Source organism: uncultured Polaribacter sp. (genome assembly GCF_947503855.1).
In the GTDB taxonomy this organism is placed as follows: Bacteria; Bacteroidota; Bacteroidia; order Flavobacteriales; family Flavobacteriaceae; genus Polaribacter.
Genome location: NZ_CANNFF010000009.1, coordinates 1 through 115,343 on the forward strand (window position 1 = coordinate 1; position 115,343 = coordinate 115,343).

At 31.0% G+C, this 115,343-nt stretch carries 98 protein-coding genes and 2 pseudogenes (1 of these 100 running past the window's edge); 55 read left to right on the forward strand and 45 right to left on the reverse strand.

From position 1 onward, the window contains the following. The 3 genes from Q0662_RS08815 to Q0662_RS08825 all read right to left on the reverse strand — a co-directional run. The coding region (locus Q0662_RS08815; RefSeq protein ID WP_298948888.1) for an MBG domain-containing protein at positions 1-4,943 on the reverse strand (4,943 nt) is incomplete at its 3' end. A gap of 608 nt (positions 4,944-5,551) precedes the next feature. Then, a complete protein-coding gene (locus tag Q0662_RS08820) occupies positions 5,552-6,436 on the reverse strand; it encodes a PorP/SprF family type IX secretion system membrane protein (protein ID WP_298948889.1) in 885 nt (294 codons plus the stop codon). A 23-nt stretch (positions 6,437-6,459) separates the two neighbouring features. After that, a complete protein-coding gene (locus Q0662_RS08825) occupies positions 6,460-14,958 on the reverse strand; it encodes a gliding motility-associated C-terminal domain-containing protein (protein WP_298948890.1) in 8,499 nt (2,832 codons plus the stop codon). A 141-nt stretch (positions 14,959-15,099) separates the two neighbouring features. Here Q0662_RS08825 and Q0662_RS08830 point away from each other — a divergent pair, with 141 nt between their 5' ends. Next, on the forward strand, positions 15,100-16,212 hold the full coding sequence (locus tag Q0662_RS08830) for a helix-turn-helix domain-containing protein (RefSeq protein WP_298948891.1): 1,113 nt from the start codon (positions 15,100-15,102) through the stop codon (positions 16,210-16,212). A 235-nt stretch (positions 16,213-16,447) separates the two neighbouring features. Here the strand turns inward: Q0662_RS08830 and Q0662_RS08835 are convergent, their stop codons facing one another. Genes Q0662_RS08835 through Q0662_RS08845 form a run of 3 tightly spaced genes read right to left on the reverse strand, consistent with a single transcriptional unit; the run spans position 16,448 to position 19,664 of the window. After that, positions 16,448-17,476: a UDP-glucose--hexose-1-phosphate uridylyltransferase gene (locus Q0662_RS08835; protein ID WP_298948892.1), complete on the reverse strand. Its 1,029-nt coding sequence runs from the start codon at positions 17,474-17,476 to the stop codon at positions 16,448-16,450. A 20-nt stretch (positions 17,477-17,496) separates the two neighbouring features. Further along, complete coding sequence (galK, locus tag Q0662_RS08840; RefSeq protein WP_298948894.1) at positions 17,497-18,645, reverse strand: galactokinase; 1,149 nt, start codon at positions 18,643-18,645, stop codon at positions 17,497-17,499. 20 nt (positions 18,646-18,665) lie between these two features. Then, positions 18,666-19,664 (reverse strand): GntR family transcriptional regulator, encoded by a 999-nt coding sequence (locus Q0662_RS08845; RefSeq protein WP_298948896.1) that lies wholly within the window; start codon positions 19,662-19,664, stop codon positions 18,666-18,668. 99 nt (positions 19,665-19,763) lie between these two features. Between Q0662_RS08845 and galE the strand changes: the two genes are divergently transcribed. Then, positions 19,764-20,819, forward strand: coding sequence for a UDP-glucose 4-epimerase GalE (gene galE, locus Q0662_RS08850; RefSeq protein WP_298948898.1), 1,056 nt, complete (start codon positions 19,764-19,766; stop codon positions 20,817-20,819). 73 nt (positions 20,820-20,892) lie between these two features. Here galE and Q0662_RS08855 read toward each other — a convergent pair whose 3' ends face one another. From Q0662_RS08855 to Q0662_RS08865, 3 genes are all read right to left on the reverse strand, one after another. Next, positions 20,893-21,708 (reverse strand): DMT family transporter, encoded by an 816-nt coding sequence (locus Q0662_RS08855; RefSeq protein ID WP_298949159.1) that lies wholly within the window; start codon positions 21,706-21,708, stop codon positions 20,893-20,895. A 146-nt stretch (positions 21,709-21,854) separates the two neighbouring features. Further along, a complete protein-coding gene (locus Q0662_RS08860; protein WP_298948900.1) occupies positions 21,855-22,523 on the reverse strand; it encodes a bifunctional 4-hydroxy-2-oxoglutarate aldolase/2-dehydro-3-deoxy-phosphogluconate aldolase in 669 nt (222 codons plus the stop codon). 108 nt (positions 22,524-22,631) lie between these two features. Then, a complete protein-coding gene (locus tag Q0662_RS08865; protein WP_298948902.1) occupies positions 22,632-23,678 on the reverse strand; it encodes a sugar kinase in 1,047 nt (348 codons plus the stop codon). A 155-nt stretch (positions 23,679-23,833) separates the two neighbouring features. Between Q0662_RS08865 and Q0662_RS08870 the strand changes: the two genes are divergently transcribed. From Q0662_RS08870 to Q0662_RS08960, 19 genes are all read left to right on the forward strand, one after another. Next, positions 23,834-24,877, forward strand: coding sequence for a LacI family DNA-binding transcriptional regulator (locus tag Q0662_RS08870; RefSeq protein WP_298948903.1), 1,044 nt, complete (start codon positions 23,834-23,836; stop codon positions 24,875-24,877). Positions 24,878-24,989: 112 nt separating this feature from the next. Then, positions 24,990-25,571 carry a HupE/UreJ family protein gene (locus tag Q0662_RS08875; RefSeq protein WP_298948905.1) on the forward strand — a complete coding sequence of 194 codons (582 nt, stop codon included), beginning with the start codon at positions 24,990-24,992 and terminating at the stop codon, positions 25,569-25,571. 44 nt (positions 25,572-25,615) lie between these two features. Beyond that, positions 25,616-26,041, forward strand: a complete 426-nt coding sequence (locus tag Q0662_RS08880) for a dCMP deaminase family protein (protein ID WP_298948907.1) — start codon at positions 25,616-25,618, stop codon at positions 26,039-26,041. After that, positions 26,034-27,605 carry a S41 family peptidase gene (locus Q0662_RS08885; protein WP_298948909.1) on the forward strand — a complete coding sequence of 524 codons (1,572 nt, stop codon included), beginning with the start codon at positions 26,034-26,036 and terminating at the stop codon, positions 27,603-27,605. Before Q0662_RS08880 ends, Q0662_RS08885 begins: the two co-directional genes overlap by 8 nt. 15 nt (positions 27,606-27,620) lie before the next feature. Next, entirely contained in the window at positions 27,621-28,388 is a 768-nt protein-coding gene (locus Q0662_RS08890) for a UDP-2,3-diacylglucosamine diphosphatase (RefSeq protein ID WP_298948913.1), read from the forward strand. A gap of 112 nt (positions 28,389-28,500) precedes the next feature. Continuing rightward, entirely contained in the window at positions 28,501-29,490 is a 990-nt protein-coding gene (locus tag Q0662_RS08895) for a MoxR family ATPase (protein WP_298948915.1), read from the forward strand. 83 nt (positions 29,491-29,573) lie between these two features. After that, positions 29,574-30,443 (forward strand): DUF58 domain-containing protein, encoded by an 870-nt coding sequence (locus tag Q0662_RS08900; protein ID WP_298948917.1) that lies wholly within the window; start codon positions 29,574-29,576, stop codon positions 30,441-30,443. 78 nt (positions 30,444-30,521) lie between these two features. After that, entirely contained in the window at positions 30,522-31,535 is a 1,014-nt protein-coding gene (locus Q0662_RS08905) for a hypothetical protein (RefSeq protein ID WP_298948919.1), read from the forward strand. Beyond that, on the forward strand, positions 31,522-32,526 hold the full coding sequence (locus Q0662_RS08910; protein ID WP_298948921.1) for a VWA domain-containing protein: 1,005 nt from the start codon (positions 31,522-31,524) through the stop codon (positions 32,524-32,526). The genes Q0662_RS08905 and Q0662_RS08910 overlap by 14 nt, the downstream gene beginning before the upstream one ends. A 43-nt stretch (positions 32,527-32,569) precedes the next feature. Further along, positions 32,570-32,932 (forward strand): four helix bundle protein, encoded by a 363-nt coding sequence (locus tag Q0662_RS08915; protein ID WP_298948923.1) that lies wholly within the window; start codon positions 32,570-32,572, stop codon positions 32,930-32,932. A 19-nt stretch (positions 32,933-32,951) separates the two neighbouring features. After that, the gene (locus Q0662_RS08920) at positions 32,952-33,998 is read left to right on the forward strand and encodes a VWA domain-containing protein (protein ID WP_298948926.1); all 1,047 of its coding nucleotides are present in this window, start codon (positions 32,952-32,954) and stop codon (positions 33,996-33,998) included. 4 nt (positions 33,999-34,002) lie between these two features. Further along, positions 34,003-34,812: a tetratricopeptide repeat protein gene (locus tag Q0662_RS08925; protein WP_298948928.1), complete on the forward strand. Its 810-nt coding sequence runs from the start codon at positions 34,003-34,005 to the stop codon at positions 34,810-34,812. Between the two features lie 8 nt (positions 34,813-34,820). Then, a complete protein-coding gene (locus Q0662_RS08930; protein ID WP_298948930.1) occupies positions 34,821-36,593 on the forward strand; it encodes a BatD family protein in 1,773 nt (590 codons plus the stop codon). 1 nt (position 36,594) lies between these two features. After that, positions 36,595-37,353, forward strand: a complete 759-nt coding sequence (locus tag Q0662_RS08935; RefSeq protein ID WP_298948931.1) for a tetratricopeptide repeat protein — start codon at positions 36,595-36,597, stop codon at positions 37,351-37,353. A 51-nt stretch (positions 37,354-37,404) separates the two neighbouring features. Further along, positions 37,405-37,716: a hypothetical protein gene (locus Q0662_RS08940; protein ID WP_298948933.1), complete on the forward strand. Its 312-nt coding sequence runs from the start codon at positions 37,405-37,407 to the stop codon at positions 37,714-37,716. A gap of 87 nt (positions 37,717-37,803) precedes the next feature. Next, complete coding sequence (locus Q0662_RS08945) at positions 37,804-39,384, forward strand: SulP family inorganic anion transporter (protein WP_298948935.1); 1,581 nt, start codon at positions 37,804-37,806, stop codon at positions 39,382-39,384. Positions 39,385-39,408: 24 nt separating this feature from the next. Continuing rightward, entirely contained in the window at positions 39,409-40,038 is a 630-nt protein-coding gene (locus Q0662_RS08950; RefSeq protein ID WP_298948937.1) for a carbonic anhydrase family protein, read from the forward strand. Between the two features lie 135 nt (positions 40,039-40,173). Beyond that, positions 40,174-40,323, forward strand: a complete 150-nt coding sequence (locus Q0662_RS08955) for a hypothetical protein (RefSeq protein ID WP_298948939.1) — start codon at positions 40,174-40,176, stop codon at positions 40,321-40,323. Beyond that, positions 40,301-40,927: a carbonic anhydrase gene (locus tag Q0662_RS08960; protein WP_298948941.1), complete on the forward strand. Its 627-nt coding sequence runs from the start codon at positions 40,301-40,303 to the stop codon at positions 40,925-40,927. The genes Q0662_RS08955 and Q0662_RS08960 overlap by 23 nt, the downstream gene beginning before the upstream one ends. A 416-nt stretch (positions 40,928-41,343) precedes the next feature. On the opposite strand, the gene Q0662_RS08965 is transcribed toward Q0662_RS08960, so the two are convergent. Further along, on the reverse strand, positions 41,344-41,865 hold the full coding sequence (locus Q0662_RS08965) for a CvpA family protein (RefSeq protein ID WP_298948943.1): 522 nt from the start codon (positions 41,863-41,865) through the stop codon (positions 41,344-41,346). An 83-nt stretch (positions 41,866-41,948) separates the two neighbouring features. Between Q0662_RS08965 and Q0662_RS08970 the strand changes: the two genes are divergently transcribed. Next, a complete protein-coding gene (locus tag Q0662_RS08970) occupies positions 41,949-42,308 on the forward strand; it encodes a hypothetical protein (RefSeq protein ID WP_298948945.1) in 360 nt (119 codons plus the stop codon). Here the strand turns inward: Q0662_RS08970 and Q0662_RS08975 are convergent. Continuing rightward, positions 42,305-43,099: an SDR family oxidoreductase gene (locus Q0662_RS08975; RefSeq protein WP_298948947.1), complete on the reverse strand. Its 795-nt coding sequence runs from the start codon at positions 43,097-43,099 to the stop codon at positions 42,305-42,307. The genes Q0662_RS08970 and Q0662_RS08975 overlap by 4 nt on opposite strands. Positions 43,100-43,189: 90 nt before the next feature. Here Q0662_RS08975 and Q0662_RS08980 point away from each other — a divergent pair, with 90 nt between their 5' ends. Next, the gene (locus tag Q0662_RS08980) at positions 43,190-44,563 is read left to right on the forward strand and encodes a TlpA disulfide reductase family protein (protein WP_298948948.1); all 1,374 of its coding nucleotides are present in this window, start codon (positions 43,190-43,192) and stop codon (positions 44,561-44,563) included. A 4-nt stretch (positions 44,564-44,567) separates the two neighbouring features. Here the strand turns inward: Q0662_RS08980 and Q0662_RS08985 are convergent, their stop codons facing one another. Beyond that, a complete protein-coding gene (locus tag Q0662_RS08985; protein WP_298948950.1) occupies positions 44,568-44,927 on the reverse strand; it encodes a YraN family protein in 360 nt (119 codons plus the stop codon). A 169-nt stretch (positions 44,928-45,096) separates the two neighbouring features. Then, positions 45,097-46,086 carry an LD-carboxypeptidase gene (locus Q0662_RS08990; protein ID WP_298948951.1) on the reverse strand — a complete coding sequence of 330 codons (990 nt, stop codon included), beginning with the start codon at positions 46,084-46,086 and terminating at the stop codon, positions 45,097-45,099. Between the two features lie 118 nt (positions 46,087-46,204). On the opposite strand from Q0662_RS08990, the pseudogene metG reads away from it, so the two are divergent. Both metG and Q0662_RS09000 read left to right on the forward strand, forming a co-directional pair. Beyond that, positions 46,205-48,292, forward strand: a pseudogene (gene metG / locus Q0662_RS08995) (methionine--tRNA ligase); the annotation flags it as partial. Next, positions 48,292-49,194 carry a histone deacetylase gene (locus tag Q0662_RS09000; RefSeq protein ID WP_298948952.1) on the forward strand — a complete coding sequence of 301 codons (903 nt, stop codon included), beginning with the start codon at positions 48,292-48,294 and terminating at the stop codon, positions 49,192-49,194. The pseudogene metG and the gene Q0662_RS09000, both read left to right, overlap by 1 nt. Positions 49,195-49,211: 17 nt before the next feature. On the opposite strand, the gene Q0662_RS09005 is transcribed toward Q0662_RS09000, so the two are convergent. Then, a complete protein-coding gene (locus Q0662_RS09005) occupies positions 49,212-51,428 on the reverse strand; it encodes a molybdopterin cofactor-binding domain-containing protein (protein ID WP_298948953.1) in 2,217 nt (738 codons plus the stop codon). A gap of 1 nt (position 51,429) precedes the next feature. Beyond that, on the reverse strand, positions 51,430-51,888 hold the full coding sequence (locus tag Q0662_RS09010; RefSeq protein ID WP_298948954.1) for a (2Fe-2S)-binding protein: 459 nt from the start codon (positions 51,886-51,888) through the stop codon (positions 51,430-51,432). A gap of 136 nt (positions 51,889-52,024) precedes the next feature. On the opposite strand from Q0662_RS09010, the gene Q0662_RS09015 reads away from it, so the two are divergent. The 6 genes from Q0662_RS09015 (at position 52,025) to Q0662_RS09040 (ending at position 58,416) form a co-directional block, all read left to right on the forward strand. Next, positions 52,025-53,401 carry a DUF1800 domain-containing protein gene (locus tag Q0662_RS09015; RefSeq protein ID WP_298948955.1) on the forward strand — a complete coding sequence of 459 codons (1,377 nt, stop codon included), beginning with the start codon at positions 52,025-52,027 and terminating at the stop codon, positions 53,399-53,401. Positions 53,402-53,440: 39 nt separating this feature from the next. Beyond that, positions 53,441-54,631, forward strand: coding sequence for a DUF1501 domain-containing protein (locus Q0662_RS09020; RefSeq protein WP_298948958.1), 1,191 nt, complete (start codon positions 53,441-53,443; stop codon positions 54,629-54,631). Between the two features lie 65 nt (positions 54,632-54,696). Beyond that, positions 54,697-55,674, forward strand: coding sequence for an aldose 1-epimerase family protein (locus tag Q0662_RS09025; protein WP_298948960.1), 978 nt, complete (start codon positions 54,697-54,699; stop codon positions 55,672-55,674). Positions 55,675-55,798: 124 nt separating this feature from the next. Continuing rightward, complete coding sequence (locus tag Q0662_RS09030) at positions 55,799-57,004, forward strand: retropepsin-like aspartic protease (protein WP_298948962.1); 1,206 nt, start codon at positions 55,799-55,801, stop codon at positions 57,002-57,004. A gap of 85 nt (positions 57,005-57,089) precedes the next feature. Further along, the gene (locus Q0662_RS09035; RefSeq protein ID WP_298948965.1) at positions 57,090-57,578 is read left to right on the forward strand and encodes a TlpA disulfide reductase family protein; all 489 of its coding nucleotides are present in this window, start codon (positions 57,090-57,092) and stop codon (positions 57,576-57,578) included. Positions 57,579-57,792: 214 nt separating this feature from the next. Further along, entirely contained in the window at positions 57,793-58,416 is a 624-nt protein-coding gene (locus Q0662_RS09040) for a hypothetical protein (protein WP_298948967.1), read from the forward strand. Positions 58,417-58,536: 120 nt separating this feature from the next. On the opposite strand, the gene Q0662_RS09045 is transcribed toward Q0662_RS09040, so the two are convergent. The 6 genes from Q0662_RS09045 to Q0662_RS09070 form a co-directional block, all read right to left on the reverse strand. Continuing rightward, positions 58,537-59,679: an ATP-binding protein gene (locus Q0662_RS09045; protein ID WP_298948969.1), complete on the reverse strand. Its 1,143-nt coding sequence runs from the start codon at positions 59,677-59,679 to the stop codon at positions 58,537-58,539. A 1-nt stretch (position 59,680) separates the two neighbouring features. Further along, positions 59,681-60,433, reverse strand: coding sequence for an SDR family NAD(P)-dependent oxidoreductase (locus Q0662_RS09050; RefSeq protein ID WP_298948971.1), 753 nt, complete (start codon positions 60,431-60,433; stop codon positions 59,681-59,683). A gap of 211 nt (positions 60,434-60,644) precedes the next feature. Then, a complete protein-coding gene (locus tag Q0662_RS09055) occupies positions 60,645-61,568 on the reverse strand; it encodes a hypothetical protein (RefSeq protein ID WP_298948972.1) in 924 nt (307 codons plus the stop codon). A 102-nt stretch (positions 61,569-61,670) separates the two neighbouring features. Then, on the reverse strand, positions 61,671-62,150 hold the full coding sequence (locus Q0662_RS09060) for a hypothetical protein (RefSeq protein WP_298948975.1): 480 nt from the start codon (positions 62,148-62,150) through the stop codon (positions 61,671-61,673). Between the two features lie 62 nt (positions 62,151-62,212). Beyond that, positions 62,213-63,358, reverse strand: a complete 1,146-nt coding sequence (locus tag Q0662_RS09065) for a glycosyl hydrolase 53 family protein (RefSeq protein WP_298948978.1) — start codon at positions 63,356-63,358, stop codon at positions 62,213-62,215. Between the two features lie 138 nt (positions 63,359-63,496). Then, a complete protein-coding gene (locus tag Q0662_RS09070) occupies positions 63,497-63,835 on the reverse strand; it encodes a single-stranded DNA-binding protein (RefSeq protein ID WP_298948980.1) in 339 nt (112 codons plus the stop codon). Positions 63,836-64,035: 200 nt separating this feature from the next. Between Q0662_RS09070 and Q0662_RS09075 the strand changes: the two genes are divergently transcribed. Next, entirely contained in the window at positions 64,036-64,389 is a 354-nt protein-coding gene (locus Q0662_RS09075) for a hypothetical protein (RefSeq protein WP_298948982.1), read from the forward strand. 122 nt (positions 64,390-64,511) lie between these two features. On the opposite strand, the gene Q0662_RS09080 is transcribed toward Q0662_RS09075, so the two are convergent. Then, entirely contained in the window at positions 64,512-64,979 is a 468-nt protein-coding gene (locus Q0662_RS09080; RefSeq protein ID WP_298948984.1) for a CBS domain-containing protein, read from the reverse strand. Between the two features lie 104 nt (positions 64,980-65,083). Here Q0662_RS09080 and Q0662_RS09085 point away from each other — a divergent pair, with 104 nt between their 5' ends. Further along, on the forward strand, positions 65,084-67,381 hold the full coding sequence (locus Q0662_RS09085; protein ID WP_298948986.1) for a M20/M25/M40 family metallo-hydrolase: 2,298 nt from the start codon (positions 65,084-65,086) through the stop codon (positions 67,379-67,381). A 62-nt stretch (positions 67,382-67,443) separates the two neighbouring features. Here Q0662_RS09085 and pyk read toward each other — a convergent pair whose 3' ends face one another. The 5 genes from pyk to Q0662_RS09110 form a co-directional block, all read right to left on the reverse strand. Then, the gene (gene pyk / locus Q0662_RS09090; protein WP_298948988.1) at positions 67,444-68,871 is read right to left on the reverse strand and encodes a pyruvate kinase; all 1,428 of its coding nucleotides are present in this window, start codon (positions 68,869-68,871) and stop codon (positions 67,444-67,446) included. 1 nt (position 68,872) lies between these two features. Beyond that, entirely contained in the window at positions 68,873-69,343 is a 471-nt protein-coding gene (locus Q0662_RS09095; RefSeq protein WP_298948990.1) for an IPExxxVDY family protein, read from the reverse strand. A 90-nt stretch (positions 69,344-69,433) separates the two neighbouring features. Continuing rightward, positions 69,434-70,171, reverse strand: coding sequence for a ribonuclease III (rnc, locus tag Q0662_RS09100; protein WP_298948991.1), 738 nt, complete (start codon positions 70,169-70,171; stop codon positions 69,434-69,436). Positions 70,172-70,174: 3 nt separating this feature from the next. Beyond that, positions 70,175-71,428, reverse strand: a complete 1,254-nt coding sequence (gene fabF / locus Q0662_RS09105) for a beta-ketoacyl-ACP synthase II (protein WP_298948994.1) — start codon at positions 71,426-71,428, stop codon at positions 70,175-70,177. 7 nt (positions 71,429-71,435) lie between these two features. Further along, entirely contained in the window at positions 71,436-71,672 is a 237-nt protein-coding gene (locus tag Q0662_RS09110; protein ID WP_144896032.1) for an acyl carrier protein, read from the reverse strand. A gap of 173 nt (positions 71,673-71,845) precedes the next feature. On the opposite strand from Q0662_RS09110, the gene Q0662_RS09115 reads away from it, so the two are divergent. Both Q0662_RS09115 and Q0662_RS09120 read left to right on the forward strand, forming a co-directional pair. Next, positions 71,846-72,418 (forward strand): phosphoribosylglycinamide formyltransferase, encoded by a 573-nt coding sequence (locus Q0662_RS09115; protein ID WP_298949006.1) that lies wholly within the window; start codon positions 71,846-71,848, stop codon positions 72,416-72,418. Next, on the forward strand, positions 72,411-73,046 hold the full coding sequence (locus Q0662_RS09120) for a ribonuclease H family protein (RefSeq protein ID WP_298949008.1): 636 nt from the start codon (positions 72,411-72,413) through the stop codon (positions 73,044-73,046). The genes Q0662_RS09115 and Q0662_RS09120 overlap by 8 nt, the downstream gene beginning before the upstream one ends. A gap of 92 nt (positions 73,047-73,138) precedes the next feature. Here Q0662_RS09120 and Q0662_RS09125 read toward each other — a convergent pair whose 3' ends face one another. Genes Q0662_RS09125 through Q0662_RS09155 form a run of 7 tightly spaced genes read right to left on the reverse strand, consistent with a single transcriptional unit; the run spans position 73,139 to position 78,914 of the window. Further along, positions 73,139-75,811, reverse strand: a complete 2,673-nt coding sequence (locus tag Q0662_RS09125; RefSeq protein ID WP_298949010.1) for a carboxypeptidase-like regulatory domain-containing protein — start codon at positions 75,809-75,811, stop codon at positions 73,139-73,141. 11 nt (positions 75,812-75,822) lie between these two features. Next, entirely contained in the window at positions 75,823-76,551 is a 729-nt protein-coding gene (locus Q0662_RS09130; protein ID WP_298949012.1) for a GLPGLI family protein, read from the reverse strand. Positions 76,552-76,579: 28 nt separating this feature from the next. Further along, entirely contained in the window at positions 76,580-77,287 is a 708-nt protein-coding gene (locus tag Q0662_RS09135) for a GLPGLI family protein (protein ID WP_298949014.1), read from the reverse strand. A gap of 57 nt (positions 77,288-77,344) precedes the next feature. Beyond that, positions 77,345-77,611, reverse strand: coding sequence for a hypothetical protein (locus Q0662_RS09140; RefSeq protein ID WP_298949016.1), 267 nt, complete (start codon positions 77,609-77,611; stop codon positions 77,345-77,347). A 40-nt stretch (positions 77,612-77,651) separates the two neighbouring features. Continuing rightward, positions 77,652-77,807 (reverse strand): hypothetical protein, encoded by a 156-nt coding sequence (locus Q0662_RS09145; protein WP_298949018.1) that lies wholly within the window; start codon positions 77,805-77,807, stop codon positions 77,652-77,654. A 51-nt stretch (positions 77,808-77,858) separates the two neighbouring features. Then, positions 77,859-78,587: a GLPGLI family protein gene (locus Q0662_RS09150; RefSeq protein ID WP_298949020.1), complete on the reverse strand. Its 729-nt coding sequence runs from the start codon at positions 78,585-78,587 to the stop codon at positions 77,859-77,861. Between the two features lie 60 nt (positions 78,588-78,647). Beyond that, the gene (locus Q0662_RS09155; protein ID WP_298949022.1) at positions 78,648-78,914 is read right to left on the reverse strand and encodes a hypothetical protein; all 267 of its coding nucleotides are present in this window, start codon (positions 78,912-78,914) and stop codon (positions 78,648-78,650) included. A 549-nt stretch (positions 78,915-79,463) separates the two neighbouring features. On the opposite strand from Q0662_RS09155, the gene Q0662_RS09160 reads away from it, so the two are divergent. Beyond that, on the forward strand, positions 79,464-79,736 hold the full coding sequence (locus Q0662_RS09160) for a helix-turn-helix transcriptional regulator (RefSeq protein WP_298949023.1): 273 nt from the start codon (positions 79,464-79,466) through the stop codon (positions 79,734-79,736). Positions 79,737-79,824: 88 nt separating this feature from the next. On the opposite strand, the gene Q0662_RS09165 is transcribed toward Q0662_RS09160, so the two are convergent. The 5 genes and pseudogenes from Q0662_RS09165 to Q0662_RS09185 form a co-directional block, all read right to left on the reverse strand. Continuing rightward, entirely contained in the window at positions 79,825-80,565 is a 741-nt protein-coding gene (locus Q0662_RS09165; protein ID WP_298949025.1) for a succinate dehydrogenase/fumarate reductase iron-sulfur subunit, read from the reverse strand. A gap of 79 nt (positions 80,566-80,644) precedes the next feature. After that, positions 80,645-82,642: a fumarate reductase/succinate dehydrogenase flavoprotein subunit gene (locus Q0662_RS09170; protein WP_298949028.1), complete on the reverse strand. Its 1,998-nt coding sequence runs from the start codon at positions 82,640-82,642 to the stop codon at positions 80,645-80,647. Positions 82,643-82,654: 12 nt separating this feature from the next. Beyond that, positions 82,655-83,329, reverse strand: a complete 675-nt coding sequence (locus Q0662_RS09175) for a succinate dehydrogenase cytochrome b subunit (RefSeq protein ID WP_298949030.1) — start codon at positions 83,327-83,329, stop codon at positions 82,655-82,657. Positions 83,330-83,491: 162 nt separating this feature from the next. Continuing rightward, positions 83,492-83,626 (reverse strand): annotated as a pseudogene (locus Q0662_RS09180) (DUF2200 family protein); the annotation flags it as partial. 24 nt (positions 83,627-83,650) lie between these two features. Next, positions 83,651-86,479 (reverse strand): glycosyl hydrolase, encoded by a 2,829-nt coding sequence (locus Q0662_RS09185; RefSeq protein ID WP_298949032.1) that lies wholly within the window; start codon positions 86,477-86,479, stop codon positions 83,651-83,653. Between the two features lie 362 nt (positions 86,480-86,841). Between Q0662_RS09185 and Q0662_RS09190 the strand changes: the two genes are divergently transcribed. Together Q0662_RS09190 and Q0662_RS09195 are read left to right on the forward strand one after the other, a co-directional pair. Beyond that, a complete protein-coding gene (locus Q0662_RS09190) occupies positions 86,842-88,182 on the forward strand; it encodes a DEAD/DEAH box helicase (RefSeq protein ID WP_298949034.1) in 1,341 nt (446 codons plus the stop codon). 200 nt (positions 88,183-88,382) lie between these two features. Next, positions 88,383-89,675 (forward strand): aminopeptidase P family protein, encoded by a 1,293-nt coding sequence (locus tag Q0662_RS09195; protein ID WP_298949036.1) that lies wholly within the window; start codon positions 88,383-88,385, stop codon positions 89,673-89,675. A 14-nt stretch (positions 89,676-89,689) separates the two neighbouring features. Here the strand turns inward: Q0662_RS09195 and Q0662_RS09200 are convergent, their stop codons facing one another. Continuing rightward, positions 89,690-90,472, reverse strand: coding sequence for an alpha/beta hydrolase (locus Q0662_RS09200; RefSeq protein WP_298949160.1), 783 nt, complete (start codon positions 90,470-90,472; stop codon positions 89,690-89,692). A gap of 255 nt (positions 90,473-90,727) precedes the next feature. Between Q0662_RS09200 and Q0662_RS09205 the strand changes: the two genes are divergently transcribed. The 3 genes from Q0662_RS09205 to Q0662_RS09215 all read left to right on the forward strand — a co-directional run bounded on the left by Q0662_RS09205 (position 90,728) and on the right by Q0662_RS09215 (position 93,108). Next, positions 90,728-90,961 (forward strand): thioredoxin family protein, encoded by a 234-nt coding sequence (locus Q0662_RS09205; protein WP_298949038.1) that lies wholly within the window; start codon positions 90,728-90,730, stop codon positions 90,959-90,961. A gap of 60 nt (positions 90,962-91,021) precedes the next feature. Then, the gene (locus tag Q0662_RS09210; protein ID WP_298949041.1) at positions 91,022-91,999 is read left to right on the forward strand and encodes a permease; all 978 of its coding nucleotides are present in this window, start codon (positions 91,022-91,024) and stop codon (positions 91,997-91,999) included. Positions 92,000-92,319: 320 nt separating this feature from the next. Further along, a complete protein-coding gene (locus Q0662_RS09215; protein WP_347186884.1) occupies positions 92,320-93,108 on the forward strand; it encodes an alpha/beta hydrolase in 789 nt (262 codons plus the stop codon). 173 nt (positions 93,109-93,281) lie between these two features. On the opposite strand, the gene thiL is transcribed toward Q0662_RS09215, so the two are convergent. After that, positions 93,282-94,331 (reverse strand): thiamine-phosphate kinase, encoded by a 1,050-nt coding sequence (gene thiL / locus Q0662_RS09220; protein WP_298949043.1) that lies wholly within the window; start codon positions 94,329-94,331, stop codon positions 93,282-93,284. A gap of 106 nt (positions 94,332-94,437) precedes the next feature. Between thiL and Q0662_RS09225 the strand changes: the two genes are divergently transcribed. The 8 genes from Q0662_RS09225 to sufD all read left to right on the forward strand — a co-directional run bounded on the left by Q0662_RS09225 (position 94,438) and on the right by sufD (position 103,370). Beyond that, complete coding sequence (locus tag Q0662_RS09225; protein WP_298949045.1) at positions 94,438-95,868, forward strand: choice-of-anchor B family protein; 1,431 nt, start codon at positions 94,438-94,440, stop codon at positions 95,866-95,868. Positions 95,869-95,938: 70 nt separating this feature from the next. Beyond that, positions 95,939-97,210 (forward strand): hypothetical protein, encoded by a 1,272-nt coding sequence (locus Q0662_RS09230; protein WP_298949048.1) that lies wholly within the window; start codon positions 95,939-95,941, stop codon positions 97,208-97,210. A 4-nt stretch (positions 97,211-97,214) separates the two neighbouring features. Beyond that, positions 97,215-97,970, forward strand: coding sequence for an MbnP family protein (locus Q0662_RS09235; RefSeq protein WP_298949051.1), 756 nt, complete (start codon positions 97,215-97,217; stop codon positions 97,968-97,970). Between the two features lie 202 nt (positions 97,971-98,172). Next, entirely contained in the window at positions 98,173-99,189 is a 1,017-nt protein-coding gene (locus tag Q0662_RS09240; RefSeq protein ID WP_298949053.1) for a cytochrome c peroxidase, read from the forward strand. Between the two features lie 106 nt (positions 99,190-99,295). Continuing rightward, positions 99,296-99,625, forward strand: coding sequence for an iron-sulfur cluster assembly accessory protein (locus Q0662_RS09245; RefSeq protein WP_298949055.1), 330 nt, complete (start codon positions 99,296-99,298; stop codon positions 99,623-99,625). A gap of 53 nt (positions 99,626-99,678) precedes the next feature. Continuing rightward, entirely contained in the window at positions 99,679-101,127 is a 1,449-nt protein-coding gene (sufB, locus tag Q0662_RS09250) for a Fe-S cluster assembly protein SufB (protein WP_298949057.1), read from the forward strand. A gap of 108 nt (positions 101,128-101,235) precedes the next feature. After that, entirely contained in the window at positions 101,236-101,982 is a 747-nt protein-coding gene (gene sufC, locus Q0662_RS09255; RefSeq protein ID WP_298949059.1) for a Fe-S cluster assembly ATPase SufC, read from the forward strand. Positions 101,983-102,056: 74 nt separating this feature from the next. Then, positions 102,057-103,370 carry a Fe-S cluster assembly protein SufD gene (gene sufD / locus Q0662_RS09260; RefSeq protein ID WP_298949061.1) on the forward strand — a complete coding sequence of 438 codons (1,314 nt, stop codon included), beginning with the start codon at positions 102,057-102,059 and terminating at the stop codon, positions 103,368-103,370. 77 nt (positions 103,371-103,447) lie between these two features. Here the strand turns inward: sufD and Q0662_RS09265 are convergent, their stop codons facing one another. Continuing rightward, positions 103,448-104,764 (reverse strand): serine hydrolase, encoded by a 1,317-nt coding sequence (locus tag Q0662_RS09265; RefSeq protein ID WP_298949063.1) that lies wholly within the window; start codon positions 104,762-104,764, stop codon positions 103,448-103,450. A 100-nt stretch (positions 104,765-104,864) separates the two neighbouring features. Between Q0662_RS09265 and Q0662_RS09270 the strand changes: the two genes are divergently transcribed. Further along, on the forward strand, positions 104,865-106,079 hold the full coding sequence (locus Q0662_RS09270; protein ID WP_298949065.1) for an aminotransferase class V-fold PLP-dependent enzyme: 1,215 nt from the start codon (positions 104,865-104,867) through the stop codon (positions 106,077-106,079). Between the two features lie 66 nt (positions 106,080-106,145). Here the strand turns inward: Q0662_RS09270 and Q0662_RS09275 are convergent, their stop codons facing one another. Together Q0662_RS09275 and Q0662_RS09280 are read right to left on the reverse strand one after the other, a co-directional pair. After that, positions 106,146-107,660, reverse strand: a complete 1,515-nt coding sequence (locus tag Q0662_RS09275; RefSeq protein ID WP_298949067.1) for a G-D-S-L family lipolytic protein — start codon at positions 107,658-107,660, stop codon at positions 106,146-106,148. A 12-nt stretch (positions 107,661-107,672) separates the two neighbouring features. Next, the gene (locus tag Q0662_RS09280) at positions 107,673-110,327 is read right to left on the reverse strand and encodes a TonB-dependent receptor (RefSeq protein WP_298949069.1); all 2,655 of its coding nucleotides are present in this window, start codon (positions 110,325-110,327) and stop codon (positions 107,673-107,675) included. 193 nt (positions 110,328-110,520) lie between these two features. Here Q0662_RS09280 and Q0662_RS09285 point away from each other — a divergent pair, with 193 nt between their 5' ends. Both Q0662_RS09285 and serS read left to right on the forward strand, forming a co-directional pair. Then, on the forward strand, positions 110,521-111,453 hold the full coding sequence (locus Q0662_RS09285; RefSeq protein ID WP_298949071.1) for a bifunctional riboflavin kinase/FAD synthetase: 933 nt from the start codon (positions 110,521-110,523) through the stop codon (positions 111,451-111,453). Positions 111,454-111,519: 66 nt separating this feature from the next. After that, a complete protein-coding gene (gene serS / locus Q0662_RS09290; protein ID WP_298949073.1) occupies positions 111,520-112,794 on the forward strand; it encodes a serine--tRNA ligase in 1,275 nt (424 codons plus the stop codon). A gap of 52 nt (positions 112,795-112,846) precedes the next feature. On the opposite strand, the gene Q0662_RS09295 is transcribed toward serS, so the two are convergent. Continuing rightward, entirely contained in the window at positions 112,847-112,993 is a 147-nt protein-coding gene (locus Q0662_RS09295; RefSeq protein WP_298949075.1) for a hypothetical protein, read from the reverse strand. A 122-nt stretch (positions 112,994-113,115) separates the two neighbouring features. Here Q0662_RS09295 and Q0662_RS09300 point away from each other — a divergent pair, with 122 nt between their 5' ends. The 3 genes from Q0662_RS09300 to rsmA form a co-directional block, all read left to right on the forward strand. Further along, entirely contained in the window at positions 113,116-114,924 is a 1,809-nt protein-coding gene (locus Q0662_RS09300; RefSeq protein ID WP_298949077.1) for a tetratricopeptide repeat protein, read from the forward strand. Positions 114,925-114,999: 75 nt separating this feature from the next. Beyond that, positions 115,000-115,329, forward strand: coding sequence for a DUF4286 family protein (locus tag Q0662_RS09305; RefSeq protein ID WP_298949078.1), 330 nt, complete (start codon positions 115,000-115,002; stop codon positions 115,327-115,329). 6 nt (positions 115,330-115,335) lie between these two features. Next, positions 115,336-115,343, forward strand: the 5' end (the start) of a protein-coding gene (gene rsmA / locus Q0662_RS09310; protein WP_298949080.1) for a 16S rRNA (adenine(1518)-N(6)/adenine(1519)-N(6))-dimethyltransferase RsmA. The gene runs 796 nt beyond the window's last position; the window shows 8 of its 804 coding nt (coding positions 1-8); its start codon is at positions 115,336-115,338; its stop codon lies off the right edge, out of view.

Sequence of the window (115,343 nt, forward strand, 5' to 3'; positions counted from 1 at the left end):
CCTGTAATTGTATAGTTTAGTGCTGGATCTGTTGCGCCATATACTTTTGTTTGACCTGAATCAGCTGTTACTGTTAATGCGGCTTTGGTTATGCTAAAGTCGGCTGTTACAAAGCTTATGTTATAATTGCTATCAACAGCACCGGAAGGTGTAATGGTATAGGTATCTACATCTTCTCCTGTTGCTCTTACGATGCTAACTCCTGTATCTAAACTAGATTCGGTATCACTATTTACGAATCCTGTAATTGTATAGTTTAGTGCTGGATCTGTTGCGCCATATACTTTTATTTGACCTGAATCAGCTGTTACTGTTAAAGAAGCTTTGGTGATGCTAAAGTCGGCTGTTACAAAGCCTATGTCATAATTGCTATCAACAGCACCGGAAGGTGTAATGGTATAGGTATTTACATCTTCTCCTGTTGCTCTTGCAATACTAACTCCTGTATCTAAACTAGATTCTGTATCACTATTTACAAATCCTGTAATTGTATAGTTTAGCGCTGGATCTATTGCGCCATATACTTTTGTTTGACCTGAATCAGCTGTTACTGTTAAAAAAGCTTTGGTTATATTGAAAGTTACTGTTCTTGTTCCGTTGTAGTTGCCTTTACCTGTAATAGTAATTGTAGCTGTACCTACATTGGTATTGTTTACATAACTCAACTCATAGTCTGTATCTTTTAAAAGAACTGTGGTACCATCTTTGACCTCTGGACTTGGTGTTTGAGCAAATCCTGAGTAAACAAGATCAGAGATAGATGCGACTGTAATCCCACTCGCATTGATATCCTTTACTTGATCATCATCCAACGTAATATTAGCATTTACCAATTCAGATGAAGTAGCTGGAAGAAGATTATCTCCTACCCAATAATTTCCTGTACCATCATCTTTAATAGTTGCTATTCCTAAGATTGTTGTAATATTATTATTTGCAGGTTGTGCGAAAGTACCAATTGCAGAACCAATTGAAGATGAAAAAAGCCTCGTATCAGAGCTAGAACCAGTTACCCCCATTCTAATTTTGAATTTATCAACAGGTTTTTCATAGTAAGCTATAAAAGAGGCTGTTTCTTCGAAGTCAATACCCGATAAGCTTGTATTAATTCCTTCGAATCTGGTAAATCCAGTTCTACCTGATGGATTTTCAATCACTGTTAAACCAGAAGTTTGTCCTAATTGATAAGAACTTAAACCAAATAGCTCAACAAACTCTTTACTAGACGCACTACCATCAATATCTACTGGATGTATAACAAAGTTTTTAACTCCCACTTTTGTTGTGGTTCCAGATAAGAAAAATTCAAAAGTAAAATCTACAAATGAGCCAGAGCTTGAATTTGAATTGATTCGAGGTTCAAATCTTGAAGGATTAGTATTACTATCAAATGTAAAACTACTCACATTTGATTTATCATCGATACGAATAACAACATCAATTGCTTGACCATTAATAGTAATGGCATTTACTTTTTTATAAGTTGTACCAACAGCCCCATCTGTTCCTGTTCTATTGTAATTATCGAGATTAAAGGTTTGAAAATTTGCATCATATACCGTTAAACCTACCAAATCATTTGGTATTTCAATTACTTCTAAAGAAAACGTTTCTACACCTTCAAAAACAGTATCTTTCTCATTGGTGATGTCTACTCTTACGTTAACCGAACCTCCACTAGGAACAGTGAGCTGATCATCGGGATTATAGTCAATCCAAGCACTACCATTCCATGATTGTATAGTTGGCGGATTACCTAAATCTGCTTCTCCTGACTCTTGTAATAGCTTTAGTGAAAATACATCACCAACAGGACCATTTACTGTAAATACACCCCAATCAGAACCTTCGTTGATTGTGATGTTATTAATAGGAACTAATAATATAAAACCAGATTTAGAAGACTGACCGTTACTTGAAGTAGTAACAGTTATAGCTCCAGATTTTGCTTCTTGTGGCACAATAACAGTAATAGAAGTGTCAGAATTGAGTGTAAATATTGCGTCTACTCCACCAATTGTTACTGTATTTACTAAATTAAAGTTTACACCAATTATATTAATTTCAGAACCAATTTCTACTGATGTCGGTGAAAAAGAGGTAATGTTAGGAGCATTTGCATTAATTTCATATGTTCCAAATACAGAATAAGGTTTAAGCGTATATAAAGCGCTATTTACTCCATTAAGAGTAAGACCTCCTAAATAAGCAACATCATTATAAGTACCTGCTGGGGTATTGTTATCTATTGTATAAAGTGCAGTTCCGGTTGGAGCAGATAAACCTAGTGAAACTAAATCAATTTCGTTTCCACTTTCATTTAAAATAGTATATGTTGGAAAAATATTACCCACTGGTCCAATACCATTATTAACTTTTACATACAAGGCAGTACGAGGATAAGTAAGTTCTTTTAAACTTGGAAGCTTACCTTCTTGTTTAGACCAATAGATGTTATTAAAGCCACCAGGAATATTAGTTCCTGAAACTGGAGAAGTTTCAGTTACATTAGAGTAAACACTTGTAGGAAATGAGCCATTACCTTTTTTAGTAAGCGTAGTATAAGAATTAACAGAAGTTGCTAACGAATTCTGATAACCAGCAATACCACCATAAGAAACGTCTTGAGAAACTACATTACTCCAAGAATAACAGTTAGAAATTGAACTATCTGAAACATATATAACTCCAACTAAACCACCTGTACCATAATAACCTGATGAATGGTGAGCTGTCAAGATACTACCTGTAGAATAAGATCTTTCAAGTACAAATTTAACCGTTGTGGAAGAATTAGTCTTATCATAATTACCAACATCACCAACTAAACCACCAACAGATAAGCGTCTAGATATTTCAGAACCAGCTGAACTTACATCGGCAGAACTGTAAGATCTCGTGATAAAAGTTGTACCATTATTTACATTACCTACTAACCCACCTGCAAAAAATATAGCTTGTTTATCGGTATCACTGGCAGTTACGGTAGGATCAGTATTGGCTGTTGCTATTTTACCTGTACTCCATAAACCATTTAAAGTTGTTGTATAGGCTTCTTTTGAATAACCCGAAGACAGGTCTGCTTGTCCTATATTTCCCACAATACCTCCTACTCTATATTCTGTAGAATTACTAGTTGACGAAGTAAAGATATCCATATCAGTTACTCCTAAATTTCTAATAGTAGCACCTCGAACCTCTGAAAAGAATCCTAAGTTGATTAGTGAACCACCTGAATTTCTAATGTTCATGTTTTGAATTTCATTACCAAAACCTTCGAAAACTCCTTCAAAAACAGAAGAAATTACTGCTGTAGAATAATTATTTACAGATAAATCAATATCATCAGTTAATACTACTCTATCTGATGAAGAAGAAGGTATAGATGAAAGCTCAGAGATATCATTAACTATATTGTAAGAATTATTAGCAATATTTACAGAGGCATTTGTACCAGTCATTTTAATACTAGCTTCATTTGACAAATTGAATATGTAATCAAAAGAATTAGATGGCACCGTTGTATCGTCACTACCTCCATAATAAATATTTAGTCCTGCATCGTCATTGGTTGCTAAAATTTGACTGTTAAATAAAATATTACCAGCTGATTTTAAAGTTAAATTAGAATCTGTATTCCATGTTATATCAGATTCCATATTGATATAACCGTTAGTAAGAAGGGTTAAATCACCAACGTTAAGGGCAGCATTAATAACTGAAGCGTTAATACTTGCTTCTTCAGAACTACGAGAAACGATAAAGCCTGAAATGAGGTCCCATGTAGTTCCTCTTTCTGAACCTCCACTAGTAACAACTTTTAAGTTTCCGTTGCTTTCAACAATAATTTCAGTAGTTTGACCATAAGATGTTCCTTCACTATTTTTAGCAAAAGATCTTAGGTAATAAACTCCTCCGTTTATATTACTTATGGTTCCTGTAAAAACACCTTCACCAGTACCTTCTATTATTTTCGTATCAGAGATAGTAGGGTTTTCATTTGTTTGTGACCAGACAAAACCTCTTTCGATAACTGTTGAACCTCGATCATCTGTAACCTCTCCATTAAGGTTTATAGTAGTTCCTGATCGAGAAGCGTTACCCGTTACAATTGGAAGCCCCGCTTCAATGAACGATGAACCTCCAGAAAGATTTACACTGTAGCGATCTAAATGAGATATTCTGTTACCTCCTACTGCAAAATAAGAATGTAGTATATTTGCATCTTGAAAATTTGCATTCGCATAGGTAATACTCTCAGAAGTATTTATACCGTGCAACTCTCCATCTACATTAGACTTATAGGATTTGAAAGAGAGTTTAAAATTAGATTCACTTAGGTTTTCAATAGTTAATTCTGCAAACAACCATTTTTCTTCTTCTTCTATAGTTCCATTTCCGTTTTTATCAAAATGCTGAGTGAGTCCAGAGGATCCATTGATAGGTTGCCAGTTAGAAGGTGAATTAGTTGTGCCATTGTGCCAAATATAGCCTCCGCCATGAAAAGAGATTCCAAGAACCTTACCATTACTCCTTGCGTATAGTCCTTGTGCAGTAGTGTTAAGTGTACCGTTAGACTCTGGTATTTGAAATCCTAAACCGCCATAACCTACGCCATTACTTTTAAAATAAATACTAAATTTATAAACACTTCCAACTCCACTATTAGAGTAACCTTGCTTAGAAATAAAAACCTCGTCTATATCTTTACTACTATTGTTATCATTTACCCTTAAATAACCAGAATTAAAGAGACCTCCTGAGGTTTCATATCTGGGTAATATTTCTCCACCATTAGATTGATTTCCGTCAGTATAAAAATTATTTAGGTCTGATGAAGAATTAAATTCAATGGCACTTGTATTTTGTGCAATTAATAAATGAAATAGAGAAGAGACAAAAAATGAGAATAAAAATAGAAAAATATAATATTTCTTTTTCATGGTGGGGGATTGGATTTAGATTTTATAAATTAATTTTATTTATAAAAATTTGAATACTATTTTAATTGACAAAAGTAAAGATATTTTTTTAAAAGATTATTAAAAAATAAATAATACGTACTCTTTTAAAAAAAAGGACACCTAATTTAAAAAAAGAGTACTATCATTATAATCGTCTTGCTCACCTAATGGAACTTTTATTTTTTACCTGATCTTTCTGTATTTATATTTTTATAACAAATAGAGAAAACTTAAAAATTAAATTATGAAGTACTTCGTTAATACTTTTTAATCATTTTACGCCTTTTTATTTACTTGCAGGTCCTAGTTTTTATTATTTTACAAAAGCTTATCACATGCTAAAAAATACTGTAGCAACCAAATTATATAACCTGAATTATATTGCTAAAAAATGGCTTTAATTCTAGATTTAACTTCTACGCTATTTTTAAAAAACATATAGAATGTACACCAAGAGATTACTTGAATAAAAGGAAATAAAACATCTCTATAAAACCTTATGTATCATAAGGTTATACAAAAAACCCTCAACTGATGTTAAGGGTTTTTTATCTCTAAGAGCTTTAATTCTCTCTTTTTTTCTTAATTTAAAATTGATACTTTAACAAGACTTCTAATGAACTACCTACATTGCTGTATTGGCTTTGTGAGTTAACCTCGTATACCCAACCTGTTGTAAATTGATTGTTTAATTTTAAGTTCATTAAAGCTGCAAATGCATTGTTGGTTCTATAGGTAGCGCCTATCTCAAAACTTCTATTAAAACCTACCATGGTATTAAAATCTGTTATTATTGGCGCTCCTGTTACAGTACGCGTAAAAACACTTGGTCTTACGTAAATATTCTCTGACTTAGAAACCAAAAACTCATAGCCCATAGCACTGTACAAATGAGGTTTATCGGTAACAACACTAACCAATCCATTTTCTGTCTTGGTTTGTCTGGTATCTAAAACTCTTGGTACTCCTACCGAAAAGTAAAAAGCTCCCTTTGTATAATGCGCTCCAAAACCAATATTGGGTAAAATTATATCTGTCGTATTTAAAGAAGGATCTGCTACTAAATTATAGGTGTTTAAACCACCTGCATTAATCGCATAAAAATTGGCTCCTGCCTTAACACCTAAATATAAGAAGGCCTCGTCTTCTAGTTGTAAACGATAACTATAATCGATACTTACAAAGGTAGATTGTGTTACAAAAACCTTGTCCATAATCACAGAAACTCCTAGTCCCACATTATTCCCGGCATCATAACCGTAGGTAAAGCTTGTGGTAATTGGAGACATTGGTGCATTTGCCCAATGACGCCTGTGTAATAAAGTCATCGTACTACCACCATCTAAGCTAACCGCTGCTGGATTAAATAATACCATTTGTGAGTTGTACTGTGTAATTAAACTCTCTTGTTGTGCTTTGGTATCTAATGATACTATAATCATTAATAAAGCTATAAAATATATTTTTTTCATAATTCTAGTGGGTATCTTAATGATTATTTTGTTTTGTATATCCAACCTTTATAATCGATTGTACCATTTCCGTCTAAATCTAGTTGATAAAAGTAAGCTGTGTTATCTGGTAAAGCTTTTCCTGTGTTGCCTTGTTTTCTACCGCTCCAAGTATTCAAGTACCCTTTCTTGCGATAGACTTCTTCGCCATATCTATTGTAGATAAACACTTGATTATTTGGATAGTTCTCTATGTTATGAATCATCCAAGTATCGTTAATTCCATCGCCATTTGGTGTAACTGCTTCTGAGATATTAATCTCAACCGTATCACAAACATCTCCTAAACCGTCACCATCTCTATCTTCTTGCAAAGGATTATATGCTAAAGGACAGTTATCTTGATCATCATTGACACCATCGTTATCATCATCAGTATCTGTGGCATCATTTACGCCATCATTATCATTGTCTGTTCCGTTGTCATTTAAGCCATCGCCATTTATATCTGCATCAGAATCATTGTTGATACCATCATTATCAATGTCTGAATCTACACAGTCTGGTAGTGTATCTCCATCAGTATCTGTGGCTAATGAACTGGAATCTAATGGATCTGATCCACAAGCAATCTCATTAACATCTAACTGACCATCGCCATCATCATCAGTATCTGCATTGTCTCCTGTACCATCTCCATCCGTGTCTGTATCTTCTTCTGGATCTAATGGAAAGGCATCATTAATATCTAAAGTACCGTCGTTATCGTCATCTAGATCATTTTCATCGTTGATACCATCGGCATCGGTATCGTCTCCATTGTCATTGACTCCATCGCCATCTATATCCGCATCTTCGTTGTTGTTGATGCCATCGCCGTCGATATCATCATCGCTTGCATCGTTGATGCCATCGCCATCCGTATCTTCTCCATTATCGTTGGTTCCATCACCATCTACATCCACATCTTCGTCGTTTGGTATCCCATCGCCGTCAATATCGTCATCACTTGCATCGTTGATGCCGTCACCATCCGTATCTTCTCCGTTATCGTTGGTTCCATCACCATCTGGATCCACATCTTCCTCGTTTGGTATCCCATCGCCGTCAATATCGTCATCACTTTCATCGTTGATGCCATCGCCATCCGTATCGTCTCCATTATCGTTGGTTCCGTCACCATCTACATCCACATCTTCGTCGTTTGGTATCCCATCGCCGTCAATATCGTCATCGCTTGTATCGTTGATGCCATCGCCATCCGTATCGTCTCCATTATCGTTGGTTCCATCGCCATCTATATCCACATCTTCGTCGTTGTTGATGCCATCGCCGTCAATATCGTCATCGCTTGCATCGTTGATGCCATCGCCATCCGTATCGTCTCCGTTATCGTTGGTTCCATCACCATCTGGATCAGCGTCTTCGTCGTTTGGTATCCCATCGCCGTCGATATCGTCATCGCTTGCATCGTTAATGCCGTCACCATCCGTATCGTCTCCGTTATCGTTGGTTCCATCACCATCTACATCGGCATCTTCCTCGTTTGGTATCCCATCGCCGTCGATATCGTCATCGCTTGCATCGTTGATACCATCGCCATCCGTATCGTCTCCGTTATCGATGGTTCCATCGCCATCTACATCGGCATCTTCGTCGTTTGGTATCCCATCGCCGTCAATATCGTCATCGCTTGCATCGTTGATACCATCGCCATCCGTATCGTCTCCGTTATCGATGGTTCCATCGCCATCTACATCGGCATCTTCGTCGTTTGGTATCCCATCGCCGTCAATATCGTCATCGCTTGCATCGTTGATACCATCGCCATCCGTATCGTCTCCGTTATCGATGGTTCCATCGCCATCTACATCGGCATCTTCGTCGTTTGGTATCCCATCGCCGTCAATATCGTCATCGCTTGCGTCTCCTTCACCATCATTATCTGTATCAATATCTATGAATAAATTAAAATTAACAGTACCTGATCCTGCTGCATTTGTTGCAGTTATGGTGAACTGTGTTTGCACTAGCGCAACTGTTGGTGTTCCTGTTATAGCACCTGTTGAAGTATCAAAACTTAAACCAGAAGGTAATGCTGGTGATATTGCATAAGAAGTAATCGTACCTCCAGAATTTGTTGTACTAATTGCAGTTAACGCAACATTAATTACGCCATTATAATCAGCTTGACTTAAAGTAATAGCTGGTGGAGCTAATGTTTGAATATTTGTATTTGTAGTAGAAGCTAAAGGATTACTAAATGCATCTTGATAGCTTATTGTTACATTATATGTTGTAAATGAAAGCGCTGCGCCCGAAACTACATTTGTAATTATTGTTGGGTCTGACCCCACTTCATAATTAAAAGTAGCTGAAGTAGCATCTGACATGGTCCAAACTGTAGCAGTATTGCCATCTGTTGGACTGAAAGTTAAAGTTACAGAACCACTTAATGGTGCTTCTGGTAACGTATAATCTACCTGTAATGTAGTAGCTCCTGTGGTATCTGTAGCTGGTAAGGTTAATACTGGATCTTGCGTAGTACCAACAGTAATTGTTATTGGATAATCTACACTACAACCATTTGCATTCGTATACGTAATTACTGTATTTCCTTGAACCAATCCACTAACTTCACCATTTGTATCTACAGTTGCATTTGTTGGGTTAGAAGAAACCCATGCATTTGAAGTTGCAGGGTCTGTGGTGGCTGAAAGTGTTATGGATTCACCCGCTGCAACTGAGGTATCCCCAGAAATAACTGGTGTAGGATTAACAGTAACTTGAATAGAAACTCTTGAACTTTCACAACCATTCGAGTTTTTTTGACTAACATAATAAGTAGTAGTACCTACTGAAGAAGTATCAGGGGTTGGAGCAGTTGTACTTGCGATTCCTCCTGTGGCTTCTGTATACCATTGTAAAATATTTCCTGTAGCGGGTGTTGCTGTTAAAGCGCTGGCTGTTTCACCTACACAATATTCAAAAGATGTATTCGCAGGATAAGTTAAAATTACAATTCCAGTTGCACCATCACCTCCTGGTCTAGAGCTATTAGATCTGGCACCACCGCCGCCGCCGCCATTTCCAGTATTAGGTGTGCCATCTATACCTGTGGTATTTGCATTTCCTCTGGCTCCATTACCTCCAGTACCATAGATTACTACATCACCACTCAATGAGGAACTAAATCCACTTCCTCCATTACCTCCACTTGATGAACTTCCATTACTACCATTTCCTGTTGCACCGCCGCCGCCGCCGCCAGAACCTCTTACCCTACTGCTGGCATTACCACCTCCAGCACCTCCAATTGGGGCATTAGAATTAGCGATTTGAGCAGCTCCTCCATTACCGGTTCCACCAGTTCTACTTCCCCCTCCAGCTAATCCGCCAAAGGCTGTTATCGTATGAAAAACACTACTATTTCCGGCTTGACCACTTCTATTACTTCTAATATCTTGACCGCCAGAACCACCTTGTCCTACAGTAATATTATATGATTGACCAGCCACAACATTTAATGAACCGCTGAGTACCATACCTCCAGCACCACCGCCGCCGCCGCCGGTATCAAAGCCGTTACCACCGCCGCCACCGCCGCCAACAACTAAATAATCTACGGTTGTAACTCCTGAAGGCACAACCCATGTTGTTGGGCCAACGGTTGTAAATGTTTGTATAACTGTATTACCAACTATTGGTGGGGTTAAGGCATCTTCTACTATTACATCTATTTCAGCTCTTGGACTCTCACAAGAATTTGAAATTGTATTACCTGTCAACTCAAAATACATATCACTTCCTGATTGAAGAACACCATTTAAGTAAAGGTCTCCCGCTATAGCATTACCGTCATAAAACCTTATACTACCTGAACCTGTTTTTGTAAGTTCATAATAATAAACGGAACCTGCATTTAATGAAATATTAGAATTATTAAAATTAAAAACAGGTGAATTTGCTGTACCTCCCGACTCCAAATAATCTGAATCTCCTTGACCTAAAAGAGTTGTCTTAGATGGAGAATCATAGATCTTTGCTGTAATAGTAACAGCACCTGAAAACGTATAGTTTCTTACAATAAGTTTTCTTAATGTAAAATTATCTGAAGCTGTAAATGTTTGACCGACACTACCACTAGTAGAAATATAATTACTACTTAAAGAACCTCTTGAGTTTTTTATTTCTATAACTTCTACATCTTCTTTTTGACTTACATAATAAGTAGTAGATCCTGCTGAAGAAGTATCTGGAGTTGGCGGAGTAGTACTTGCCGTGCCTCCTGTTTCCTCAGTATACCATTGTAGGCTATACCCATCAGCTGCTGTTGCAGTTAATGCTGTCGCAGTTTCATCTAAACAATATAAAACATCAGATACAGCAGGTAAAGGGGATGCATCATTTACTGTTACTGTAATTGAAGCTCGATCACTCTCACAACCTGTAGTTTCATTCTTCTGAGAAACATAATAGGTTGTTGTTCCTGCTGATGTAGTTGTTGGTGTTGGTGCTGTACTACTAGCTGTACCACCTGTAGCGGCTGTATACCATTGTAAAGTATGACCGGTTGCTGCTGTTGCTGTTAATGCACTTGCTGTATCGCCTTCACAATAACTTATATCCGTTACTGTTGGTGAGGATGGTGTATCATTTACTATTACATCAATTGCAGCTCTACCACTCTCACAAGAATTTGAAATTGTATTACCTGTCAACTCAAAATACATATCACTTCCTGATTGAAGAACACCATTTAAGTATAGGTCTCCCGCTATAGCATTACCGTCATAAAATCTTATGCTACCTGAACCTGTTTTTGTAAGTTCATAATAATAAACGGAACCTGCATTTAATGAAATATTAGAATTATTAAAATTAAAAACAGGTGAATTTGCTGTACCTCCCGACTCCAAATAATCTGAATCTCCTTGACCTAAAAGAGTTGTCTTAGATGGAGAATCATAGATCTTTGCTGTAATAGTAACAGCACCTGAAAACGTATAGTTTCTTACAATAAGTTTTCTTAATGTAAAATTATCTGAAGCTGTAAATGTTTGACCGACACTACCACTAGTAGAAATATAATTACTACTTAAAGAACCTCTTGAGTTTTTTATTTCTATAACTTCTACATCTTCTTTTTGACTTACATAATAAGTAGTAGATCCTGCTGAAGAAGTAACTGGAGTTGGCGCTGTAGTACTTGCCGTGCCTCCTGTTTCCTCAGTATACCATTGTAGGCTATACCCATCAGCTGCTGTTGCAGTTAATGCTGTCGCAGTTTCATCTAAACAATATAAAACATCAGATACAGCAGGTAAAGGGGATGCATCATTTACTGTTACTGTAATTGAAGCTCGATCACTCTCACAACCTGTAGTTTCATTCTTCTGAGAAACATAATAGGTTGTTGTTCCTGCTGATGTAGTTGTTGGTGTTGGTGCTGTACTACTAGCTGTACCTCCTGTTGCCGAAGTATACCATAACAAACTATGACCTGTTGCAGCTGTTGCTGTTAATGCACTCGCTGTCTCGCCTTCACAATAACTTATATCAGACACTGTTGGTGAAGATGGAAGAGCATTTACTGTTACTGTAATTTCTTCTCTTTCACTCTCACATGGACTAGCAATCGTTTGTCCTATTAAATTAAATAATACATCATTAGTTTTTAAAACTCCATTATCATATCTAGCTCCCAAGTTATAGGAATTACTTGGTGTTTGATAAACATTTTGATTATAATCATTCGCCTGTACTTCAAAGTAATAAGTTTGATTTTCGTTAAGTGTAATTGCAGTATCGTTAAAAGTATAAACAACTTCTTGTGGATTGTAACCAAATGTATATGCATTATCTGAAGTTCCTAATAAATTACCACCAACATCATCATAAACTTTCAAATATATTGGGGTAGTCCACGAAGTAAGTTTTATAGTTATGGATGTTAATATTTGTGATTGTGTAACTCGAAAAGTTTGGCCAATTCTTTGAGCTCTACTTCCAACTTGCTCTTGATAAGAAAATTGAGAATTACCTGTACTTACTTCTTCTGACTCTGACTTTTGACTTACATAATACTTTGTTGTTCCAACTGAGGTAGTTATTGGTGTTGGTGCTGTACTACTAGCTGTACCTCCTGTTACCGCTGTATACCATAACAAACTATGACCTGTTGCAGCTGTGGCTGTTAATGCACTTGCTGTTTCGCCTTCACAATAACTTATATCAGACACTGTTGGTGAAGATGGAAGCGCATTTACTGTTACTGTAATTTCTTCTCTATCACTCTCACATCCTGTAGTATCATTTACTTGAGAAACATAATACGTTGTGGTTCCTGTTGATGTAGTGCTTGGTGTAATTGATGTCTCTGCTGTACCGCCTGTGGCTGCTGTATACCATTGTAAAGTATGACCGGTAGCAGCTGTTGCTGTTAATGCACTCGCTGTCTCGCCTTCACAATAACTTATATCCGTTACTGTTGGTAAAGATGGAAGTGCATTTACTGTTACATCAATTGCAGCTCTATCACTCTCACATCCTGTAGTATCATTCACCTGTGAAACATAATAAGTTGTGGTTCCTGCAGATGTAGTTGTTGGTGTTGGTGCTGTGGCACTAGCTGTACCACCAGTAGCTACTGTATACCATTGTAAAGTATGACCTGTAGATTCTGTTGCTTCTAATACTGACACTGAATCACCAATACAATAAGAAATACTTGTATTTGTTAGTGGTTCAGTAGTCTCATTTACTGTTCCACTCACCGCAACAGTCTGTGAAGTCGCTCCTGTAGAACTAAACGTAATATTACCCGATGGATTACCGGCAGTAGCTCCTGTCAATCGGACATAAACCGTAGTCGATGCAACCGCACCAGAAGTAGGCGTCAAAGTAAGCGTACTAGAATACGTATTATCATCCAACGAATACTCATACCCGGTTAACGCAGCTATCGAAATATCCGCTGTTAAATTGAATCCACTTACAGTGAAACTTTGTGAGCTTGTAACACCTGCACAAGAGACAAATGAGGTTAGAGATTCAGTTAAGCTTATTGATGGCTGGGGTATATAAGAATAAATATTTAAGGTTGCGCCATTTGATGCAATTATTTCAAATTCTCCATCACCCGTAATATCAGCAATTTTAAATTGACCTGTACTAGCCCCACTAGAAACTAATGTTACTTCGGAGTTTACATCAAATGAAGGCTGGCCACTGGTAGAATTATTACTGTAATAAACATAACCTCCTGAGGTATTCTTAAATGAAATCAAATCATCCTTTCCATCTCCATTAAAATCTGCTAATTGAAAACCTTTTGTTTGAATGGTAGAAGCTGACATTGTAAACACTCCAAAACCATCATTTTTTAAAATGTTTATTAAACCTCCGTCAGTAGCAGCAACAATATCAAGATCACCATCGTCATCAAGATCCGAGGTTGAAATAAACTTAGCATTTAAATTAAAATTTGATGAAGGACTCAATGAAATTGAACTTGACCCTGGGGTGGTAGTTGAATTTAAAACAATCCAAAAACCAGCACTTCCGGATACAGCATAATCAACATAACCATCATTATTAAAGTCAGCCGTCTCAATTTTAGTTACAGTATTACCTAGAGAAACACCAGGCACTAAGTCTACATATCCCATGCTACTATATTGAGCCTGACCATCACCTTGTGAAATTGAACTGTATACCCCTCCTGCGGATGAATTTAAGGTAAAATCAGAAATATCAGCCAACCAATAAGCTCCTATGATATCAATTTTTCCATCCTTATTTAAATCTCCAATTTCAGAATCATAAGCATTAAAACCCCAAGAAGAACCAGGATTAAGGGTCACAGCAGAAGAAAATGAAATTGAAGATGAGGTTGAGTTCTGATGCACCCAACCACCGCCAGAACCACCGCCTTTGGCATTCATAATATCAATTAATCCATCGTTATTAAAATCAGCTAGTAAAGTATTGTAAGATCGATCTGATGTTCCTCCAGAAAGATTAATTATAGATTTAGAAACATTTAAGGAAGAATTTATGTTTTCCAAAATTTTTAATGAAAAACCACTAGTTGTAACAATTTCTATTTTACCATCACTATCAAAATCCGCAAATCCAAAATTTTGTTCAGCACCAAGGTTAAAAACATTATTCATATCAGCCGTAACTGGCACTAATGATAACATATCAGTCGTAACAGCTCCAACTCCGTTTTTTATAGAAAAATATAATGAAGAAATGATAGATAAATTTGAAGCAGTATTAACAACCTGAATCTTTGATCTACTTTCGGTTTGAGGCACAATAACAACAATAGTATTGTTACTTGCACTTGAAACTTGAGCTTTAATACCACCGAAAAAAACTGCATTATCAATAACTGAAGTACCAAAATTAGTGCCTGTAATAGTAACAGTTTCTCCAACTTCAGCGCTCATTGGCGAAAAAGAAGTGATTGTAGGCACCTGAGCCAAGCAAAAAGTGCTAAAAAAAGCTAAAAAAGTGAATAATTTAAATTTCATGAAAAATGATTTTTTTTACAAATGTAAATTTCCATGCTCATTTTTAATACCGAAAAGCACATAAATCTATACGTATTTAAAAAAAAGGACTCCTGTTTTAAAAAAAAGGACTATATTTGTAATTGATTTCATACCCCCCTAATGGAACTTTTGTTTTTTACATTATTCTTCTGTATTTATATCTTTACAAGAAATAGAGAAAACTTAAAAATTAAATTATTAAGTACTTCGTTAATACTTTTTGTAATTTATGCCATTGCACATACTGCCGTAAACAGCCAAGGTTATGCTGTTTTAAAAACAATACTTTTTAATCATTTTACGCCTTTTTATTTACTTGCAGGTCCTAGTTTTTATTTTTTTACAAAAGCAGGAACAAATAACCAATTTAAGTTTCAAAAGAAACACCTTATTCACTTAATACCATTTGTTATACAATGCATTGCAATTCATGAATACATCATGATTGCTTGGGAAACAAAAATGGAGTTGGTTAATAGTTTTTATTTAGCTCCAGAAAAACAGTCTAGTTTAAACGTTAGTATTTTTTTTAGCTCCCAAACCAACTATATCATAAGATTAATTCACCTAATAGCATATCTAACAGCTTCTTTTATTGGATTAAATAAAGTAAAAAATGTGCCCCATATAAAAAAGCTAAAAAAGGTTACAATAATTACCTTTGGTGTGGTAGTATTATATTATGTTCATATTGTATTAATTATAAGTAATAATAATTATAATACCTTACTCTTGAAAACAATTATTAATCTAGATGTTTTTTTATTGTTTTTACTAATCTTAGAGTTTGTAAAAGCTCCAGAATTGTATTTAAGCTTAAAAAAAATAAACAAATCGTATTTAAATGAGTCGCCTTTTTCAAAAATACCAAACAAAATATTAATTAGTGAAGATGACAAAAAACAAATAGCATTTAAAATTAAAGAAATAAAAAAAAATAAGTATTTTTTTATGGACCCAGAAAACAGTTTTAGAGATTTTGCAACGTTTATAAACTTTCCAGACCATATTATAAGAGCTTACTTAAAGTCAGAGAATACAAGTTATATAGATATAAAAAATAAGGTACGCTTATCACTTGCTAAAAAAATATTAGAAGAAACAAGATTAACGTATAACCTAAATTATATTGCCGAAAAAACTGGCTTTAATTCTAGATCTAACTTCTACTCTATTTTTAAAAAATACGAAAAATGTACGCCAAGAGAATACTTGGATAAAAGGAAATTATAAATGCCTTTTGTTTTCAAATAAAATCTTAATACAAGTATTTTAGAATTAACTTTTTGATGTATCGATGATCTATCAAAAATAAATTGAAAGTAAGGTAAAAACCCTAAAAAGTAGTAATTGATCTTTTTTTTTCTAACAGTAAAGATATTTATTTGCTATTTTATAAATTGAATTTTGTTTACTTAAAAAAGGTATTTTTTTAAAGTTTAATTTCGAGATTACCCTATTTCAATTTTCATAAACTCACCAAATCTCTTAATCTAATTGCTGCTTGTTCTGCAGTAATATCTCTTTGTGGTGTGCCAAACATCTCATAACCCACCATAAACTTTTTTACAGTTGCACTTCTTAATAAAGGTGGATAAAAACTCATATGAAAATGCCAATGGTGATTGTCTAAACCATTTGTAGGCGCTTGGTGAATTCCACTTGAATAGGGAAAAGAAATATTAAATAATTGATCGTAAGCTTTTGTAATTACAGCAATAGCCTCTGCATAATGAAATGATTCTTTATCATTTAAATCTAAAATACTTTGTTTTTGTTTTTTGGGAACAATCATGGTTTCAAAAGGCCAAACCGCCCAAAAAGGAACCAACACTACAAAATCATCATTTTGAAAAATAATCCTTTCTTTTACGGCTAATTCTTGTTGTAAATAATCGCCCAAAAGGCTGCTTTTTTTCTCTTTAAAATAGTTGAGTTGTTGGGTATGTTTTTTATCAACTTCATTGGGTAAAGTAGATTGACTCCATATTTGACCATGAGGATGCGGGTTGCTGCACCCCATTACAGTACCTTTGTTTTCAAAGATTTGCACATAGTTTATGGTGGGTTGTTTTGCCAATTTAGCATATTCTTTTTGCCACGCAAAAACTACTTTTTGTATTTCTTCGGATGACATATCTGCCAAACTTTTAGAATGGTCTGGACTAAAACAAATTACTTTACAAATACCAGTTTCACTTTCTGCTTTTAACAAACCATCATTTACATTAAATGTTGGCGAATCGTTTTGTAAAGCTGCAAAATCGTTGGTAAATACAAATACATCTGTGTATTTTGGATTAACTTCTCCATTAATTCTGGTATTACCAGCACATAAATAACAATTTTCGTCATAAGAAGGTCGTTTTTGGTTATTTACGGCTTCATTTTGGCCTTGCCATGGTCTTTTGGCTCTGTGAGGTGAAACTAACACCCATTCTCCTGTTAAGATATTAAATCGTTTATGAGCGTAATCTTGTAAGTTTGTATGTTTCATTATAATTCTTTTCTAGTCGTTTATTTTACGATGTGTGTACCTTCAGAAAGTTCTATAAAATACACAGAACAATCTTTATCAAATTTACTTTTGTAGGCTTTTGATGCTGATTCTGCAAAAGCTTTAACTTCACTTCTTGCAATTAAGTTGATAGTACAACCACCAAAACCACCACCCATCATTCTTGCTCCTAAAACGTGTTTATTCTTTTTTGCTTGGGCTACTAAAAAATCTAATTCAGCACAACTTACTTTGTATTGGTCTGATAAACCTGCATGCGATTGATAGATTAATGAACCCAACAATTCTAAATCGTTATTTTTGATGGCTTTAGCCGCTTTAATCGTTCTCGCATTTTCTTGAATAACATATAGTGCTTTTTGATAATTTGTAGGAGTAACCTTATTTATAACAGTTTCTAAATCTGCTTCTGTTGCGTCCCTTAAAAAATCTATGCCTAATAATTCTGATATGCTTTCACAAGCAGAACGCCTATCATTATAAGCGCTATCCGACAAACTATGTTTTACGTTTGTGTTGATTAATAATAACTGATGGTCTTTAAAATCAATCTTATAAGGACGAGATTCTATGGTTCTACAATCTAAATGCAAAGCATGGTCTTTAATACCAAACATACTTGCGTATTGGTCCATAATGCCACAATTAACACCCACATAATTGTGTTCTGCTTTTTGAGAGATCAAAATCATTTCGTGTTTGGTTAAACCTAACTCAAACAATTCATTCAAACCAAAAACCACACTATTTTCTAATGCTGCCGATGATGACATACCAGCTCCACCAGGAATATTTCCTTTAAAAATGATGTTAAAATCGCCAATAATTTTATTCCTATTCTGTATTTCTGCTACCACACCAAAAACGTAGTTTTCCCAACTGCCTTCTTTTGATGGTTTTAATTTGTCTAATTCAAACTGGACGGTGCTATCTAAATCTAAAGCAATTGCAGTAGAGCTACCCGTATCACTTTTCTGAATTGCAGCGGCAATACCTTTATCTACCGCAGCAGGAAACACAAAACCACCATTATAATCTGTGTGTTCTCCAATAATATTTATTCTTCCTGGAGAAAAAATTAACAAGGGTTCTATAGTAAAGATTTCTGTAAATTTTTGTTTTACTTCTTTTATTAATTTGTCACTCATTTTAGTGGATTATTTTAATATTAAATAGATTTTCTAAAAAGTAATTTACCTGGGTTTATTACAGATGTTTGTTTGTTTTTTAAAATCATTTCTGCCAATGTTTTTCCCATCAATTTAAAATCTGTAGAAATGGTTGTAATACCTTCTGCAACTACTTCTTTTAAAAGTGTATCATTGTAAGAAATTATTCCAATGTCTTTTGCAATTTGTAATTTTTGTTCTTTTACTTTTTTAATGATTTTAATCAAATCTTTGTCTTCAAAAACGATATACAACTCCCCTTTTTTTGGGGTTCGTTTGTAAATGGTTTCTGTAATTTCATACTTTATTTTGTAATTGTTACAGAAATTTTTAAATCCTTTTAACAACTGTTTGGGTTGTTTATCATTTGAATATAATAAAACCAATTTTTCATATTTTCTAATGGCATGCAAAGCTGTAAATAATCCTTTTTGGATATCATTTTCAAAATCTTGATAAATAGCTGGGTAATTTTTTAATTCTTTGGGAACTTGATCTAAAAGATATACTTTATCTTTTGGTAAATTTTGAATCGTTGGTTTTGTTTCTTTTAAATTGGCAGGCATAATAATATAGTAAGAATAGTTGCCTACACTATCATGAATTAATTTTTTAAAAACATCAATATTAAAATGATGAAAGAAAATATCTATTTGAATCTTATCACCCAAATGCTCTAAAAAAGAATTGTATAAATCTTCTTTAAAAGAATTTAGCTCATCAAACAACACAAATATTTTTTGTTTTACTAACACATCTTCACTAAAAACATAATATCCTTTACCAACTACAGAATGTACAATACCTCTATTTTTCAACTCATTAAAAGCTGTTAAAACTGTATCTCTAGAGAGTTTGTATTTATTTTTTATGGCATTTAAAGAAGGTAGTTGATCTCCTTTTTTTAATGCACCATTAGCAATAGCAGCTTCTATAGAAGTTACTATTTGTTTGTATTTTGGTACCCCAATATTTTTTTTAAGTGATACAATTTCCATACAACAAAAATACATTTTTTAAACAAATAAACAACTAGTAGGTTCTAGTTGGTTTTTTTAATGTTTTTACTATATTTACATCGTTAAAAAAGAAACACAATGCAAAATAAAATTATAGTAACTGGTGGCTGTGGTTACATAGGTTCTCATACAGTAATTGAATTGATAGAAAACAATTATAATGTTGTAATTATAGATGATTTATCTAATTCATCAGAAGAAACATTAGAAAGAATTTTAAAAATTACAGGGACAAAACCAACTTTTGCAAATGTTGATTTAAAAGATGAAATGGCTACTAAAGCTGTTTTTAAAAAACATAAAGATGCAAAAGCTATTATTAATTTTGCTGCTCACAAAGCTGTTGGCGAGTCAGTAAAAAACCCTTTAATGTATTACAATAACAATTTGTGTTCTCTGATAAACGTACTTTCTGCTCAAATAGAAAACAATATAGAAGGTTTTATATTTTCTTCTTCTGCAACGGTTTATGGCACACCAGAAACCCTACCAATTACTGAAAAAAACGAAACACAGCGTCCTTCTTCTGCCTATGGAAATTCGAAGAAAATTGCAGAAGAAATAATTGATGATGTTATAAAAGCCAGCAATAATTTTCAGGCTATTTCTTTGCGTTATTTTAATCCTATTGGAGCACATGAATCTGGTTTAATTGGCGAATTACCAAGTGGAATACCCAATAACTTAATGCCATACATTACACAAACTGCTGCTGGAATTCGTGAAAAATTAATGGTTTTTGGTAATGATTATCCTACAAAAGACGGAACACCAATAAGAGATTATATTCATGTAGTTGATTTAGCAAAAGCACATGTGTTGGCAGTAAAAAGAATCATAAACAAAGAACAAGATATGCCGTATGAAATTTTTAATTTAGGAACAGGAAATGGATTTTCTGTGTTAGATGTTATCAATTCTTTTGAGAAAGTAACCAACTCTAAACTAAACTATGAAATTGTAGAAAGAAGACCTGGTGATGTACCTCAATTGTATGCAGCAACTAATTTAGCTAAAGAGAAATTAGGTTGGTCTGCAAACAAAACCTTAGATGAAATGGTAAAATCTTCTTGGGATTGGGAACAGAAATATAGAAAAGAACAAAGCTCTAAAGAGTCTGGAAGTGCTTTTTAATTACTCTAGTTGTTAAACAAAAAAAGCAACTTTAAAAATTGGTTTTTTGCGGCAAATTAATTGGTGAACTAAATTAACTTGTTTTTCTCTTTAAATATATGTTATAAATTAAGCCTACAAAGATTAAAAAGATACCCAATAAGGTCCATATATTATAGATATCTCCAAACCAAAAGACACCAATAATTATGGTAAAAATTACTTCTAAATACTTTAAAGGTGCTATTACAGAGGTTTCATCAGATTGAAAGGCTTTGGTCATATATAATTGACCTATATAACCAAAAATACCTAGGCTTAACAATAAAAACCATTCTGACATATTTGGTTGTTTCCAATTGTTTATAGACATTAAACCGCCAAATACAAATGCCATCACCATAAAATAGTTTATAATAACCAATGGATGTTCTCTGTTGCCTAATTTTCTAATAACCACAAAAATCAACCCTAAAAAAATTGCCGAAGTTATGGCCAACAATATACCAATTGTATGAACATCTACTCCAAAACCTTTAATAATTAATACGCCTACAAAAGCAACTAAAAACAGCAACCATTGTATGGGTTTTATTTTTTCTTTTAAAAATAATAACGCAAAAATTGCTGCAAAAATTGGTGATGTAAATCGAAGAGAAGCTGCTGTGCCCACAGCCAAATAGTTTAAAGATTCAAAAAAGCACGTAAGTGAAATTACCCCAATGACACCTCTTAAAAAAAGGAGATTTTTATGATTTCCTAAAATGGAAATTTTTAGTTTAATTATTAAAGGAATTGTAAATAATAGAGTACCAATAGATCTAAAAAACACTATTTGATATACGCTGTAACCACTTAAATATTTAACTACAGTATTCATTATTGCAAAAGCAATAACACTAAAAATCATATAATAAATGGCTGTGTATTTGTTGGGTTTCATACAAGAATATTGAATTGTAAAATTAGGTTTTCTTTTATGATTTTAAATAAAAAACTCGGAGCTAATAATAGTCCGAGTTTTCTTCGTTTTATAAACTAATCAACCTCATAAAACTATTTTCTAAGTGCTTTTATAATGTTTAAAGCGTTTTTTGTAGCACTTTCAATTTTATCATAATCAAAATTACCATTAGCATCTTTGGCCATTAATTTAGAACCCATTCCTACACAAGTTACACCTGCGTTAAACCATCCTTCTAAATTTTCTTTTGTTGGAGATACACCTCCTGTTGGCATTATACTTGTCCAAGGTTGGGGCCCTTTGATCCCTTTTACAAATTGTGGCCCGTAAATATCACCCGGAAATAATTTTACTATTTCGCATCCTAATTCTTCTGCTTTTGCAATTTCTGTAAGCGTACCACAACCTGGAGACCATAAAACTTTTCTACGGTTACATGCAATTGCAATATCTTCTCTTAAAACTGGTGTTACAATAAAGTTTGCACCTAATGCCATAAATCTAGAGGCTGCAGCTGCATCTGTTACAGAACCTACACCCATTACCATTCCTGGTAATTCTTTAGTTACATATTTTACCAATTCACCAAAAACTTCGTGAGCAAAATCTCCACGAGCTGTAAATTCTAATAATCTTGCACCTCCTTTATAACAAGCAGTAATTACTTTTTTACTTACTTCTAAATCTGAATGATAAAATAAAGGTACCATCCCTGTATCTTTCATTACTTGTGCTACTTCTATTCTTGTATATTGAGCCATAATTTTGTGTAATTTTTTATTATTTAATAATGTATTTGTTTAACTGTGTAATTGTTTTGAAAAACCTTGCGATTCAACAATTTAACACTTACACAGTTACACCAAAATTTATCTTGCTACTCTTCCAGAAGCATCACCACCCATTAGTTTTTCTACTTCAGAAACAGTAACTAAGTTCGCATCTCCTTTAATTGTGTGCTTTAAACAAGAAGCGGCTACTGCAAAGTCTAATGCATTTTGGTCATCTTCTGGGTATTTTAATAATCCGTAAATTAAACCTCCCATAAATGAATCACCACCACCAACTCTATCTACAATATCTGTAATTTGGTATTGGCGTGTTTGAAACAATGTTTTACCATCGTATAAAACACCAGCCCAAGTGTTATGAGATGCAGAAATTGAACCTCTTAAGGTTGTAATTACTTTTTTAGCTCTTGGAAATTTTTCCATCATTTGCTCACAAACAGATAAAAATGCTTCTGCTTTTACATTATGGCCTTCTGTTTGTACAGAAATTCCTGCTGGTTTAATACCAAAATGCATTTCTGCATCTTCTTCGTTGCCTAGAACAATATCACAGTAAGAAGTTAATTCTGTCATTACTTTTTCTCTGTGTGCATCATCACAATATTTCCAAAGTTTTGCTCTATAATTTAAGTCTGTAGAAATGGTAATCCCTTTAGCGCTTGCCGCTTTTACTGCTTCTAAACAAACATCTGCAGAACCTTGAGAAATTGCAGGTGTAATTCCTGTCCAATGAAACCATTCTACTCCTTCAAAAACAGCATCCCAATCTATCATCCCAGATTTTATCTCTGCAATGGCAGAATGTGCTCTATCATATACTACTTTAGAACCTCTAGATACAGCTCCTGTTTCTAAAAAATAAATTCCTAAACGATCTCCACCCCAAACAATTTTATCTACTCCAACACCACGTTTTCTCATTTCCATCATAGCACATTCACCAATATCATTTTTTGGTAAACGTGTTACAAAATCTACATCAACACCATAATTTGCTAAAGAAACTGCTACATTAGACTCTCCTCCACCATATACCACATCAAAATTATTTGCTTGCGAAAATCTTAAAAATCCTTGTGGAGCTAATCTTAACATGATCTCTCCAAATGTTACTACTTTACTCATTTTAATTGCTATTTTATACTATTTATAGTTATTTGCTTAAACGTTTAACCAATTTTTTAAAATAAAATCAAAATAGCTTATTTTTATCTACTATTTTGATTGTAATTTATATCGTTCTATATTTGCTTTAACGTTTAAGCAAATATATTAAAAATTTGAAAACTAAAAAGAAAACTACCATAAAAGATATTGCTAGTGTGCTAAATATATCTGCTGCTGCTGTTTCTAAAGCATTACATGATGATGCAAGGATAAGCGAAAAAACAAAAAAAGCCGTAAAACAGGTTGCTAAAAACCTTAATTATCAACCAAACCACTTAGCAAGTGCGCTTAGAAGTGGAAAAAGCAAATTGGTTGGTGTAATTGTACCGAGAACAAATAGTAACTTTTTTTCATCTGTAATAGAAAATATAGAGGAAGTTTTAAATAAAAAAGGCTACAATATTATTATTACGCAGTCTAACGAGTCTTTCAAAAAAGAGTGTGATAATATAGATACTTTATTATACACACAAGTGGATGGTATTATAGCATCTATGGCAAATGAAACTATTGATTTAGAACATTACGAGAAAGTGAAATCAAAAGGAATCCCTTTAATTTTATTTGATAGAGGTGAAAATGATTTAAACGTAGATTATATAGGTATTGATGATTATAACAGTAGCCAAATAATTGTAAAACATCTTGTTGATGAAGGTTGTAAAAGAATTGCACATATTGGCGGATTTAAGCATACAAGAATTTTTAATAACAGAATTAGAGGTTATGTAGATGCTTTAAAAAAGTATAATTTACCATTAGATGATGAACTTTTGCTAGAAAGTAGTTTAACTAAAGAAGATGGTAGAAAAAAAATGCAACAGCTTTTAAACTTAAAAAATAGACCAGATGCTGTTTATGTTGCTGGTGATTATGCTGCACTTGGTGCTTTGCAAGTTTTAAATGAAAACAACATAAATATGCCTAATGAAATTGCTTTGGTAGGTTTTGGTAACGAACCTTTTACAGAAATGGTTACCCCAAGTATTACCAGTGTGCATCAACATAGTGCTGATATAGGTAAATTGGCTGCAGAAACTTTTTTAAGATACACAAAAGAGAAAACAATTAACCAATCTTTAAAGAAACAAATATTAAAAGCAGAATTAATTATTAGAACTTCTTCTAACAAAAAAATCTTAAAAACAAATGTATAAAAACAATAAAATTGGGTAATCAATTTTATTAACCAATTATTATCTTCAAACAAAAATTCCCTATTCTTTTATCTTTTTAATATCTTTGAAACTCGTCTAAACTAAAAATATAATGAACGATTTTATTTTATACTTTAAGATGGGTTTAAATCATGTATTAGACCTCTCTGCATACGACCATATTTTATTTTTAATTGTTTTAGCTGTTGTGTTTAGCTTTAATCAATTTAAAAAAGTGTTATGGCTGGTTACCCTATTTACAATTGGGCACTCTATAACCCTAGCATTAGCTGCTTATGGTATTTTAAATGTGAGTATGAATTTGATAGAATTTCTAATTCCTGTAACCATTTTTATTACAGGAGTAATTAATGTATTTACCGCTAAAAAATCATCCACAGGAAAAGAAAACACCAACTTAGTTTTTGCCTTATTTTTTGGGTTAATACATGGCTTGGGTTTTTCTAATTATTTTAAAATGATGATTGGCAATGAAGAAGACAAACTAATACCATTATTAGAATTTGCCTTAGGCATAGAAGCTGCACAAATAATTATAGTTTTAGGTATTTTAATCGTGGGTACTTTACTACAAAACTTTTTTAGAGTTACAAGAAGAGATTGGATTTTAGTCTGCTCATCTATAGTTATTGGATTTGCCATACAAATGATGTTAGAACGTATTTTTTGGTAATTAATTAACTTTACTATCTTATTAATCTTTTTACTTTCGTACTAATGACAGAAAAAAAACAATTAAAATACGACAAAGCTTACTTAAGAATGGCTTTAGAATGGGGTAAATTATCTCACTGTAAACGCAAGCAAGTAGGTGCTTTAATTGTAAAAGACAGAATGATTATTTCTGATGGTTTTAACGGAACACCCACAGGTTTTGATAATTGTTGCGAAGACGAAAATGGTGCCACAAAATGGGAGGTTTTACATGCAGAGGCCAATGCTATTTTAAAAGTAGCAAGCTCTACACAATCTGCCAAAAATGCTACTCTGTACATTACACTTTCTCCATGCACACAATGTAGCAAACTTATACATCAAGCTGGTATTAAAAGAGTGGTGTATGCTAATGCATACAAAGACAGTTCTGGCTTAAAATTTTTAGAAAAAGCAGGTGTAGAATTAATGAATTTACCTTATGAATAAAAAACATCTACCTCTATACCTATCTATAGCCGTAATTTTTGGTCTTTTTATAGGCGTCTCTATTGGTGGAAACTCGGGCAATATGTTGTCTTTCTCTAAAAGTTCTACACAAGAGCGTAAAATAAAAAGATTAATAAATTTTATTGAAAATGATTATGTAGACAAAGTAAGCACAGACTCACTTTTAGATGGGGCAATTACCCAAATGTTAGGCAAATTAGACCCACATTCTGTATATATACCAAAAGAGAATTTACAAGCAGTTCAAGAAAGTATGCAAGGTAAATTTGTAGGTATTGGTGTACAATTTCGCATCATTTCAGACACGATCACTGTTATACAGCCCATAAAAGGTGGGCCAAGTATTAAAGCAGGCATTAAAGCTGGAGACAGAATTTTAATGGCCAACAAAGACACCCTTTTTGGTAAAAATATGTTAAGTGTTGCTGTACCTAGATATTTAAAAGGAAAACCAAATACCGATGTCAATTTACAAGTGTACAGAAAAAGTACAGATTCGCTCTTTAATATCAACATTACTAGAGGTAGTGTAAATATTAAAAGTGTAGATTTAGCTTACATGATTAACGATTCTCTAGGTTATATTAAATTAGATCGTTTTGCAAGAAATACTTATAGAGAATTTAAAAGCGCTTTAAAAACTTTGGTAAATAATGGTATGATAAATTTAGTACTAGATCTTCGTGGAAATGGTGGTGGTTTTATAGACATTGCAAATAGTATTGTAGATGAGTTTTTAGAAGACAATAAACTAATTGTTTTTACCAAAAATAATAAAGGAGAAATTGACGAGTCTTTTGCTACTTCAAAAGGAGATTTCGAAAAAGGTGGTTTGTATGTTTTAATTGATGAAAACTCAGCATCAGCATCAGAAATTGTAGCAGGTGCTTTGCAAGATAATGACAAAGGCACCATTATTGGAAGACGTTCTTTTGGAAAAGGTTTGGTACAAATAGAAATGGATTTAGGTGATGGTTCTGCAGTACGTTTAACCACAGCAAGATATTATACCCCCACAGGTCGTTCTATACAAAAACCATATGCTGGAAATGGAAACAAAAACTATTACAAAGACTATCAACAAAGAATAAACAGTGGAGAATTATTAAGTAAAGACAGTATTAAAGTAATAGATTCTTTAAAATTTAAAACACCCAAAGGCAAAGTAGTTTATGGTGGTGGTGGTATTATACCCGATGTTTTTGTGGCTGTAGATACTACTTCTTACATGTCTAATTTCTACTTTAATACCATCAATAATTTTGCGTTTGAGTATGTAGATAACAATCGTAAAAAATTAGAAAATTGGACTATAGCCACTTATATCAATGGTTTTGATAAAGACGAAAAAATATTTGATACTTATTTATCAAAAATAAAAGATAAAATTACACCATCATTTAGAGCAAAACAAAGCATAAAAAAATACCTAAAAGCCTCTATCGCCAATGTACTTTTTGGCGATGTTGGTTTCTACAGAATCATTCATCAAGAAGATAAAATGCTGCAAAAAGTTTTAGAGTTGGAAACTAAACAAGAATAGCTTTTCTTTGTAAAAATGATTTCGATAACAACTTCTAAGAATAAAAAAGTCTACTTTGCATCAGACCAACATTTAGGTGCACCAACAGCACAAGCCAGTTTTCCTAGAGAAAAAAAGTTTGTAACTTGGTTAGATACTGTAAAAAAAGATGCAGAAGCCATTTTTTTATTAGGCGATTTATTCGATTTCTGGTTCGAGTATAAAACAGTAGTACCAAAAGGATTTGTAAGGGTTTTAGGCAAATTAGCAGAAATAAAAGATAGCGGAATTCCCATTTATTTCTTTGTTGGTAACCATGATTTATGGATGAATGATTATTTTGAAAAGGAATTAAACATACCTGTATATCATGCCCCACAAGAGTTTCTCATCAATAATAAAAAGTTTTTAATTGGTCATGGAGATGGTTTAGGCCCTGGAGATAAAGGCTACAAACGCATGAAAAAAGTGTTTACTTTTCCTTTATTTAAATGGATGTTTAAATGGTTACATCCAGATTTAGGCATACAATTAGGGCAATACATGTCTGTAAAAAACAAACTGATTTCTGGTGATGAAGATGCTAAATATTTAGGCGAAGAAAATGAATGGTTAGTACAATATTGTAAAAAGAAGCTTACAGAAACACATTATGATTATTTTGTTTTTGGCCACAGACATTTACCTTTAGAAATAAAATTACAAGAAAACAGTACATACATCAACCTTGGAGACTGGATTCAGTACTTTACTTTTGGTGTTTTTTCCAATACAGAATTTAAATTAACAGAATTTAAAGACTAATCCTATTTAATACACTTCTAATACCTTAATCTTTAACCTTGTTTTAACAAAATAATTTTGTTAAAATTGTAGCTTTGTTTCACTAAATAAAATAAAAATAATATAACATAGAATGGATATAGATGTAAGAGCTATTAATGAGAAAATCGAAAGAGAAAGTGCGTTTATAGATATTTTAACCTTAGAAATGAATAAGGTTATTGTTGGGCAAAAACAAATGATTGAAAGTTTGTTAATTGGTTTGCTTGGAAACGGACATATTTTACTAGAAGGTGTTCCTGGTTTAGCAAAAACACTTGCAATTAATACCTTATCTAAAGCAGTACAAGGTAGTTTTAGTAGAGTACAATTTACACCAGATTTACTACCTGCAGATGTTGTAGGTACCATGATTTACAACATGAAGGTAAATGACTTTTCTATTAAAAAAGGCCCTATTTTTGCAAACTTTGTTTTGGCAGATGAGATTAATAGAGCACCCGCAAAAGTACAATCTGCTTTACTAGAAGCAATGCAAGAGCGCCAAATTACAATTGGCGATGAAACATTTAAGCTAGACGAACCCTTTTTAGTAATGGCAACACAAAACCCTGTAGAACAAGAAGGTACATATCCATTACCAGAAGCACAAGTAGATCGTTTTATGTTAAAAGTGGTTATTGACTATCCGCGTTTACAAGACGAACAAGTAATTATGCGTCAGAATTTAAGTGGTGGTTTTGCAACTGTAAACCCAGTAATTTCTGTAGATCAAATTATAAAAGCACGTGAAGTTGCCAATGAAGTCTATATGGATGAAAAGATAGAAAAATACATTCTAGATATCATTTTTGCAACACGTTACCCAGAAAAATACAACTTAGCAAATTTAAAAGACTTAATTAGTTTTGGGGCATCACCTCGTGGAAGCATCAACTTAGCTAAAGCAGCTAAATGTTATGCTTTTATAAAAAGAAGAGGGTATGTAATTCCAGAAGATGTTAGAGCTGTAGTAGCAGATGTTTTACGCCACAGAATTGGCATTACATACGAAGCTGAAGCAGAAAATGTAACTTCTGTAGACATCATTAACTCAATTATCAACGAAGTAGAAGTGCCATAAAATGTGTAATCGTGTAATTGTTTAAAACACAACAATTACGCAAAACCAACAGTTACACTTTTAAACAATTAAACAGTTACACGTTGAATACTAAGGAAATACTCAAAAAAGTTCGTAAAATAGAGATTAAGACACGTCGTTTGTCTGATCATATTTTTGGAGGTGAATACCACTCCTCTTTTAAAGGGCGAGGTATGACTTTTTCTGAAGTTAGACAGTACCAATTTGGAGACGATGTTAGAAGTATCGATTGGAATGTTACTGCACGTTACAGCGAACCTTACGTAAAAGTTTTTGAAGAAGAAAGAGAACTAACCATGATGTTGTTGGTAGATGTTTCTGGCTCAGAATCTTTTGGTACATCTCACCAATTTAAAAAAGATACCATAACAGAAATTGCGGCAACATTAGCTTTTTCTGCAACCCAAAATAACGATAAAGTAGGTTTAATTCTTTTTTCTGATGATGTAGAGCTTTTTATTCCTCCAAAAAAAGGAAAAAGTCATGTATTAAGAATTATTAGAGAATTGATAGAATTTAAACCTAAAAGTAAAAAAACCAATATTGAAGCAGCTTTAAAGTTTTTATCTAGTGTTTTAAAAAAAAGAGCGATTGTTTTTATGCTGTCTGATTTTATGGATGATGACTATGAAAAAACATTAAAAATTGCTGCAAAAAAGCACGATTTAACAGGCATCAAAGTATTTGATAAACATGATGAGGAAATTCCAAATTTAGGAATGGTACCTGTATTAGATGCAGAAACTGGCAGTGTACAATTGGTAAATACATCATCTAAATCTGTTAGAAATAGTTACAAAGCAAACGCTTTACGTTTAAACGATTATTTTACAAACACTTTTAAAAGAGGTGGTGCAGGCACTATAAACACTAGAGTTGATGAAAGTTATGTGAAAAAATTATTAGGTTATTTTAAACATAAAGGAAGATAAAAAGCCCATCTTAATCTTCCCAAAGGGAAGAAACACTCTTGTATAAAAGTTTGTGAAAACATAAAAAAAATTAAAAATTTGAAAACAAATAGTAGACATAAAATGCTTCCAAAAGCTATAAAAAAAGCACAAGCTAAACGTCCTCTCTCTTTTGGAGAGAGGATTGAGGTGAGAGGCTTTTATTTTGTTTTATTTGTTTTTTTCAGCTTTGCTACTTTTGCTCAAAACTCTATGGTTAAAGTAGAAATTGATACAACCAATATTAGAATTGGAGAGCAGTTTAATCTAAAAATATCTATAAACGAAACCGAAAATGTTATACTACCTAAATTACAATTAAAGGGTTTAGAAGTTATAGATTCTACCAAAATAGATACCCTAAAAAATAGTTTAATTAGAAGGTATATACTAACCGGTTTTGATAGTGGTGCTTTTTACATACCTCAACAACAAATATTTGTAAAAAATCAAGCTTATTTAACAGACTCATTATTAGTAAATGTAGCTTCTGTTGCTGTAGACACTACAAAAATTAAAAAATTTCCAATAAAATCTATTAAAAGCGAACCCTACACTTTTGATGATTTTAAAATATATATATACATATCTTTGGCAGTTTTAGCCATTATTGCTTTTTGGATTTATTGGTTTGTCATCAGAAAAAGAAAAGAAGAGGAAGAGGCACCAACCTATAGAACCTTACCACCTTATGAAGAAGCAATTTATAGGTTGAATGAGTTGGATGAAAAACTTTTATGGCAAAACAACAAGGTAAAAGAGTACTATTCTGAATTAACAGAAATTGTAAGGGGTTATATAGAAAGAGAACTAAAAGTACCTGCCTTAGAAAATACCACAGACGAAGTTTTATCGATGTTAAAAGATTTTAAAAATGCAGAAACCATACAAACTTCTAAAGAAACGATAGACAAGCTAAAAGATTTATTAAGAGAAGCAGATTTAGTAAAATTTGCAAAATCTAAACCTTTGGCTCCAGAAATAGAAGACGATAGAAAAGATGCAGAGTATATAATTGGCAACTTAAAACCAAAACCAACAATAGAAAAAGAAGAGGAAGATGGATTGGAGTAATTTTGAATTTTACAGTCCAGGGTTTTTGTGGCTACTAATAGCAGTACCCATTTTAGCAATTTGGCACTTTTTTATGCGTAAAAAAGATGCAGCAGTATTAACTGTACCTAGTGTTAAAGGTTTTAAAACAACCTCTATAATAACAAAGCTAAAACCGGTATTATATGCATTAAGAATATTGGCCATAGCAGCAACAATTATTGCGCTGGCAAGACCAAGAAATGTATCTGTTAGTAAAAAAACAAAAACAAACAGAGGTATAGATATTGTAATGGCAATAGATGTATCTGCAAGTATGTTGGCTAGAGATTTAAAACCGAACCGATTAGAAGCTTTAAAAAAAGTAGCAGTAAATTTTATAGATAGAAGGCCCAATGATAGAATTGGTATTGTAGTATATGCTGGAGAAAGTTTTACACAAACACCTATTACCAGCGATAAGGGTATTGTAAAAAGAACCATTTCTGAACTAAAGTGGGGTCAGTTAGAAGGTGGTACAGCCATTGGTATGGGCCTAGGTTCTGGTGTAAACAGATTAAAAGAAAGCAAAGCAAAAAGTAAAGTAATTATCTTGTTAACAGATGGTGTAAATAATTCTGGTAATATAGACCCAAGAACTGCTACAGAATTAGCAAAAGAGTTGGGTATTAAAGTATACACCATTGGTATTGGTACTAACGGAATGGCAGATTTTCCTTGGAGTAGAGATCCAAGAACTGGCAAATTAAACTTTAGAAAACAACAAGTAGAAATTGATGAAACTTTGCTAAAAGAAATTGCAACAGAAACTGAAGGAAAATATTTTAGAGCCACAGATAACGAATCTCTAAAAGAAATTTATGATGAAATTGACAAACTAGAAAAAACAAAAATAGAAGAATTCAAATATTACAATTATCAAGAAAAATATAGAATTTTTATATTTATTGCGCTAATTTTATTAGGATTAGAATTTATTTTAAGAAACACAATTTTTAAATCATTTATATAAAAAGTGTAATTGTGTAATTGTTGAATCGTGTAAATGTAAAAAAATGTACATATTTTCATTTGAAAAGCTTAAAGTTTGGCAAGATGCAATTCAGCTTTCAAAAGAAGTTTATAAAATAACTTCTACTTTTCCAAATGATGAAAAATTTGGGTTAGTTAGCCAAATGAGGAGAGCTACAAATTCAATTGCAGCTAACCTTGCAGAAGGTACATCTAGAAATACAAATAAAGATAAAGCACATTTTACAACAATTGCATATAGCACAACAATGGAAGTTTTAAATCATATAATTCTATCAAAGGAATTAGAATTTATATCCGAAGAAAATTATTTAGAATTAAGAGAAAAAATTTACAAAATATCTAATATGTTGAATGCTTTACGAAAAGCACAATTAAACAATTAAACAGTTACACATTCTAAATATGTATAGAATAGAAGAACCAATATATTTTTACTTGCTAGCAATTATCCCTGCAATGATTGTGATTTTCTTGTTGGTTTTTTGGTGGAAAAAAAGAATGCAGCGTACGTTTTCTGATGCAGCATTATTAAAAAAACTAGCACCAAATTCATCAACATTTAAAAACACTTTAAAACTAATTTTTTTAGTAGTAGGTATTGCTTTTTTAGTAATTGGTTTAACCAATCCAAAAATGGGAACCAAATTAAAAACGGTAAAAAGAGAAGGTGTAGATGTTGTTTTTGCTTTAGATGTTTCTAAAAGTATGTTGGCAGAAGATATTGCCCCAAACAGATTAGAAAAATCAAAACAAATTATCTCTAAAATTATAGATAAATTAGGTTCAGATAGAGTAGGTATTATTGTGTATGCAGGTAATTCTTATCCATTATTACCAATAACAACAGATCATGGAGCTGCCAATATGTTTTTACAAAATGCAAATCCAGATATGGTTTCTAGCCAAGGTACAGCAATAAACGAAGCCTTAGAACTAGCAAAAACCTATTACAATAACGACGAGCAAACCAATCGATTTTTAATTATAATTTCTGATGGTGAAGACCACCAAGAAGAAACCAAACAAGTAGCACAAAATTTAGCAAACGAAGGTGTAAAAATTTACACAATTGGTGTAGGTACAGAAAAAGGTGGCCCAATACCAATGCGTTTAAATGGTTCTATGATTGGTTATAAAAAAGATAATAAAGGAGAAACTGTAATTAGCAAAAGAGTACCCAAAGTTTTACAAGGTATTGCAGATGCTTCTAATGGTACTTATATTGATGGAAATGTTACAGACAATCCTGTAAATAAAATTGCAAATATTATTGCGAATGCAGAAAAAAATGAGTTTGAAACCAAGCAGTTTTCAGACTACAAAGATCAGTTTCAATGGTTTTTAGCATTAGGGTTATTATTTCTAGTAATAGATATATTCTTATTTGATAAGAAAACAAAATGGCTTAAAAAAGTAGATTTATTTAACGAAGAAAACAATAAAAAATAGACCCATGAAAAAAATACAGTACGCACTTATTATTTTTTTGATGCTATTTTCAACCAAAAATATTTTAGCTCAACAAGATACCATTACAAAACAAAGAAAAGCAAGACAATTGTTACGTAAAGGAAATGATTTGTATAAAAAACAACAATTTACAGATGCTTCTGTAGCGTACCAAAAAGCATTAGGTAGCAACTCTAATTACGATAAAGCCACCTATAATTTAGGGAATGCTTTATATCAAAATAAAAATTTTAAAGAGGCAATACCACAATACGAACATACTGCAAAAACAGCTACAGATAAAATTACAAAAGCACAAGCCTACCATAATCTTGGTAATGCAATGATGGAGTCTAAAAACTATCAAGGTGCAGTAGATGCTTTTAAAAATGCTTTAAGAAATAATCCTTCTGATGATGAAACCCGTTATAATTTAGCAGTAGCTAAAAAGCTTTTAGAGAAAGAAAAGCAACAAAATAAAGACGATAAAAATAAAGATAAGAACAAAGACAATAAAGACAAAGATAAGAAAGATAAAGACGATAAAAATAAAGACAACAAAGACAAAGATAAAAACAAAGACAAAGATCAAGATAAAGACGGTAAAGGAGATAAGGATAAAGACAAAAACAAAGACCCTAAAAAAGACAATAAAAAAAATCCAGAAAAACCAAAACCACAACAAGGTAAAATGACGCCTCAGCAAATAAAACAATTGCTAGAAAACTTAAATAACGAGGAGAAAAAAACCCAAAAGAAAATGAATGCTAAAAAAGCAAAAGGCAAAAAAGTAAAACAAGAAAAAGATTGGTAAAAAAGAAAATGAAATTGAAGTTTTACATAATCGTATTTATTGGCTTGCTAAGTTTTTCTTTAGCAGCGCAAGAAGCTACCCTAAAAACAAAAGTTAGTAAAAATAAATTAGGCGTAAACCAACGTTTACGGGTCATATTTTCTATAAACAAACAAGGTGCAGACAACTTTACACCTCCCAATTTCAACAATTTTAAAGTAGTTGGTGGACCAAGTCAGTCTGTTAGCCAATCGATATCTCAAACACCAAGTGGTAGAAAAGTTACTTTTTTACAGTCTTATACATATATTATTCAACCCAAAAAAAAAGGAGAACTTTCTATTGGAAGTGCTAGCATTAAAATAGGAGGCAAAACAATAAAATCAAACCCTGTAAAAATTATTGTTTTAGATGCTGTAGAAATTCCAAAAGACCCCAATGATCCTAATTATATTGCCCAACAAAACATTCATTTAGTTGCAGAAATTTCTAAATCTAAACCCTTTGTGGGCGAAGGTATTTATGTAGAATACAGATTGTATGTAAGCGAAAATGTAAGCGTATACGATACCAATGTAAAAGAAGCACCACAATACAATGGTTTTTGGAATCAGAACATAAAAATAAATGGTTACCCAGTAAAAATGGGCAAATATAATAGCGAAGATTATAGATATATTGTCTTACAAAAAGCCTTATTAATTCCTACAAAAACCGGTAAATTAACCATAGATCCTATGAAAATGGATATTATAATTGGTGTACCTTCTGGAAGAGCAGATTTTTTTGGTAACATCATTACAAAAAATGTAAGAAGAGAGTTTGCATCAGCCAAAAAAACAATCATTCCAAAAAGTCTTCCTATAGAAGGCAAACCTAATAATTTTACGGGTGCTGTTGGCGATTTTAAATTTGATGTTGCGCTTAGTAAAGATGTTTTAAAAGCCAATGAAACATCTCAAATAAAAGTAGCCATTTCTGGTAAGGGGAATTTAAATTTATTTGAATTACCTACTATAACCACTCCTGCAGAATTAGAAATGTATCAACCAGAAAGAAAAGAAAAAGTAAGAACAAACGCTAAGGGAATTTCGGGCTCTGTAACAGATACATACACTGTAGTGCCACAGTATAAGGGAAAATACAAAATACCAAGTGTATCGTTTTCTTACTTTAATCCTAAAGAAAAAAAGTACAAAACAATTAATACAGAAGATTTTTATGTTGATGTACAAGAAGGTAAAGAACTGGTAACTTCAGATACAACAACTGTTACCAAAAAAAATGTAGTTGCTACGGGAGAAAATTTTAGATACATAGCCACAAAAACAAGTTTTATAACTCAAGAAAAATCAGGTTTCTTTAAATCTACTTTGTTTTACATCTTATTTTTAGTGCCCTTATTTGCAATACCTATTACCGTTTTTATTGGTAAAAAACAGCAAGAAAGAAATAATGATCTAGTAGGCAACAAATTAAGAAGAGCAAATAAATTAGCTAAAAAATATTTATCTGAAGCCCAAAAACAATTGGGCAAAAAAGAAGCTTTTTACGAAGCTTTAGAACGTGCTTTACACAATTACTTAAAAGCTAAATTAGGTATAGAAACTGCAGATATTAGTAAAGAAAAAATAACGAGTTTGTTAGAGGATAAAAATGTAGATCAAGAAACTATTAAACAATTTATAGAAGTCCTTAAAAGTTCAGATTTTGCACGTTATACACCATTTACAGCCACTCAAATGAAAGAAGAGTTTGAAAGAGCAAAAGAAGTTATTGTACAATTAGATAAACAATTATAAAATGAGAAAGCTTGTATTTTTATTGTTGATAATTGCCCACTTTACAACGGCTCAAAGTTTAGATAGTTTGTTTGTATCTGCTAACGAAAACTATAGAAATGGAGAGTATGAAAAAGCCATAAAAGTTTACGAAGAAATTATAAATCAAAACGCAATTTCAGCTGAATTATACTATAATTTAGGAAATGCATATTACAAGTTAAATAAAGTAGGGCCTAGCATTTTTTACTACGAAAAAGCTTTACAGTTAAATCCGCAAAACCAAGATGTAAAAAACAATTTAGTATTTGCAAAACGTTTGGCTTTAGACAACATAGAAGCAATACCTAAAACCCTATTACAAAAATTAAATGCAAATTACTTACAACAATTAACTTATAATCAATGGGCAATTGTAGTTGTTTTATTAGCCATTGTATCCTCTCTAATGTTTTTGTTATTTTACTTTGCAGAAATCCCCAAAAAGAAAAGACTTTATTTTACTACAAGTATGATTAGTTTTCTCTTGTTAATAATTACAACTTTTATAACTTACAAGCAATACAGTCAATCTAAAAAAAATATACAAGCTATTGTTTTTGCTACAAAAACGGAAGTTAGAAATGCACCTACTTTCAATTCAGAAGAAATTTTTACCTTACATGAAGGTACAAAAGTTACCGTTTTAGATACCATAGATAATTGGAAAAAAATTAAAATTGCAGATGGTAAACAAGGTTGGATTATTTCCAAAGAAATAAAACTACTAAGCAGTAAATAATACTTTTTGCAAAAAAAATTCTTACATTTGATTAATTCCAAATTGTATCTATTGAAAATAAAGATTGCATTATTTTTCTCTTTACTATTTATTAGTATTTTAGTTACCCCAACTGTTATTAGTTTAACAGATGCATCTCAAAATATTGCTTGTTTTTTAGATTTAAATGAAGATGAAGAAGAAAATAATGGCAAAGAAGAATCTAAAATAGATACAGAAATAAAATTACAACCTTCTTCTTCATACAAAGACGCAATTGTATTAAAAAATGAGCAAATAAAGACAAGTATCCGATTTTTTTCTAAAAAATACACCTGTAAGTATTTAAAGGTAACTACTCCTCCTCCAAAAATTATATTGTAATTTCTTATAATATAAATCAACAAAAATCATTAAATTTAATAATAAACAACACTCTAATTTAAAAATTGGAGAAAAAAATATTTATATATGTTTAAACACATAAAAAGCGATTTACCTGCAAGTATAGTAGTATTTTTCGTAGCATTACCTTTATGTTTAGGTATTGCATTAGCAAGTGGTGCACCTCTTTTTTCTGGCTTAATTGCTGGTATTATTGGTGGTATTGTAGTAGGTGCCTTAAGTGGCTCTAAAATAGGAGTTAGTGGTCCTGCAGCTGGTTTAGCAGCAATTGTATTAACTGCCATTGGTACATTGGGTGGTTATCAAAACTTTTTGGTAGCAGTTGTAATTGGTGGTGTAATACAATTAATATTTGGATTTTTAAAAGCTGGTATTATTGGTTATTATTTTCCATCATCTGTAATAAAAGGGATGTTAACAGGTATAGGTATTATTATCATTTTAAAACAAATACCACACTTTTTTGGGTACGATGCTGATCCAGAAGGAGATTTTGCCTTTTTTCAAGTAGATGGTCAAAATACCTTTTCAGAAATATTAAATACAGCAAACAATATCAGTTTAGGCTCTACCATTATTGGTGTTATTGGTTTGGCTATTTTAATATTATGGAGCCATGTTTTATCTAAAAAAGGAAAATTTTTTCAAGTAATACAAGGTCCTTTAGTAGCTGTTGTTATAGGTATTGTATACTTTTTTATTACAAGTGGAGATGATAAATATGGTATTAATGCACAACATTTAGTTAGTGTTCCTGTTCCAGATAGTTTAAGCTCTTTTCTTGGGCAATTTAGTTTCCCTAATTTTAATGCCATTACCAACCCAGAAGTTTGGGTAACAGGTTTTACTATCGCTTTAGTAGCTAGTTTAGAAACACTACTTTGTGTAGAAGCTACAGATAAATTAGATCCACATAAAAATGTAACTCCAACAAATAGAGAGCTACTTGCACAAGGTACAGGAAATATACTTTCTGGTTTGGTTGGTGGTTTGCCAATTACTCAAGTAATTGTAAGAAGTTCTGCCAATATACAATCTAAAGGTAGAACAAAACTTTCTGCAATTGTTCATGGTTTTTTACTTTTAATCTCAGTAATTATAATACCCAATTTGTTAAATAAAATTCCATTATCTGTATTGGCAGCAGTGCTATTAGTTGTTGGCTATAAATTAGCAAAACCTGCATTGTTTAAACAAATGGTTAAATTAGGATGGAAACAATGGGTACCTTTTGTAGTTACTGTAATAGGTATTGTTTTTACAGATTTATTAGTAGGTATTGGTTTAGGCTTATTAGTAGGCATTGTTGTAATTTTAATTAAAAGTTTCCAAAACTCTCACTTTTTGCACAAAGAAGGGGAAGACGTTGATGATGGAAAAATAAAAATGACACTTGCAGAAGAAGTTACCTTTTTTAACAAGGGTGCTATTTTAAAAGAATTAGACAAGTTGCCAAAAGATTCCTATTTAGAATTAGATGTAAGAAAAACCACATATTTAGACCACGATATTATAGAAATTTTAGAAGACTTTGCCATTAAAGCAAAAGAAAGACATATAGATATAAAGCTAATTTCTGAGAGAGGTATTGTAAAAAACCCTGAAAGTTATATAGATTTTTTTAACAACAAGCCCAAATTAGTCTAAACGAATTTAAAATATAAAATAATTATGAAAGCACATACTAGAGAAACCCAATCTACAATGACTCCAGAAAAGTCGTTACGATATTTAAAGGAAGGGAATAAAAGATTTCAAAACAATTTAAAAGCAAACAGAAACCTTTTAGAACAAGTAAATGATACTAGTGAAGGGCAATTTCCTTTTGCAACAATTTTAAGCTGTATAGATTCTAGAGTTTCTGCAGAATTGGTTTTTGATCAAGGTTTAGGTGATATTTTTAGTGTTAGAATTGCAGGGAACTTTATAAACGAAGATATTTTAGGTAGTATGGAGTTTGCTTGTAAACTTGCAGGCACAAAACTAATTGTCGTTTTAGGGCACACAAGTTGTGGTGCTGTAAAAGGTGCTTGCGATGATGCAAAACTAGGAAATTTAACATCTATGTTAAGTAAAATAAAACCAGCTGTAAATGCTGTTTCAGAACCCAAAGAAGCTAGCAAAAGAAATTCAGCAAATTTAGAATTTGTAGATTCTGTATCAGAAAAAAATGTTTTATTATCTATAGAAAGAATAAAAGCAGAAAGCCAAGTATTAGCAGAAATGCATGAAGATGGCGAAATAATGATTGTTGGCGCTATGTACAATATACAAGATGGTTCTGTAAAGTTTTATGAATAATCATTTTTAATCGATTTAATATATTAAAAGAGCGTCTTTAACTTAAAAAAACGCTCTTTTTTACTTTGAAATAAGTACATTAGTACACAGAAAATTAGATGCCATCTAGTTGGCATACTTTAGAAGATCTTTTGCATGAATAAAGAAGAAAAAATATATGATGGAAACATAGATGTTATTCCAGATTTAATTCCTCATAAACATCTATTTGCTACTTTTAATGAGTGTGTAAATTGGTTAAAAACAACCCTAATTACTAAAAATGGATTTAAACAAAGTTTTTAAGAACAATAAAAGTTGGATACAAGAAAAACTGGCTATAAATAAAGATTTTTTTGAGCATTTAGCTAAAGGACAAAGTCCAGAATTATTATATATAGGATGTTCTGATAGTAGAGTAACTGCAGAGGATTTAATGGGTGCAAAACCAGGAGAAGTATTTGTGCATAGAAATATTGCAAACATGGTTTCTGGCACAGACTTAAATGTAATGTCTGTTGTAGAATACGCTGTAGTTATACTAAAAGTAAAACATATTATTGTTTGCGGGCATTATGGCTGTGGTGGTGTAAAAGCAGCTATGCAATCTGTAGATTTAGGTATTTTAAACCCTTGGCTTAGAAATATTAGAGATGTTTATAGAATTCATGCAGAAGAATTAGATTTAATTTCTAATGAAGATAAAAAATACGAGAGATTAACCGAACTTAATGTAAAAGAACAATGTGTAAACCTAATTAAAACTGCTGCAGTACAAAAAGCAATTAGAAACAATGGGTTAAAAATACATGGCTGGGTTTTCGACATTCACTCAGGTAAGCTAATCGATTTAAACATAGATTTTGAAAAATATTTAGAGGATATTATGAAAATTTATCACTTAGATTAAACAAACTAACATTTTCTCTTTCAAACCTTGGTTATTTTCCACTCCCTACTTCTACCGTCTAAAGTAGCTGTTTGATAGTTTTTTTTCCCTTTTTGCCTATCTACTTTAGTATGCATTTTTATACCAGGTTTAAAAATAAAATTGGATAACGTAGACGCTTCTATAATTAAATTGTATTCACAATCTGTAATTCATTCAATTTCAGACTTTATGTAGTACTTTTTCATTTCATTCATCCTAGCCAAATACTATCTATACTTTTTTATTACGAAATTTGTAGATATAGGTTTTGTTTTTTAAGATAGAACAATCTTTTATAGTAAAAACAATAAGAATCTTAAACTTATAAAAGCAACTATAAAAATTAATTTTTCCACTATAATTTTTATAGTAATTCACAAAAAAAATTGCAAAAACTATATCTCTATGTGTAGGGGATTTACACCTTCTTTATCATCATCTTTAATGATTGAAGGAAATATGGTAGGAGCAATTTTCTTTACGGGTTCAAACAAAATAGAACTCTCTAAGGTTTCCTTGTCTACAAAAGGAATGGTGTTATTCATTTTACCAAAAAAAATAAAGATTACACTTAAAATTAAGCCTATTTTTAGTACGCCAAAAACGCCACCCAATATTTTATTTAAAATTCCTAAAGCTGCAAAATCTGCTAATTTTGTTAACACTTTACCTAACAAGGCAATAATAATTATAATAATTATAAATGTGCCTGCAAAGGCTGCTAAAGAAATATATTCTTCTGACCAAGAGACGTATTCTTTTAAAAAATCACCTAAAAAATATGAAAAATGTATGGCTCCATACACACCACCAATTAAAGCCACTAAAGAAGCTACCTCTACAAAAAGCCCTTTCATAATGCCTCTTACAAAGCCAAAAATTAAAAGCGCAGCAATGATAATATCAAAAATATTCATTAAAATAGTTTTGGTAAACCTACATCTTTTTTTTAAAATTTAAAAATAGGCATTGTATCTTTACATCTTTAAATCCAAATGCTATGCCAAAAATTAGTAACCTTAAAGAAATGTGGACTTTGTTAGTAGAAAAACTAACAAATCAGTTTGCAGATGGTGATGAGTTAAATATAGACGGAATTATTTACCTAATTGGTGTTCAAGAATTAGGGCAAGGAAACAGAAAGTTTAAAAAAGACGAAAAAGTAAATCTAATGCACATTGCTATTTGCAAATTATTAGAACCTTATGGGTATTATGAGTTCGATTTTTTTGATGATGATGGCTGGCCTCACTATAAAGTTTTAACAGAATTACCCAATTTAAAACCAGGAGAACAAACCGTTTTAATGAAAGAAGCTATTGTAAATTATTTTGAGGCATTAAACTACTTTGCAGACTAAGTTACACTCAATTTTCTTATTAAAACAGCAAACAGTTTAGGAAAAAACCTTTTTACATACACACCCATTTTTTCTTTAGCACCAGCAATATATACCTCAGCTTTTTGTTTTTCTATTGCTTTTATTATTAACGTTGCACAACGTTCTGCAGACATACCTTTTCCTGTTGCAACATCCATTTTTCCTAATGCAGTTCCATTTCCTGTAAGTGCATTTTTAGAAACATTGGTTTTAATAAAACCAGGGCAAATTAAGCTAACAACAATATTATTTTTATGGTTTTCTGTTCGTAAACTATCAAAAAAACCATGTAAAGCATGTTTACTAGCGGCATAACTAGATCTTAATGGAGTACCAATTTTACCAACAATACTAGTAGTTACCACAAAATGCCCCTTTTTATTAGCAATAAAATGTGGTAAAATAGCTTTTGTTAGTGCAACTGTACCAATATAATTTATATCCATAATACGTTTGTCTACTGCAATTTGTGTTTCGTGTGCTAAAGAACGCTGACTAACACCTCCATTATTCACTAAAATATCTACATGTCCAAAAGCATTTATAGCAAGATTTGCTTTTTCTTTTAAAGAATTAAAATCTTCTAAATCTAAAGGAATAATGTGTACATTTTTAGGCTCTTTGCAAAGATTTTTTACACTTTCTAAAGACTCTATATTTCTAGATGATAGTACTAATTTTACATTTTTAGTTGAAAGTGCTATGGCTAGTGCTTTTCCAATACCAGAAGAGGCTCCTGTAACCCAAATTACTTTGTTTGATAAAGACATTGTTTTTTAAAATACAAGATACCTATTTTGCTTTAGAAATAGTATTTTTGATATACTTATTGACTATCTTTTTTTTAAAATACAATTACAATGCTACAATTTAAAAAATTACTCGCTTTTATATTTTTAATATCCTCATTTGCAAATGCACAATATTTGGTGAACGCAACTATGACAAACACGGTAGATACAGATTGGGTTATGTTATATAGAATAGAAGGCACAAGTCAACATTTTATTCAAAACACAACTATACAAAAAGATACTATTTTAATAGAAGGCCACAAGCAAGAAATTGGTTCTTTTCAATTTAATTTACCAGCGAGTACCAAAGTAGGTTCTTATAGAATAAATTACAGAACAAAAGAAGCAGGCTTTGTAGATTTTATTTTTAATAAAGAAAATATCCGTTTTACGTTTCATCCAGATTACCCAGAACAAACTGTTTTGTTTTCAGAATCTGATGAAAATATTGTGTATAGAAACTACCTTACACAAATCTCTAATGAACAACAAAGGTTAGATTCTTTGCAAATTACAGCCATTAGAAACCCTAACTTCGATCTTAAAACAGCCTACAAAAAAAGCTTAGCTACCATAAATACAATACAAAGTAAATATTTAGATAGTACTAGAAATATGTATGTAAAACCTTTTATAAAGGCTACTTTAAGAGCAAATCCACCAGAAATTAAAACCACTGTGCAAGACTACATGTCTAATATAACTAGTACTTTCTTTGATAATATGGATTTTTCTAACACAGCTCTTAAAAACTCCTCTTTTTTGGTTGATAGAATTACCGATTATATTTTTTACATTAATTATTCTGATGATGCAGAAAAACAACAAAAAATTTATAAAAATTCTGTAGAAAAAGTGTTTACAAAAATTAATGATCCCATTTTTAAGAAAGATATTATTGAGTTTTTAATTGACCAATTTGAGCAAAATAGCAACATAAAAATGGTAGATCATTTGTTTAAAAACTATTTCGATAAATTACCAGAAACCTTACAAAATAAAAAGTTTAAAGAAGAAAAACTAAAACTTTTAGCTACAAAAATTGGCAGAGTAGCACCTAACTTTTCTTGGACAGAAAATGGAAAAAAACTTGAATTAGCTAAGCTAAATGATGCCGAAAATTATGTGTTGGTTTTTTGGAGTACAAGTTGTTCTCATTGTTTGAAAGAAATACCTGTGTTACATAAATTTTTACAAGATAAAAACAATATTAAAGTTGTTGCTTTCTCTTTAGAAACAAATGATTTTGGTTGGAAAAATATGAAAGTAAACCTACCCAATTGGCATCATGTTTTGGGTTTAAATAAATGGGAAAACAAGATAGCAAGAACCTATAACATTAATGCAACACCTACTTATTTTGTATTAGATGCAAACAAAAAAATTATTGCAAATCCAGAAGAACTAAAAGAATTAGAGGCTTTTATAGATAAACTTTAGCGTTTTAGAAATACAAAAAAGCATCTTCTAAATGATCAATTTTTGTATGGTTTTGCTGATGCACAATTGCGATAATATCAAAACGAACCTCTACATCTAACTCTTTTTGAGTAACATAATAATCTATGGCACTTACCATTAATTTAATTTTTTTTGGTTTTACAGCATCTTGTGGTTCTTCAAAAAAATTGGTAGATCTTGTTTTTACTTCTACAGCCACTAAAACATCTTTTTTTATGGCAATAATATCTACTTCAGCTTTTAAATAACGGTAATTTTTTTCTAAGATTTTATAATCGTTTTTAATTAAAAAATCGATAGCTAGTTGTTCTCCTTTTTTACCAAGATCATTATGTTGCGCCATAATTTAGTATTCGGTTTTCAATTATAATATTTAGTTAGTTTTAAATATAAAATGTAATTAAACTTCCAAAGTGTTAATTTACAGTTTATTATTTACTTTTTACAAGATTAAAAGTATTGTAAGAAAACTAGACCCCACAAGTTTTTAAAACTTGTGGGATCTGTTTTTTTTATTTTATAAAAGTAACTGAATATTGTTTATTACTACCTAATAACTGAACATCTCTCCCAAAAATTATAGCTCTATTATCGGCTTCGTGTCCTACAGGAAAATTAAAAAATACAGGAACATCTGCTGGAATTACCTCTAAAATTAATTGCTCTATAGAACTCCCCCATTTTGTAGTATTCTTTTTAATCAAACTCATATCGCCTACAATTACCGCTTTTACATTGGTAAAATAATTAGCACGTTTTAAGCTTTGCAACATTCTATCAATAGCATATTTGTACTCACCAATTTCTTCTATAAACAAAATTTTACCAGCTGTGTTTAACTGACTTTTAGAGCCCAACATAGAAGTTAAAATTGCCAAATTACCACCTATCAATTGTCCGTTAATTTTAACATCAACTTCACCTCTATTGTATTTTGAGGCTTTTACTGAGTATGTAATTTCTTCTCCAAAAAGTGCTTTTTTAAAACTAGCAACGGTTTTTATAATTTCTTCTGGTTTTTCTTGTAAACTAGTTGCCATCATTGCATGTAAAGTTTCTACACCTAAGTTATGTATGTGATTATGAAACGCTGTAATGTCAGAATAACCAATAATCCATTTTGGGCTTTTTAAAAACTGTGTGTAATCTAATTTATCTAATATTCTAACAGAACCATAACCCCCTCTTGCTGCCCAAATTGCTTTAATATTTGGGTTATCTAAAGCCTCTTGAAAATCTTGAAAACGTTGTAAATCTGTACCTGCAAAATGATGGTTTTGCACATAAATATGTTTTCCTAAAACCACATGTAAACCCCAACTTTCTGCCAATTTTTTCGCTTTTTCTATGGTTGCTTGTCTGTTTTTTAAAATGCCTGCTGGTGCAACAATAGCTATAGAATCTCCAAGTGTTAAATAAGCTGGTCTTTGTAATGTTTCTTGTGCTTTTACAGAGGAGAAAAAAATCGATAAAAAAGCTGTTAATACTATAAATTTCTTCAAAATTTGTTTTATTTCTTGGTGCTATAAGTCAAAATATTGTATGAATGTAAATGTATCAATTTTCAATCGATTTTAAAATTTTGTTTTTCGTACTTTTGCACAGCAAAATAAATACACAAATCACATGAGTGCTCCAAAAAGATATACAATTACAGCAGCTTTACCTTATACAAATGGCCCAATACACATTGGGCATTTAGCAGGTGTTTACGTACCAGCAGACATTTATGCACGTTATTTACGTTTAACTGGTAAAGATGTAGCCTACATTTGTGGTTCAGATGAACATGGAGTTGCCATACCAATGAGAGCTAAAAAAGAGGGCGTTTCTCCACAAGATATTATCGATAAATATCATGGTATTATTAAAAAATCTTTTGCAGATTTTGGTATTTCTTTTGATAATTATTCTAGAACTTCAGAAAAAATACATCATGAAACTGCCTCTCAGTTTTTTATAGATTTATACAATAAAAAAGAATTTACAGAAGAAACTACAGCACAATTGTATGATGCTGAAGCAGATCAATTTTTAGCAGATCGTTTTGTGGTAGGTACCTGTCCAAAATGTGGGTTTGAGGAAAGTTATGGAGACCAATGTGAAAACTGTGGAACAAGCCATAATGCAACAGATTTAATCAACCCAAAATCTGCAATTACAGGTAATGTACCTACTGTAAAAGAAACAAAACATTGGTTTTTACCTTTAGATAGGCACGAAGAATTTTTACGTGAATGGGTTTTAAAAGGGCATAAAAAAGACTGGAAACCCAATGTTTACGGACAAGTAAAATCTTGGGTAGAAGATGGTTTGCGACCAAGAGCAGTAACTAGAGATTTAGATTGGGGAATTCCTGTACCTTTAAGAAACGCAGAAGGTAAAGTATTGTATGTTTGGTTTGATGCGCCTATTGGTTACATTTCATCTACCAAAGAATGGGCTGCAAGAGAAGGTAAAAATTGGGAAGACTACTGGAAAAAAGACGATACCAAATTGGTGCATTTTATTGGGAAAGACAATATTGTTTTTCACTGTATTATTTTTCCTAGTATGTTAAAAGCACATGGTGATTATATTTTACCTGATAATGTACCAGCCAACGAATTTTTAAATTTAGAAGGCAACAAATTATCAACCTCTAAAAATTGGGCAGTTTGGTTGCATGAGTATTTAGAAGAGTTTCCAAATCAACAAGATGTTTTAAGATACACTCTAACCGCAAATGCACCAGAAAGTAAAGACAACGATTTTACTTGGAAAGATTTTCAAGCAAAAAACAACAACGAATTGGTAGCTATTTTTGGTAATTTTATCAATAGAGTTGTGGTGTTAACCAACAAATATTATGCTGGTATCGTACCAGAACCAAATGATTTTACAGAGATTGACACTGCTATTTTAGACAGCGTAAAAGAGTTTCCTAATAGTATTGGTAAGTCTATAGAACGCTACAGATTTAGAGAGGCGTCTCAAGAATTAATGAATTTAGCCAGACTAGGAAACAAATATTTAGCAGATGAAGAGCCTTGGAAAGTTATAAAAGTTGATGAAGAACGTACTAAAACCATTATGTATGTTGCGTTGCAAATTGCATCTGCATTGGCTGTAGTTTCTGAGCCCTTTTTACCTTTTACATCAACTAAATTAAAAAACATTTTAAATATTAGTTCGAGTGATTCGACACAGGAGAATGCTATAAAAAATTCTTGGAAAGACGTAACAGAAAAAGATATTTTACTTCCTGCAAACCACCAAATAAACAAAGCGGAATTATTATTTTCTAAAATTGAAGACAAAACTATTGATTTTCAATTAGAAAAATTAGAAGCTACAAAATTAGCAAACGAACAAGAAAATAAAGTAGTAGAACCTCAAAAAGAAACTGTAGAATTTGACGATTTTACCAAAATAGATATTAGAATTGGTACCATTTTAGAAGCCGAAAAAGTAGCTAAAACTAAAAAGCTATTAAAACTTAAGGTTGATGTTGGTATTGATACAAGAACCATTGTTTCGGGTATTGCAGAAAGCTTTGCTCCAGAGGATATTATTGGGCAACAAGTTTCTGTATTGGTAAATTTAGCTCCAAGAAAAATTAGAGGTGTAGAAAGCCAAGGCATGATTTTAATGACAGACACACCTGATGGGAAATTGGCTTTTATAGAACCAGAAAAAGTAGTTAAAAACGGACAGGAGGTTAGTTGATGCTAAAAATAGCATATCATCCAATATATAAACATCCATTGCCAGCAAACCATCGTTTTCCTATGGAAAAATATGATTTGCTGCCACAACAATTAATGCACGAAGGTACTTGCAAACCTGCAAACTTTTTTGAGCCCAAAACACCTAATAACAAACATTTTTTTACGGTTCATACTCCTGAGTATTTTTTCGATTTATTAAATATTACACTTTCTCAAAAAGCAGCTAGAAAAATTGGTTTCCCTTTATCTGAAATACTTATAGAAAGAGAAATGATGATTGCAGAGGGCACTATGAAAGCCTCTGAATTTGCTTTAAAATACGGAATTGCCATGAATATTGCTGGAGGTACACATCATGCATTTTCTAATAGAGGAGAGGCTTTTTGTATGTTAAATGACCAAGCTATTGGTGCAAAATATTTGCAAAATAAAGGTTTAGCAACAAAAATTTTAATCGTAGACTTAGATGTACATCAAGGAAACGGTACTGCAGAAATTTTTCAAAAAGACGATACTGTTTTTACATTTTCTATGCATGGTAAAAGCAATTATCCTTTTGTTAAAGAAAAATCAGATTTAGACATCGCTTTAGAAAACAACACAAAAGACCAGCAATATTTATCCATTTTAAAAGAGATTTTACCAAAAATTATTTACCAAGAAAAACCAGATTTTATCTATTATCTATGTGGTGTAGATGTTTTAGAGACAGATAAATTGGGTAAATTAAGCATGACTGTAAATGGCTGTAAAGAAAGAGATCAATTTGTGTTAGAAACCTGTTTTAAAAATAAAATTCCTGTCATGTGTTCTATGGGTGGTGGCTACTCTCCAGATATTAAAACCATTGTAAATGCACACGCAAACACGTTTAGATTGGCTCAAGATATTTATTTTTAAATCTTTGTTTTAATAAACTATCCCAAAATAGAACTCTTTTTTAAATCATTAATAAAAGGTTGCTTATATATACGTTTTCCTAAAGCTGCATTAATTGCATTGGCAACAGCACCTCCTGCAGGTGGTAAACCTGGTTCTCCTAAACCTGTTGGCGATAATTCATTTTGTACAAAATGAACCTCAACTTTTGGTGTTTCTTGCATTCTAATAAGTCTGTAGCTATCAAAATTTTTAGACTGCGGTTTTCCATCTTTAAAAGCAAAATCAGCATACATTGCGTGTCCAATACCATCAATTACTCCACCTTCTACTTGGTTTTTTGCACCTGTTGGATTTACTACAACTCCACAATCTACAGCTACTGTTACTTTTTTAATTACAGGTTTACCATCTTGTAAAACAAGATCTGCAATCTCTGCAACATGAGTGTTATGGCTGTAATAAGCTGCAAAACCTTGGTAAACTCCATTTGATGATTTTCCCCAATTTCCTTTTTGTCTTACAAGTTTGATAACATCTTCCATTCTTTTACCAGAATATTGAATTTTCTTATCGGTAGTATTTTTTACTTTTTGTAATAAATTTAAACGTAATTGAATAGGATCTACTTTTAATTCTGTAGCTAATTCATCAAAAAAACTTTGTTCTGCAAATGCTAAAAAATTGGTATAAGGTGCTCTCCAAGCTCCTGTGGTTATGTTTGAATTATAGGTTGCAGATTCTACTTTAATATTAGGTATACATCCTGCTGGAAAAAAGTTTGAAATAGCACCATACATACCACCATTCATGGCTGCTTCTTTTAAATGATAACCCGTTATTTTGCCACCTTTTAATGATGCTTTAATGCTATACTTTACAGAAGGTTTGTAAATACCAGTAGTCATATCATCTTCTCGGGTAGAAACCATTTTTATTGGTTTTTTTACTTTGTCTGAAATTTCTGCAGCTTCTATAGCAAAATCAGCATATAATCTTCTACCAAAGCCACCTCCCATTCTGGTCATCTCTACGCTAATTTCTTCTTTTTTTCTATCTAAAAGAACTGCTACCGATTTTTGAACTTCAGCTGGTGTTTGCGTGGGTCCCACCAAATCTATTTTAGCAGCAGTTACATTGGCATAAAAATTCATGGGTTCCATACAATTATGAGGTAAAAAAGGAGAAGAATAAACTCTTTCTATTACAGTATCTGCTTCTTTAAACGCTTTTGTTAAGTTACCATCTTCTCTTAGTACTTTGGTTTTTTTACGATCTAAAAGACTGGTTAGTTTTTGATGATGCAATTCTGTACTTTCTAATTGAGAAGTGTCTTTCCAAATTGCTTTTATTGCTTTTTTGGCTTTTATAGCTGCCCAAGTAGACGTTGCTAATACAACTACTTTATCACTTTCACTTAAAGCTACTGTCCAACTTACATAACCTTTATCTAAAAATTTTCTAGCTTTATCACCAATTGTTATTACATCTACAACACCAGAAATATTTTTGGCTTGAGTAGCATCAAAAGAAGCTAAAACTTGCCCAAAAGAAGGGGGTCTTAAAACAGATGCATACAACATGCCTTCTGTTTTGTAATCCAAACCAAATAATGGTTTTCCTGTAATAATTTTATCAATATCTACATTAATGGCATCTTTACCAATAATGCTAAAATCTTTTATTTCTTTTAGTTTTACTTTTTCTGGAACTTCTAATAACGCAGCTTCTTTTACAACATCTCCATAGCCTAATGTTTCTCCATTTGCATTGGTAATAGTTCCTTTTGATGCTTTTAATGTAGATGCATTTACCTTCCATTTATTTGCAGCTGCTGTTACCAACATTTGTTTTGCTGTGGCACCTGTTTGTCTTAAAACATTCCAGTTAGATCTAATTGATTGACTACCACCTGCAATTTGTCTTTTATAATTTTTAATATCCAAAACTCCTTGAGCTACTGTTACATTTTTCCATTCTACATCAAGTTCTTCTGCAATTATCATGGGCATAGATGTTTTTACACCTTGCCCAATTTCTGGATTTGGAGAAAAAATAGTTACATAGCCTTTGTCTGAAATTTTAATGTAAGCATTAAAATCGTTAAAATTTAGGCTAGCAATATCTTCAGGCATTTTCGCTTCTGGTTTGCAAGCTGTTAAAAAATTGAAACCAATTAGCATACCTCCACTTGCTAAAACAGATGTTTTTAAAAAGTTTCTTCTACTAAAATTATCGTTTTTATGAAGTTTCATGTTATGAGTTTTTAGATGCTAATTTTACTGCTTTTTCTATTCTGTTATAAGACGCACATCTGCAAATATTACCATGCATCGCTTCTCTAATTTCGTTTTCAGAAGGATTTTTATTTTCTTCTAAAAAAGCAGCAGCTGTCATTATTTGCCCTGATTGACAATAACCGCATTGTGGAACATCTATTTCTTTCCAAGCTTCTTGAACAGGATGTTTGCCATCTTTAGACAAGCCTTCTATGGTTGTTATTTTTGTATCATCTAAAATAGAAACTTGCATTTGACAGCTTCTTGTAGCAACGCCATCTATATGTACTGTACAAGCACCACATTGTGCAATACCACAGCCAAATTTTGTGCCTACCAAATTTAATTCGTCTCTTAAAACCCAAAGTAAGGGTGTATCTGCATCTGCAGAAACAGAAACTTGTTTTCCGTTAACATTTAAAATATAGTTTGCCATAAAAAGTTGGTTTTTAATTGATTGCTCTAAGTTACAAAAAATTACATTTTTTTTAATTAAAGTGTTTTTTTATACTAAATTTAACAAAAAAGTAATTTTAGATTAAACTTTATATACACATTAAAGTCTAAGGATTATGAAAGCAAAACACATACAACATTTATATAACAGAGTGGGTTTTGGTATTACTCCCAATGAATTAGAGCGTTTGTCTAACAAAAACAAACGTGAAATTATAGATGAAGTTTTTACAAATTCATCTAAAACTAGCCCTTTAAAAGCAGATATATCTTTCTTAAAAGATATAAAACCTGGCGATTTAAAGATCAAAGAAAAAAGACAAGAACTTCAAAAAATTAGTAGGAAAAAAATACAAAAATTCTCGATTTCTTGGATGGAAAGGATTTTAAATCCTTCTGAAGTTTTTAGAGAAAAAATGACGCTTTTTTGGGCAAATCATTTTGTTAGCGAAAGTAGAAACAACATTCTTTTTACTCAGAATTATAACAACTTACTTAGAGAAAATGCATTTGGAAATTTTAGAGATTTTACCAAGAAAATCTCTAAAGATGCTTCTATGTTAGGCTATTTAAACAACAAACAAAATCGTAAAAAAAGCCCAAATGAAAATTTTGCAAGAGAATTGATGGAGCTTTTTACCTTAGGCCAAGGAAATTATACAGAAACAGATATTAAAGAATCTGCAAGAGCTTTTACAGGATATAGCCATAATTTTAGAGGTAAATTTTTAATGAGAAAAAGACATCATGATGAAAATGAAAAAACATTTTTTAAAAAAACAGGCAATTTTAATGGTGATAATATTATTGATATCATTTTAGAACAACAACAATGTGCTCGTTTTATTTCAGAAAAAATATATCGCTTTTTTGTAAATGAAAACATAAATAAAGAACATGTTGCTGCAATGACTGCCGTTTTTTACAAAGATTATGATATTGAAAAATTAATGCGTTTTGTTTTACAGTCTAATTGGTTTTATGATGATGAAAACATAGGCACTAAAATAAAGTCGCCCATGGAATTTTTAGCAGGTATACATCAAGTAATTCCTTACCAATTTGAAAGACCTAAACAAGCTTTATTAATGCAACGTTTATTAGGCCAAACTTTGTTAAGACCACCAAATGTGGCTGGCTGGAAAACAGGTAGAAATTGGATTGATACTAATACAATGGTTAGGCGTTTGCGTTTGGCTTCTATCTTATTAAATAATGCAGCAATTACCTATTCAGATACTGGAGATGAGGAAACAATGCTTACTGATTTAACTACTAAAAAGTTAAAAAGAAAAACGTTTATTAAAACAAAAACAGATTGGAATGCTTTTGAAAAAAACTATAAAAAAATAGATAATAAAGGGATGATTTCTTTGATAATATCATCACAAATAAATAAAGGTACAGCACAAATGCTATCGGACAATTTAGACATTCCAAAAAAGGATTTCTGCGTTCAATTAATGTCTATTCCAGAATATCAACTTTGTTAAACTTTCGATTTTTAATTGAAAAATCATAAAACTAAAATTATGAAACGTAGAGATTTTTTAAAACAAACTACTTTTGCTTCGGGTATGTTTTTTGTACCTCAGTTTTTAAAGGCTTTTGAGCAAATACCTACCAAAACTTTTGGTAATAAAAAGGTCGTTATTATTCAATTAAAAGGGGGTAATGATGGTTTAAATACAGTAGTACCTTTTAGAAACGATATCTATTACCAACAACGTGCAAATATTGCTTTGCAACAAACAGATTTGTTAAAAATTTCTGATGAAATTGGTTTGCACAAAAGTTTAGTAGATTTACAAAAATTATACGATAATGGTTTTCTAAGTATTATTAATAATGTGGGGTATCCAAACCCAAATTTATCACATTTTAGATCTACAGATATATGGCAAACAGCTAGTAATAGCAACGAATATTTACAAAATGGCTGGGTTGGGCGTTATTTAGATTATACCAAAGCAAACCCAACAAAAGCCATTGAAGTAGACGAATCTTTATCACTTTTATTAAAAGGAAAAACACAAAATGGATTGGCTGTAACCGATGCTAAAACCTTGTACAATTCTTTAAAAGAACCCTTTTACAAAAGTGTAATAAATGCCAATACAGATGCGCATTTAAACGAACATAATTTAGGGTATTTATACAATACTATGATTGATGCAAAATCGTCTGCAAAATATATTTTTGAAAAAACAAAGGTTAAAAATGCGTCTAATAATTATCCAAAAAACTTATTTGGCAAACAGTTAAAAACCATTTCTCAGTTTATAAATTCTGGTTTAGATACACAGGTTTTTTACGCGGGTTTAACTGGTTTTGATACGCACGCAAATCAACAAAACACACAAGCAAGATTGTTAAAAATATATGCAGAAAGTATAAACACTTTTGTAGAAGATTTACAAAAAAACAACAATTTTGATGATGTACTAATACTTACCTTTTCTGAATTTGGAAGACGTGTAAAACAAAACGAATCGAAAGGTACAGACCATGGAACTGCCAACAACGTTTTTGTTATTGGTAAAAATTTAAAAAAGCAAGGTTTGTATAATAATTTACCTAATTTAAACGATTTAGACGCCAATGGAAATTTAAAACACGAAATTGATTTTAGAGAAATTTACGCTACTATTTTAGACAAATGGTTGCAAGTAGATGATGCTGCCATTTTAAATAAAAGCTTTTCTAAACTAAAATTTGTGTAGTTTTCTGTTGCTATATTTTTCATAAAATTGAATTTTGCTACATTAGCATTTCTAAGAAGTTTTTTATGAAAAAATACCTGCTTTTTTATTTGTTGATAATTGTTTTTTTAGGTTGCAAAAACAACCCAAAAACGAAAGAAAATAGTTCTTCAGTAATTGAAAAGCAAGAAAAATACACCATTTCTAACGATACTATAAAAGTGTCTGTAAAAACTTTTGGTGCAGAATTAACAAGCATACAATTAAAAGACAAAGAATATCTTTGGCAAGCAGATACTACTTATTGGAAACATCAATCACCTAATTTATTTCCTATTATTGGGCGTTTAAAAGACCACGAGTTTTATTATAAAGACTCGCTTTATAAAATGAGTTTTCATGGTTTTGCTTGGAAAAACAATTTCATTTTAATTGAAAAAACACAAAACAGTCTTATTTTTGACTTAGTATCTTCTAACAAAACTAAAAAACAATATCCGTTTGATTTTAAACTACAGATAAAATACGTTTTAAAAAATAACATTTTAAACGTACATTATATTGTTGAAAACACCGATCCAAAAGAGGATTTGTATTTTTCTATTGGTGCACATCCAGCATTTAATATTCCTTTAGAAAAAGGACAACATAGAAACGAATATGAACTTGTTTTTGATACTGATGAAATGCCCACTTCTAGAAATAAAAAAAGTGGTTTGTTTGTAGATTCTTACACCCAATATTTTGATAAACCTGGTGTTTTACAAATAAAAGATACCACTTTTTTAAGAGGTGCTTTGGTGTTTAATCCAAATCCGTTTACAAAAGCAACTTTAGTACATAAGCCAACAGAAAAGCAATTATTTACCATTCACTTTAAAGACTTTCCTTATTTAGGTATTTGGACGCAACCCAACCCAAAAACGCCTTTTATTGCTATTGAACCTTGGTTTGGTGTTGCTGAAAACATACATCATAATAAAGATTTTACCCAAAAAGAAGGCATCCAAAAATTACCTGCAAATGGGGTTTTTAAAGCTAAGTATTCTGTAGAAATACATTGATTTTTAAATACTTTATAAGAAAACATAGCTAAAATCGTTTTAACTACTGTTAATTTGAAAATATTCCAAATTTGAATAAGCATTAAAACACTAAATATATTAAAGGCTTTAGAATAATAAAAAAATGAAAAAATTACTTTTACTTTTAACTTTTATACCCTACATAATTTTAGCTCAAAACCCTGAGACTGCTAAAATTAAAAAAATGGCAAACTTAGGCCAGTTAGTTTCAAATGAAATAAATGATACTATCCCAATTAAAATCTACAATGATATGATTGTAATTGAAGCAAAACTAAATGGCAAACCAATGAATTTTATGTGGGATAATGGGTTTTCTTTTTCTGCAATCGATAAAAGTTTATCTGAAAAAATTACTTTAAAAAAATATAAAGAAAAAGAATCTATTTCTGCTACAGATGCAGTTAATAATCAAGTAAAATTAGATTTAAAAATAGCCCATAATCTATCCATTAAGAATCATCAAATTAAAGATAGCCCATTTTTACTTATTGATATAAATACTTTAACTGGAGGTAGTATAGATATACAAGGTATAATTGGTGCAACTGTTATAAAGAAATTAAACTGGAACTTTAATTTTGACGAAAACTATGTTGTGGTATCTCAAAAAGAGTTTCAAAAAGATGGAATGGTGATGCCTTTTAAACTAGATTTATATAATAGAATGTTTACTAGTTTAGAATTAAATGGAATTACAAATGGTGTAGAAATAGATTTTGGTTCAAATTCTGATGAAATTGATTTAACCATAAAAGCTATAGGTTTATTTAAAAATACTAAAAAATCTAAATACGAAGGTATTTCAGCAATGTCTGTTAGTGGTATAGCTAAACCCTCTATAAACTATAGCATTAAAGATTTTAGCTATAAAATAGGAGGAATAACCTTTAAACATCCTATTAAAATATTTTTAACAAATGATGTTAATGAGGCAAGAATAGGAAATAAAATGTTACGTCATTACAATTGTATTGTTAATTCTAATTCAAATCAAATAATTCTTACAGAAAGAGAAACTAATCTAGAAGAAAGTCCTAAAAAGAGTTTTGGTTTTATAATAGTAAAAATTGAAAATAAACTAACAATTGCTGGTAAATGGAACAACCCTAACATTACAAAATATAATGCTTTAAATTTGGGTGATAAAATTACTCAAATCAATGGAAAAAAAGCTGAATACTTTCATAGCAACTCAGATTTAAGAGCATTTCAAATTGATTTACTAAAAAACAATAAAGAACTAATTATTAATACAGAAAAAGGCGAAAGTTATACTCTTTTACCAAAGTTTAATATTTATGAGTAGCAAAACTATTTTTAAGTAAGATAATTGGAATTGTTTCTGAATTTTTAAAGAATCATTGACATTTTAACTTAATTCAGTATAAAAAATGAAAAAAATATATCCAATTTTACTAATTCTAATCACTTTATTAGTTTTTACAAGTGGTAAAAAATATGCTTTAGATAAACCAACAGCTTCTATAAAAGATAGTATTCCCGTTTTTTTAGAAGGATATAAGTATGAAAATGTAGATGGAACAAAGTTTTCTTTCAATCAAGTAAAGGGTAAGGTTTTGCTACTCGATTTTTGGGCAACTTGGTGTGGGCCTTGTATAAAAGGTCATTCGAATATAAAAGCGCTGGAAGAAACCATTAATAATCCCGATTTTCAGATAATTACTGTTTCTATTGATAAAAATAAATCTCAATGGAAAAAGTTTTTAAAAGCTAAAAAATGGAACGGAATTCATATAACATTAGATGGTAAAGATGTAAACAATCCTTTAAATAAAATGGTTACAAAAAAGATTTTAGATAAAGGCAAACCTATCTATTTAACTTCTGTACCTGAATATTATTTGGTTGATAAAGAATAAATGATGTTAAAGCAAAAAGGACTGTGTCTTTAATTAGAAAGAAAATAAACTAAAAAAGAGCACCCAAAAATTACCTGCAAATGGTGTTTTTAAAGCTAAGTATTCTATAGAAATACATTGATTTTTAAATACTTTAAAAGAAAAATAGCTAAATTCGTTTAACTTCTGATATAAAACATTAAAACGTTCCATATCATTTTAGTTGGATTTAATTATGAAAAAGAACTATTTAATATTCATTTTACTAATTTCTTTAGGAATTAAAGCTCAAAATATAAAGTTACTGAATGAGAATTTAAATTTAAGTGACACTTTAAAATATAGCAGAGAAATTAGAATATATACTGGAGGAGGAATTAATAATTATTCTTCTGTCTTTAGAATGTATAATTACGAGAGAAAAAAATGGAAAGCGGAACTTTATGAGCATTATGCTGAAATTCCTAATGAAACTGAATTAATAATTAAGAAGAAAAAGTTAAAACCAAAAAACAATTTTGACTTTATATTTCTAAAGTTCTTGAGAAGTAAAGTTATGAATTTGCCAAGTCAAGAAGAAATTAGTTGGAAAATTCATGGAAGAGATTCAATTTTTGAAACTAAAACAAATAGAAAAGGTAAAGAAATTATTGAATATCAATCTGTTTATAAATCCATAAGTATATTAGATGGAGTGTGTTATACTATACAGGTTAAAGAAATTAATAAAACAAATGAGTTTAAATATTATAATCCTGAAAGTTATTTTAAACATTTTAATGAAATAGATGAGCTTGTATTTATGGTTGAAATATTAAATATAGTCAGAAATGAATTTAAAATTTGGAAAAAAAGCTAAGCCTAAAAACATATATATTTTATTACTAGTTTTTTGCTCATTTGTTAAAAAATAATTATTTGCTAAATTAGTCGCTTAAACACGCAACGAAATCATACACTAGACCGTGAAACGAACCCACTAACCATACTTTACTTTTCTTATAATTCTTAAAGCCTCATTGTATTTAACATAAGTGGTATTGTTTGCTAAGTTTTTTATGTACGTTTTTGCTTTTTTTAGCTGTTCTACAACGTCTAAAAAACCATGTAAATAACAAATTAAATAATTGGTTGGTAAACGTAAAACATCTTCTTGTTCTGTTGCTGTAAGTGGTTTTTTCTGTACTATTTTTTGAACAATTAAATTACAATTGTTGTAAATGTGTATCATTATTTCTTCATTAAAAACAGGTGGTTCAAACAAAAATTGTTTTACAATATTATGTTTCCCATTATTTTTAAAATTGATAATTGTTTTTTCTAATGGATAGTATTTTTCTTGTTTTTCTAAACCCAGATAAATATATTCTTCTACAATAAAGGTATGATTATTATAGCTTATTTGTACATCATCTAAGGCAGAAAAAAAGAGTTTTACTTGCTCGTTAATCAACTCGATATCTACTCTAGAAAAAAACTCTTGTTCGTTTATAATTTTACGCTCTCCTGCCCAACACAAAACAAATTGCTCGTTAAAAACTTTGTATTGTGGGTTGTAAATTTTTTTATGATTATTCATAAAATTAAAAACACCATCTAAGGTTAATTGGATGTTATTTCTTGCACTTTTTTCTATGGAATTGACAATTTCTTTATTAGTGTTTCTAAGCTCAAATTCATCACCTAAAAAAGGCATAGAGTTGCTACCTCTTCTGTAAAAAATAGTGTCTTTTTTATATTTCCATGCATTTTTAGAAAGCGATGTTACATTATTATTGGCATGTATGGTAACTAAACCAATTACTTTATTACGTGGCAATCTCGGAAAAAGAACATTTTCGTAAGTTATTTTTGGTGGATTTTTTAAATACGCATTTACCAAGTTTTGTATTTTACTGTCATCAAAAAAATCGATACCCACTATTTTATTTGCTTCATCTTCTACACCAATTACAATGTAAGAGTTGTTATTGGGGTTTGCGTTGGATAGCGCACAAACATGTTTTAAAAATTTAGCTTTACCCTCTTTAGAATTGAATGATATTTTTTGCTTTTTGTCATAAAAACTATTCTCATCATTATGAGAAAGTAAGTTTTTAATTAAAAGTCTTTTATTAATCATGTCAATCTCTATTTAAAATGGTAGCACTTGCTTGTGCTGTTGGGTACACTACCAAGTCTTCTATATTTATATGATAAGGTCTTGTAATTACAAAGTGAATAATCTCTGCAATATCTGCAGCTTGTAATGCTTTGTAGCCTGAATACACACTTTTTGCTTTTTCTACATCGCCTTTAAACCGAACTTCAGAAAACTCGGTTTCTACAGCCCCTGGATGAATGCCAGAAACACGAATATTGTGTTTATTTAAATCTATTCTCATGGCTTTATTTAAGGCGTTTACAGCATGTTTAGAGGCACAATATACATTTCCATTAGGATATACTTCTTTACCAGCAATAGACCCAATATTTACAATAAAACCCGTGTTTCTTTGGGTCATTTGTGGCAAAATGGCTTTAGAAACGTATAATAAACCTTTTACGTTGATGTCTAACATGGCATCCCAATCATCTAAACTACCCTCTTGTATGGTAGATAAACCATGTGCATTACCTGCGTTGTTGATTAAAATATCTATTTGCTGAAAATCTTTTGGAAGTGATTTGATGGCTTTTTCAACTTCGTCTCTTTTAGAAACATCAAAATTTAGCGTAGTTACGTCTGTAAGTTTACTTAATTTTTCCTGCAATGATTCTAAACGACCTACTCTTCTACCACAAAGAATTAATCGAATGTTATTTTTTGCAAAAATGATTGCAGTGGCTTCTCCAATACCAGAGGTTGCGCCTGTAATAAAAGCTGTTTGAGCCATACATGTAAAATAATAAAAATGAGAATTTTAACTAGTTTTTTAAAAACTAAATCTATCATAAAGTTATAAAAACAAGTATGTTTTAAGTGATAAAAAGGTTGGTAGTTTTCACAAATTATGAACAAGAAAAAACCGTCCTCCTCAGGACGGTTTCTCTTTTAATTGGTTATTAAGCAATAACCAACCAAAAATCAACTAACCAAACTTATTTTTAATGTCTTCTTTCTTTTATTTTTCTTATTATTTTAGTACGTTTTCTATTGTTATTCCATACATTTTCATTCGTACTTTTCTTTGTGTTTTTTCCTTTTCTAATTAGTTCAAAATTTCTTCCTACGAAATTGTAAGTTGTTTTAGAGTTTACATTATATAGGCTAATTTCTCCATCGTTTATAACGCTTAATTCAAACTCTTTTATATCTCCACCCTCATAATTCAATGTTAAAATTTTTAGGTCTTCATAACCTGCTACATCGAATATTTCATATCCACCAACGTAACTCCAATTTATATTTGCAATTTGTGTGCCAAAAGGGTCTTGAGAACTATAAAATGTTGTTATATTTTTGGGTGTAAATTGTAAGTAATTTTCAGCATCAAAAGCATTTGGTATACCTCCTCTTGTATCTACTTTTTCCCAAGCTTCATATTCTTGTAAAAAGTATTCTATATTTTCATAAAATAGCTTGTCGTAATCAAATGTATTTACTTGATAACCCACTAAAAAATAGGTAACATTTTGTCTATAGTTGTACAAGCTTATTTCGTTATTAGAAATAATACTAACTTCAAAATCGTTTCTACCATATAAATCGTGTCGGGTTTCTAAAAAGCCATTAAAAGTATTGTAAACCCCAACATCTATTCCTAATCCGTTGCCTGTAAAACCAATATCTACAATGTTATTATTGGCATACAAAATACCATTTAAAAAAGATAGTGTAAAGGCTTTAGAAACATAAGGTATATCTCTATTACCAATTGTTCTATGGTAATCTACATACCATAAATCGTATCTAGAAACTACTTCTTCTAAAGAAATTTCGTTTCTAAAATCGTCTTGAAAAACTGACGAACACGAGCTAAAAAATACACCTATTATAAGTATTGCAGAAAGTAATTTTAAAGATTTCATAAGCTGTAGTTTTAAGATTACAGCTATAAATATTCAAATTACGTGCCAAAAATAAAACCACTTATAATTAGTGGTTTTAAATTCTGATAATCTGTAGTGTTATTATTTTTGTTTTGTAGAAGGAAAAAAGGAAGGTTGGGTTTGTTTTACCTCTTTAATTTTATAATAATGGGTTTTATTGTTCTTTTTAAAACTCAAAATTGCTTCATTTTCTTTTAAATCGAAAGGAAAATTATGCACAACTAGTGGTGTATTTTTTAACTCTTTTATTGGGTTTGCGTCTAAAATTAAATCTTTATTTTTTCTGTTTGATGTAGAAAAATGCCCAATAATTTGTAACATATTGTTTATTTTTCTGGTTTCTACTTTTGTTATTTTCTTTTGAAAATATAAAGAATCGAACTCTATTTGTAGCGCATTTACCAATTGAAGCTCTAATTTAACCCCACTAACACCTGGTTGACCTCCAGACCATTTATTATAAGTCGCTTTTTCTATTTTAAACGAAGGGTTTTTAACAAATTTGTTACTACCACATTGAGAAAACCCAAGTAGTATTGTGAGTATAAATATAATTTTCATGATTTTCATTTTATTTTAATTTATATAGAGCTGTTCAAATGTAATGCCAAATAACGAGTTTTTTAGGGCTGGTTGTAAAAATTCATTCCTTTTGTGGGTACAGAATTTGCATCAAACAATGTTGCATTGTCCCAATGAGAACCTTTTCCCCAACGTGTACTACAATTATTAGCAACCCAAGCAGGTTCCCAATAAACCAATCCTTTTGCACCTGCATTTTTTAGTGCTTTTTTAAGGTCTAATAAATATTTTAATTGTCCTTCTTGGGTTGCTTTATAACCATCAATTAAAGCATCAGCACCTAAAATATTACCAGCTGCATCTGCATTTTCTATTGTAAAAGGATAAGCAGTTTCTACAACCATTAACTTTTTATTGTATGTTTTAATAAGCGTTTTAAAAGCTTCTGAGGCTTCTTGTAAATTATAAGTAGACCATTTTGGATAATAGGAAAGCCCAATCCAATCAAAATCTACCACATTATTTTCTTTTGCTTGTTTAAACCACCAAATTGCATTTTCTGGTTGTGCAATGTGTAGCATAATTTCTATGTTTTTATCTACATCTTTAGAAATGTTTCTTACAGCTTTAATGCCTTTGTTTAATAGATAAGCATTTCTAGACCAATTCATAGCACTAGGTTTATCATCTTTTTGAAGAATCATTATATTGGTTTCGTTACCAACTTGAACCATGTCTGGTAATAAGTTTTTGTTATAAAGGTTTTGTAAAGTTTTATAAGTGTAGTTATAAATAGAGTCGCCCAATTTTGCAGTATTGTCTACAACTTCTAACCAAGCAGCAGGAATTTCTTGTTTGTTTGGGTCTGCCCAATCGTCAGAATAATGAAAATCTAACAACACCTTCATTTTAGCGTTTTTTGCTCTGGCGATTGTTTTTTCTACATCTTTAAAATTAGAGTAATTTGTCCAAGTGGGGTTGTGCCACAACCTAACTCTTACCAAGTTTGCACCTTCATTGGCAAAAATTGTAAATGGATCTGTAGTTTCTTTTTGATCATTTTTAAAAATAGCGTTGCAATTTTCCATTTCATTTACATAAGATAAGTCAGCGCCTAAATAGAAATCAATTGCTGTTGTTTCTTCAAATTCAGTTTCTATATTAAGATCTTGTATCTTTTCTTCGGATGAATGACAAGCAACCAAAAAAAAGCTAAAGAATAATATATATATGAAAGTGTTTTTCATGTTTACTGATTTTATAATAGTATTAAATTTACATAATTTTTATATAAAAGTTTCATTTTAAAACATTTTACTACTGTTTTTAACATACAAAATCCACTTTTTAAAAGTGGATTTTGTGCTTTTTGATATTAAGTTTCCTTATTGTTTTCCTCCCAACATCAACAATTCGTTTACTAAAATTTCTGTAACATAACGCTTTTCTCCTGTTTCTGTATGATAGGTTCTGTTTGTTAATTTACCTTCTACAGCAATTTCTTGTCCTTTATTTACGTAGTTTTCTACCACGTTTACTAAACCACCTTTTATAATGATGTTGTGCCAAAAAGCACGCTCTATTTTGTTACCGGATTTGTCTTTATAACTATCGTCTGTAGCTAAAGAAAATTTTGCCATTTTGTTACCATCTTTAAAGGTTACAATTTCTGGATCTTGACCTAATCTACCAATTAATTGTACTTTGTTTCTTAACGTATTCATAAGATAAGTTTTTGTGCACTTGTTTTTTTGTGCAGGTTTATAATTTATGTTTTGTTAATTAAATACCAAAAGTTGTTCAGTACTAATAACATTGCAAAGTTGCGATACGATTAAAGTTGTATTCGGTTAGAAAACAATTACTTTCGGTTGTAATTATTTGTAGTCGTTTGTAAACGAATAATTTATTGTATATTTATCAAATGGAAAACAGAGAATGTTTAGAGTGTAAAGAACCCGTAAAAGGTAGAATAGACAAGAAATTTTGCTCAGATTATTGCAGAAATGCCTATAACAATCGTGTAAACAAAGACAGTAAAAACTTAATTAGAAATATAAATAATAGACTTAGAAAAAATTATAAAATTTTATCGGAATTAAATGTTTCTGGTAAAACCAAGGTGTCTAGAACTAGGTTGTATGACAAAGGTTTTGATTTTCAATTTTTTACATCTATCTATAAAACTAAAACCGGCAACACCTATTTTTATATTTATGACCAAGGTTATTTGGCTTTAGAAAATGAAACTTTTTTATTAATTAAAAAAGAAAGGTAAAGTATTGAAATAGAATAGTTTAATTAACTTAATTTCCAAAAAATTACAAATACTAGCGTTCTAAAACAGAAAAATTAATAATTACATACCTACCCAATGTAAGTTCTAAAAGATCGTTGTAGCTATTTCCAAGTATTTCCTTTTACTTTAATTGCGGCTTTTAAAACATCTTTCTGACTTAATTGCCCAATTAATTTGCCATTATCTATCACAGGAAATCTTCTTCTACGAGAAGAAATAAATTTAAATGCAGCATCAAAAATATTCATATTTTTATCAATAATATCTACATCTGTAACCATGTATTTTCCTACTGTATTGTTTGTATCCGAAGGCATGTTGTAGTATTTACTTTCAGAGATGTGTTTAATACAATCCGTTTCAGAAATAATACCAATCAACTCGTTTTTATCATTTACAACGGGTCCACCAGAAATTTTATTTGCAATTAGTTGCGCAATAACATGGTCTAAAGAATCTTCTGCTTTAAATGTAATTAAATTGGTCGTCATATAATCAGATACCAAAATTTGCTCTTCTTCTTTTCTTTGATTTGAATCTCTTTTTCCTTGAAAACTTTTAATACCCATAATAACAGTTGTTTAGTTTGAACTAAAGTTAGCAAAATTTCTGTTTTGTTATACTTTTTTTAACAAGTTTTTTTTTTTCATACATTTATAAAAAACATTTTTTTATGAAAAGATTTTCTACCATTGTTTCTATTATTATCATTTTAGGGGTTATTTACTGGAGTTTTTCAGATTTAAAACCTTCACTAAATACTGATAAAAACGTTTCAAAAACAGCATTTTCTATAGAGAATGCCCTATTTCATTTAAAAAATATTTCTAAAGAAGCACATTATACAGGTGCAAAAGAGCATAAAAAAGTCCAGAATTATATTGTAAAAGAATTAAAAAAATTGGGTTTAGAGGTAGAAATACAAACCCAAACAGCCATCAACAAAAAATGGTTAGCAGCCACAACTGCAGAAAATATTATTGCAAAAATTAAGGGTACAACAACCGGAAAAGCTTTAATGCTTTTAACGCATTATGATTCTAATCCACACTCTTCTTTAGGTGCAAGTGATGCTGGCTCTGGAGTTGTTACTATATTAGAAGGTATAAGAGCTTTTTTAGCAAAAAACCAAACACCTAAAAATGACATTATTATTCTTATTACTGATGCTGAAGAATTGGGTTTGTTAGGTGCACAAGCTTTTGTAGATACACATACTTTAACAAAAGATGTGGGTTTAATTTTAAATTTTGAAGCTAGAGGAAGTGGTGGTCCAAGTTACGTTTTAATGGAAACCAATGGTAAAAACAGTAAATTATTAAGTGAGTTTATTGCTGCAAAACCCAATTTTCCAGCCGCAAATTCTTTAATGTATTCTATATATAAAAAATTACCAAACGATACAGATTTAACCGTTTTTAGAGAAGATGCCAATATTAACGGTTTTAATTTTGCTTTTATTGGAGATCACTTCGATTATCATACAGCACAAGATTCTTACGAAAGTTTAGATAGAGAAACCTTGCTACATCAAGCAGATTATTTTACAACAACTCTTAAGCATTTTTCCAATTGTAATTTAGAAAATTTAAATTCCGATGAAGATTTTGTGTACGTAAATTTTCCGTTTATAAAATTACTTAGTTATCCTTTTTCTTGGGTTACTCCTATGCTAATCACTTGTGTAATTGTTTTTTTACTATTACTTTTTTTTGGGATCTCTTTAAATAAAATAGCTGTAAAAAACACTTTAAGAGGTTTTATTCCTTTTTTAGTGGCTCTTATTTTATGTGGTGGAATTTCTTTTAGTTTATGGAAGTTATTACTTGTAATACACCCACAATACAATGATATTTTACATGGTTTTACTTACAATGGTTATACCTACATTACTGCTTTTGTATTTTTAAATTTATGGATATTATTCACCATTTACAAAAGGACTTCTAAAGTAGAAAAACCAATAAATTTATTAATTGCACCGATCTTCTTTTGGTTGATTATTAATTTTATAATAAGCATTTATTTAAAAGGTGCAGGCTTTTTTATTATTCCTGTTATTAGTGCATTATTAATTTTAGCAATTAGCATTTTTATGGATTTAGAAGAAAAAACAAAACGCATTTTATGCACCATTTTATCTATACCTACCATTTATATTTTTGCACCTTTGGTAAAAATGTTTCCTGTAGGTTTGGGTTTAAAAATCTTATTTGTAAGTGCCCTTTTTATAGTATTGGTTTTTGGATTAATGATTTTAAGTTTTCATCAAAAAAAATCTTTTTGGACCCAAAAATGGAGTGCTATTTTAGCAATTATCTTTTTTGGAATAGCCACTTATAACAGTGGCTTTTCAATAGAAAACAAAAAACCCAACAGTATTGTATATATTGAGAATTCTGATGATAAAACTGCTTATTTTGGTACTTATAACAGTACTTTAGATAGTTATACTGAGCAAGTTTTTAATGGCAATTTTACAAAAGGTAGCATACAAAATGCAGAAACTAAAAGTAAATACAATACACGCTTTACTTATCATAAAAAAACAGCTTTTAAAAATATTGTTTCGTCTGAAATTATTACAGAAATAGATACGATAATTGGCAAAAAACGCTTTATAGAATTAACCATAATACCGAATAGAAAACTAAATAAGTTAGAATTTATAACCAAAAACAAACTAACCTTAAAACAGTTTAAAGTAAACGATGTTTTAGTTAATAATGGTAAAAATTACACTCTAAAAAGTGGTACTTTTTTGGTGTATCATTTAGCCAATTCAGATAAAGAACTCACACTTTCTTTTACTATGAATACTGATGAAAAATTAGAAATTATACTAAATGAAATTTCTTGTGATTTATTATCGAACAAAAACTTTAACATAAAACCAAGAACTGAAGCAATGATGCCCATGCCTTTTGTAACCAATGATGCTATTATTATCTCTAAAAAATTGAGTTTGTAAAAACAAAAAAGCATTCTAAAAAATTATTAGAATGCTTTTTAATATTTTGAGTTTATAAATTCTTACTCGATCTCAGAAACACGCATGGTATTTACCATACCTTGTGCTTCAACTGGCATAGAGGTAAGGTTAATCATTAAGTCTCCTTCTTTAACATAACCTTGTTCTTTAGATATTTTATTAATATCTACAACCGTACCATCTGTACTTAGATTTTTATCGTAATAAAAAGCTCTAACACCCCAAAGTAAGTTTAGTTTTCCTAAAATTCTTTTTTCTGATGAAAAGGCTAATATTTTAGCTTGTGGTCTCCATGCAGAAATTTGAAATGCTGTATAACCACTTCTTGTTAAGGTAGAAATTGCTTTTGCATCAATATCATTTGCCATTAATGCTGCATGATGACAAACCGATTTTGTAATAAATCTATTGGTTCTAATGTGTGGTGCTTCATGTGGCACTTTTATCATTCTAGAGTTTTCTACACTAGCAATAATTTCTGACATTTTTTGAATAACTCTAACAGGGTGCTTCCCAACAGAAGTTTCTCCAGAAAGCATTACTGCATCAGCACCATCCATAATAGAATTGGCAACATCATTTACCTCTGCTCTTGTTGGTACAGAGTTTTCAATCATTGTTTCCATCATTTGAGTTGCAATAATTACAGGTATTCTTGCTCTTTTTGCACGTCTTACCAATTTTTTCTGAATTAATGGTACATCTTGCATTGGTATTTCTACTCCTAAATCTCCACGAGCAACCATTAAACCGTCACAATAAGGTATTAATGAATCTAAGTTTTTAACAGCTTCTGGCTTTTCTATTTTTGCAATTACAGGTACTCTATATTCTGAGTGTTGGTCTATTAAATCGCGTAACATTCTTAAATCTTCTGGTGTTCTAACAAAAGATAAAGCCATCCAATCTACTTCTAAACCTAAAGCAAAAACAGCATCTTCCATATCTTTTTCTGTAAGAGCTGGTAAAGAAATTGCAGTGTTTGGTAAGTTTACTCCTTTTTTAGATTTTAAAGGACCTCCCACTATTGTTTTTACAACTACTTCTTTGTCTTTATCTGTTGATATTACTTCGAATAATAGTTTACCATCGTCTACTAAAATTTGTTCTCCTACTTTTACGTCTTTTGGAAAACGTTGGTAGGTCATAAATGCTTTTTCTTTAGTTCCTGTACATTTTTCTGTGGTAAATGTAAAAGTGTCTCCATCATTTAAAACCACACCATCTTCAATAACTCCAACACGTAACTTTGGACCTTGTAAATCTGCTAAAATGGCTACATTGTATCCATTTTCTTTATTAATCTCTCTAATAGTTTTTACAGTTTCTCTTACGTTATCATATTCTGCATGAGAAAAGTTTATTCTAAATACATTTACACCTTCTTTGGCTAATTTTGTTAGAATTTCTTTAGATCCTGTTGCGGGTCCTAAGGTTGCAACTATTTTTGTTTTTTTATAATCTACCATATTAAAATATTAAAAAGTCTTTAGACTTTAATGTGTTTTTATCAATTGTATAAGAGGTTATTACTTGCTCTATATTTTTTATTTTTTGCACTATGTTTAACACATAATGAGGTGCTATTTCTCCAGATATTTTAATAAAATAATCAACTTTCTTTTTTTCTGGAATTAAGTACAATTTTGTTTCGGTTGTTAATAATAATTCGTTTGCTGTTGTTTTATTTTCTTTTTTAAAGCTATTTGCAATTAAAAACCACTCAAAATCATATTTCTTATGTAAAAAATTAAATATAGAAAAAGAAAGTTTGTTTTTATTTTTTTTAAACTCTAAATCTTTGTTAGATTTAGCAAAACGAGTATCTAAGTTTTTATTTAATAAATATGCAAGTCTGTAGTCTTCTAAAGCTGAATGGATACCAATTAACGAGTACTCGTCTTCATAAAAATCTTCTAAACCTAAAGTATGTATTTGCATAAATAGAAAATGTACTTATAGTTTTTAACACGGCTAAATTACTAATAGTTTGCCGATTTTCTTTGTTAATTTAACGAAAACGTTATCGTGTTAGTCTAAAGAAATTTGATTTTGAAATGCAAAATAGACTCTTTTAGAGGCTTGCTCCTCTGCTTTTTTCTTTGATGTAGCTCTACCTTTGGCTATTTGCTCTCCATCTATACTTACTTTTACACTAAAATGTTTTACTGGTTCGTTACCAGTATCTTCGTATGTGTCAAAATTATAGATTTTCTTTTGTTTTTGACACCATTCTATAATTAACCCTTTGTAACTAGTAATTTTACCTTCTAATTTTTCTATATCTACATAAGGTAGAATGACATTTTTGTAAATAAATTTTTGACAAAAATTATATCCTTTGTCTAAATAAATAGCTCCAATTAAAGCTTCAAATATATTACCATGTATGTTGTCTCCAACATTGGTTTGGTCTATATTACTTTTTACAAAACGAATAAGGTTTAAGTCTTTTCCTAATTCGTTTAAATGCTCTCTGCTAACAATTTTAGAGCGCATTTGGGTTAAATAACCTTCTGAACCTTCTGGTACTTTTTTGTACAAATAAGCTGCAATTACAGAGCCTAAAATAGAATCTCCTAAAAACTCTAATCTTTCGTAGTTTATAGGGTTGCCTTTTCTATCTAACATTTGCACAGACCTGTGTGTAAATGCTTTTTTGTATTTGTTTATATTTTTGGGAGAAAAATTAAGTAGTTTTTTTAATTCGCTGCGCAGTTCCAAGTCTTCTTCAGACCGAGTTTGCACTATTTTACGAATAAAATTCATAGATTATTCATCTAATTTCTTAAATGCCACACATGCGTTATGCCCACCAAAACCAAAAGTATTACTCATTGCAACCTTAATATCTCTTTTTTGAGGTGTATTAAGTGTTAAGTTTAACTCTGGATTTATATTTTCATCAACATTACTATGATTTATTGTGGGTGGTATAATACCATGTTCCATTGCTAAAATAGAGGCAATAGACTCTATAGCGCCTGCAGCACCTAACAAATGCCCAGTCATAGATTTTGTAGAATTAATGTTGATGTTCTTTGCATGGTCTCCAAAAACTTCTGAAATTGCTTTTAATTCTGCAACATCTCCTAAAGGTGTAGATGTACCATGTGTATTGATATGGTCTACCTCTTCTGGTTTAATGCCTGAATTTTCTAAACAGTTTTTCATTACAGCTATAACACCAATACCTTCTGGATGTGGAGCTGTTATGTGATGTGCATCTGAAGACATGCCACCACCTATAACTTCTGCATAAATTTTTGCGCCTCTTGCTTTTGCATGTTCGTAACTTTCTAAAACGATAGCTCCTGCTCCTTCTCCTAATACAAAACCATCTCGTTCTGAATCAAAAGGTCTAGAAGCTGTTTCTGGAGTTTCATTTCTTGTAGAAAGTGCGTGCATTGCACTAAAACCGCCCATACCAGCAATAGTAACAGCAGCTTCTGAACCACCAGTTACAATTACATCACAAGTACCTAAACGTATGTAGTTTAAAGCATCTATCATTGCGTTTGCAGATGATGCACAAGCAGATACTGTAGTATAATTTGGCCCCATAAATCCATTTTTAATAGAAATATTTCCAGGAGCAATATCTGCAATCATTTTTGGGATAAAAAACGGATTGAATCTTGGAGTACCGTCTCCAGAAGCAAAGTTTAAAACTTCGTTTTGAAAAGTTTCTAAACCACCAATTCCTGCTCCCCAAATTACGCCAACACGTAATTTATTTATTTCGTCTAGATTTAATTTTGCATCTGCAATTGCTTCATCAGAAGCCACCATTGCATATTGCGTAAATCTATCCATTTTTCGCGCTTCCTTTCTATCTAAAAAATCGGTCGCTTTAAAATTTTTAAGCTCACATGCGAAACGAGTTTTGAACTTGGCAGCATCATAATATGTAACAGGTGCTGCTCCGCTAACTCCGTTAACTAAGCCATTCCAATATTCTTCAATATTATTACCAATTGGCGTTAATGCGCCAAGTCCAGTGACTACAACTCGTTTTAACTGCATATAAATGTTACTTTTTTGCTTCTTCTATATAGCTAACTGCTTGACCAACTGTACCAATATTTTCAGCTTGATCGTCTGGAATTTGAATATCGAACTCTTTTTCGAATTCCATAATTAACTCAACAGTATCTAAAGAATCTGCTCCTAAATCGTTTGTGAAGCTAGCTTCTGATGTTACTTCGTTATCGTCTACGCCTAATTTGTCTACGATAATCGCTTTTACTCTTGATGCAATGTCTGACATAATTTTTTAATTTTTAAATTTTAAATCGGGGCAAAAATACAAATCTTATTAATTATAACTAATTTTTGACCCAAAAATGATTACTAAAAATAAAGAATTTTATTTAATCTTACCTAAAAACAATCCGTTTGTTAATAATTATTCCTTTTTTTGTAATATAGAAATTATAAGTTATGAAACGAATTGTTGTTTTTGCATCTGGTTCTGGATCGAACGCAGAAAATATTATTAAGTTTTTTAATCACACTAAAACCGCTAAGGTTACTATGGTGTTGTGTAACAATGAACAAGCTAAAGTTTTTGACAGGTGTAAAAAACTAGATACCAAATGCTTACACTTTAATAGAGCTGATTTTTCTAAAAAAGAAAAGGTATTAGACATTTTAAAAAAGCAAGCAGACTTTGTGATTCTTGCTGGCTTTTTATGGAAAATTCCAGAAAAAATTATAAGTGCTTTTCCAAATAAAATTATTAACATACATCCTGCATTATTACCAAAGTATGGTGGAAAAGGTATGTATGGGATGCATGTACATAAGGCTGTTGCAGAAAATAAAGAGCCTGAAACTGGTATTACTATACATTATGTAAATGAAAATTACGATGAAGGTGGCATTATTTTTCAAGCAAAAACAACTTTAACTGAGCAGGATACCCCTGAAACGATTGCAGAAAAAATTCATATTTTAGAACAACGTTATTTTCCAAAAGTTATAGAAGAAATAATTATAACTACGAATGAGTAAAAAGAGGTTTTATGTAGTTTGGAGTGGCCGCAAAAAAGGTGTTTTTACTTCTTGGAAGGTTTGTAAACAACAAATTGATGGTTTTGAAAATGCACAGTACAAGTCTTTTGCCAATTTAAACGAAGCTGAAAAAGCTTCTAAAGGAAAATACGAAGACTATAAAGGAAAAAACACTAAAAAACCAGCTTTATCTACCAAAGAGAAAGCTAAATTTGGCAAACCCAACTTAGAAAGTATTTCTGTTGATGCTGCTTGTGCTGGAAACCCAGGAAAAATGGAATACAGAGGTGTTTTAACGCACAACAAAAAAGAAATTTTTAGAAAAGGCCCTTTTAATAAGGGCACCAATAATATTGGCGAGTTTTTAGCACTTGTGCATGGTATTGCTTTGCTAAAAGCCAAAAAAAAAGAAGACATTCCTATTTATTCAGATTCTAAAATTGCCATGAGTTGGATTCGTCAAAAAAAATGTAAAACAAACTTACAATTTGATGCCTCTAATAAAGAGCTGTTGACATTGATAGAAAGAGCCGAAAAATGGCTAAAAGAAAACACCTTTAAAAACCCTATTTTAAAATGGGAAACCAAAGCTTGGGGTGAAATTCCTGCTGATTTTGGGAGGAAATGATTTCGTTGGCAGGCAGTTAAATTCTGGAAACTGAGAGTGCCAACTGTAGACTGTAGACTGTAGACTGTAGACTGTAGACTGTAGACTGAAACCTACAAATTATACCCAATACTAAACATAATAATTCTTGGTAAAATAAAGGTTTTACTATCTGAAACTACATAATCTGAAAAACGGTTGCTTTGTTTAAATTGTGCGTTCAATAAATTTTGTGCACTTATTTTATAAGACCAAGCTGAATTTTCGTTTTTGTAAGATAAAGTTGTATTCGCAATTTCGTAGGTGTTTTTTTGCCCTAAATCTTTATTTTCATAAATACTTTTTCTGTAATCAAAATTAAAAATAAAACCTTCTAAAAAATCATAATCAATGGTTGCAAAAGGTTGTGTTGTAATAAATTTAGAGGTATTTGATGGTGATACAAAACGACCAATATCTCTACTAACACCAATTTCTATCGTTGGAAAATTATCAAATATTGTTTCAAAACCAGCTTCGTAATTATAACTTTTATTTTTATTAGTTTGTAAATTGCTGTCTATTTCTTGGATATAACTACTATTGTTAAAACCAACATCAAACTTGTATTTTATATTTTTAATGCTTTTTTCTAAATGAATGTTTCCTCTTAAATCTTCTGATGGGTTTTGAAATAGTTTAGCAGTTAAAAACTGATTGATTCTCTGTGCAGGATCTGTATTATTTGCATCAAAAGCAACTGTATTTCTAACGCCTTGTATTTGTTTGTTATAATTTAAATTTACAAAAAGCATTAAACCTCTGTACAAACTAAATCTACTGTAATAAATACGTGCTGCATGATACAAGTTGTTTTCTAAATTTTCATTCCCTTTAAAAACCGAATTATACGATTGTAAATAAAACTGATTAGCAAACCTACTTGCGTCTGAAAAAGAAGTTTTTAAATTGTAATTAATGGTGATTTTTTTTGATTTATTAAACTCAATTTTTGCTAAAAAATCGGGTAAAACCACCCATTTGTTTTTGTTTGTTTGGGTTTGTTGATTTACTTGCCAATTGTAATTATGTAAAAAAGCGCCTTGTTTAAAGGTAAAAATGCCTGTTCTAAATTTATAATGTACACCTGCAAAAAGATCATTCAATTTAAAATTTACAGCATTGCCAAAACCATTTGTTTTAAAATTATTACTATTTCCATTGTCTAACTGTTGGCTATCGTCTGTAAAAAAATCTTCAATTAAAAGCTTGTTCCCAAAAGTAGAATATATGTGATTGCTGTTGTTAATTTCCCAAAAATGTTTAAAAACACCATCTATGTTTTGCTCTTGGGTATTTTTTTCTTGTAAAATTCTAATTAGATTTTGGCTATTATCTGTAGGAATTAAACCTTGTAAAATTGGGTTTTGAGTTTCCCAAAAAGCATCTTTTTTACTTTTATCAAAAACATAATTTACTACACTAGAAAATGTGTGTTTATCATTTTGTCTTTTATGCCATTCTATATTTTGATTAATATACGTTGCAGTTAAATTTCTATTAGTTTGTATATTATTTTCTACATTGTTTACTATAGAATTTAAACTATTGAATTGTGTATTGTTGGTTCTTTTTACTTGAGAACGTGCGTACCATTTTTCTTTAGAGTTGGGTGTAAATTCTATATTTAGATTTCCAATACCCAATAAATTATCTGCATTTGTGCTATTGGTTCTTTGTTCTGTGAAAGTATTATACTCGTTAAAATCTTCTTTAAAATTACCAATATTGCTACTAGAAAAAATGGCAAAACCAGAAACATCTAATTTAGAATTAGCGGTTTTTGTAATGTTTAACGCCCCAAATTTTTGCTCGCTTTTTACAACATCATTACTTTGCATAAATTGAGCAAAATCGCCACCTCTAAAATTAAAATTACCACTAAAAACACTGTTTATACCACCAGAAAAACTTAAATAATCTCTAAACGTAAAGGTTTTTTCGCCAATATTATTTAGGTTTCCTATAAAGTTTACGTTTATTTTGGGTGCATAATAAAATAAATTGGCACTGGTTTTGTAAAAGTTTTTATTGCCTTTGCCAGCCTCAACATCACCAAAAACAAAGCGTTTTTTGTCTTCTTTTAGGTTGATGTTCATCGCCATTTCATCAGAATCTGTTAAACCTTTTAAAAAAGCGACTTCGTTATAGTTGTCTATAACATCTACATTACCAACTGCGTCTGCAGGTATATTTTCTACCGCCAATTTAGAGTTACCTCCAAAAAACTTTTTGCCATCTACCAGCATTTTGGTCACTTTTTTACCTTGTACAGTAACACTACCGTTTTTACCAACTTCTACGCCTGGTAATTTTTTTAATATATTTTTTAATTTACGCTCTGTACCATCTACAAATTTGTCTGTTTTGTAAGTAGTGGTGTCTCCTTTTACGGTTACTGGCATTTCTATAACAATTTCATCTAAACTTTCTGATGATTGTTTTAAAATAAAATCTTTTTTAGAGTTTTTAAGCGCAATAAATTGATACTCTATGGGTTTGTAACCCAAATAAGAAATACTAATGGTTAGCGTGTCTTTTTGTGCTACCACCAATTTGTAAAAACCTTCATTATCTGTAATAGCAAATTGTAAGTTTTTAGAAACATCTTTGGGTTTTGCAATTACATTGGCATAAGGCATTGGATTTTGTAAACTATCTTTTACTGTACCAGAAAGAGTTACTTTTTGGGCGAAAAGAGTAATAGAAACTATAAAAAACAATACAAATAGACTTTTCTTTTTCATTAGGGATTTTTTTATTGTTTCCTAGTTCTTTTCCAAAAAGATTTTCCTCTTTTTTCAATTTCTTCGGCTGTTATTTTTTTGCCTTTTTCGGGCTTTGTAATTTCTATTTCTTCAGCAGGGTTTAATATTATTTTTGTTGCCTCAATTCTTCTTTTATGCATTTCTACTAATAACACTAAACCTGGTAAACCACTAAACTCTTTTGGTCCAAAGCTCACAGGTATTTCTGGTGTAAACCAAACTAAGGGTTTCATTTTTGTGTTTTTAGATTCAATATCTATTGCTTTAAAACACACGTAATTGCCTATTTTTTTAGTTTCTTGTGTTATTTGCCATTTCTTAGGCAGCATTTCTATTAATAATAAATCTCCAAAAGTAGAGCTCTCACGAAATTGCTCTTTGGTTGCTGTGTTCTTATAATATTTATTGTCTCCACCTGCAAAAATTCTATTCATGTTAAAAATAGATTTCCCATCATTTTGCATCTCATCTTCTACTTTGTAAAGAGATTCTTCCTTAGAAAAACTTAAAAATGCATTTACATTTGGAGTGTTTTTTAAAATATTTTGCACCCATTTATCCATTCTAGTTTTTTTTAGAATATTTTTTTTTGATACAGAATCTATTATTTTTTCTGAAATAGGCTCCATAGAAACCACATAAGTAATTTTACCACTTATATTTTGAGAAAAAAGTGTTGTAGATATACACAGTAATAAAAAGATAATAATAGTTTTCATGGAATATAGAATAATGACTATTTTTATTTTAGTCTTTAAAAGGAGAGTTCTTTTTTAAGATTTCTTTAAACTCTTTATATGATAATTTTTTAAACCCTTTAGGTTCTTCAATTTTAATTTTTTCTAATGGATTTAATTCTATTTTAGTAGCAGTTATTGTAAAAGTATTTTTATTTATTTCTAAAATTAAACCAGGTAAACCGTAATAATTCATTACCCCATATTGATAAGGAATTTTTGGGGTGTACCATGCTTCAAGTATAATTTTGTTATTTCTTGGATTATTTAGAATAGCCTTATAACATAAAAACCCTTGGATTTTTTTTGTGTCCTGTTTTAAATTCCATTTTGGTAAATTATTTTCTATTAAAAAACAATCTCCTAATAGATAACAATCTAATGTCTCATTTTTATATTTCAAAGTAGAATTGTAAGTATAATATTTTTTTTCACCTCCTGCCATAATATGAGTAAAATTATAACCATTTTTATTATCTAAATCTATTTTTTCCAATGTATAGTATTCAGAAATAGTTTCATTAAATTTTAAAACTACTTCAACATCTTTAGCTCTTTTATAAATATCTATTACTGCACTTTTTTTTGTTTTTTTTTCTTTAATATATTTTATCGCATTTTTAGAAGTTGCTAAATAGGTTATTTTACCTTCAATTTTTTGAGAAAAAATTGGTGTTAAATAAAAGAAAAAGATTAATATAAATAATGTATTTTTCATTTTTGAAGAATTGAATACTCCCCAAAATATAAATTATTTGAGGAGTAATAATTAGTATTAACATTTTACTTTATAACATAAAGAATAATCTCTCATATAAATTCCCATATATAAAGGCTCATCATTTGGATGCTGGTTAGCATCATAAGCAATTTCAAAAACTCTTTCTTTTGCCCAGCTTACACAATCACTTGCGCACCCAAACTCTTCCACAACTTCGATTGCTTCTTTGCTATTTGGTAAAACTTCATCATTAGAAGAAGCATTTATAAAACTTACTCCTACTGCTAGTAAAAATACTAGACTTAATATTAATTTTTTCATTTTGTAAAATTTATAACCCATTTTTTACTGGGTTTGTTAATTATTTTTTTAAGATTTTAAATGGTTTTTGCTCTTCTTTTAATATATTTTGTAATGTAAAATTTAAACTAACTTGATATTTTACAGTACCATTTACTTTTTGAGAAAAAAGTGTTGTAGATATACACAGTAATAAAATGGGAAAAGTAAATTTCATACCAATCCTTTTGTTTTAATCATAAAGGTAAAAACTATGAGATCTAAAAAGTTAATTACCAAAAACTTTCTTCTTAGCTTTTGCTATAATTTTTTTGTATTCTTCAAATGTAACAAACTCTCCTCCTTTTAATTCCTCAACAATAATTTTTTGCTTTGGATTTAAAACTATTTTTTTTGCTTTAAAAATAATTTTTCCTATAGCTAATTCTAAAATAAGACCAGGTAGGCCATATTCGCCTTTAGGCCCAAAACTTATAGGTATTTTTGGGGTGTACCAAGCTATTACTTTACCATTACTTCTAGTTGCTTTATAAGAGATATAGCCATTTATCTTTTTTGTTTCTTGCGTTAATTGCCACTTTAAAAACTTGTTAGGAAAAATAAAACATTCACCAACTGCATCACATTCTTTAATTAAATATGTTTTGTTGTTGTCATCATAATAATATTCTTTAGTACCACCTGCACTTGTATAATTAATTCTTTGTCCTAAATCCTGAATGTCAAGACTTAATTTATCCTCAACTATAAATAACCCTTTTCTGTCTGTAAAAATTAGTTTTGATTTAATGCCTTTAGTATAAAAGAAGACTTTATCAAGTGATTTTACTACATAATTATTTTTAATTTCACTTCTTTTTTTAGATAAGTATTCATCTAATTTTTTCCCATTTATTTTTGATTCATATTCAATAATTCCATAAAAATTTGTTTGAGAAACAAATATTGATGTTGTAAAAAAAAGTAAAATTGCTAGGTATATTTTTAATAATCTCATAATAGTTTTTTAAAAGATGTATAGAGAATAATTTTTCTCTATACATCTAAATTTATTGATTTAAGCACAATTAGCACTATAACAGGCAGTATAAAAATTACCATAAAGTTGCATTAACTCACCTTCTGGACTTCTGTCTTCATGGTCTTCGGCAAATGCTAAAGCTCCCTCCCTTGATGCTTGGACACAATCACTTGCGCACCCAAACTCTTCTACAACTTCGATTGCTTCTTTGCTATTTGGTAAAACTTCATCATTAGAAGATGCATTTATAAAACTTACTCCTACTGCTAGTAAAAATACTAGACTTAATATTAATCTTTTCATTTTGTAAAATTTAAAACCCATTTTTACTGGGTTTGTTAATTATTTTTTTAAGATTTTAAATGAGTAAACAAGTCTAAAATTCTATAAAAAACTTGTAGAAAAAATGGTACTTTTGCAACACTTCCTCTGCTTGTTAGTGTTTATTTACATAGGCAATGGTTTTAAGTTGTACATTTATTTACAGGATTTTTATATTTCTTAATTCCGCAAGCGGAGGTTTTTTTTTAGTAAGCAGTAAGCAGTAAGCAGTAAGCAGTAAGCAGTAAGCAGTAAGCAGTAAGCAGTAAGCAGTAAGCAGTAAGCAAAACTAAAATTTACTATAGCTACAGTTAGTTCTGTGTCTATTTTTTCTTTTTTTTATAGGGGAAGTTTTCTTTTTTCATAGCAATTTCTTTCTCCAAATCTGAGAAACTTTTTTAATAAAACCTAAAAAATCACTTTCCATTTTAGACTAACTGAATTCAGGGATGCCTCTATGTACCTGAAAACCGTTAGTCCAAAATGGAAAGTAAAAATGTATAATTTTTATCTTATTTTTGAAAAAAACATATGATGAGAGAAAGAGAAAGAGAAAGAGAAAGAGAAAGAGAAAGAGAAAGAGAAAGAGTTGCTTTAAAATACCAAGCAATTTTAAAAAAATTAGCTGCAGAAAGGCAAAATAAAGGCATCAATCAGTTTTCTATGGCACGATCTTTAGGGTTAACAGAAAGTGGCTATTTTAAAGTAGAAAAAGGAAAAACAAAGTTAGATGTAGAAAGACTACTACACATGTTAAACACTTTAGACATTCCTTTAAAAGATTTTTTTAAAGATATGGAATAGTTTAAAACAAAAAAACCCAAAACAATATGTTTTGGGTTTTTTGTTTTAAATTAAAAGATTGCTTCGTACCTCGAAATGACTTATGTTTTTAAATAGAAGCTTTCATTAATTCTCTGTTCATTCTTGCAATGTTGTCTAAAGAAATTCCTTTAGGGCATTCTACCTCACAAGCGCCTGTATTTGTACAGTTACCAAAGCCTTCTAAATCCATTTGTGCTACCATATTTTGTACACGGTCTGCAGCTTCTACTTGTCCTTGTGGCAATAATGCATATTGAGATACTTTTGCACCCACAAATAACATTGCAGAACTATTTTTACAAGTTGCTACACAAGCACCACAACCAATACAAGTTGCTGCATCCATAGCTGTATCTGCTGCTTCTTTAGCAATAGGTATTGAATTTGCATCTTGTGTGTTTCCTGAGGTGTTTACAGAAATATAACCCCCTGCGTGCTGTATTCTATCAAAAGCAGATCTATCTACTACTAAATCTTTAACTACAGGAAATGCTGCTGCTCTAAAAGGTTCTATAGTAATTGTATCTCCATCTTTAAACATACGCATATGTAATTGGCATGTTGTAATGCCTCTATCTGGTCCATGTGCTTCTCCGTTAATGTACATAGAGCACATTCCGCAAATACCTTCTCTACAATCATGATCAAAAGCTACAGGTTCTTCACCAGAATTTACTAACTGCTCATTTAGCACATCCATCATTTCTAAAAAAGACATATGTTCTGAAATTTCGGTTACTTTATAATCTACCATTTGACCCTTTGAACTAGCGTCTTTCTGTCTCCAAATTTTAAGTGTTAAATTCATTTTTTTTAGTTTTTGGTTTTTAGTTGTTTGTTGTTAGTTTTTGTTTCCAGAAACCAACAACCATCAACCATCAACTATATTATTTATAACTTCTTTCTTTTACTTCTATGTTTTCGTACTCTAAAGCTTCTTTATGCAATACTGCATCTTTTGGCTCTCCTTTATACTCCCAAGCAGACACAAATTGGAATTCTTTTAGCCTTTTTGCTTCTCCTTCTGGTGTTTGATGTTCTTCTCTAAAATGTCCTCCTGCAGATTCTTCTCTAACTAAGGCATCTTTTGCAAACAATTCTCCTAGTTCAAGAAAATCTGCTACTCTTCCTGCTTTTGCTAGCTGCTCGTTAAATTCGTTTGCTTCTCCAGGAACGTTAACATTTTTCCAAAAATCTTTTCTAAGTTCTGAAATTTCTTCAATTGCTTCTTTTAAACCCTCTGCATTTCTAGACATACCACATTTATCCCACATAATCTTACCTAGTTTTTTGTGGTAAGAATCTACAGATTTTGTTCCCTTATTATTGATAAAGAAATTGATATTTTCTTTTACTGATTTTTCAGCTTCATCAAATTCTGGAGTATCTGTAGGAATTTTTCCTGTTCTAATATCATCTGCTAAATAATCTCCAATCGTATATGGTAACACAAAATAACCATCTGCTAAACCTTGCATTAAAGCAGATGCGCCTAATCTATTAGCTCCATGATCAGAGAAATTTGCTTCTCCAATTGCATAACAACCAGGAATTGTAGTCATCAAGTTATAATCAACCCAAACACCACCCATTGTATAGTGTACCGCAGGATAAATCATCATTGGTGTTTCGTACGGGTTTTCATCTACAATTTTCTCGTACATCTGAAATAGGTTACCGTATTTTGCTTTTACGATTGCTTTACCTAGTTCTTTAATTTTTGCATCAGATGCATTTTTTATATTTTTTACTTTTGCTTGCTCTGTACCATATCTTACAATAGCTGCAGCAAAATCTAAATACACAGCTTCTCCTGTTGCATTTACACCATAACCAGCATCACAACGTTCTTTTGCAGCTCTAGATGCTACATCACGTGGTACTAAGTTACCAAATGCAGGATAACGTCTTTCTAAATAGTAATCTCTTTCGTCTTCAGATAAATCTGTAGGTCTTTTCTTTCCTTCTCTAATTAATTTTACGTCGTCTAAATTCTTTGGAACCCAAATTCGCCCATCATTACGTAAAGATTCAGACATTAAGGTTAATTTAGATTGATAATCTCCTGAACGTGGGATACAAGTTGGGTGAATTTGCGTATAACAAGGGTTTGCGAAATACGCGCCTTTTTTATGAATTTTCCATCCTGCAGTTACGTTAGAACCCATTGCATTGGTAGATAAGAAATATACGTTACCATAACCCCCAGAAGCTATAACAACTGCATGTGCAGAATGTCTTTCAATTTCTCCTGTTACTAAATTACGTGCTATTATTCCTCTTGCTTTTCCATCAACAACAACGACGTCTAACATTTCATGTCTGTTAAACATTTCTATTTTACCACGTGCTATTTGTCTATTCATTGCAGAGTAAGCACCTAATAATAATTGTTGACCTGTTTGCCCTTTTGCGTAAAACGTTCTAGAAACTAAAACACCACCAAAAGAACGGTTGTCTAACAAACCACCATAATCACGTGCAAAAGGTACACCTTGCGCTACACATTGGTCTATAATATTTGCAGAAACCTCTGCTAATCTGTATACGTTTGCTTCACGAGATCTATAATCTCCACCTTTTACAGTATCATAAAATAATCTATAGGTAGAGTCTCCATCTCCTTGATAGTTTTTTGCTGCGTTTATACCACCTTGTGCTGCAATTGAATGCGCTCTACGTGGAGAATCTTGATAAGCAAATGCTTTTACATTGTAGCCTAATTCTGCTAGAGTAGCAGAAGCAGAACCACCTGCTAAACCTGTACCAACTACAATAATATCTATATGGCGTTTGTTGGCAGGGTTAACCAAGTTAATTTTATTTTTATAATCTGTCCATTTATCTTTAAGTGGACCTTGAGGTACTTTTGAATCTAAAGCCATAGTTTAATAAGATTAATGGTTAAAGTGATGATAAAGTGCAATGAAAATAAATCCTAAAGGCACTATAATTGAATATACGATTCCTAATTTCTCTAATTTTTTTCTTAGAGAAGCAGCTCCAATTGATTGGAAAGCAGAAGTAAAACCATGAGCTAAATGCAATCCTAAGAATACAAATGCTAAAACATAAGCACCCACTCTTAAAGGATTTACAAATTTATGCACTAATTCTTCGTGGTAACGCAATCCTTCAACTCCTTCCATGGTTCCAGACCAATCGCCTTGAATAAATTTTGTGTTAATTTCTGGGAACCAAAAATCAATAAAATGTAAGAGAATAAAAGCAAGAATAGTTATTCCGCTTAAAATCATATTTCTACTAAACCAAGTAGAATTTGCAGCTCCGTTGTTTTTTGCATATCCAGCACCATTTGCTTTTCTATTTTTTAGTTCTAAAATAAAGCCCATTACAAAGTGAAAAACCACTGCAAAAATTAATACAGGCTGCAATGCAAATTGTACTACCGGGTTGGTACCCATAAAGTGTGATACTTCATTAAATAATTCTGGACTAAAAACCGATAAAATATTAATGGCTAAATGCTGTAAGAGGAAGAACATTAGAAACAGTGCTGATAGCGCCATTGCTACCTTTCTTCCAATTGAAGATTTAAAAAATCCGCTCATTGTATTTTTAAATTAAAATTGTTCGAACAAAAATACAACGAAACAGCCTGCTTTACAAAGAATTTAAAATGTTTTCACGTGTATTTAGAATTGTTTTAAATAACCTTTTCACCGGACGTTAAAAATAACCATTTGTATTTTTTTGATGTTGCTTTTCGGCTCTCAAATGAAATTTACAATTCTATAACCGCAAATAATGCCTTTTATTAAATTGGCTTTGGGGTTTAGATTTGCCTTTTCAAAAAAAATTTTAAAAGTAACTTTTCTATCTATAAAATCTTGAAGTTTTTCTTGATTAAAACCTGTGAGATTTGAGTTGTTTTATTTTATTTCATACTCACTTTCTGCAGCACCAATTTTTACGGTATATTTTCCTTTTGGAAGATAATAAACACCATTTTTGGCTTTGTTGATAGCTACTTTTTTATTCTTTTTCTCAAAAGCTCTTTTTCCTTTTTTAGAGAAAGAAACATCAAATTTTACTGCATTATAACCTTTTGTAGCATCTATATTTAAAGTGTTTACCTTTACATCATCATTAAAAATAGAAACTGTAACTTTTTGATTTGATTTTACATAAAAAGGAATCGTAATTTCTGGCGTGTAAGCATCTCTCCATTGACTCCAAGAACGCCCCCAATTTCTATTTTTTCTAATGTTATTTGTTGCAAATATATGTGTTGATTTTGCTAAAACTGCCTCAGTTATTTCTTGTAAGCTGGCAATATTGGTTTTGTATAAACTTCTACCATGTGTGCCTACAATTAAATCTTTTGCAGTAGGTTGTATTACCAAATCATGTACTGCTACATTGGGTAAATTGTTTGCAAATGCTTCCCAAGAATTTCCTTGATGAAAAGACACATACAAGCCATTATCTGTACCTACATACAATAGATTTTCGTTTTTTGGATCTTCTTTAATTACGTTTACGGGTGATGCTGGCATGTTACTACTAATGTTTTTCCAGGTTTGACCAAAATCGTTAGACATGTATATATAGGTTGTAAAATCATCAAACCTGTAACCATTTAAAGTTGCATATACACGTTCTTTTTTATGTGCTGATGCAATTACTCTAGAAACCCATAAATTTTGTGGTAAATTATTAGAAATTCGCGTCCAACTTCCCCCTCCATTTTTGGTTACATTGATGTATCCATCATCTGAACCTACATAAATTAACCCAAATTGAAATGGGCTCTCTGAAATTGTGGTTAGAGTTCCATAAGCCACATTTCCTTTTTTACCTCCTGTGGTTAAGTCGTCAGAAATGGTTTCCCAATCATCGCCTTTGTTTAAAGATCTGTGTAATTTATTGCCTCCTAAATATAAAATATCTTGGTTGTGTTTTGATAAGTGAATAGGTGTTTGCCAATTAAACCTGTATGGTGTTTCGCCTAAAGTATGTTTGGGTTGAATGTATTCGTTTTTACCTGTTTCTCTATTAATCCTATAATAGTTTCCAAACTGATATCCTGTATATACAATATTTGGGTTTCTGTCATCAACTTGCACTTGCATACCATCTCCTCCCATAATAGATTTGTATGGGTTTTGCCCTTTTTGATACCAACTTTTATCCATTTTTGCATTGTTGTCTGCAACCCAAACACCATTGTCTTGCAAACCCCCATAAACTTTATAATTTTTCTGATTATCTGCATACACTGAGTAAAATTGACCAACAGCTGGGTCATTTAATTTTAACCAATTTTCACCATCATCGTAAGAAAGATTTAAACCACCATCATTACCGTTTAAAATATGACCCGGTTTTTTGGGGTTTATCCATAAAGCTTGATTGTCTGAATGTACATTTTCTTTACTGATAGAGGTAAATGTTTTTCCTCCATCTTTAGATTTAATGATGGGAACACCTAAAACGTAAATGGCATTTTGGTCTTGTAAATCGACTCTAATTTCACCAAAATAATACCCATAAGAACTGTACACATCATCTAAATAATCTTTGTGTGTTTTTTTCCAAGACAACCCACCATTTGTAGTTTTAAAAACCTCTGCACCAATAACCTGTGTGTCAAATAACATGGCATTTGCATCTTCTAAATAACTAGCTAAATCAACAGGTTTTACAGTACCAACACGTACCATTTGTTTTACATTTTCTGCGCGGTATTTTTCTTGAAAACCATTGTTTTTTAAATAGATGTTTAGTTTTTTATCTGATAGATTTAAAAAATCTGCCTTAGACATGGTTTTAAAATCTTCTTTTGCTAAAGTTTCTGAAGGTTTTTTACTTTTGTCTTTAGGCCTTCTAAATTGACTGTCGTGCAAAGCATACACTGTATTTTTATTAAAGACCGCTAAACCAATTCTACCTACACCATCTCCTATTGGAAACCCTGAATTATCGCTAACTTTTGACCAACTGTTTCCTGCATCTGTACTTTTATAAATTGCAGAGTTATTTCCATCACCATCAAAATTCCATGCTTTACGTTCTCTTTCCCAAGATGCTGCATACATAATATTAAAATCTTCTGGCGCAGCAGCCACATCTATAATACCTGTATAGTTGTTAATAAATAGCGTTTTTGTCCATGTTTTACCAGCATCTATAGTTTTAAAAATACCTCTTTCTTGGTTGGGTGAGTACAAATGACCAATAACACCCACAACAACTTCGTTTGCATTATTTGGGTTGATTAGAATTCTACTAATGTGATGCGAATCTGGCAAACCAACATTTGTCCATGTTTTTCCTTTGTCTGTAGATTTTAACATTCCAATACCTGCGTATGAAGAACGTGATGAATTTTTTTCTCCTGTACCTACCCAAATGGTTCCTGTGTTCCAATCTACAGCAATATCACCAATATTTTGTGTTGGCGAGTTGTCTAAAACTGGCGTAAAAGTAGTTCCATTATTATTTGTGTACCACAAACCACCTGAAGCGTAACCAACATAAAATTCTGTAGTATTTTCTGGATTTACAGCAACATCTGCTACACGTCCGCTCATCACAGTTGGGCCAATATTGGTAAACGCAATATTTTTAACCATCGATGTATTCATCATCTTGGTTTTTTGTTCTAAAGAATTTTGAACAACTGTTGAATTTGTTGGTATTTGCGCCAATAATGATGCTGAAAAACAGAGAGTTAAAAGGTTAAAAAAAGTTTTCATAATAAAGTACGTTTGAATTTTGAGATGATGAATTTACCACTTGTAAAATCATTATCAAAAAAATTAACATCTTTTAAATTTTTTATTGATTTGTTTTTTGACAAGTAAAAGCTTTTAATTTTTGCAATTTACTTCTAGGTATGCCTTTTGCGTTAGGGATTGAACGATTTGTTTGAGCTCTTTTTGAGGAACGAAAAAAAGCGAGTAGTGAAAGCCCGTTAAAACGCCCAAAAAAAAGTATTAAAGTTTTAAATTATACCTATAAGTTTTGCAAGATTTTGCAGGTAAATTTACTTCAAGTTTAAAGAACGTATCTTTGTAGCAGAAATAGTTACTTAAATGCTATTTTTTAAAAATTATATATGACATTTAAAGATTTAGGGTTATCCAAAAACATTTTAAAAGCAGTTGAAGAAAAAGGATATACAAAACCATCTCCCATTCAAGAAAAAGCAATTCCACATATTTTAGAAGGCAAAGATATTTTAGCTTCTGCACAAACAGGAACAGGTAAAACTGCAGGTTTTACGTTGCCTGTTTTAGACTATTTATCGGAAACAAAACACCCAAAATACAGGCCTTTACGTGCCTTGGTTTTAACACCTACAAGAGAATTGGCTGCACAGGTTTACGAAAACGTTAGAGAGTATAGTAAGTATTTAAACATATATTCTGCTGTTGTTTTTGGGGGTGTAAAGCCAGCAAAACAAATAGCAACTTTAAAAAGAGGCGTAGATATTTTAGTGGCAACACCTGGTAGATTATTAGATTTACATAACCAAAAAGCTGTGTCTTTTAAACGTGTAGATGTATTAATTTTAGATGAAGCAGATAGAATGTTAGACATGGGCTTTGTTAGAGATATTAACAAAATAATCAGTTTTATGCCTGCAAAAAGGCAAAACTTACTGTTTTCTGCTACTTTTTCTAATGATATAAAAAAATTAGCTGCTGGTATTTTAAAAAATCCTGTATCTGTAGAAACTGCACCACAGAATTCGACTGCAAAAAAGGTTACACACAAAGTATACAAGGTTGATAAAAAACAAAAAACTGAGTTGGCTATTAAATTGATAAAAGATAATAATTGGTCTCAAGTTTTAATGTTTACAAGAACGAAACATGGTGCTAATAAGTTAACTGAAAAGCTAATGAAAGCAGGTATTTCTGCTGCTGCTATACATGGTAATAAAAGCCAAGGGGCCAGAACAAAAGCGCTGAAAAATTTTAAGGAAAATACAATTAAAATTTTGGTGGCTACAGACATTGCTGCTCGTGGTTTAGATATTCCTTTATTACCACACGTTATTAATTACGAATTGCCAAATGTACCCGAAGATTATGTGCATAGAATTGGTAGAACTGGTAGAGCAGGTGCAGCTGGAGAGGCTATTTCTTTTGTGTGTAGTGAAGAAACTGAATACCAAAACGAAATAGAAAAACTTTTACAAGAAAAATTAAAATCTACCATTTTAGAAGGTTTTGAGCCTACAGATACTGCACCACCTAAAAGAGCTGCAACACAAAGCAAAAAGTCTTTTGGTAAAAAGAAAAAAACAACAAACTCCAATAGAAAATCAGGTACTGAAACTAGTTCTGCATCAAAAAGAAAACCAAAAAGAAAACTACATTTTAAAGAAAATAAACCTGCTGGAGCTACTTCTGGTAGAGGTAGAACTGGAGCGCCAAAAAAAAGAAGATAGCCCCCTTTTATCCCCCAAAGGGGGAAATTAGTTTTTTTGTAGAATTTTTTTCATACGATATGTCACGCTGTAAGCGTCTCACACATTGCTTTGTCACTTTTGGTTGAAACGTTTACAACGTGACAAAGTGCTTGTTATACATTTCGTATTTCATGTTGGTGTTTAGATTTCTTATCTTTGAGTTTTAAAGAATATTCAATATGAAATACCATCAAATAGACTCCCAATTATTTATAAAAAACCGTAAAAATTTTGCTTCTAAAATGAAGCCAAATAGTATTGCTGTTTTTAATTCTAATGATATTTATCCGATTTCTGCAGATAGCACAATGCCTTTTCAACAACACAGAGATATTTTTTATTTAAGTGGAGTAGATCAAGAAGAAAGTGTTTTAATGCTGTTTCCAGATTGCCCTAATGAAAATTTGCGTGAAATTTTATTTTTAACAGAAACAAATGCACATATTGCTGTATGGGAAGGCGAAAAATTAACCAAAGAGGCCGCTACAAAAACGAGTGGTGTACAAACCATTTATTGGTTGCAAGACCTAGAAAAAGTCTTGTTTGAAATGGCGTCTTACGCAGATACTTTTTACATAAACACCAACGAACATTACAGAGCAAATGTAGCAACTGAAACTCGTGAAGATCGATTTACAAAATGGTTGTTGGCTAAACACCCTGCACATTCTGTAGCAAAAAGCAATCCTATTTTACAACGCTTACGTTCTGTAAAAGACCAAATTGAATTAGATTTAATGCAACTAGCCTGTAACATCACAGAAAAAGGGTTTAGACGAATTTTAGACTTTATAAAACCTGGTGTTTGGGAATTTGAAATTGAAGCAGAGTTATTGCATGAATTTGTAAGAAATAGATCTAAAGGTTTTGCTTACACACCCATAATTGCCTCTGGAAACAATGCCAATGTTTTGCATTATACAGAGAACAATCAGCAATGTAAAGCTGGCGATTTAATTTTGTTTGATACTGCTGCTGAGTATGCAAATTACTCAAGTGATTTATCTAGAACTGTACCTGTTTCTGGTAAATTTACAGACAGACAAAAAGCCGTTTACAATGCTGTTAATCAGGTTAAAAAAGAAGCTACAAAATTATTAGTTCCTGGTACAATTTGGAAAGATTACCATATAGAAGTTGGTAAATTGATGACATCAGAATTATTAAAACTAGGTTTAATAGACAAAGCTGATGTGCAAAATGAAGATAAAAACTGGCCTGCTTACAAAAAGTATTTTATGCATGGTACAAGTCACCATATTGGCTTAGATACACATGATTATGGCTTATTACACGAGCCAATGCAAGCAAATAATGTATTTACTGTAGAGCCTGGTATTTATATTCCAGAAGAAGGTTTTGGTATTCGTTTAGAAGATGATGTTGTGATTCAAAAACAAGGTGAACCTTTTAATTTGATGCAAAATATTCCTATTGAAGCAGATGAAATTGAAGATATTATGAACCCATAATAAACTCACTTTTTTTATGCTAAAGATTCAATAAATTTAATAGTTTCTGTATTAAACGTTTCTGGCTGTTCTACATTTACAACATGCCCACATTTATCAACTATAAATAAAGAAGATGTAACATGTTTAGCAACTATATTTTTTATTGAAGGTAAAAACAAATGATCTTCTGCACCCATTACATATAAAGTAGGTATTTTAATATCTTTTGTTCTAAAAAAACGTAATAACGGGTTTATCTCTGAAGTTAATTTAAACCATCTTATAAACTCTTTTTGGTAAAGTTTTTTAGCTTCATTTACAAATAACGATCTCGATTTTTTATGATTTCTTTTTGGCATAATAATAAATGCAAAAAACTTATACAATAGCATGTATGGCACCACCGATTTAAAAATTACACCGAGTTTCATTAGTATTTGAGAACGGATATTTAATTTAATAATGGCACCTCCCATGATCATACTTTGCACTAATTCTGGTTTTTTTTCTGCCAAATTACGTATCAAAATAGTTCCTAAAGAGATACCTATAAAATGCGATTTTTCAATCTTTAAATGCTCTATAACCTCAACAATATCATTGGTAATCGAATCAAACGTGTATTTAGGATTAAAGGTATCTTTTAAAGACGGTTTGCTGTTTCCATGACCACGCAAATCTAAAATTAAAACGTTAAAATGCTTTTTAAAATCGCGCACTTGTTTAAACCAAATAGAACTGCTACCTCCTGCTCCATGAACAAAAGTTACCCATTCTTTAGAAGTTGCATGCGGATATGTATAGTAATTTAACAAATGTTTCTTCAAAATTATATAAGCAAAAATAAACTATTTTATTTTGATGTTCTTTTATTTATCATTGTTTAAATTTTCTCAGAAAAACTTAAAGATTTGGTGTGGAAATCTTTAAATGAAATTGAGTTGATTAAAGATTTTGTGATATGTAGTATTCATATTTAAAAAACCTTAGAAAAAATATTCCCATGTGTCACTTTTGTCACACTTGTAAAGTATTTACAAACTTACCTTTGTACAAAATACTTTTGTGTTATGACTCATATTAAAATATTAGGCACTGGTTGCCAAAAATGTAAAACACTTACCAATCTAGTAAAAAATATTGTTGCAGAAAATAATATTGATGCAACTATTGAAAAAGTAGAAGACATTCAAGAAATTATGAAATTTAGTGTGCTAACAACACCTGCTTTGGTTATAAATAATGTGGTTGCATTAAAAGGGAGTATCCCTTCTAAAGAGGAGATATTGGCGTTTTTAAAATAAAAAATTCCTTTTTTTATTTTAAAAAAGTTCGTTGCTTTTCAGTTATAAATCTCATTTAAAATGTTTGATTGGATTCAAAATTTGGCAGATTGGTTTGTTTATGATGTTCTTAATTTAACCAAAGAACAACATTTAGCAGAAGCGCTTAATTTTTTTATTTATGATACTACAAAGATTCTTATTCTACTCTTTGTAGTGATCTTTTTTATGGGAATTGTAAATAGTTATTTCCCAGTTGATAAAGTTAAAAATTACCTTTCTAGAAATAAATTATATGGTTTAGAATATCTAATGGCGAGTCTTTTTGGAGTGGTTACCCCATTTTGCTCTTGTTCATCAGTACCCTTATTTATTGGGTTTGTAAGAGGAGGAATTCCTTTAGGTGTTACTTTTGCTTTTTTAATTACATCTCCTTTGGTAAATGAGGTGGCTATTGGTCTTTTTATAGGATTGTTTGGTTTAAAAACAACCTTAATTTATGTGGTAAGTGGCGTACTTTTAGGGTCGATTTCTGGAATTATCCTTCAAAAATTAAAATTAGAACGTTTTTTAAAACCTTGGGTAAAAGAGGTTTTAGAAAATGCACAAAGAGATCAGGATATTTTTAAAGCAGAAAATAAAAAATTTACAGCGCGTTTGTCCGTTATTTGGGATGAAGTTGTAAAAATTTTAAAAGGTATTATTCCTTATGTTTTAGTAGGAATTGCTATTGGTGGTTTAATGCATGGTTATATTCCAGAAGGATTTTTTGAAAAATATTTAGACAAAAACAATTTATTTGCAGTACCTATTGCAACTATTTTAGCAGTGCCTATGTATTCTAATGCCTCAGGAATTTTGCCAGTTGTACAAGTTTTAGTAGCAAAAGGAATTCCTTTAGGAACTGCAATTGCTTTTATGATGGGTGTTGTAGGGCTTTCTTTACCAGAAGCAATGCTTTTAAAAAAAGTGATGACTTTAAGATTAATAACTATCTTTTTTGGTGTGGTAACCCTATGTATTATCCTTTCTGGTTATTTGTTTAACCTTATTTTATAAAACAAGCCAAAGCCACCAAAAAAACTTAAAAAAGTAGCGCCTAATTGCCTGAAATTTATGTGCATAAACTTTATAAAGTTTCAGTTCTAAAAGCATTTTCTATGAAGATTGCAGAAAAAAGAGAAGCAATAGAATAAGTGCGCCATAAATAAAATATAAGCCTATTCTATCAATAAAACCTACTTTTACACCTAAATAGGTAGTAAAGTTAAATTGCCTCATCCAAAAAAAGTGAAAAGAGTGTAAAATAAGCAATCTAAATTTCTTTTATTTTGTTTATAAATTGATGGATTTAGAGATGAAAATATACATATTTTTGTATGATGCAAAAAACCATCACTTTTAAAAATGCAAAAATTTCCTTTTCAGACGTCGGAAAAGGAACTGCTGTGGTTTTAATCCATGGTTTTTTAGAAAATTCCACAATGTGGAATACCATAAAACCGAAACTTTCAAAAAGAAACAGGGTTGTTACTATAGATTTGTTAGGCCATGGAAAAAGCGATTGTTTGGGTTATGTGCATACTATAGAACTTTTTTCTGAGGCTATAGAAGCTGTTTTAAAACACTTAAAACTTAGAAAATATATTTTGGTTGGGCATTCTTTAGGAGGCTATGTTAGTTTGCAACTAGCCAAAAATAATCCTTCTAAAATAAAGGGGTTGTGCTTATTAAATTCAACCTCTAATGAAGATTCTGAAGAACGTAAAAAACTACGTTTTAGAGCTAACAAAATGATACAAAGTAACTTTACCAATATGGTTAGAATGTCTTTTGTAAATTTATTTAGCGAAGCAAATAGAAAAACATTTAAAACAGAAATAAATGCCGCTTTGCAGGAAGCCTTACAAACGCCAATACAAGGATATATGGCTGCTAACGAAGGTATGCGAATTCGTAAAAATAGCAGTGCAGTTTTGGTTGAAAACAGTTTTAAAAAATTAATTATTACTGGAAAAAAAGACCCAGTTTTAGACTTAGAAATCTCTTTACAAGAGGCTAAAAAAACCAATACTAAAATTGTGTTTTTAAATGGTGGGCACATGAGCCATATTGAAAACAAAGAGGAATTAATTACCGCTTTAAAGGCATTTATAAAATTCTGTTAAGGTTTTTATTAAAAACCCAATATTGTAACTTACAATAACTTTAGCTGTAAGAAAAAGTGACGTATAAAAATCAATTAGAAAATTTTATATGTAGATGAATTGCCTTCTCCGTTTGATGTAAGCACTTTAAAAAATGTTCCGTATCTATATAATCAAACAAATCTTTTAAAAACTTACTCCTCTTTCATTCCATTCCAACCTTGGGCTTTTAGCTCAATTTCTTGGTTGGCTCTTGTTACTAGTTGTAAGCCTTGATTTTCTTCTGTAATATGCCCAATAATAGAAAAATTAGGATTGCCTTTTATTTTATCAAAATCGGCAATAGGCACAGTAAATAACAATTCGTAATCTTCACCTCCACTTAAAGCAACCATGGTAGAATCTAATTCAAACTCTTCACAAGTAGAGATTACTTGTGGATCTAAAGGTAATTTGTCTTCATAGACCTTACAACCTACTTTACTTTGTGTACAAATATGAAAAAGTTCTGATGAAATTCCGTCGGAAACATCAATCATAGCAGTAGGTTTTACATCTAACTCTTTTAACAAACCAGCTACATCTTTACGTGCTTCTGGTTTTAATTGACGCTCAATTAAATAGGTATATTTATCTAAATCTGGTTGATTATTTGGGTCTACCTTAAAAACTTGCTTTTCTCTTTCTAACACCTGCAAACCTAAATAAGCTGCACCAACATCACCAGAAACCACAATTAAATCGGTTACTTTAGCACCATTTCTATAAACAACATTGTCTTTTTCGGCTTTTCCAATAGCGGTTACAGAAAGTAACATTCCTTTGGTAGAAGAGGTGGTGTCTCCACCAATTAAATCTACTTTATAAGTGTCACAAGCTAACTGAATACCTGCATATAATTCTTCAATAGCTTCTAAAGGAAATCTATTAGAAACAGCAATAGAAACCGTAATTTGTTCTGCAGCTCCATTCATCGCATATACATCAGATAAATTAACTATCACAGCCTTATACCCTAAATGTTTTAAGGGCATATAACTTAAATCAAAATGCACACCTTCTATTAACAAATCTGTAGTTACCAAAGTTTGTTTATCTGAAGTCGCTAAAACTGCAGCATCGTCTCCTATTCCTTTTAAAGAAGAGGCCTGATTGATTTTAAAATACTGTGTAATATGGTTAATTAAGCCAAACTCACCAAGTTTAGCTAAAGAGGTTTTGCTTTGATTTTTATCTTCTAACATTTTGCAAAGATAGTTACATTTTAAAAAGCTACTAAACACTTTAACACAGTTATTTAATTAATTTAACCATTAAATAGTATTTTTGAGAAATGTAAAAGTTTATGCGATGAAAAAAATTACATTTTCACTCTTTTTTTTAGCCTTTTTAACTGCTGCTCAAACACCTTGTGTTAATGGTTTTGCAAACATATATCCTTGTAATAATTACGATTTACTTTCTCATATTTCTTTGAATACTCTGGCAGGAAATGGTACAGAAGGAAATGATAGTTGGGGTTGGACAGATCCAAATACCCAAAAAGAATATGCTTTAATGGGCATAAACAAAGGGGTTGTTTTTATAGATATTACAAATCCTTTAACTCCAATTATTTTAGGTACTCTTAAAACAAGTACAGTAAATAGTTCTTGGAGAGATATAAAAGTATATAAAGATTATGCATTTATTGTAAGTGAAGCACTTAACCATGGAATGCAAGTTTTTGATTTAAAACGATTAAGAACGGTTACAACTCCTCCTGAAGAATTTAGTGCAGATGTACATTTTACAGAATTTGGAAGTGCTCATAATATCGTAATTAATGAAGAAAGTGGTTATGCTTATATAGTTGGTGCAAGTAGAAGCTCTACTTATATAGGCGGCCCAATATTTATAAATATTCAAGATCCTTTAAATCCTATATCAGAAGGTGGTTTTGCTGCAGGTGGTTATTCTCATGATGCGCAAGTTGTAACTTATAACGGACCTGATAATGATTATACTGGAAAAGAAATTCTTATTGGTAGTAATGAAAATGAAGTTGTAATTGCAGATGTTTCTGATAAAAATAATCCGAAAGTAATCGCTACAATAAGCTATACCAATGTTAGATATGCTCATCAAGGTTGGTTTACAGAAGATTTTAAATATTTTATTTTAGGTGATGAATTAGATGAACTTAGAGTAGGAAACAATACAAGAACCATTGTTTTTGATTTTACAGATTTAGACAATCCTTTATATCATTTCGATTATGTTGGAAGTAGTGCAGCCATAGATCATAACGGATATGTAAAAAACAATATTTATTACCTTGCAAGTTATACTGCAGGTGTTAGAATGATAGATGTTTCTGATGCTACAAACAAAAACTTCACTGAAGTAGGTTATTTTGACACCTATCCTAATAATAACAACACAGCATTTAATGGAGTTTGGAACGTATATCCTTATTTTCCTAGTGGGAATATTATTATTAGTGATATTGATGACGGTTTTTTTGTGATCAGAAAAAACGGAACTCTTGGATTAGAAAATCAACAACTCAAAAATTCATTTTCTTTATATCCAAATCCAGTATCCGAAAAAGTAACCATCAGAATGGCTAATAATAAAACGATTAATAGTGTTCGCGTTTTTTCAATATTAGGTAAAAAAGTAATTGATTTAAACACTATAAACCAATCAGAATACGTTTTAAATACAACCCATTTAAATAAAGGAATATACCTTGTAAAAGTTAATAGTACTCTTATTAAAAAATTAGTTGTTAACTAAACGTATCCATTTTTTCATGAAAAATATCTGTTACATAGTAAGTTTTATTTTTTTATGTAATTGCTCTAAAATGGAGGTTATAGACCCTATAATCATAATTGAAAACACCGCAGAAACAATTACAGCAAAAACTTATGGAGGTTCAAAAAATGATGTCACTCAATCAATCGTAAAAACCAATGATGGTGGCTACGCAATACTTGGCTATACTCAAAGTAATGATGAAGATATTACCACCAAAAATAATGAAGGTTTTGATTTTTGGGTGATGAAATTCTCATCAGAAGATATTTTAATTTGGAGCAAAACCTTTGGAGGTTCAGATGATGATAGAGGAGCAGATATTATTACCACAAATGATGGCGGTTTTGCCCTTTTAGGGTATAGTAAAAGTTCTGATGGAAATGTAACTTCAAATGCAGGCTCACAAGATTTTTGGTTGATAAAAATCTCTGCTGATGGAAACCTTTCTTGGCAAAAAAACTTTGGTTATCCTGGAGCAGATTACGGTACAACTTTACTTCAAACCGATGATAATGGATATTTAATTACGGGTGTTTTAGACGTTACAGCTTCGGGAGGAGAAGGAAATTCAAAATCAACTCAAAGACATGCAGGTGGTGATATCTGGGCTATAAAACTTAACGTTTCTGGAGATTTAGAATGGAGTAAATACTATGGAGGTTCTTTTACAGAAACCCCTTTTGGTGTTGTAAAAACTGAAGATAATAGTTTTATTATTGCTGGTTCTTCAGATAGTAATGATGTAGATATTACCAATAATAAAGGAAGTTATGACTTTTGGATTTTAAAAATTTCTAATGACGGAACTTTACTTTGGGAAAAAAATTATGGAGGCTCAGAAATTGATGAGCCAAGAGGAATAACAGCAACAAATGACGGCAATTTTATGATTGTTGGCGATACAAGAAGTTCTGATAAAGATATTACAAATAATAATGGAGCTGCAGATTTATGGATGCTAAAAATAAATGCTGATGGAGGTTTAATTTGGCAAAAAACAATTGGCGCTACTAGTTTTGATGTGGCTCGATCAATTTCTAAAACACAAGACAACGGGTTTGTAATTTCTGGAAGTTCACGAAGTTCTGATGCAGGTTTTACCAATAAAGGACAAAACGATGCTTGGGTTCTAAAAGTAAATGCATTAGGAGAAATAGAGTGGCAAAAACTTGTAGGTGGTTCTAAAATTGATTTTCTATATGACGCTGTAGAACTCAACAATAAAAACATAATTGCAGTAGGAGAAAGTAGTAGTTCTAATGGAGATATTCCAGAAAATAAAGGTTTTACAGATGCATTAATCATCAACATAAAATAAAAAAATGAAAAAAATTATAGGTTTCATATTCATTATTGTAATCACTTTTAGTGGTTGTAAAGCAGAATTAAATTGCTGTGAAAATATAAAAACCGTTAATGTTACCCTAAATTTTACGCATAATTGGGACGGTGTTCCTGTAACATCATCAGATTTTAAAATATTTAAATTCATTAATAAAAATGGAGAATCAATAAGTATTGAGCGCCTAAGATATGTGGTTTCTAATATTAATATTGGTGATTTAAATAATAATTATCAATTAATAAATGTTGGTGATAACACTGGGTTAGAAATCGAATTTAATCAAGTTCCTTCAGGAAATCAACAATTAAAATTTACTTTCGGTTTTTCTGATACAGACAATACAGATGGCATTTATCAAGATTTAAATTCGGTAAACTTTAATGTTCCAGAAATGTTAGGTGGTGGCTATCATTACATGCAATTTGATGGGAAGTATTTAGACACAAACAATCAGGAATCTGGTTTTAACTATCACGCAATTAGAGCTGTAGATAGAACAGACCCCAATAATTTAAAATTCGAAGACACTTCTTTTGAGGTAGATTTAGGGGCTATCGACTTAAAAGAAAATACAACCATAGAAATTAACGTAAACCTAGCAGAGTGGTTTAAAAACCCCAATACATGGAATTTAAACCAACTAAATACGGTTTTAATGCCCAATTTTGAAGCCCAGAAATTAATGAGTGCCAATGGAAAATCGGTTTTTTCTTTAGGAAAAGTAGGTTCGTAAAAAACATCTCGGTACAAAATTATTGAAAAAAGAATTTCACTCGATGTAGCATCATAATTATATATTGTCAAACATTATTTTATAAATATTATAATCATGGGCTGTTAGTTCGAGTGAATTTTCGAAGTATGAAAAAATTTGTATCGAGAACTATTAAATTATGAGAAAAAAATATCTGTTTTTATGTACACTTCTCCTTCTGATGAATTGCGCATCAAAAGAAGATGAAATGTATTCGCCTGTTCCATACAAGTTAGAAATACCAACTCTTTTTGCAAATAAATTAATTGCACCAATAATACCTGTAGACAATCCATTAACAAAAGAAGGTGTTGCTTTGGGTAAAAAGTTGTTTTTCGATAAAATACTCTCTGGTAATGATGCCCAGTCTTGCGCAAGTTGTCATCAACCACAAAACGCATTTTCAGATAATCAGCAGTTTAGTTTAGGTATTGATAAAAAATTAGGAACCAGAAATGCCATGCCTTTATTTAATTTAGCCTGGAATTTCGACGAACTTTTTAATTGGGATGGAAAAGAATTCAGCCTAGAAAATCAAGCTTTTGAGCCTGTTACAAATCCTATAGAAATGCACGAAAACTGGATAAATGTTGTTCAAAAATTAGAAAATCATCCAGAATATCCAGCGTTATTTTTACAAGCTTTTGGTAGCTCAAACATAGATTCAACTCTAGTAACCAAAGCTATTGCACAATTTGAAAGAACGTTAATTTCTGGCAATAGTAAGTTTGATAAATACTTATTAGGAGAAGCAACGTTAACTACTGAAGAAGAAAATGGTTTCAATATTTTTATGGACGAAGCTAAGGGAGATTGTTTTCATTGCCATGGAAGCAACAACAATCCCCTTTGGACAGATAACAAATTTCATAACAATGGTTTAGATACCAATTTTACAGATCTAGGTTTGGGTGCAGTTACTGGAGACCCAAATGACAATGGTAAATTCAAATCGCCATCTATTAGAAATTTAGCTTACACAGCCCCATATATGCATGATGGTAGATTTGCTACTTTAGAAGAGGTAATCAATCACTACTCAGAAGGTTTGCAAAGATCGTCAACTATAGATCCTTTAATGAAAAAAGTAAATCAAGGTGGTGTAGGGTTATCTCCCAAAGAAAAAGCAGATTTAAAAGCTTTTTTACTTACACTTTCTGACCCTTCTTTTCTCAACAATCCTAGTTTTAAAGAATAATCAATAAAACCAATAACAACATCGTTTTTGATAATGAAAGTTCTGTGCTTTTCTACGACTTATATTGTATATTTGCACTCAATTTAGATTTAATCTATTTAAAATTATGATAAAAGTTTCAGACACAGCAAAGAAAAAAGTCATAGAACTTATGGAAGATGATGGCTTTGACGCAACTAAAGACTATGTTAGAGTTGGCGTAAAAAGTGGTGGTTGTTCAGGTTTATCTTACGATCTAACTTTTGATAACAAAAAAGGTGAAGACGATAAAATTTTTGAAGAAAACAACGTAAGGCTTATTGTAGATAAAAAAAGCTTTTTATATTTAGTAGGCACCACTTTAGAATATTCTGGAGGTTTAAACGGAAAGGGTTTTGTATTTAACAACCCAAATGCCAATAGAACCTGTGGTTGTGGGGAATCTTTTAGTTTGTAAAAGCCCTTCCTAACCTTCCCAAAAGGAAGGAATTTAAAAATTGAAATAGAATTATGAGTAAGTACACAGAAGAACAACTAGAAGAAGAATTAAAAACACAAGAATATAAATACGGTTTTTATACAGATATAGAAAGCGATACATTTCCTATTGGTTTAAATGAAGATGTTGTGAGAGCAATTTCTAAAAAGAAAAACGAACCAGAATGGATGACTGAATGGCGTTTGGAAGCTTTTAGAGTTTGGGAACAAATGGAAGAACCAGAATGGGCAAATGTACATTATGAAAAACCAAAATTTCAAGATATTGCCTATTACTCTGCACCCAAAAAGAAACCTAAATTAAACTCTTTAGATGAGGTAGATCCAGAATTGTTAGATACTTTTAAGCGTTTAGGAATTTCTGTAGATGAGCAAAAAAAATTAGCCAATGTTGCTGTAGATATTGTTATGGATTCAGTTTCTGTAGCCACTACGTTTAAAAAAACATTGGGGGAAAAAGGGATTATTTTTATGCCAATTTCTGAAGCTATACAAGAACATCCAGAATTGGTGAAAAAATATTTAGGTACAATTGTACCAACTACAGACAATTTTTATGCAGCATTAAACTCGGCTGTTTTTTCTGATGGCTCTTTCTGTTACATTCCAAAAGGCGTTAAATGTCCTATGGAATTATCTACTTATTTTAGAATAAACGAAGGTGGAACAGGACAATTTGAAAGAACTTTAGTGGTAGCAGATAAAGGAAGTTATGTTTCTTATTTAGAAGGTTGTACAGCTCCAATGCGTGATGAAAATCAATTACATGCTGCAGTTGTAGAATTAATAGCTTTAGACGATGCAGAAATAAAATATTCTACAGTACAAAACTGGTATCCAGGAAACAAAGAAGGTAAAGGTGGTGTGTACAATTTTGTAACTAAAAGAGGTTTGTGCGAAAACAATGCAAAAATTTCTTGGACACAAGTAGAAACAGGTTCTGCTGTTACTTGGAAATATCCTTCTTGTATTTTAAAAGGAAACAATTCTGTAGGCGAGTTTTACTCAATTGCAGTAACCAACAACCATCAACAAGCAGATACTGGTACCAAAATGATTCATTTGGGTAAAAACACCAGGTCTACCATTATTTCTAAAGGTATTTCTGCAGGACAATCTCAAAACAGTTATAGAGGTTTGGTTCAAATAAATTCTAGAGCAGAAAATGCACGTAATTTTTCACAATGTGATTCTTTATTGATGGGAAATGCCTGTGGGGCACACACATTTCCATACATAGAAGCAAAAAATAAATCTGCACAAATAGAACACGAAGCAACCACCAGTAAAATTGGTGAAGACCAATTATTTTACTGTAACCAACGTGGAATTGATACAGAAAAAGCAATTGCTTTAATTGTAAACGGTTTTAGTAAAGAAGTGTTAAACAAATTACCAATGGAGTTTGCTGTAGAAGCACAAAAATTATTAGAAATCAGTTTAGAAGGTTCTGTAGGATAAAAATTAAAAAATTATCCGTTTAATTGTTTAACCGTTAAATCGTTTAAATAGTTAAAATTAAAAATCCCATTACACAAATAAACATTTACACGATTACACATAAATACCATGTTAAAAATAGAAAATTTAAAAGCAGAAATAGACGGAAAAGCAATCTTAAAAGGATTGAATATAGAAGTAAAAGCTGGTGAAGTACATGCAATTATGGGACCAAATGGTGCTGGAAAAAGTACATTGGCTAACGTTATTGCTGGTAAAGAAGAATATGAAGTTACAGAAGGTTCTATAGAACTAAATGACGAAGATATTAGCGAGCTTGCTCCAGAAGAAAGAGCACATAATGGTGTGTTTTTATCGTTTCAATACCCAGTAGAAATTCCTGGTGTTTCTGTAACTAACTTTATAAAAACGGCTATTAACGAAACTAGAAAAGCAAAAGGATTAGAAGACATGCCTGCAAAAGACATGTTAAAAATGATTCGTGAAAAATCTGAATTATTAGAAATAGATCGTAAATTTTTAGGTCGTTCTTTAAACGAAGGATTTTCTGGTGGAGAGAAAAAACGTAACGAAATCTTTCAAATGGCCATGTTAGAACCAAAATTAGCCATTTTAGATGAAACAGATTCTGGTTTAGATATTGATGCTTTACGTATTGTTGCCAACGGTGTTAACAAACTAAAATCTAAAGATAATGCCGTAATTGTAATTACACATTACCAGCGTTTGTTAGATTATATTGTACCCGATTTTGTACATGTTTTACACGATGGAAAAATAGTAAAAACAGGAGACGCTTCTTTAGCTTTAGAATTAGAAGCAAAAGGGTATGATTGGATTAAAGAATTAGCGTAACTAATTCTTATTTAAAATTTAATATTTAAGGTTGTAAAACTTTGAATAAAAAAATTTAAACTTTGAACAATAATATGGAATTACAAGATAAATTACTATCATCTTACGTAGCATTTGAAAACCATGTAGATGTAAATTCTGATGTACACGAAATACGCTCTGAGGCACTACAAAATTTCGAAAAAGTAGGTTTTCCTTCAAGAAAACTAGAAGCTTGGAAATACACTTCTTTAAATTCTGTTTTAAAGCAAGATTACAGTTTATTTCCTAGTAAAGTAGAAGCTATAGAATTAGCAGATGTAAAAAAATACTTTATCCACGAAATAGATGCGTATAAAATTGTTTTTATCAATGGTAAATACAGTTCTTTTTTATCGCAAACTACACACGAGCATTACGATGTTTGTTTGATGTCTTCTGCATTAACAAACCCAAAATACAAAGCAGTAATAGATAAGTATTTTAATAAAATTGCAAAACAAGATAATTTAACATCTTTAAATACAGCTTTTGCTACAGAAGGTGCTTATATTAATATTCCTAAAAATACAGAGGTTAAAAAACCAATACAAATTTTAAATTTTACAACAGGTTCTCAAGAAGCTACTATGCTACAACCTAGAAATTTAATTGTGGTTGGAGAAAATGCTCAAGTACAAATTATAGAACGTCATCAAAGTTTAACAGCAAACCCTGTTTTATCTAACGTAGTTACAGAAGTTTTTGCAGACAAAGCTGCTAATGTAGATTATTATAAAATCCAGAATGATGAAACTACTGCTTCTTTAGTAGATAATACTTACATAGAACAACAATCTAACAGTGTCGTTTCTGTACATACATTTTCTTTTGGAGGAAACATTACCAGAAACAATTTAAATTTTTATCAAAAAGGAGAACATATAGATTCTATTTTAAAAGGAATTACCATTATTGAAGGAAAACAACATGTAGATCATCATACTTTGGTACATCACATAGAACCAAATTGTGAGAGTCATCAAGATTATAAAGGTATTTTTAACGAGCGCTCTACAGGCGTTTTTAACGGAAAAGTAATTGTAGAAAAAGAAGCACAAAAAACCAATGCTTATCAGCAAAACAACAACGTTTTAATAAGCGATAAAGCAACGATTAATGCAAAACCTCAACTAGAAATTTTTGCAGACGATGTAAAATGTTCTCATGGTTGTACCATTGGCCAATTAGATGAAGATGCTTTATTTTACATGCAACAACGTGGTATTCCTAAAAAGGAAGGTAAAGCATTATTAATGTACGCCTTTGCAAATACGGTTTTAGAAAGTGTTAAAATACCTGAAGTAAAACAACGTATTACAAAACTAATTGCTAAAAAATTAGGTGTTAATTTAGGGTTCGATCTATAACTGATAAAGGTAACTTTTATTCTAAAAAGTTAAGATTGATAAAAAATAGAAGCAAAGGGAGTATTCGCTCCCTTTGTTTATTGAATACTCTCAATAACCCCTTTCAAAAATACGTTTTCTTCAAACCAAGAAAGTCCAAAACGTACAATAACTAATTCTTGATCTGGTAAAACATATACTCTTTGTCCTTGATAACCGTCTGCAAAATACATGCTTGCAGGAACGTCTTTAAATTGTTTTTCTGCATTTAACCAAAATTGTGCACCATACGTTCCGTTTGAAGTGGGTGTGGGTGTAGTTGCATAGGCTACCCAATCTTTGGTAAACAATTGGTCTCCATTCCAATTTCCGTTGTGTAAATACAACAAACCAAATTTTGCCCAATCTCTAGCAGTTGCCCAAGAATAGGAAGAACCTACGTAATTGCCAGTTAAATCTGCTTCAATAACCATAGAATTCATACCAATTCTATCAATTAAATTCGTGTACCAAAAATCTAAGTATTCTTGATGCGTATCAAACTGTTTTCTTAAAATTCCTGATAGTAAATTAGAAGTACCAGAAGAATAGTTAAAACTTTCATTAGGCTTACCCACCAAAGGTTTGTTTTCTTGCATTTTAGTCATATCGCGTTCTAAAAACAACATTTTTGTGGCGTCAGAAATTTCATCATAATTTTCGTCCCATTCCAAACCAGAATTCATTTGTAATAAATTGTGGATCGTAATGTTTTTACGAGCGTCATTTTGCCAAGAATTTATTGGAGCTTTGTTTTGCACATTAATTTTATTTTGATGCTGTAAAACCCCAAAAACAGTACTTAAAATACTTTTTGACATAGACCAACCTAATAATTTTGAATCCTTATTAAATCCTTCTGCATATTTTTCTGCAATTATTTGATCTTTATAAATTACCAAAACAGCTCTTGTTTTCCTTTTTCCGAAAATAGAAGCTACAGTTTTGTTTAATTGATGATAATCTACATTGCTAAAAACACTATCTTTTTGTGATGCATTCCCATAAGGAAATGGTGTTACATTATCTGGTTTTAGTCTTTTTGGTACTAAATAAGAAGCTGTTTCATCGCTTTTATCTAGTGTTAATACAGATCCTAACCCTTCTCTAACAATGGCTTTTCTAGTTAACAAACCAAAGACAGAAGAAGTAGCCGTCTTTTGTTTTTTATCAATTTTATCTAAAGCTAATTTTACAGGCGAAAAATTATTGTCTGTACTATCTGTAAATGCTAAAGTTCTATTTGCAACAAAGACAGAAGAAGCTGTGTTTTTTGCAGAATACCCTGCTAAAATGTTCAATTTTGGATAGTTATAAATACCTATAATTAATAAAATTAAGGCAATTAGAAGTAGAATTCGTTTAAATATTTTCATCAAAAGAAAGTTTTAGTAATGTAAAAATAAGAAAATCATATGGTCTTTATTCTAAGTTTAAAAAATCAACCTTTATCTTTGTATTTTAAAATGATTTTGTATGATGAATGTTGAAAAAATTAGAGCAGATTTTCCAATTCTAAAGAGAACCGTAAATGGGAAACCTTTAGTCTATTTTGATAATGCTGCAACGTCGCAAACACCACAAATTGTTATAGATACAATTGTAGATTATTATAGCAATTACAACGCAAATATCCATAGAGGTGTGCACACTTTAAGTCAAGAAGCAACAGATAAGTACGAAGAAGCTCGTATTAAAATTCAACATCATTTTAATGCAAAAAATGCCTACGAAATTATTCTAACTTCGGGTACTACACATTCTATAAATATGGTAGCCTCTGGATTTGCATCACTTTTAAAAAAGAATGATGAAATTATAGTTTCTGCTTTAGAGCATCATTCAAATATTGTGCCTTGGCAAATGTTATGCGAAAAAACGGGCGCCATTTTAAAGGTAATACCGATGCTAGAAAATGGTTCTTTAGATATGAAAGTGTATCATAATTTGGTAAACAAAAAGACAAAATTAGTTTTTTGTAACCATGTTTCTAATGCCTTAGGAACCATAAACCCTATTGAAGAAATTATTGAAACTGCACACAAATTTAATGCGGCTGTTTTAATTGATGGAGCCCAAGCAACACCTCATATTAAGCCCGATGTACAAGCTTTAAATGTTGATTTTTATGTAGCTTCTGCACATAAATTATGTGGACCAACAGGTGTGGGTTTGTTGTATGGCAAACAAGAATGGTTAGAAAAATTGCCTCCTTATCAAGGTGGAGGAGAAATGATAGACACAGTAACTTTTGAGAAAACAACCTATGCTGGTTTGCCTCATAAATTTGAAGCGGGTACCCCAAATATTTGTGGTGGTATTGCTTTTGGAGCTGCTATAGATTATATGAACTCTATTGGTTTTGATAGTATTGCTGCTTATGAAGAAGCGCTTTTAAAATACGGAACTGAAGAACTTTTAAAAATAGAAGGTGTAAAAATATTTGGCACAACCGCAAAAAAAACAGCTGTAATATCTTTTAACGTAGGTACTATTCATCCCTATGATATTGGAACTATATTAGATAAGTTAGGAATTGCAGTTAGAACCGGGCATCATTGTGCACAACCTATTATGGATTTTTACAAAATACCAGGAACCATTAGGGCCTCATTTTCTTTTTACAATACAAAAGAAGAAATAGATATATTTATTACTGCTTTAAAAAGAGCCGTAAATATGTTTTCTTAAAGAACAATAATAAAAAAAGGTTGAGCAAATGCTCAACCTTTTTTATTTTTATCAATTTAAAACTTTCTATCTTAACGTAGGAGAGAAATTTGTAGGATAATCATCTGCTTTAGCCAAACCATTTGTAGCTGTTGTAAAGTTAGAGCCAAATTTAGCATCCATAGCTTCTAAAATTTTGTTTGCCATTAATGCATACCCTCTACCTGTTAAATGTATACCATCTAAACTTACCAAACCACCAGTTACTAAACTAGTTGTCATGGTATAATTATCAAACCTAATACCACCAGAAGCTTCTATTAAAATAGCATTTAAATCTACTAAAGCAATATTATTATTAGAGTTTGCAATGGCTTTAATGGTTGTGTTATATGCTTCTGTAGCTGTTATAACAGCTGCTAATTCTGTAGCTGTTAATACCCATTTATCTGCTAAAGGAACACCAACACCATTTACACTTGCAGGGTTACTAGGGTCAGCCAAAGTACCTATAAAAGCAGAACTTGGTAATACTAATAAATCTTCTGCAGTTGCTTGTCTATATTTTGGTATTGCTGCAAAAGCAGGATTTATAGCTCCTAAATCTGTTAAATCTTCGTCTATAATTACTACTGCATTTTGACCTGCCGAAAAAGAAATCGTTCTTTTGTCTAATTCTTCTTGCGTAAATAAACCAGTTCCTGCTAAAGCTGCTAAAGCTTGTTGCATACCTCCATTGTATTGTGTGTAACCAGCATTTACAGCATTTGCTGTTGCAGCATCCATTGGTATTGGGTTATAAGGCACAGTTGTAAAATAAGGTAATAAAGTAATATTTGGTACTGTAGCAATTACACCTTTTGCACCACCAGAAGTCATAGCTGTTACCATGCCACTAAAAACTTGATCAAAAACTAAAGGGTTTGTAATATCATTCCCTCCATAATTTGCAGGACTAACTGTTGGATCTGCTTGGTATACACCAGAACCACCAGAAGTAGCAAAACCTAATACATCATTACCACCAACTTCAGATAAAGTAAAAAATGTAGGTTGTTGTGCTAAAGCATCGCCCACAACTGTTGCAGTTGCACTAGAAGCCATTCTACCAAAATATGGATTTAAAGTTGCATAACCAGCAAATGTTAAGTGAAAACTTTTAGCTCCAGGAATACCATAGTTGTTAAAAGACGTACCTGCTGCTCTTGCCCCTAAAGTTGTGGTTGGCAAAGCGTTTAATCTTGTAGGTCCAGCTCCATTAAAATACAACCTTGGTGGTTGTACTGCATTTCCACCAGCTACAAAACCACCAATATTATCAATCATTAATGGTTGATTAAATTCGCCACCATCTGCCATACTAAATTTAGATGCTAAGATGTTTGGGAAAGAATTTTCTTGAGCCGCTTTAAATAAAGCACCGTCTGTATAACCTGCGGTAAAAGAGGCGCCTACAGCTACGTATTTAGATAAGTTTAAGCCATTTGCGTCTAAGGCTACTGTTGGCATTACTGCTGCTTCAATTGGTTCAAAATCATTGTTTTCACAAGAAATGATTCCTAATGATAAGAGAAATAAACCAATATATTTATAGTTTTTCATAATAGTATATTTTTAATTATTAATTGTCCAAGAAATGTAATATTGAGAACCTATTGCTCCAATACCAGGAGCACTTAAATATTCTTGACCGGTTAAATTTGCTCCACCAATTTTAAAAATAGATTTTATGGATGGTACAGCATAATTAATCTGTGCATCTAGTACCAATCTTTCACCTATCATAGCATCTACAAATGTAGATTCCCATAAAAATTCATTTTGCCATCTTGCATTAAAATTAAATCCAAAATTTTCGAATAGGTTGGTATGACCAAACTGTAATTTAATTTTATGTTCTGGTGTGTTAAACCCTGCTTCAAAACTTGGGTCTGATGCTTGATCAAAATCAAACTTTGCATACGTATAATTTACACCTAAATCAAATCCTTTTAAAACCTTTGTATTTAAACCAATAGTAGCTCCATAAGAATTAATGTCAACACCTGTGTTTGTATATACTTGAGCTACTTTAAAAGCATTATCTGTACCACGCACAAACACATTTTTATTAGCAATAAAATCTTCATATTGATTGTAATAAATACTTAAATCTACGCTAACTCTATTAGCGTTTCCTGTATTAACTAAACCTCTATAACCTACTTCAAAAGCAGTTACTTTTTCTGGTTTCACTAGGTCTATGTCTGCTGCTACAGTTCCTCCACTTTCAATAGTAAAAGAATTTTGGTATGCGTCTCTAATACTTATAGATTGTGTTCCTCCATTTTCATCTAAATACTGAATACTTTTATCTAAATTGTCTGGAGCAGAACCAACCAATATCGCATTTCCTACATCTAAGCCAATGTATTGATCTTGTGTTGTTGGGTTTCTAAAACCTGTTTGAAAAGAAGCTCTAAAGTTTTGATTCTTATTTTCTCCAGCTGCATAAGCTAAAGAAACTCTTGGAGAGAAATTACCATCAAAGTTTTGTGCTTTGTCATAACGTACAGAAGCTGTAACTTTTAAACGGTCTTCTTCTAAAAAGTTTTTTTGTGCTTGTGTATACACACCATACTCATCATAGTTAATAGGACCATCAGCATCTGTAAATATATTTCCAAAAGAGTTTAAAGAGTATCTTCTGTAAGAACCACCCACCTGAATTTCTGCAAAATCTATAAGATCTCTAAAATTATAGTTTACATCAGAATGATATAGTTTGGTTTGATCTCTAAATTTTGCTCCTGTTAATAAGTTTGGATCTGAAGTTACTTTGTCTAAAGCTCTTTCGAATTCTGGAGTCCCAGGCTCTAAACGGTTTCTGTCTGCAAAACGTCTTGCTTCTTCATGAGAACCTGTAACTAAATAAGTACCTGCGTATTCTGTAAACCAATTTTGGTCTGAACTCCAGGCTCTATTAACATTTAATGCAGCAAATAATGTATTATAAGAATCTCCAGCATCTTCACTTGTAATATATCCTCTTACAAAAAAGTTTTTAGCTTTTACTTCTAATTTATGTTGTTGTAAGAAAAAGTTTTTAATACTATATTTTTGACCTCCTAAATATTGTGTAGTACCTGTACCTACTTTAGAGTTCCAAATTATTTCTAATCTATCATCACCAAAAGGACGATAATTAAGAGAGCCTCCAAACTTTACACTTTCTACACCATAATCCATTAAATCTCTTTCGTTATAACCTGTTCTGCTTACTCTACCAATTGCACCACCTAAATCAGTTGCTGCTACATCTCCATAAACATTTACACCATTAAAATCGTTAACTGAGTTTCTATCTCCAGGGGCTAAAACAGCCCCTCTTAAACCTCCTACAGTATTTCTGTAATCAGTTGCAAACCAATCTGTTCCATTCATAACAGAAAGTGTTGCTTTTGCAGCAAATTTTTCTGAAAAAGCATATGCCATTCTAATATTAAAGTCTGTAAACTCATTATTTCCTCCTGCATTCTGACTTGTAACTCCTCCTTTTAAAGAAACGCTAATTCCTTGGTCATCAAAAGGACTTCTACTTGTCATAAACATAATACCATTAAAAGCGTTTGCACCATATAATGCAGAGGCTGCTCCTGGTAATAATTCTACAGTATTTACGTCTAATTCAGACATCCCTAAAAGGTTACCAATTGCAAAATTTAAGGCAGGAGATGAATTATCCATACCATCTACCAATTGCATAAAACGTGTGTTGGCAAACGTAGCAAAACCACGTGTATTTACAGATTTAAATGTTAAACTGTTTGTATTAACATCTACCCCTTTTAAGTTTTCTAAACCGTCGTAAAAAGAAGGTGCAGAAGTGTTTTTAATAGCTCTGGCATCCATTCTTTCTATAGTGACTGGAGATTCCATAATACGTTCTGGAGTTCTCGATGCAGAAACAACAATCTCATCTAAAGAAGTTTCGTTTTCTGTTAATTTTACATCAATCTTTTGACTGCTAGTTGTAATCTCAACTTTTTCCATTTTGTAACCTAAAACAGAAACCTCTATAGTAAAAGGCGGGTTATCTGTTACTTTTAAAACAAAATTTCCATCAAAATCTGTAGTTGTTCCTACAGCTTTATTTTCAATTTTAATGTTTGCTCCTGGAAGTGTTTCTCCTGTTTTAGCATCTGTAACTGTACCTTTAACAGTGGTTTGCGCAACCATTGCAAAGCTACTAAAAGCTATAAATGCAAGTAGTAAAGTCTTTTTTATCATAATTTGAATTAATTTGTTAACTAGATTGCAAAATACAATTTTTTTTGAATTATTGATTATTACACAAGTTATTTTATGATTTTAATAAAAAAATAGCACTTATTTTTAAGTAATGAAGATGAATTATGATACCAAAACCTTAATTTATAAGTAATTTGTGTTGTACATTTGTAACTAGAAAAAGCGACTTTTTTTGAAAACAATAATTGATATTTCTAACTTTATAACCGAAGAAAAAACATTTGTTACTATTGGTACTTTTGATGGTGTACATTATGGGCATCAAAAGATTTTAGAAAAATTAATTTTAGAAGCTAAAAAGACTGGTAAAAAGTCGGTATTACTTACGTTTTTTCCTCATCCAAGAATGGTGTTGCAGAAAGGTGCTTCAATAGAATTGATAAACACCATTACCGAACGCGAAAAACTACTAAAAAAAACAGGGTTAGACTACTTAATTATTCATCCTTTTAGTAGAGAGTTTTCTAGAACTACTGCCCTAGAATTTGTTAGAGATATTTTGGTAAATAAATTTAATATTTCGAAATTAATTATTGGTTACGACCATCATTTTGGTAAAAATAGAGAAGGAAACATACAGCAATTAACAGAATATAGCTATTTATATGATTTTACAGTAGAAGAAATACCAGCTCAAGATGTAGATGATGTTTCTGTAAGCTCTACAAAAATTAGGCATGCTTTGCATGCTGGTAATTTAAAAACTGCAAACAGGTATTTAGGGTACAATTTTATGCTGAATGGTGTTGTGGTAAATGGTAAAAAACTAGGTGGTAAAATTGGTTACCCAACTGCGAATATTAGCATAGAAGAAGATTATAAACTCATCCCAAAAACGGGTGTATATGTTGTAAAAGCTACCATAAATAAAAATAGTGTTTTTGGAATGATGAATATAGGAAACAGACCTACTGTAAATGGTAATTATCAAACCATAGAAGTGCATTTTTTTGATTTTAATCAAGATTTATACGGAAAAAAACTAACCATAGAATTAATGTATTTTTTAAGAAACGAAGAAAAATTTGATTCTTTAGATGCATTAATTCATCAACTTAAAGAAGACGAAAAAATGGCAAAAAACTATATTTTAAATACCCCATAAATTTTAGTTGATTAAAGGTTTTTTTGTGGTACAAATTATATATTTGCATTCTCAAATTCTTACAAAATGTTACAAGTACAATTTATTAGAGAACATAAAGAAACTGTCTTAGCGGGTTTGGCAAAACGTAATTTTGCAAATGCAGAAAGCATTGTAGAACAAGTTTTAAGTACAGACGAAAATAGAAGAGCTACACAGGTTGCTTTAGACACTGTTTTGGCAGAATCTAATACCTTATCTAAACAAATTGGTGGTCTTTTTAAATCTGGAGAAGTACAAAAGGCGAACATTTTAAAAGAAAAAACAAGCAAATTAAAAGATGAATCTAAAGCCTTAACAGAAAAGTTAACAGGTTTATCTGAGGAACTACAACAGTTGTTGTACCAAATACCAAATGTGCCACATGCCTCTGTAAAAGCAGGGAGTTCAGAAGATGATAATGAAGAAATTTTTAAAGAAGGTATTATTCCAGATTTAGGCGAAAATGCTTTACCTCATTGGGAATTGGCAAAAAAATACGACATTATAGATTTCGAATTAGGTAATAAAATTACTGGGGCTGGTTTTCCTGTATATAAAGGAAAAGGAGCGAGATTGCAACGTGCTTTAATTAATTATTTTTTAGATAAAAATATAGAAGCTGGTTATAAAGAATATCAAGTACCTCATTTGGTAAATACAGATTCTGCAACAGCTACCGGACAATTGCCAGATAAAGATGGGCAAATGTACCATGCAACCCAAGACGATTTGTATTTAATTCCAACAGCAGAAGTGCCAATTACCAATATGTTTCGTGGTAATTTAGTACAAGAGACCGATTTTCCAATTACAGCAACTGGTTACACACCTTGTTTTAGAAGAGAAGCGGGTAGTTATGGGGCGCATGTTAGAGGTTTAAACAGGTTACATCAATTTGATAAAGTAGAAATTGTAAGAATAGAGCATCCAGAAAAATCATATCATGCTTTAAATGATATGATAGAACACATTAAAAATATTTTAAGAGAATTAAAATTACCATACAGAATTTTACGTTTGTGTGGTGGAGATACTGGTTTTACAGCTGCTTTAACATTTGATTTCGAATTATTTTCTACAGCACAAAATAGATGGTTGGAAATTAGTTCTGCTTCAAATTTTGAAACTTTTCAAGCAAATCGATTAAAATTACGCTTTAAAAATAAAGAAGGTAAAAGTGAATTGGCACACACTTTAAATGGCAGTTCTTTGGCTTTACCACGTGTGTTAGCAGGTATTCTAGAGAATTATCAAACTCAAGATGGTATTAAAATACCAGATGTATTAGTACCTTATTGTGGGTTTAAAACTATTAGTTAATAGTTTTTAGTAAATATTTTTTTAACAAAAACCAGAAACCATCGATCAAATACTAATTAGCAATTACCGCAACCATTAGCCTTTTGTATTTATTCATTTCTACTAAGGCATGTAAGTAAGCAGATATTTGTCCGTTTTTCATAAACTTTATAGAGTTTTGTTTTGCGATTTCGTATTGTTTAGAAAATGTATTCATCATATTAAAATTTGATTGGTTATTTATCCTAAAGACAATTTTTATGCCAAATTGTTACAAAAAGAAAGTAAAATAGCTTTGGTTTACTAAAAAAATAACATTTAGGTTGATTATATTTGAAGACAATGAAAAAAGTAATTTTTCTTCTTTTAGTTACAATTAGTACTATAAGCAACGCACAACGAAATGAAGCTCAGAATGATTATCTGCTTGCAGAAAATTATTATAGAGAAGGTGCCTACGAAAAAGCAACTCAGATTTACAAAAAATTATATGATTCTAGTCCTTTTAATACCAGCTATCTAGGTCGGTTGATAAATTGTTACCAAGAAACAGCGCAATTTTTAAAAGCAGAAACACTTTTAAAAAACAGAATAAAAGCAGACAATAGCCAAATATATTTGTACGTGTATTTTGGGTATAATTTCGAGAAACAAGGCAACAAAGAAAAAGCAACAGAAAACTATAATTTAGCTATAGAAGGATTAAAAAAAACACCTTCTTATGGGGGTTTAATTGGGCGCTTGTTTAAAGATTACAATCAGTTAGATAATGCAATTTTAGCTTACCAAAAAGCTATGGATGTCAATAAAAATAGAAACTATAGTTTTCAAATAGCACAGATTTACGGAGAAAAGGGCGAGTTTAAGCAAATGTTTGAGTCTTACATAGATTTGGTAGATAAAAACGAACAATATTTTAGCCTTATACAAAGATATACCAGCAAATACATTACAGACGATTCTGAAAATGAAAACAACATCCTTTTTAAAAAAACACTCTTAAAAAAATCATTAAGCAAGCCTAAAGATGTTTGGAATATTCTACTAAGTTGGTTGTTTACACAACAAAAAAATTACACAAAAGCATTACTGCAAGAAAAAGCTTTGTATCAAAGAAAACAAGAAAGTTTAACCTCTATTTTTACTTTAGGTAAAATTGCTTTTGAGAACCAAGCTTATGATGCTTCTAAAGAATGTTTTGCTTTTATTTTAGAAAAGTCAGCCACTAATAGCCAAATTATTAACGCCAATTTATACCTTGCTAAAATTGCAGTTGCAACAAAAGATCCAAAAACAAAAGCGTTTTTTAATAGCCTTTTCGAAACTTTTGGTAAAAACACCTTAACCATAAAATTACAAGTAGAATATGCTGATTTTTTAACTTTCTCTAAAAACCAAGCCAACCAAGCCAATGCTGTTTTAGAAGAAGCACTTTCTTATGCAAACTCTAAATTTGACAAAGCTAGAATTACATTAAAATTAGGTGATGTTTTAGTGTTTACAAATAAGTTTAATAAAGCATTAATTTATTTTTCGCAAATTCAAACACTACTAAAAAACCATCAACTTGGGCATGAAGCACGTTTTAAAGTAGCACAAACTAGTTATTTTAAAGGAGATTTTGATTGGGCAAAAGCACAATTAAAAGTACTTAAAAGTTCTACAACACAACTAATTGCCAACGATGCTGTAAACTTATTCTTAAAAATTTCCGACAACGAACCTGTAGACTCAATTCCTTCGGGTTTAAAACAATTGGCAAAAGCAGAATTGCTTGCTTTTCAAAATAAAGATAATGAAGCTTTGGCGGAATTAAACAACTTAATTTCTTCTAAAGATATTTTAATAAACGGACTCATACCAGGCGAAGTAATTTACGATGACGTGTATTTTTTTAGAGCAAAATTATTTATCAAACAAAAAAAATATGCGGCTGCCATTTCAGATTTAGAAAAAATTGTTGCTGCAGATAATCAAGGTTTTTTAACAGATGATGTCTATTTTATGATGGCAGAAATTTATAAGAATTATTTAAATGATATAGAAAAAGCCAAAAAATATTATCAAAAAATTATCTTTGAACAAACTTCTAGTATTTATTTGGTAGATGCCAGAAAAAACTTTAGAAAACTAAGAGGAGATACTATTTAGATGACAGTTGTAGTGATTAGTCTTTAGAAAGACACCTAAAAACTACCGTCTAAAAACCAAAGACTAATAACTATTATGTACATATACAACGTAACTATAAATATAGATGATGCCGCCCATAATGAGTGGTTAATTTGGATAGAATCTCATATCACAGAAGTGTTAAATACAGGCAAGTTTACCAAAGCAAAACTTACAGAAGTTTTAGTAAACGAAGAAATGGGAGGCAAAACATACTCCATTCAATACACAGCAAACACCAGAGAAGATTTAGAAGATTACTACAGAGAAGATGCAGATAATTTGCGTTTAGAAGGTTTAAAAAAATTTGCAGACAAAATGTTAGCTTTTAGAACCGAATTAAAAATTGTAAACGAGTTTTATCCAACAAACGAAAATAATTAGTCATTTATGTCTGT

Coding starts and splice junctions, on each gene's coding strand:
- Q0662_RS08820 (WP_298948889.1), bottom strand. CDS start 6,436: ATGAAAAAAATATATTTTATAGCTTTATTAATGATTATAGTATCATTA.
- Q0662_RS08825 (WP_298948890.1), bottom strand. CDS start 14,958: ATGAAATTTAAATTATTCACTTTTTTAGCTTTTTTTAGCACTTTTTGC.
- Q0662_RS08830 (WP_298948891.1), top strand. CDS start 15,100: ATGGAACTTTTGTTTTTTACATTATTCTTCTGTATTTATATCTTTACA.
- Q0662_RS08835 (WP_298948892.1), bottom strand. CDS start 17,476: ATGAAACATACAAACTTACAAGATTACGCTCATAAACGATTTAATATC.
- galK (WP_298948894.1), bottom strand. CDS start 18,645: ATGAGTGACAAATTAATAAAAGAAGTAAAACAAAAATTTACAGAAATC.
- Q0662_RS08845 (WP_298948896.1), bottom strand. CDS start 19,664: ATGGAAATTGTATCACTTAAAAAAAATATTGGGGTACCAAAATACAAA.
- galE (WP_298948898.1), top strand. CDS start 19,764: ATGCAAAATAAAATTATAGTAACTGGTGGCTGTGGTTACATAGGTTCT.
- Q0662_RS08855 (WP_298949159.1), bottom strand. CDS start 21,708: ATGATTTTTAGTGTTATTGCTTTTGCAATAATGAATACTGTAGTTAAA.
- Q0662_RS08860 (WP_298948900.1), bottom strand. CDS start 22,523: ATGGCTCAATATACAAGAATAGAAGTAGCACAAGTAATGAAAGATACA.
- Q0662_RS08865 (WP_298948902.1), bottom strand. CDS start 23,678: ATGAGTAAAGTAGTAACATTTGGAGAGATCATGTTAAGATTAGCTCCA.
- Q0662_RS08875 (WP_298948905.1), top strand. CDS start 24,990: ATGAACGATTTTATTTTATACTTTAAGATGGGTTTAAATCATGTATTA.
- Q0662_RS08880 (WP_298948907.1), top strand. CDS start 25,616: ATGACAGAAAAAAAACAATTAAAATACGACAAAGCTTACTTAAGAATG.
- Q0662_RS08885 (WP_298948909.1), top strand. CDS start 26,034: ATGAATAAAAAACATCTACCTCTATACCTATCTATAGCCGTAATTTTT.
- Q0662_RS08890 (WP_298948913.1), top strand. CDS start 27,621: ATGATTTCGATAACAACTTCTAAGAATAAAAAAGTCTACTTTGCATCA.
- Q0662_RS08895 (WP_298948915.1), top strand. CDS start 28,501: ATGGATATAGATGTAAGAGCTATTAATGAGAAAATCGAAAGAGAAAGT.
- Q0662_RS08910 (WP_298948921.1), top strand. CDS start 31,522: ATGGATTGGAGTAATTTTGAATTTTACAGTCCAGGGTTTTTGTGGCTA.
- Q0662_RS08915 (WP_298948923.1), top strand. CDS start 32,570: ATGTACATATTTTCATTTGAAAAGCTTAAAGTTTGGCAAGATGCAATT.
- Q0662_RS08920 (WP_298948926.1), top strand. CDS start 32,952: ATGTATAGAATAGAAGAACCAATATATTTTTACTTGCTAGCAATTATC.
- Q0662_RS08925 (WP_298948928.1), top strand. CDS start 34,003: ATGAAAAAAATACAGTACGCACTTATTATTTTTTTGATGCTATTTTCA.
- Q0662_RS08930 (WP_298948930.1), top strand. CDS start 34,821: ATGAAATTGAAGTTTTACATAATCGTATTTATTGGCTTGCTAAGTTTT.
- Q0662_RS08935 (WP_298948931.1), top strand. CDS start 36,595: ATGAGAAAGCTTGTATTTTTATTGTTGATAATTGCCCACTTTACAACG.
- Q0662_RS08945 (WP_298948935.1), top strand. CDS start 37,804: ATGTTTAAACACATAAAAAGCGATTTACCTGCAAGTATAGTAGTATTT.
- Q0662_RS08950 (WP_298948937.1), top strand. CDS start 39,409: ATGAAAGCACATACTAGAGAAACCCAATCTACAATGACTCCAGAAAAG.
- Q0662_RS08955 (WP_298948939.1), top strand. CDS start 40,174: ATGAATAAAGAAGAAAAAATATATGATGGAAACATAGATGTTATTCCA.
- Q0662_RS08960 (WP_298948941.1), top strand. CDS start 40,301: ATGGATTTAAACAAAGTTTTTAAGAACAATAAAAGTTGGATACAAGAA.
- Q0662_RS08965 (WP_298948943.1), bottom strand. CDS start 41,865: ATGAATATTTTTGATATTATCATTGCTGCGCTTTTAATTTTTGGCTTT.
- Q0662_RS08970 (WP_298948945.1), top strand. CDS start 41,949: ATGCCAAAAATTAGTAACCTTAAAGAAATGTGGACTTTGTTAGTAGAA.
- Q0662_RS08975 (WP_298948947.1), bottom strand. CDS start 43,099: ATGTCTTTATCAAACAAAGTAATTTGGGTTACAGGAGCCTCTTCTGGT.
- Q0662_RS08980 (WP_298948948.1), top strand. CDS start 43,190: ATGCTACAATTTAAAAAATTACTCGCTTTTATATTTTTAATATCCTCA.
- Q0662_RS08985 (WP_298948950.1), bottom strand. CDS start 44,927: ATGGCGCAACATAATGATCTTGGTAAAAAAGGAGAACAACTAGCTATC.
- Q0662_RS09000 (WP_298948952.1), top strand. CDS start 48,292: ATGCTAAAAATAGCATATCATCCAATATATAAACATCCATTGCCAGCA.
- Q0662_RS09005 (WP_298948953.1), bottom strand. CDS start 51,428: ATGAAACTTCATAAAAACGATAATTTTAGTAGAAGAAACTTTTTAAAA.
- Q0662_RS09010 (WP_298948954.1), bottom strand. CDS start 51,888: ATGGCAAACTATATTTTAAATGTTAACGGAAAACAAGTTTCTGTTTCT.
- Q0662_RS09015 (WP_298948955.1), top strand. CDS start 52,025: ATGAAAGCAAAACACATACAACATTTATATAACAGAGTGGGTTTTGGT.
- Q0662_RS09020 (WP_298948958.1), top strand. CDS start 53,441: ATGAAACGTAGAGATTTTTTAAAACAAACTACTTTTGCTTCGGGTATG.
- Q0662_RS09025 (WP_298948960.1), top strand. CDS start 54,697: ATGAAAAAATACCTGCTTTTTTATTTGTTGATAATTGTTTTTTTAGGT.
- Q0662_RS09030 (WP_298948962.1), top strand. CDS start 55,799: ATGAAAAAATTACTTTTACTTTTAACTTTTATACCCTACATAATTTTA.
- Q0662_RS09035 (WP_298948965.1), top strand. CDS start 57,090: ATGAAAAAAATATATCCAATTTTACTAATTCTAATCACTTTATTAGTT.
- Q0662_RS09040 (WP_298948967.1), top strand. CDS start 57,793: ATGAAAAAGAACTATTTAATATTCATTTTACTAATTTCTTTAGGAATT.
- Q0662_RS09045 (WP_298948969.1), bottom strand. CDS start 59,679: ATGATTAATAAAAGACTTTTAATTAAAAACTTACTTTCTCATAATGAT.
- Q0662_RS09050 (WP_298948971.1), bottom strand. CDS start 60,433: ATGGCTCAAACAGCTTTTATTACAGGCGCAACCTCTGGTATTGGAGAA.
- Q0662_RS09055 (WP_298948972.1), bottom strand. CDS start 61,568: ATGAAATCTTTAAAATTACTTTCTGCAATACTTATAATAGGTGTATTT.
- Q0662_RS09060 (WP_298948975.1), bottom strand. CDS start 62,150: ATGAAAATTATATTTATACTCACAATACTACTTGGGTTTTCTCAATGT.
- Q0662_RS09065 (WP_298948978.1), bottom strand. CDS start 63,358: ATGAAAAACACTTTCATATATATATTATTCTTTAGCTTTTTTTTGGTT.
- Q0662_RS09070 (WP_298948980.1), bottom strand. CDS start 63,835: ATGAATACGTTAAGAAACAAAGTACAATTAATTGGTAGATTAGGTCAA.
- Q0662_RS09075 (WP_298948982.1), top strand. CDS start 64,036: ATGGAAAACAGAGAATGTTTAGAGTGTAAAGAACCCGTAAAAGGTAGA.
- Q0662_RS09080 (WP_298948984.1), bottom strand. CDS start 64,979: ATGGGTATTAAAAGTTTTCAAGGAAAAAGAGATTCAAATCAAAGAAAA.
- Q0662_RS09085 (WP_298948986.1), top strand. CDS start 65,084: ATGAAAAGATTTTCTACCATTGTTTCTATTATTATCATTTTAGGGGTT.
- pyk (WP_298948988.1), bottom strand. CDS start 68,871: ATGGTAGATTATAAAAAAACAAAAATAGTTGCAACCTTAGGACCCGCA.
- Q0662_RS09095 (WP_298948990.1), bottom strand. CDS start 69,343: ATGCAAATACATACTTTAGGTTTAGAAGATTTTTATGAAGACGAGTAC.
- rnc (WP_298948991.1), bottom strand. CDS start 70,171: ATGAATTTTATTCGTAAAATAGTGCAAACTCGGTCTGAAGAAGACTTG.
- fabF (WP_298948994.1), bottom strand. CDS start 71,428: ATGCAGTTAAAACGAGTTGTAGTCACTGGACTTGGCGCATTAACGCCA.
- Q0662_RS09110 (WP_144896032.1), bottom strand. CDS start 71,672: ATGTCAGACATTGCATCAAGAGTAAAAGCGATTATCGTAGACAAATTA.
- Q0662_RS09115 (WP_298949006.1), top strand. CDS start 71,846: ATGAAACGAATTGTTGTTTTTGCATCTGGTTCTGGATCGAACGCAGAA.
- Q0662_RS09120 (WP_298949008.1), top strand. CDS start 72,411: ATGAGTAAAAAGAGGTTTTATGTAGTTTGGAGTGGCCGCAAAAAAGGT.
- Q0662_RS09125 (WP_298949010.1), bottom strand. CDS start 75,811: ATGAAAAAGAAAAGTCTATTTGTATTGTTTTTTATAGTTTCTATTACT.
- Q0662_RS09130 (WP_298949012.1), bottom strand. CDS start 76,551: ATGAAAACTATTATTATCTTTTTATTACTGTGTATATCTACAACACTT.
- Q0662_RS09135 (WP_298949014.1), bottom strand. CDS start 77,287: ATGAAAAATACATTATTTATATTAATCTTTTTCTTTTATTTAACACCA.
- Q0662_RS09140 (WP_298949016.1), bottom strand. CDS start 77,611: ATGAAAAAATTAATATTAAGTCTAGTATTTTTACTAGCAGTAGGAGTA.
- Q0662_RS09145 (WP_298949018.1), bottom strand. CDS start 77,807: ATGAAATTTACTTTTCCCATTTTATTACTGTGTATATCTACAACACTT.
- Q0662_RS09150 (WP_298949020.1), bottom strand. CDS start 78,587: ATGAGATTATTAAAAATATACCTAGCAATTTTACTTTTTTTTACAACA.
- Q0662_RS09155 (WP_298949022.1), bottom strand. CDS start 78,914: ATGAAAAGATTAATATTAAGTCTAGTATTTTTACTAGCAGTAGGAGTA.
- Q0662_RS09160 (WP_298949023.1), top strand. CDS start 79,464: ATGATGAGAGAAAGAGAAAGAGAAAGAGAAAGAGAAAGAGAAAGAGAA.
- Q0662_RS09165 (WP_298949025.1), bottom strand. CDS start 80,565: ATGAATTTAACACTTAAAATTTGGAGACAGAAAGACGCTAGTTCAAAG.
- Q0662_RS09170 (WP_298949028.1), bottom strand. CDS start 82,642: ATGGCTTTAGATTCAAAAGTACCTCAAGGTCCACTTAAAGATAAATGG.
- Q0662_RS09175 (WP_298949030.1), bottom strand. CDS start 83,329: ATGAGCGGATTTTTTAAATCTTCAATTGGAAGAAAGGTAGCAATGGCG.
- Q0662_RS09185 (WP_298949032.1), bottom strand. CDS start 86,479: ATGAAAACTTTTTTTAACCTTTTAACTCTCTGTTTTTCAGCATCATTA.
- Q0662_RS09190 (WP_298949034.1), top strand. CDS start 86,842: ATGACATTTAAAGATTTAGGGTTATCCAAAAACATTTTAAAAGCAGTT.
- Q0662_RS09195 (WP_298949036.1), top strand. CDS start 88,383: ATGAAATACCATCAAATAGACTCCCAATTATTTATAAAAAACCGTAAA.
- Q0662_RS09205 (WP_298949038.1), top strand. CDS start 90,728: ATGACTCATATTAAAATATTAGGCACTGGTTGCCAAAAATGTAAAACA.
- Q0662_RS09210 (WP_298949041.1), top strand. CDS start 91,022: ATGTTTGATTGGATTCAAAATTTGGCAGATTGGTTTGTTTATGATGTT.
- Q0662_RS09215 (WP_347186884.1), top strand. CDS start 92,320: ATGATGCAAAAAACCATCACTTTTAAAAATGCAAAAATTTCCTTTTCA.
- thiL (WP_298949043.1), bottom strand. CDS start 94,331: ATGTTAGAAGATAAAAATCAAAGCAAAACCTCTTTAGCTAAACTTGGT.
- Q0662_RS09225 (WP_298949045.1), top strand. CDS start 94,438: ATGAAAAAAATTACATTTTCACTCTTTTTTTTAGCCTTTTTAACTGCT.
- Q0662_RS09230 (WP_298949048.1), top strand. CDS start 95,939: ATGGAGGTTATAGACCCTATAATCATAATTGAAAACACCGCAGAAACA.
- Q0662_RS09235 (WP_298949051.1), top strand. CDS start 97,215: ATGAAAAAAATTATAGGTTTCATATTCATTATTGTAATCACTTTTAGT.
- Q0662_RS09240 (WP_298949053.1), top strand. CDS start 98,173: ATGAATTGCGCATCAAAAGAAGATGAAATGTATTCGCCTGTTCCATAC.
- Q0662_RS09245 (WP_298949055.1), top strand. CDS start 99,296: ATGATAAAAGTTTCAGACACAGCAAAGAAAAAAGTCATAGAACTTATG.
- sufB (WP_298949057.1), top strand. CDS start 99,679: ATGAGTAAGTACACAGAAGAACAACTAGAAGAAGAATTAAAAACACAA.
- sufC (WP_298949059.1), top strand. CDS start 101,236: ATGTTAAAAATAGAAAATTTAAAAGCAGAAATAGACGGAAAAGCAATC.
- sufD (WP_298949061.1), top strand. CDS start 102,057: ATGGAATTACAAGATAAATTACTATCATCTTACGTAGCATTTGAAAAC.
- Q0662_RS09265 (WP_298949063.1), bottom strand. CDS start 104,764: ATGAAAATATTTAAACGAATTCTACTTCTAATTGCCTTAATTTTATTA.
- Q0662_RS09270 (WP_298949065.1), top strand. CDS start 104,865: ATGATGAATGTTGAAAAAATTAGAGCAGATTTTCCAATTCTAAAGAGA.
- Q0662_RS09275 (WP_298949067.1), bottom strand. CDS start 107,660: ATGAAAAACTATAAATATATTGGTTTATTTCTCTTATCATTAGGAATC.
- Q0662_RS09280 (WP_298949069.1), bottom strand. CDS start 110,327: ATGATAAAAAAGACTTTACTACTTGCATTTATAGCTTTTAGTAGCTTT.
- serS (WP_298949073.1), top strand. CDS start 111,520: ATGTTACAAGTACAATTTATTAGAGAACATAAAGAAACTGTCTTAGCG.
- Q0662_RS09295 (WP_298949075.1), bottom strand. CDS start 112,993: ATGATGAATACATTTTCTAAACAATACGAAATCGCAAAACAAAACTCT.
- Q0662_RS09300 (WP_298949077.1), top strand. CDS start 113,116: ATGAAAAAAGTAATTTTTCTTCTTTTAGTTACAATTAGTACTATAAGC.
- Q0662_RS09305 (WP_298949078.1), top strand. CDS start 115,000: ATGTACATATACAACGTAACTATAAATATAGATGATGCCGCCCATAAT.